This window comes from Stenotrophomonas lactitubi, from assembly GCF_002803515.1.
GTDB lineage: Bacteria > Pseudomonadota > Gammaproteobacteria > Xanthomonadales > Xanthomonadaceae > Stenotrophomonas > Stenotrophomonas lactitubi.
Genome location: NZ_PHQX01000001.1, coordinates 3,292,469 through 3,407,811 on the forward strand (window position 1 = coordinate 3,292,469; position 115,343 = coordinate 3,407,811).

At 66.5% G+C, this 115,343-nt stretch carries 97 protein-coding genes and 1 riboswitch (1 of these 98 cut by a window edge); of the genes, 47 read left to right on the forward strand and 50 right to left on the reverse strand.

Going from position 1 to position 115,343, the window contains the following annotated elements:
* Positions 1 to 153: 153 nt before the first annotated feature.
* The gene (locus CR156_RS15435; protein WP_089236681.1) at positions 154 to 999 is read left to right on the forward strand and encodes a SirB1 family protein; all 846 of its coding nucleotides are present in this window, start codon (positions 154 to 156) and stop codon (positions 997 to 999) included.
* Between the two features lie 71 nt (positions 1,000 to 1,070).
* On the opposite strand, the gene CR156_RS15440 is transcribed toward CR156_RS15435, so the two are convergent.
* On the reverse strand, positions 1,071 to 1,295 hold the full coding sequence (locus tag CR156_RS15440; RefSeq protein ID WP_025874193.1) for a rubredoxin: 225 nt from the start codon (positions 1,293 to 1,295) through the stop codon (positions 1,071 to 1,073).
* 34 nt (positions 1,296 to 1,329) lie between these two features.
* Here CR156_RS15440 and thiE point away from each other — a divergent pair, with 34 nt between their 5' ends.
* Complete coding sequence (gene thiE / locus CR156_RS15445) at positions 1,330 to 1,965, forward strand: thiamine phosphate synthase (protein WP_100553464.1); 636 nt, start codon at positions 1,330 to 1,332, stop codon at positions 1,963 to 1,965.
* 15 nt (positions 1,966 to 1,980) lie between these two features.
* Positions 1,981 to 3,270, forward strand: a complete 1,290-nt coding sequence (hemL, locus tag CR156_RS15450) for a glutamate-1-semialdehyde 2,1-aminomutase (protein ID WP_100553465.1) — start codon at positions 1,981 to 1,983, stop codon at positions 3,268 to 3,270.
* Between the two features lie 134 nt (positions 3,271 to 3,404).
* On the opposite strand, the gene azu is transcribed toward hemL, so the two are convergent.
* Positions 3,405 to 3,854 (reverse strand): azurin, encoded by a 450-nt coding sequence (gene azu / locus CR156_RS15455; RefSeq protein WP_100554198.1) that lies wholly within the window; start codon positions 3,852 to 3,854, stop codon positions 3,405 to 3,407.
* Positions 3,855 to 3,976: 122 nt separating this feature from the next.
* Between azu and CR156_RS15460 the strand changes: the two genes are divergently transcribed.
* Positions 3,977 to 4,579, forward strand: a complete 603-nt coding sequence (locus CR156_RS15460) for an HAD-IA family hydrolase (protein WP_100553466.1) — start codon at positions 3,977 to 3,979, stop codon at positions 4,577 to 4,579.
* 72 nt (positions 4,580 to 4,651) lie between these two features.
* Here CR156_RS15460 and CR156_RS15465 read toward each other — a convergent pair whose 3' ends face one another.
* Complete coding sequence (locus CR156_RS15465) at positions 4,652 to 5,878, reverse strand: acetylornithine transaminase (RefSeq protein WP_100460254.1); 1,227 nt, start codon at positions 5,876 to 5,878, stop codon at positions 4,652 to 4,654.
* Between the two features lie 63 nt (positions 5,879 to 5,941).
* Between CR156_RS15465 and CR156_RS15470 the strand changes: the two genes are divergently transcribed.
* Positions 5,942 to 6,814, forward strand: a complete 873-nt coding sequence (locus CR156_RS15470; RefSeq protein WP_100554199.1) for an ion transporter — start codon at positions 5,942 to 5,944, stop codon at positions 6,812 to 6,814.
* Between the two features lie 159 nt (positions 6,815 to 6,973).
* Here CR156_RS15470 and CR156_RS15475 read toward each other — a convergent pair whose 3' ends face one another.
* Entirely contained in the window at positions 6,974 to 7,792 is an 819-nt protein-coding gene (locus CR156_RS15475) for an SDR family oxidoreductase (protein WP_100553467.1), read from the reverse strand.
* Between the two features lie 107 nt (positions 7,793 to 7,899).
* On the opposite strand from CR156_RS15475, the gene CR156_RS15480 reads away from it, so the two are divergent.
* Positions 7,900 to 8,583 carry a hypothetical protein gene (locus CR156_RS15480; RefSeq protein ID WP_100553468.1) on the forward strand — a complete coding sequence of 228 codons (684 nt, stop codon included), beginning with the start codon at positions 7,900 to 7,902 and terminating at the stop codon, positions 8,581 to 8,583.
* Positions 8,584 to 8,677: 94 nt separating this feature from the next.
* Here CR156_RS15480 and CR156_RS15485 read toward each other — a convergent pair whose 3' ends face one another.
* On the reverse strand, positions 8,678 to 9,340 hold the full coding sequence (locus tag CR156_RS15485; protein WP_100553469.1) for a serine/threonine-protein kinase: 663 nt from the start codon (positions 9,338 to 9,340) through the stop codon (positions 8,678 to 8,680).
* 85 nt (positions 9,341 to 9,425) lie between these two features.
* On the opposite strand from CR156_RS15485, the gene CR156_RS15490 reads away from it, so the two are divergent.
* On the forward strand, positions 9,426 to 11,423 hold the full coding sequence (locus tag CR156_RS15490) for a bifunctional DedA family/phosphatase PAP2 family protein (RefSeq protein WP_100553470.1): 1,998 nt from the start codon (positions 9,426 to 9,428) through the stop codon (positions 11,421 to 11,423).
* 170 nt (positions 11,424 to 11,593) lie between these two features.
* Here CR156_RS15490 and CR156_RS15495 read toward each other — a convergent pair whose 3' ends face one another.
* The 3 genes from CR156_RS15495 to CR156_RS15505 all read right to left on the reverse strand — a co-directional run bounded on the left by CR156_RS15495 (position 11,594) and on the right by CR156_RS15505 (position 14,424).
* On the reverse strand, positions 11,594 to 12,172 hold the full coding sequence (locus CR156_RS15495; RefSeq protein WP_089236694.1) for an LON peptidase substrate-binding domain-containing protein: 579 nt from the start codon (positions 12,170 to 12,172) through the stop codon (positions 11,594 to 11,596).
* Positions 12,169 to 13,533, reverse strand: a complete 1,365-nt coding sequence (gene mpl, locus CR156_RS15500; protein WP_100553471.1) for a UDP-N-acetylmuramate:L-alanyl-gamma-D-glutamyl-meso-diaminopimelate ligase — start codon at positions 13,531 to 13,533, stop codon at positions 12,169 to 12,171. Before mpl ends, CR156_RS15495 begins: the two co-directional genes overlap by 4 nt.
* A 327-nt stretch (positions 13,534 to 13,860) precedes the next feature.
* Entirely contained in the window at positions 13,861 to 14,424 is a 564-nt protein-coding gene (locus CR156_RS15505) for an adenylate kinase (RefSeq protein WP_025874177.1), read from the reverse strand.
* 136 nt (positions 14,425 to 14,560) lie between these two features.
* On the opposite strand from CR156_RS15505, the gene CR156_RS15510 reads away from it, so the two are divergent.
* A complete protein-coding gene (locus tag CR156_RS15510; protein WP_025874176.1) occupies positions 14,561 to 15,817 on the forward strand; it encodes a 6-phosphofructokinase in 1,257 nt (418 codons plus the stop codon).
* A gap of 114 nt (positions 15,818 to 15,931) precedes the next feature.
* Positions 15,932 to 16,321: a DUF488 domain-containing protein gene (locus tag CR156_RS15515; RefSeq protein WP_100553472.1), complete on the forward strand. Its 390-nt coding sequence runs from the start codon at positions 15,932 to 15,934 to the stop codon at positions 16,319 to 16,321.
* A 79-nt stretch (positions 16,322 to 16,400) separates the two neighbouring features.
* Here the strand turns inward: CR156_RS15515 and CR156_RS15520 are convergent, their stop codons facing one another.
* A complete protein-coding gene (locus CR156_RS15520) occupies positions 16,401 to 16,904 on the reverse strand; it encodes a hypothetical protein (RefSeq protein ID WP_100553473.1) in 504 nt (167 codons plus the stop codon).
* Positions 16,905 to 17,188: 284 nt separating this feature from the next.
* Between CR156_RS15520 and CR156_RS15525 the strand changes: the two genes are divergently transcribed.
* Positions 17,189 to 19,216: a sodium-translocating pyrophosphatase gene (locus tag CR156_RS15525; RefSeq protein WP_100460264.1), complete on the forward strand. Its 2,028-nt coding sequence runs from the start codon at positions 17,189 to 17,191 to the stop codon at positions 19,214 to 19,216.
* Between the two features lie 37 nt (positions 19,217 to 19,253).
* On the opposite strand, the gene CR156_RS15530 is transcribed toward CR156_RS15525, so the two are convergent.
* From CR156_RS15530 to CR156_RS15550, 5 genes are read right to left on the reverse strand one after another with little or no spacing between them, the layout of a single operon-like run.
* Positions 19,254 to 19,973: an energy transducer TonB gene (locus tag CR156_RS15530; RefSeq protein ID WP_100553474.1), complete on the reverse strand. Its 720-nt coding sequence runs from the start codon at positions 19,971 to 19,973 to the stop codon at positions 19,254 to 19,256.
* A complete protein-coding gene (gene exbD, locus CR156_RS15535; RefSeq protein WP_100553475.1) occupies positions 19,970 to 20,395 on the reverse strand; it encodes a TonB system transport protein ExbD in 426 nt (141 codons plus the stop codon). The genes CR156_RS15530 and exbD overlap by 4 nt, the downstream gene beginning before the upstream one ends.
* Before the next feature lie 8 nt (positions 20,396 to 20,403).
* Positions 20,404 to 21,132, reverse strand: a complete 729-nt coding sequence (exbB, locus tag CR156_RS15540) for a tonB-system energizer ExbB (RefSeq protein WP_100553476.1) — start codon at positions 21,130 to 21,132, stop codon at positions 20,404 to 20,406.
* Entirely contained in the window at positions 21,119 to 21,586 is a 468-nt protein-coding gene (locus CR156_RS15545; RefSeq protein ID WP_100553477.1) for a YbaN family protein, read from the reverse strand. Before CR156_RS15545 ends, exbB begins: the two co-directional genes overlap by 14 nt.
* Positions 21,587 to 21,617: 31 nt before the next feature.
* On the reverse strand, positions 21,618 to 22,205 hold the full coding sequence (locus CR156_RS15550; RefSeq protein WP_100553478.1) for a biliverdin-producing heme oxygenase: 588 nt from the start codon (positions 22,203 to 22,205) through the stop codon (positions 21,618 to 21,620).
* A gap of 107 nt (positions 22,206 to 22,312) precedes the next feature.
* Here CR156_RS15550 and CR156_RS15555 point away from each other — a divergent pair, with 107 nt between their 5' ends.
* Positions 22,313 to 22,570: a DUF2789 domain-containing protein gene (locus CR156_RS15555; protein WP_032976752.1), complete on the forward strand. Its 258-nt coding sequence runs from the start codon at positions 22,313 to 22,315 to the stop codon at positions 22,568 to 22,570.
* 109 nt (positions 22,571 to 22,679) lie between these two features.
* On the opposite strand, the gene CR156_RS15560 is transcribed toward CR156_RS15555, so the two are convergent.
* From CR156_RS15560 to CR156_RS15580, 5 genes are all read right to left on the reverse strand, one after another.
* Complete coding sequence (locus CR156_RS15560; protein ID WP_100553479.1) at positions 22,680 to 25,595, reverse strand: TonB-dependent receptor; 2,916 nt, start codon at positions 25,593 to 25,595, stop codon at positions 22,680 to 22,682.
* Positions 25,596 to 25,763: 168 nt separating this feature from the next.
* Positions 25,764 to 26,705: a FecR family protein gene (locus CR156_RS15565; RefSeq protein ID WP_100553480.1), complete on the reverse strand. Its 942-nt coding sequence runs from the start codon at positions 26,703 to 26,705 to the stop codon at positions 25,764 to 25,766.
* Between the two features lie 103 nt (positions 26,706 to 26,808).
* On the reverse strand, positions 26,809 to 27,309 hold the full coding sequence (locus CR156_RS15570; RefSeq protein ID WP_100553481.1) for an RNA polymerase sigma factor: 501 nt from the start codon (positions 27,307 to 27,309) through the stop codon (positions 26,809 to 26,811).
* Between the two features lie 90 nt (positions 27,310 to 27,399).
* Positions 27,400 to 27,873, reverse strand: coding sequence for a hypothetical protein (locus tag CR156_RS15575; RefSeq protein WP_100553482.1), 474 nt, complete (start codon positions 27,871 to 27,873; stop codon positions 27,400 to 27,402).
* The gene (locus tag CR156_RS15580) at positions 27,873 to 28,358 is read right to left on the reverse strand and encodes a hypothetical protein (RefSeq protein ID WP_100553483.1); all 486 of its coding nucleotides are present in this window, start codon (positions 28,356 to 28,358) and stop codon (positions 27,873 to 27,875) included. Before CR156_RS15580 ends, CR156_RS15575 begins: the two co-directional genes overlap by 1 nt.
* Before the next feature lie 181 nt (positions 28,359 to 28,539).
* Between CR156_RS15580 and ppa the strand changes: the two genes are divergently transcribed.
* Entirely contained in the window at positions 28,540 to 29,076 is a 537-nt protein-coding gene (ppa, locus tag CR156_RS15585) for an inorganic diphosphatase (RefSeq protein WP_025874161.1), read from the forward strand.
* A 151-nt stretch (positions 29,077 to 29,227) separates the two neighbouring features.
* Positions 29,228 to 30,349 (forward strand): HDOD domain-containing protein, encoded by a 1,122-nt coding sequence (locus CR156_RS15590; protein WP_089236713.1) that lies wholly within the window; start codon positions 29,228 to 29,230, stop codon positions 30,347 to 30,349.
* Positions 30,350 to 30,536: 187 nt separating this feature from the next.
* Here the strand turns inward: CR156_RS15590 and CR156_RS15595 are convergent, their stop codons facing one another.
* From CR156_RS15595 to thiC, 5 genes are all read right to left on the reverse strand, one after another.
* Positions 30,537 to 33,425 (reverse strand): TonB-dependent receptor domain-containing protein, encoded by a 2,889-nt coding sequence (locus CR156_RS15595; RefSeq protein WP_207764203.1) that lies wholly within the window; start codon positions 33,423 to 33,425, stop codon positions 30,537 to 30,539.
* Between the two features lie 49 nt (positions 33,426 to 33,474).
* Entirely contained in the window at positions 33,475 to 34,374 is a 900-nt protein-coding gene (locus CR156_RS15600) for a helix-turn-helix transcriptional regulator (protein ID WP_100553484.1), read from the reverse strand.
* Between the two features lie 115 nt (positions 34,375 to 34,489).
* Positions 34,490 to 36,814: a winged helix-turn-helix domain-containing protein gene (locus tag CR156_RS15605; protein ID WP_100553485.1), complete on the reverse strand. Its 2,325-nt coding sequence runs from the start codon at positions 36,812 to 36,814 to the stop codon at positions 34,490 to 34,492.
* Positions 36,815 to 37,073: 259 nt separating this feature from the next.
* The gene (locus CR156_RS15610; RefSeq protein ID WP_100553486.1) at positions 37,074 to 37,745 is read right to left on the reverse strand and encodes an ion channel; all 672 of its coding nucleotides are present in this window, start codon (positions 37,743 to 37,745) and stop codon (positions 37,074 to 37,076) included.
* 101 nt (positions 37,746 to 37,846) lie between these two features.
* On the reverse strand, positions 37,847 to 39,691 hold the full coding sequence (thiC, locus tag CR156_RS15615) for a phosphomethylpyrimidine synthase ThiC (protein ID WP_100553487.1): 1,845 nt from the start codon (positions 39,689 to 39,691) through the stop codon (positions 37,847 to 37,849).
* A gap of 92 nt (positions 39,692 to 39,783) precedes the next feature.
* Positions 39,784 to 39,885: riboswitch (TPP riboswitch) on the reverse strand.
* A 247-nt stretch (positions 39,886 to 40,132) separates the two neighbouring features.
* Between thiC and CR156_RS15620 the strand changes: the two genes are divergently transcribed.
* The gene (locus CR156_RS15620) at positions 40,133 to 41,710 is read left to right on the forward strand and encodes a BCCT family transporter (RefSeq protein ID WP_089236724.1); all 1,578 of its coding nucleotides are present in this window, start codon (positions 40,133 to 40,135) and stop codon (positions 41,708 to 41,710) included.
* 552 nt (positions 41,711 to 42,262) lie between these two features.
* Here the strand turns inward: CR156_RS15620 and ggt are convergent.
* The gene (gene ggt, locus CR156_RS15625) at positions 42,263 to 43,924 is read right to left on the reverse strand and encodes a gamma-glutamyltransferase (protein WP_100554201.1); all 1,662 of its coding nucleotides are present in this window, start codon (positions 43,922 to 43,924) and stop codon (positions 42,263 to 42,265) included.
* Positions 43,925 to 44,712: 788 nt separating this feature from the next.
* On the opposite strand from ggt, the gene ilvC reads away from it, so the two are divergent.
* The 9 genes from ilvC (at position 44,713) to leuB (ending at position 54,364) form a co-directional block, all read left to right on the forward strand.
* Complete coding sequence (gene ilvC, locus CR156_RS15630) at positions 44,713 to 45,687, forward strand: ketol-acid reductoisomerase (RefSeq protein WP_100553488.1); 975 nt, start codon at positions 44,713 to 44,715, stop codon at positions 45,685 to 45,687.
* 37 nt (positions 45,688 to 45,724) lie between these two features.
* A complete protein-coding gene (gene ilvG, locus CR156_RS15635; protein WP_100553489.1) occupies positions 45,725 to 47,461 on the forward strand; it encodes an acetolactate synthase 2 catalytic subunit in 1,737 nt (578 codons plus the stop codon).
* Positions 47,445 to 47,696 (forward strand): ACT domain-containing protein, encoded by a 252-nt coding sequence (locus tag CR156_RS15640; RefSeq protein WP_089236730.1) that lies wholly within the window; start codon positions 47,445 to 47,447, stop codon positions 47,694 to 47,696. Before ilvG ends, CR156_RS15640 begins: the two co-directional genes overlap by 17 nt.
* 96 nt (positions 47,697 to 47,792) lie before the next feature.
* Positions 47,793 to 48,884: a threonine dehydratase gene (locus CR156_RS15645; protein WP_100553490.1), complete on the forward strand. Its 1,092-nt coding sequence runs from the start codon at positions 47,793 to 47,795 to the stop codon at positions 48,882 to 48,884.
* A complete protein-coding gene (locus tag CR156_RS15650) occupies positions 48,881 to 50,467 on the forward strand; it encodes a 2-isopropylmalate synthase (RefSeq protein ID WP_100553491.1) in 1,587 nt (528 codons plus the stop codon). Before CR156_RS15645 ends, CR156_RS15650 begins: the two co-directional genes overlap by 4 nt.
* 10 nt (positions 50,468 to 50,477) lie before the next feature.
* The gene (locus tag CR156_RS15655) at positions 50,478 to 51,257 is read left to right on the forward strand and encodes a class I SAM-dependent methyltransferase (protein WP_100553492.1); all 780 of its coding nucleotides are present in this window, start codon (positions 50,478 to 50,480) and stop codon (positions 51,255 to 51,257) included.
* Between the two features lie 59 nt (positions 51,258 to 51,316).
* Positions 51,317 to 52,735: a 3-isopropylmalate dehydratase large subunit gene (gene leuC, locus CR156_RS15660; RefSeq protein ID WP_100553493.1), complete on the forward strand. Its 1,419-nt coding sequence runs from the start codon at positions 51,317 to 51,319 to the stop codon at positions 52,733 to 52,735.
* Complete coding sequence (gene leuD / locus CR156_RS15665) at positions 52,735 to 53,313, forward strand: 3-isopropylmalate dehydratase small subunit (RefSeq protein ID WP_100553494.1); 579 nt, start codon at positions 52,735 to 52,737, stop codon at positions 53,311 to 53,313. The genes leuC and leuD overlap by 1 nt, the downstream gene beginning before the upstream one ends.
* Positions 53,303 to 54,364, forward strand: coding sequence for a 3-isopropylmalate dehydrogenase (gene leuB / locus CR156_RS15670; RefSeq protein WP_100553495.1), 1,062 nt, complete (start codon positions 53,303 to 53,305; stop codon positions 54,362 to 54,364). Before leuD ends, leuB begins: the two co-directional genes overlap by 11 nt.
* A 99-nt stretch (positions 54,365 to 54,463) precedes the next feature.
* Here the strand turns inward: leuB and CR156_RS15675 are convergent, their stop codons facing one another.
* Positions 54,464 to 55,477: a hypothetical protein gene (locus CR156_RS15675; protein ID WP_100553496.1), complete on the reverse strand. Its 1,014-nt coding sequence runs from the start codon at positions 55,475 to 55,477 to the stop codon at positions 54,464 to 54,466.
* Positions 55,478 to 55,637: 160 nt separating this feature from the next.
* Complete coding sequence (locus tag CR156_RS15680; protein ID WP_089236746.1) at positions 55,638 to 56,411, reverse strand: SDR family oxidoreductase; 774 nt, start codon at positions 56,409 to 56,411, stop codon at positions 55,638 to 55,640.
* Positions 56,412 to 56,527: 116 nt separating this feature from the next.
* Here CR156_RS15680 and CR156_RS15685 point away from each other — a divergent pair, with 116 nt between their 5' ends.
* The gene (locus tag CR156_RS15685; protein WP_100553497.1) at positions 56,528 to 57,433 is read left to right on the forward strand and encodes a LysR family transcriptional regulator; all 906 of its coding nucleotides are present in this window, start codon (positions 56,528 to 56,530) and stop codon (positions 57,431 to 57,433) included.
* Positions 57,434 to 57,806: 373 nt separating this feature from the next.
* Here CR156_RS15685 and CR156_RS15690 read toward each other — a convergent pair whose 3' ends face one another.
* On the reverse strand, positions 57,807 to 60,968 hold the full coding sequence (locus CR156_RS15690; RefSeq protein ID WP_100553498.1) for an efflux RND transporter permease subunit: 3,162 nt from the start codon (positions 60,966 to 60,968) through the stop codon (positions 57,807 to 57,809).
* Positions 60,969 to 60,971: 3 nt separating this feature from the next.
* The gene (locus CR156_RS15695; RefSeq protein ID WP_100553499.1) at positions 60,972 to 62,108 is read right to left on the reverse strand and encodes an efflux RND transporter periplasmic adaptor subunit; all 1,137 of its coding nucleotides are present in this window, start codon (positions 62,106 to 62,108) and stop codon (positions 60,972 to 60,974) included.
* Between the two features lie 123 nt (positions 62,109 to 62,231).
* Here CR156_RS15695 and CR156_RS15700 point away from each other — a divergent pair, with 123 nt between their 5' ends.
* From CR156_RS15700 to CR156_RS15710, 3 genes are all read left to right on the forward strand, one after another.
* Entirely contained in the window at positions 62,232 to 62,912 is a 681-nt protein-coding gene (locus tag CR156_RS15700; protein ID WP_100553500.1) for a TetR/AcrR family transcriptional regulator, read from the forward strand.
* Positions 62,913 to 63,048: 136 nt separating this feature from the next.
* Positions 63,049 to 63,696, forward strand: coding sequence for a protein-L-isoaspartate O-methyltransferase family protein (locus tag CR156_RS15705; protein ID WP_100553501.1), 648 nt, complete (start codon positions 63,049 to 63,051; stop codon positions 63,694 to 63,696).
* A gap of 16 nt (positions 63,697 to 63,712) precedes the next feature.
* Entirely contained in the window at positions 63,713 to 65,071 is a 1,359-nt protein-coding gene (locus CR156_RS15710) for a TolC family outer membrane protein (RefSeq protein ID WP_100553502.1), read from the forward strand.
* Between the two features lie 84 nt (positions 65,072 to 65,155).
* On the opposite strand, the gene CR156_RS15715 is transcribed toward CR156_RS15710, so the two are convergent.
* Complete coding sequence (locus CR156_RS15715; protein ID WP_243381842.1) at positions 65,156 to 66,478, reverse strand: amino acid transporter; 1,323 nt, start codon at positions 66,476 to 66,478, stop codon at positions 65,156 to 65,158.
* Positions 66,479 to 66,714: 236 nt separating this feature from the next.
* A complete protein-coding gene (waaA, locus tag CR156_RS15720) occupies positions 66,715 to 68,013 on the reverse strand; it encodes a lipid IV(A) 3-deoxy-D-manno-octulosonic acid transferase (RefSeq protein WP_100553503.1) in 1,299 nt (432 codons plus the stop codon).
* A 60-nt stretch (positions 68,014 to 68,073) separates the two neighbouring features.
* On the opposite strand from waaA, the gene CR156_RS15725 reads away from it, so the two are divergent.
* Positions 68,074 to 68,991 (forward strand): LpxL/LpxP family Kdo(2)-lipid IV(A) lauroyl/palmitoleoyl acyltransferase, encoded by a 918-nt coding sequence (locus CR156_RS15725; protein ID WP_089236760.1) that lies wholly within the window; start codon positions 68,074 to 68,076, stop codon positions 68,989 to 68,991.
* Positions 68,992 to 69,095: 104 nt separating this feature from the next.
* On the opposite strand, the gene CR156_RS15730 is transcribed toward CR156_RS15725, so the two are convergent.
* The 4 genes from CR156_RS15730 to CR156_RS15745 all read right to left on the reverse strand — a co-directional run bounded on the left by CR156_RS15730 (position 69,096) and on the right by CR156_RS15745 (position 72,562).
* Complete coding sequence (locus CR156_RS15730) at positions 69,096 to 69,545, reverse strand: REP-associated tyrosine transposase (protein WP_100553504.1); 450 nt, start codon at positions 69,543 to 69,545, stop codon at positions 69,096 to 69,098.
* 376 nt (positions 69,546 to 69,921) lie between these two features.
* Positions 69,922 to 71,253 (reverse strand): O-antigen ligase family protein, encoded by a 1,332-nt coding sequence (locus tag CR156_RS15735; protein ID WP_100553505.1) that lies wholly within the window; start codon positions 71,251 to 71,253, stop codon positions 69,922 to 69,924.
* Positions 71,234 to 72,349, reverse strand: a complete 1,116-nt coding sequence (locus tag CR156_RS15740; RefSeq protein ID WP_100553506.1) for a glycosyltransferase — start codon at positions 72,347 to 72,349, stop codon at positions 71,234 to 71,236. Before CR156_RS15740 ends, CR156_RS15735 begins: the two co-directional genes overlap by 20 nt.
* 15 nt (positions 72,350 to 72,364) lie before the next feature.
* Positions 72,365 to 72,562, reverse strand: a complete 198-nt coding sequence (locus tag CR156_RS15745) for a zinc-finger domain-containing protein (RefSeq protein ID WP_025874129.1) — start codon at positions 72,560 to 72,562, stop codon at positions 72,365 to 72,367.
* 437 nt (positions 72,563 to 72,999) lie between these two features.
* Between CR156_RS15745 and CR156_RS15750 the strand changes: the two genes are divergently transcribed.
* Positions 73,000 to 76,344: a GH92 family glycosyl hydrolase gene (locus tag CR156_RS15750; protein ID WP_100553507.1), complete on the forward strand. Its 3,345-nt coding sequence runs from the start codon at positions 73,000 to 73,002 to the stop codon at positions 76,342 to 76,344.
* Positions 76,341 to 77,096 carry a basic secretory protein-like protein gene (locus tag CR156_RS15755; protein ID WP_100553508.1) on the forward strand — a complete coding sequence of 252 codons (756 nt, stop codon included), beginning with the start codon at positions 76,341 to 76,343 and terminating at the stop codon, positions 77,094 to 77,096. The genes CR156_RS15750 and CR156_RS15755 overlap by 4 nt, the downstream gene beginning before the upstream one ends.
* A gap of 399 nt (positions 77,097 to 77,495) precedes the next feature.
* On the opposite strand, the gene CR156_RS15760 is transcribed toward CR156_RS15755, so the two are convergent.
* Positions 77,496 to 79,787 (reverse strand): NADP-dependent malic enzyme, encoded by a 2,292-nt coding sequence (locus CR156_RS15760; RefSeq protein ID WP_100553509.1) that lies wholly within the window; start codon positions 79,785 to 79,787, stop codon positions 77,496 to 77,498.
* Positions 79,788 to 80,016: 229 nt separating this feature from the next.
* On the reverse strand, positions 80,017 to 81,372 hold the full coding sequence (locus CR156_RS15765; protein ID WP_089236772.1) for a dicarboxylate/amino acid:cation symporter: 1,356 nt from the start codon (positions 81,370 to 81,372) through the stop codon (positions 80,017 to 80,019).
* 329 nt (positions 81,373 to 81,701) lie between these two features.
* Between CR156_RS15765 and CR156_RS15770 the strand changes: the two genes are divergently transcribed.
* The 3 genes from CR156_RS15770 to CR156_RS22760 all read left to right on the forward strand — a co-directional run bounded on the left by CR156_RS15770 (position 81,702) and on the right by CR156_RS22760 (position 86,446).
* Positions 81,702 to 82,871 (forward strand): OprO/OprP family phosphate-selective porin, encoded by a 1,170-nt coding sequence (locus CR156_RS15770; protein WP_100462677.1) that lies wholly within the window; start codon positions 81,702 to 81,704, stop codon positions 82,869 to 82,871.
* Between the two features lie 68 nt (positions 82,872 to 82,939).
* Positions 82,940 to 85,591, forward strand: coding sequence for a hybrid sensor histidine kinase/response regulator (locus CR156_RS15775; protein ID WP_089236776.1), 2,652 nt, complete (start codon positions 82,940 to 82,942; stop codon positions 85,589 to 85,591).
* Positions 85,592 to 85,777: 186 nt separating this feature from the next.
* Positions 85,778 to 86,446: a hypothetical protein gene (locus CR156_RS22760; protein WP_133120096.1), complete on the forward strand. Its 669-nt coding sequence runs from the start codon at positions 85,778 to 85,780 to the stop codon at positions 86,444 to 86,446.
* A gap of 59 nt (positions 86,447 to 86,505) precedes the next feature.
* Here the strand turns inward: CR156_RS22760 and CR156_RS15785 are convergent, their stop codons facing one another.
* The 5 genes from CR156_RS15785 to CR156_RS15800 are packed head-to-tail and all read right to left on the reverse strand — an operon-like array spanning position 86,506 to position 91,021.
* On the reverse strand, positions 86,506 to 87,162 hold the full coding sequence (locus CR156_RS15785) for a response regulator (protein ID WP_100553511.1): 657 nt from the start codon (positions 87,160 to 87,162) through the stop codon (positions 86,506 to 86,508).
* Entirely contained in the window at positions 87,131 to 87,841 is a 711-nt protein-coding gene (locus CR156_RS22765; RefSeq protein WP_133120097.1) for a hypothetical protein, read from the reverse strand. Before CR156_RS22765 ends, CR156_RS15785 begins: the two co-directional genes overlap by 32 nt.
* Positions 87,842 to 87,895: 54 nt before the next feature.
* Positions 87,896 to 88,951, reverse strand: coding sequence for an ABC transporter substrate-binding protein (locus CR156_RS15790; protein ID WP_100553512.1), 1,056 nt, complete (start codon positions 88,949 to 88,951; stop codon positions 87,896 to 87,898).
* A complete protein-coding gene (locus CR156_RS15795) occupies positions 88,948 to 90,339 on the reverse strand; it encodes a sensor histidine kinase (protein WP_100553513.1) in 1,392 nt (463 codons plus the stop codon). The genes CR156_RS15790 and CR156_RS15795 overlap by 4 nt, the downstream gene beginning before the upstream one ends.
* Entirely contained in the window at positions 90,332 to 91,021 is a 690-nt protein-coding gene (locus CR156_RS15800; protein ID WP_100553514.1) for a response regulator transcription factor, read from the reverse strand. The genes CR156_RS15795 and CR156_RS15800 overlap by 8 nt, the downstream gene beginning before the upstream one ends.
* 315 nt (positions 91,022 to 91,336) lie before the next feature.
* Here CR156_RS15800 and CR156_RS15805 point away from each other — a divergent pair, with 315 nt between their 5' ends.
* The 4 genes from CR156_RS15805 (at position 91,337) to CR156_RS15820 (ending at position 97,113) form a co-directional block, all read left to right on the forward strand.
* Positions 91,337 to 92,473: an OprO/OprP family phosphate-selective porin gene (locus CR156_RS15805; RefSeq protein ID WP_100553515.1), complete on the forward strand. Its 1,137-nt coding sequence runs from the start codon at positions 91,337 to 91,339 to the stop codon at positions 92,471 to 92,473.
* Positions 92,474 to 92,551: 78 nt separating this feature from the next.
* The gene (locus CR156_RS15810) at positions 92,552 to 93,880 is read left to right on the forward strand and encodes a CitMHS family transporter (RefSeq protein WP_100554202.1); all 1,329 of its coding nucleotides are present in this window, start codon (positions 92,552 to 92,554) and stop codon (positions 93,878 to 93,880) included.
* A gap of 25 nt (positions 93,881 to 93,905) precedes the next feature.
* Positions 93,906 to 94,646, forward strand: a complete 741-nt coding sequence (gene phbB, locus CR156_RS15815; RefSeq protein ID WP_025874115.1) for an acetoacetyl-CoA reductase — start codon at positions 93,906 to 93,908, stop codon at positions 94,644 to 94,646.
* Between the two features lie 178 nt (positions 94,647 to 94,824).
* A complete protein-coding gene (locus tag CR156_RS15820; protein WP_100554203.1) occupies positions 94,825 to 97,113 on the forward strand; it encodes a TonB-dependent receptor in 2,289 nt (762 codons plus the stop codon).
* A gap of 439 nt (positions 97,114 to 97,552) precedes the next feature.
* Here the strand turns inward: CR156_RS15820 and CR156_RS15825 are convergent, their stop codons facing one another.
* Positions 97,553 to 98,806, reverse strand: coding sequence for a flavohemoglobin expression-modulating QEGLA motif protein (locus CR156_RS15825; RefSeq protein ID WP_100553516.1), 1,254 nt, complete (start codon positions 98,804 to 98,806; stop codon positions 97,553 to 97,555).
* 185 nt (positions 98,807 to 98,991) lie between these two features.
* Positions 98,992 to 100,101: a ribosome small subunit-dependent GTPase A gene (rsgA, locus tag CR156_RS15830; RefSeq protein ID WP_100553517.1), complete on the reverse strand. Its 1,110-nt coding sequence runs from the start codon at positions 100,099 to 100,101 to the stop codon at positions 98,992 to 98,994.
* 112 nt (positions 100,102 to 100,213) lie between these two features.
* Here rsgA and CR156_RS15835 point away from each other — a divergent pair, with 112 nt between their 5' ends.
* The 3 genes from CR156_RS15835 to CR156_RS15845 are packed head-to-tail and all read left to right on the forward strand — an operon-like array spanning position 100,214 to position 102,845.
* Positions 100,214 to 101,488, forward strand: a complete 1,275-nt coding sequence (locus CR156_RS15835) for a pyridoxal phosphate-dependent aminotransferase (RefSeq protein WP_100553518.1) — start codon at positions 100,214 to 100,216, stop codon at positions 101,486 to 101,488.
* Between the two features lie 3 nt (positions 101,489 to 101,491).
* A complete protein-coding gene (locus CR156_RS15840; RefSeq protein WP_100553519.1) occupies positions 101,492 to 102,109 on the forward strand; it encodes an SGNH/GDSL hydrolase family protein in 618 nt (205 codons plus the stop codon).
* Positions 102,110 to 102,113: 4 nt separating this feature from the next.
* Entirely contained in the window at positions 102,114 to 102,845 is a 732-nt protein-coding gene (locus CR156_RS15845; protein WP_100553520.1) for a class I SAM-dependent methyltransferase, read from the forward strand.
* Between the two features lie 265 nt (positions 102,846 to 103,110).
* On the opposite strand, the gene CR156_RS15850 is transcribed toward CR156_RS15845, so the two are convergent.
* Positions 103,111 to 103,890 (reverse strand): polysaccharide deacetylase family protein, encoded by a 780-nt coding sequence (locus tag CR156_RS15850; RefSeq protein WP_100553521.1) that lies wholly within the window; start codon positions 103,888 to 103,890, stop codon positions 103,111 to 103,113.
* Between the two features lie 60 nt (positions 103,891 to 103,950).
* On the opposite strand from CR156_RS15850, the gene grxD reads away from it, so the two are divergent.
* Positions 103,951 to 104,877, forward strand: a complete 927-nt coding sequence (grxD, locus tag CR156_RS15855; RefSeq protein ID WP_100554204.1) for a Grx4 family monothiol glutaredoxin — start codon at positions 103,951 to 103,953, stop codon at positions 104,875 to 104,877.
* 56 nt (positions 104,878 to 104,933) lie between these two features.
* Here grxD and CR156_RS15860 read toward each other — a convergent pair whose 3' ends face one another.
* Positions 104,934 to 105,473 carry a DUF924 family protein gene (locus tag CR156_RS15860; RefSeq protein WP_089236798.1) on the reverse strand — a complete coding sequence of 180 codons (540 nt, stop codon included), beginning with the start codon at positions 105,471 to 105,473 and terminating at the stop codon, positions 104,934 to 104,936.
* A gap of 42 nt (positions 105,474 to 105,515) precedes the next feature.
* Positions 105,516 to 106,292 carry an AMP nucleosidase gene (locus tag CR156_RS15865; protein ID WP_025874105.1) on the reverse strand — a complete coding sequence of 259 codons (777 nt, stop codon included), beginning with the start codon at positions 106,290 to 106,292 and terminating at the stop codon, positions 105,516 to 105,518.
* 153 nt (positions 106,293 to 106,445) lie between these two features.
* On the opposite strand from CR156_RS15865, the gene CR156_RS15870 reads away from it, so the two are divergent.
* The 6 genes from CR156_RS15870 (at position 106,446) to CR156_RS15895 (ending at position 111,882) form a co-directional block, all read left to right on the forward strand.
* On the forward strand, positions 106,446 to 107,855 hold the full coding sequence (locus CR156_RS15870) for an amidohydrolase (protein WP_100553522.1): 1,410 nt from the start codon (positions 106,446 to 106,448) through the stop codon (positions 107,853 to 107,855).
* Between the two features lie 17 nt (positions 107,856 to 107,872).
* Positions 107,873 to 109,123, forward strand: a complete 1,251-nt coding sequence (locus tag CR156_RS15875) for an amidohydrolase family protein (protein ID WP_165781024.1) — start codon at positions 107,873 to 107,875, stop codon at positions 109,121 to 109,123.
* Positions 109,124 to 109,142: 19 nt separating this feature from the next.
* Positions 109,143 to 109,775: a 2-hydroxychromene-2-carboxylate isomerase gene (locus CR156_RS15880; RefSeq protein ID WP_100553524.1), complete on the forward strand. Its 633-nt coding sequence runs from the start codon at positions 109,143 to 109,145 to the stop codon at positions 109,773 to 109,775.
* A gap of 95 nt (positions 109,776 to 109,870) precedes the next feature.
* Positions 109,871 to 110,812, forward strand: coding sequence for a DegV family protein (locus CR156_RS15885; RefSeq protein ID WP_049464775.1), 942 nt, complete (start codon positions 109,871 to 109,873; stop codon positions 110,810 to 110,812).
* A 78-nt stretch (positions 110,813 to 110,890) separates the two neighbouring features.
* Positions 110,891 to 111,229, forward strand: coding sequence for a hypothetical protein (locus tag CR156_RS15890; protein WP_100553525.1), 339 nt, complete (start codon positions 110,891 to 110,893; stop codon positions 111,227 to 111,229).
* Between the two features lie 254 nt (positions 111,230 to 111,483).
* Positions 111,484 to 111,882, forward strand: a complete 399-nt coding sequence (locus CR156_RS15895) for a hypothetical protein (RefSeq protein WP_100553526.1) — start codon at positions 111,484 to 111,486, stop codon at positions 111,880 to 111,882.
* A 94-nt stretch (positions 111,883 to 111,976) separates the two neighbouring features.
* On the opposite strand, the gene CR156_RS15900 is transcribed toward CR156_RS15895, so the two are convergent.
* The 3 genes in view from CR156_RS15900 to CR156_RS15910 are tightly spaced (at most 21 nt apart) and all read right to left on the reverse strand, a layout consistent with a single transcriptional unit that may run on beyond the window.
* Positions 111,977 to 113,386: an efflux transporter outer membrane subunit gene (locus CR156_RS15900; protein ID WP_100553527.1), complete on the reverse strand. Its 1,410-nt coding sequence runs from the start codon at positions 113,384 to 113,386 to the stop codon at positions 111,977 to 111,979.
* Positions 113,383 to 114,465, reverse strand: coding sequence for an HlyD family secretion protein (locus tag CR156_RS15905; RefSeq protein ID WP_100553528.1), 1,083 nt, complete (start codon positions 114,463 to 114,465; stop codon positions 113,383 to 113,385). The genes CR156_RS15900 and CR156_RS15905 overlap by 4 nt, the downstream gene beginning before the upstream one ends.
* A 21-nt stretch (positions 114,466 to 114,486) precedes the next feature.
* Positions 114,487 to 115,343 carry the 3' portion of an MFS transporter gene (locus tag CR156_RS15910; RefSeq protein ID WP_100553529.1) on the reverse strand. It continues 673 nt past the right edge of the window, so the window shows 857 of its 1,530 coding nt (coding positions 674-1,530); the start codon falls outside the window, past its right edge — the gene reads right to left on this strand; the stop codon is at positions 114,487 to 114,489.

Here is a 115,343-nt window from a genome sequence, read left to right on the forward strand (position 1 = left end):
GGGTCCGCCTTCGACAGCTTCCCGCTGCTGTTGGTAGGTGTCGACCTTGGTCGACACGGTAGATCCACGCCATGCGTGGATGGGAAATCGGTGGGATGAGAAATTCACGCCGCACTGCTTGAAACCGCCCACGATTGCCGCCAGTCTGTGGACATGCAGGACCGGATCACACTCCCCGACTGGGATGCACTGGCCGCCTTCGACGACGAGGCGCTGCCACTGCTGCCGACCGCGCTGCTGATCGCGCGCGATGAATATCCCGATCTGCAGCCGTCGACCTACGATGCGCTGGTGCAGAGCCACGTCGAGCACCTGCGCGCCGAGGTGGACAGCATCGAGCACAGCCCGCTGAAGATGGCCGCCATCAACCGGCATCTGTTCGATGAGCTGGGTTACAGCGGCGACCACCAGGAGTACTACGACCCGCGCAACAGCTACCTCAACCAGGTCTTCGAGCGCCGTCTGGGCAATCCGATCTCGCTGGCGCTGGTGCAGATGGAAGTGGCGCGACGGCTGGGCATTCCGCTGGACGGGGTGTCATTTCCCGGTCATTTCCTGGTGCGCCTGCCGGTCGACGATGGCGTGCTGGTGATGGACCCGTTCAATGGTGGCCGCCCGCTGGACGTGGACGAACTGCGCGAACGCGCCAAGTCGCACCTGGGCGGGCAGATGCCTGACGACCAGGTGCTGGCGCAGATCCTCGATCCTGCACCGAGCCGCGCGATCCTGATCCGCATGCTGCGCAACCTGCATGGGGTCTATGCCGAGGCCAGCGAGTGGGATCGTGCCGCGCGCAGTGCCGACCGCCTGCTCAAGCTCGCCCCCGAACAGGACGATGCCCTGCGTGATCGCGGCCTGGCCTATCTGCAGCTGGACTACCTGGCCGGGGCTCGCACCGACCTGGGCCTGTACCTGAAGCGCAACCCCGAGGCCAGCGACGCGCAATGGCTGCGCGAGAAGCTGATTGATCTCGGCGGGCCGGCACCACGGCTGCATTGAGGTTGTGGGGTGTGTGGACCAACGGTCCGCACCCACCGGTAGCGCCGGGCCATGCCCGGCGGCGATTGCGTTCAGTCGATCTCGACCATCTCGAAATCGTCCTTGGTCACGCCGCAATCCGGGCATGTCCAGGTCTCGGGGATGTCTTCCCAGCGCGTTCCCGGAGCGATGCCCTCTTCCGGCAGCCCATCCGCTTCGCGGTACAGGAATCCGCAGACCACGCACATCCAGGTACGCAGGGTGGTGGGGGTGGCTTCGCTCATCGGATAATCAGGGCTGGATTCACGGGCCGCCATTGTCCCATCGCGGTCCACTCACCGGTAGCCATCGATGACCTCTGCTTCCCCGACGCCCCGCGGCGTCTACCTGATCACCCCGGATGAACCCGATACCGCCCGCCTGCTGGCGCGCACCGCGCCGCTGCTGGCTGCCGGCGCCACCTGGCTGCAGTACCGCAACAAGACCGCCAGCGATGCCCTGCGGCGGGAACAGGCCACGGCCCTGCAGGCCTTGTGCGCAGCCCATGGCGTGCCGCTGATCGTCAACGACGACCCGGCGCTTGCCCAGGCCATCGGCGCGGCCGGCGTGCACCTGGGCGGCACCGACGGTGACATCGGCGCCGCGCGCAGCCTGCTCGGCCCCGACGCCATCATCGGCGCGTCCTGCTACGACCAGCTGGCCAATGCCGAGCGTGCCGTGGCCGCCGGCGCCAGCTACGTGGCCTTCGGCGCGTTCTTCCCCACCACCACCAAGGTCACCAGCAGCCGCGCCCATGTTGACCTGCTGCGGCAAAGCGCCGCACTGGGCGTGCCGCGGGTGGCGATTGGCGGCCTGAGCCCGGACAATGTCGGTCCCATCATCGATGCCGGCGCCGATCTGCTGGCCGTGGTCAGCGGCATCTACGCCGCGCAGGACCCGGTCGCGACCCAGCGCGCCTACCTCGCCCGTTTCGATACGCCGCAGTAATCCCCAGGAAACCCCATGAACCACGACCAGTCCCACGCCCTGTTCTCCCGCGCCCAGGAACTGCTGCCCGGCGGCGTCAACTCACCGGTGCGCGCGTTCAAGTCGGTCGGCGGCGAACCCTTCTTCGTCGAGCGCGCCGACGGCGCTTACCTGTACGACGTCGACGGCAACCGCTACATCGACTACGTGGGTTCGTGGGGCCCGATGATCGTCGGCCACAACCACACCGCCGTGCGCCAGGCAGTGAAGAAGGCGATCGACAACGGCCTGTCCTTCGGTGCGCCGTGCGCAGCGGAAGTGACCATGGCCGAGACCATCACCCGTCTGGTGCCGTCGTGCGAGATGGTGCGCATGGTGAACTCCGGTACCGAGGCTACCCTGTCGGCGATCCGCCTGGCGCGCGGGGCCACCGGCCGCAACTGCATCGTCAAGTTCGAAGGCTGCTACCACGGCCACGGCGACTCGTTCCTGGTGAAGGCCGGCAGCGGCATGCTGACCCTGGGCGTGCCGACCTCGCCCGGCGTGCCGGCCGGCCTGAGCGAACTGACCCTGACCCTGCCCTACAACGACTTCGAGGCGGCCACCGCCCTGTTCGAGGCACGCGGCAGCGAGATCGCCGGCCTGATCATCGAACCGGTGGTGGGCAACGCCAACTGCATTCCGCCGCGCGCAGGCTACCTGCAGCACCTGCGTGCGCTGTGCACGCAGTACGGCGCCCTGCTGATCTTCGACGAAGTGATGACCGGTTTCCGCGTTGCCCTTGGCGGTGCGCAGGCGTACTACGGCATCACCCCGGACCTGACCACCTTCGGCAAGATCATCGGCGGCGGCATGCCGGTGGGCGCCTACGGCGGCCGTCGCGAACTGATGCAGCAGATCGCCCCGGCCGGCCCGATCTACCAGGCCGGTACGCTCAGCGGCAATCCGGTGGCGATGGCCGCCGGCCTGGCCATGCTGGAGCTGATCCAGCAGCCGGGTTTCCACGACGATCTGAGCGCGCGCGCCGCACGCCTGTGTGCGGGCCTGGAAGCGGCCGCCGCCGATGCGGGCGTAGCGGTGACCACCACCCAGGTGGGCGCGATGTTCGGGCTGTTCTTCACCAGCGAAAAGGTGGAGACCTATGCCCAGGCCACGGCCTGCGACATCCCGGCATTCAACCGCTTCTTCCACGCGATGCTGGACCAGGGCGTGTTCCTGGCACCGTCGGCGTACGAGGCCGGCTTCCTGTCCAACGCTCATGATGATGCGGTGATCGAGGCCACGCTGGCAGCGGCGCGCGTGGCGTTCAAGGCGGCCAAGGGCTGAGCCCCGCCGTGGTGGGTGCCGACCTTGGTCGGCACTTCCATCCACGCGTGGCGTGGATCTACTGGGCACCGTGCTTCATCCACGCATGGCGTGGATCTACTACCAGAGCCACGCCATGCGTGGCTGCTGCGCACTCAACCGAAGACGAACTTGCCCTTCATCATCGCGAAGTGGCCGGGGAACGAGCAGAAGAAGGTGTAATCACCGCCCTTCTGCAGGCCCTTCGTGGAAAAACGCACGCGGGTGGTCTCGCCACCACCGATCACCTTGGTGTGGGCCAGAACACGCTTGTCGGCCTTCGGCAGGTAGCTGTCGGCCAGGGTCATGCGCATGCCCGCCATCGCCACCGGCTGGTAGTCAGCGGTGCGGGTCAGCACCCAGTTATGGCCCATCGCGGTGGCGGCCAGCTTGCCGGTGTGGCGCAGGGTCAGGTCCACTTCGCTGCAATCGGCGGCCACCTTGATCTCGCGGCTGCTGAAACTCATCTGGTCGGTGCTGTCGATGCTCACCGCACATACGCGCGCCATCGCCGACGGCGCCAGCATCAACGCGCCCAGCCCCACCGCTACCATCCAAGCCTTCATCATCGCGTCTCCTGCAGGTTCGATGGCCATTCTAGGCAGCGGCCTGCGCGCCCGGCTGCGACCGTGTGTCGCAGTCGGGGTCCAGGGTTTGCGTGGGGATACGGCAATGGCATGCTCGACGGATGCGGATCGACCTTCTCCTGCTCGATGTCGATGGTGTGCTGGTGCAGTACCAGCGCGCGCAGCGCGTGCTGCACCTGGCGCAGGCGCTGGACGTGCCGACCGCGCACGTGCAGGCCGCGCTGTACGACAGCGGACTGGAAGCGGCACACGACAGCGGTACGCTGGATGGCGCGCGCTATCTGGCCCGGCTTGGCGAACTGCTCGGCACAACGGTAACGCTGCCAACCTGGATCGCCGCACGCTACGCGGCCAGCCACCCGCAACTGCCGGTACTGCAACGGCTGCAGGCACTGCAGGTGCCTATCGCGGTGCTGACCAACAACGGTGCGTTGATGACGCAGGCGCTGCCGACGCTGCTGCCGCAGCTGTTTCCTGCATTGCAGGATCGCGTGTTCTGCAGCGCGGATTTCGGCCTGCGCAAACCTGCGCCGGAGGTGTTCCTGCGCACGCTCGCAGCCCTCGGCGTGGCACCGGCGCACGCGCTGTTCGTCGATGACCTGTTCGCCAACGTGCGCGGTGCGCGCGCGGCGGGCCTGCACGCGGAAACCGTGCGGGACGGACGCGGACTGGGCAAGGTACTGAAGCGCTACGCGGTGCGGTAGCGCCGGGCCATGCCCGGCGAGCGCAGCGGAAAAGAGACGCCGGGCATGGCCCGGCGCTACCCTGGTGACAGATCAGCGCGCTGCGACGAACGCAGCAATCGCCGCGCGCAGGCGCTTCAGGCCTTCGGCCACTTCTTCGTCGGTGATGTTCAACGACGGCACGAAGCGCAGCACGTCCGGGCCGGCCTGCAGGGTCAACAAGCCCTGTTCGGCAGCGTGGTCGAGGATGGCGCCAGCCTGGCCAGCAAACTCCTTGCTCAGCACCGCACCCAGCATCAGGCCGCGACCGCGCACCTCGCTGAACACCTTGAACTCGTCATTGATGCGGGCGAAGCCATCGCGCAGTGCCTTCGACTGGCGACTGACATTGGCCGCGATCTCGGCCGAAGCCAGCTTGCGCAGCGCCACTCGAGCGACAGCCGCGGCCAGCGGATTGCCGCCGAAGGTGGTGCCGTGGGCACCGAACTGCATGGTCTCGGCCACCTTCGGGCCGGCCAGCATCGCACCAATCGGGAAACCACCACCCAGCGCCTTGGCCAGGGTCACCATGTCCGGCACCACGTCGTCCTGCCAGTGCGCGAACAGCGTGCCGGTGCGGCCCATGCCGGCCTGGATCTCGTCCAGTACCAGCAGTGCGTTGTGCTGGTCGCACAGTTCGCGTACGCGCTTGAGGAAACCGGACTTGGCCGGCATCACCCCGCCCTCGCCCTGGATCGGCTCCAGCATCACCGCCGCCACGTCGCCGGCGGCCATCGCGGTTTCCAGCTGCACCTCATCGTTGAAGTCGATGTAGCGGAAGCCACCCGGCAGCGGCTCGTAGCCTTCCTGGTACTTCGGCTGCGCGGTGGCGGTCACCGCACCCATGGTGCGGCCATGGAAGCTGCCGCGGAAAGTGATGATCACGCGCTTGTCGGCCGGCCGGCCTTGGCTGGAGGCCCACTTGCGGACCATCTTGATCGCCACTTCGTTGGCTTCGGCGCCGGAGTTGCACAGGAACACGCGCTCGGCGAAGCGGCTGGACTTCACCAGTTCCTCGGCCAGGTGCAGCGGCGGCGCGCTGTAGAACACGTTGCTGGTATGCCACAGCTTGCCGGCCTGTTCGACCAGCGCGGCGACCAGGTCCGGGTCGTTGTGGCCCAGGCCGCACACGGCGATGCCTGCGGCCAGGTCGATGAACTCACGCCCCTGGCTGTCCCACACGCGGGCGCCCTGGCCTCGCTCCAGCACCACCTGGCGGGGCTTGTACACCGGCAGGTAGTAGTGCGACAGGGAGATCAGCGGATCGGTAGCGGCGGTCATGGCAGTCGGCAGGGTTCAGGAATGCCCATTCTCGCGCCGGAACCGGTGCGGCACAATGCACGCATGCGACCGTTTTCCGCCCCCCAGCTGAACCCCGCCACCGAGACCGGCTGGCGCCGCCAGTGGTTCGACATCATCTACCGCCACGACAGCCGGCCCTCGCGCAATTTCGACCTGATCCTGGTGGTGGCCATCATCGCCAGCGTCATCGTGGTGATGATCGACAGCGTGCAGCACCTGCATGCGCGCTGGTCCACCGGCCTGTACATCCTGGAATGGACCTTCACCGTCCTTTTCACCGCCGAATACCTGCTGCGGCTGGCGGTGGTGCGTCGGCCGCTGCGCTACGCGCTGAGCATCTGGGGCATCATCGATGTGCTGGCGATCCTGCCCACCTACCTGTCGCTGTTCATTCCCGGCGCGCAGAGTCTGCTGGTGGTGCGTGCGCTGCGCATCCTGCGGGTGTTCCGCATCCTCAAGCTGACCCGCTACGTCGAAGAAAGCGGTGTGCTGATGGAGTCGTTGTGGCGCAGCCGGCGCAAGGTGCTGGTGTTCCTGTTCACGGTCATCACCATCACCATCATCGCCGGCGCGCTGATGTACCTGATCGAAGGCCCCAACCATGGCTTCACCAGCATCCCCAGCAGCATGTACTGGGCGGTGGTGACGATGGCCACGGTCGGCTTCGGCGACATCGTGCCGCAGACCGTGCTCGGCCGCTTCGTCACCTCGGTGCTGATCCTGATCGGTTACAGCATCATCGCCGTGCCGACCGGCATCTACACCGCCGAACTGGCCAGCACCATGCGCGAAGCCGAACTGGCCGCGCGCCGCGATGCACGTGGCTGTCCGCACTGCGGGCTGGAAGGCCACGAGCCCGATGCGCGGCACTGCCGCAAGTGTGGCGGACCGTTGCCGGATACGTTCAGCCACTGACGATGATGCCGGCCAGCGGCCGGCACTACCCATGCCTGCGACAGTAGATCCACGCCATGCGTGGATGAAGCCCTACCGAACGACAGTAGATCCACGCCATGCGTGGATGAAGTCTCGCCGAACGGCAGTAGATCCACGCCATGCGTGGATGCTCCTGGCTCAATCCAGGAACAGATCCGGCAGCAACGGACGCGACGCATCCACCGCATAGCCGGAAAGATCGGTCACGCCGGTTTCGGCCAGCACCTCATCATCGATCAGGAACCGGCCGTGGAAGCCGGCCGCTTCACGCACCAGCACCGCATGCGCGGCATCGGCCATGATCTGCGGTGTGCGGCAGCCGCCGACGTCCACGCCAGGAATCATGTTGATCGCATCGGTAGCAATGACCGTGCGCGGCCACAACGCATTGACGGCCACGCCCTGCGGGCCGAACTCGGCGGCCAGGCCGAGAGTGACGAAGCTCATGCCCATCTTCGCCAGCGTGTAGCCGGTGTGCGCGCCCCACCACTTGGGATCGAGGCTCGGCGGCGGTGCGAGGGTCAGGATGTGCGGGTTCGGCGCCTGCAGCAGGTACGGCAGGCAGGCCTGCGCGCACAGGAAACTGCCGCGCGAATTGACCTGCTGCATCAGGTCGAAGCGCTTCATCGGCGTGTCCAGGGTGCCGCGCAACCAGATGGCGCTGGCGTTGTTGATCAGGATGTCGATGCCACCGAAGGTGTCCACGGCGGCAGCAACGGCTGCCTGCACCTGGTCTTCCTCGCGGATGTCGCACTTCAGCGCCAGGCCCTGGCCACCCGCTGCGGTCACCGCCTCGGCGGCACTGTGGATGGTGCCCGGCAGCTTCGGATTGGGCACCGACGACTTGGCGGCAATGGCGACGTTGGCGCCATCGCGCGCGGCGCGCAATGCGATCGCCAGGCCGATGCCACGCGAGGCACCGGTAATGAAAAGGGTCTTGCCCTGCAGACTGCCCACGTTCCACACTCCAGCGTATGCAATGAGCCGCTAGTATGCCGCGCCGACGCGGAGTTCACCGCACGTTGACGATACTGGCGGCCCGGTCACTGCACGAGGTCCATGCCATGCGCTGTTCCCGCCTGTTGTTGCCTGCCCTGGGCCTGGCCCTGCTCACTGCCTGCCAGGGCCGTTCGCCTGAACCCGGCAGCGCACCGGCCAAGGATGACGCCGCCAGCGTCGACAAGGCGGCCGGTGATGGCAAGCTGCGCTGGAGCGAGGCCGTTGTCTGGGATGGCGACCTCAACGCCTGCCGCCAGGGCGACAGCGCGGCCACCCGCGATTGCCTTCGCGATGCGATGCGCGCCGGCGGGGCCAGTGCCGACGCGGTCACCGCCGCCGAACAGCTTTCCACCGGTGGCGAACTGGCCTACGTGACCGCCTGGCATGAACATGACGGCCTGGGCGTGGCCACCGTCGAATACCCGTTCCGCGCCAACACCAATGAAGGCACGCGCCTGGTCGATGCCGGAGGCAAGCGTATCGACGTGGATGCAGTGCAGCTGGACGACACGCTGCGCGCCGATCCCGGCGTGCAGGAGGTGCTGAAGGCGAACCCGCAGGCCACGCCGTTCGCGCCGGCGCAGGCCGCAGGTACTGCAGCACTGGATGGAGGTGGCATCCGCCTGCTGTACCGCACGCCGCTGCGCGATTGCCATGCGTGCCCGGATGTGGGGCAGCTGCAGATCGGCTATGACTTCGACGGCAAGCGCAACTTCATCGGCCAGCAGGTGGTGCCGGTGACGCCGTAGTGGTTCGCCGCGCCATTCGGTAAAGCGCATCCACGCATGGCGTGGATCTACTGATACCCGCGCACCTGCTTGCTCAGCTGCGAAGGCAGCGCGCTCATGGCTTAGGGCCCTGCCCTTCGTTGTCTTCCCAATGCAGGATGCGGCGGGTGACGAAGCGGTAGACCGGCTTGCCGGTGGCGAACCAGAGGTCGCGCACCCACGAGGTGCGCTTGAGCACGCGCTTCTCCACCGGCGTCAGCGACGCGCGGCAGTACATGCGCTTGTGCTTGAGCAGGTGGCGCAGGTCTTCGCGCGCCAGCAAGCGCATCCAGCGCGAGCGCGGGTCGCCGATCACCGCCAGCTGGAAGTCGATCAGCGCCGGTCGACCGTCCTCGGTCACCAGCCAGTTGGCTTCCTTGGCCAGGTCGTTGTGGGCCACACCACGTCGATGCAGCTGCTGCAGCAGGCGGCGCGCGGCGCGGAACCAGGCCACGTCTCCGCGCGGCGGGCGCTGGTACATCGCATCACCGGCCATGAAGCTGCGGTCCAGGTGGCGGCCATTCCAGTCCAGCAGTTGCGGCACGTCGGCCATGCCGTGGATGTGCTTCAGCGCGCGCGCTTCGCGCCGCGCCAGCCACCACGCAGGCAGCCGCAGCCACAGCGGCGTGGCCCCCAGATCGCGGCGCACGAAGGGGCCTTCCGGGCCCTGCACGAGGAGGATCCGGCCAAAGCTGTCGGCCTTCAGTGCATGCGTTGGCGCGTCGTTGGATACAGGCATGGCGACATTCTAGGCGATGGCGATGGTTGCAAACGGTCACCAAGCGGCTGGGAACCAGTCACCTTCACGCCTCTATAATCGGGAAATGGACTCTTCATGGATCGACGCCACCCTCGCGTGGATTGCCGCTCATCCCGTGTTGGCGGGTGCGGTCATCTTTCTGATCGCCTTCTGCGATGCGGTCATCATTCTTGGCGCCATCGTGCCGGCGCTGCCGTTGCTGTTTGCCGTCGGCGTGTTCATCGGCCTGGGCCAGATCTCCGGGCCGTATGCGGTTGCAGCCGCAGCGCTGGGTGCATTCGCCGGTGATGGCATCAGCTACTGGATAGGCCGGCGCTGGGGCGACCGCCTGCGTGGCGTCTGGCCGTTCAGCCGTTACCCGCAGCTGCTCGACCGGGGCGAGAACCTGTTCCGCCGCAATGCATTCAAGAGCATCCTGATCGCCCGCTATGTCGGCGCGATCCGGCCATTCGTGCCCGCCATTGCCGGCATGATGAAGATGCCTGCCAGCCGTTATGTGCAGGCCAGTGGCATCGCCAGTATTTCCTGGGCTGTGCTGTTCCTGGCCCCGGGCTGGATCCTCGGCGAGGCCTACGACACCGTCGCTGCAGTTGCCGGCCGGCTGGTCGTGGTGGCGGGCCTGCTGGCGGTGATCCTCAGCCTGGTCTGGGCCATCGTGCTGTACGGCTATCGCTGGTCGGCCGCACGCATGGACAACTGGCTGGCCCGCCTGCTCGACTGGTCCAACCGGCACCCGACACTCGGTCGCTACACCGTCGGCGTGCTCGACCCGAAGCGCCGCGAGTCGGTACCGCTGGCGATGCTGGCGCTGATGCTGCTGCTGTTGGGCTGGGGCTGGTTCGCCCTGTTGACCGTGGTGGTCGCCCATGGCGAGCCCCTGGCGGTGGATCTTCTGGTGCACCAGGCAATGCTGGCCCTGCGCAATCCGCTGGCCGATTACCCGATGGCCGCTTTGGCGTCGTTGGGCGCATGGCAGGTGCTGCTGCCGGCAACCGCTGCGGCAATGGGCTACCTGGTCTGGCGCCGGCGCTGGATGGCGGCCGCCCATTGGCTGGCCGCATTGGCCTTCGGCCTGGCCCTGACCAAACTGCTCGGCGCCACCGTTGATGTGGTGCGCCCGATCGATGCCAGCAGCGGCTTCGGCTTCCCGTCGGTGTCAGTGACCATGGCCACCATCACCTTCGGCTTCTTCGCAGTGTTGATCGCCCGAGAAATGCCCGGCCGCACCCGCGTCTGGCCCTACCTGGTGTCAGGCATCGTGGTCAGCTTGATCGGCTTCTCGCGCCTGTACCTGGGCGCGCACTGGCTGAGCGACGTCATCGGCGGCATGTTGTTCGGCACCTTCTGGCTGCTGGTGCTGGGCATCGCCTATCGCCGCCGCTTCAACCGCTCGTTCTGGGTCAAGCCGGTGGCATGGCTGTTCTACGGCGTCTTCGCGGTGGCGGCGATGTGGTACGCACCGCGCAACATCGCCATCAAGCTGGAACGCTTCGAGCCGACCTTGCCGGCACCGCTGGCGATGGACGCGCAGGCCTGGTGGCAGCACGACTGGGCGAAGCTGCCGGCGCGTCGCAACGAGTTCGACGATGACCAGCGCTGGCCGCTGGATGTGCAGGTGGCCGGTCCGTTGGCGCAGCTGCAGGCGCAGCTGGAAGCGCGCGGCTGGCAGGTGCAGGCGCAGGCCGGCTGGCAGGAAGCGCTGCTGATGCTGGACAAGAACACCGGCGCCGATGAACTGCCGGTGCTGCCGGCGACCTTGGATACGCGCGTCGAAGCGCTGCTGATGGTGCGCCAGGGCGCACAGGCTGATGAGCGCTACGTGCTGCGCCTGTGGCAGGCACCGGCACAGCTGCAGCCGGGCGACACCCCGTTGTGGCTGGGCAGCGCACAGACCCTGCGCTACGAGCGTCACTTCCAGTGGATCGGCATGTGGCACCCGGTGCGCGGGATCGATCCGGCGTTGAACGCGGTGAAGGAAGCGGTGCAGGCGCTGCCTCAGCAGGAAGCCGTGCACCCGGAGACCGGGCTGCCGGTGCTGCGGTTGAAGACCACCGCGCCCTGATGGATCCGCCGGGCATGGCCCGGCGCTACCGCCTCCGCTCTGGTAGTCGCCAACCTCGGTTGGCGCTTCGGCAAAGGCTGCCAACCAAGGTTGGCATCTACCGGTTCTGGGTTGGTTGGCATCTACCGGTTCCGCTTTGGTTGGCGGCTGCCGGTCTCGGCGTTCCGTCGTTACGGCATCCAGCCCAGCAGCTGCTGCAGGCGCTGATGCGGGTCGTCCAGCTGCAGCAGCTGCAGGCGCTGCTGTTCGCTCAGCGGCAGCAGTTCGCCCAGCCGCCAGCTGACCCAGCTGGCCTGATCCATCAAGGCCGGCGTGGCCGGTGCGAATGCCGTGCCCGCCTGCTCGATGATGTGGTCCAGTACCGTCGCCAGCAGCGCATGCTGCGGACGCAGTTCGTCATCGGGATCCTCATCGCACCAGCGCACATCGGCCACCACCAACCCGTTGTCGCGCACGCGCGTGCGCTCGACATGGAAACGGCGGGTGCCGCGCAATCGCAGCTGCAGCACGCCATCGGCGCCGACGTCGAAATCCTCGATCTTCACCTGCACGCCGAAGGCGGCCGGCGTTGCCGGCGCTCCCACTTCGTGCCCTTCCAGGATCAGGCAGACACCGAAACCTTCGCCGCTGCGCCCAGTTTCGCGGACCAGATCCAGGTAGCGTGGCTCGAACACGCGCAGCCCGATGGCCGCTCCCGGAAGCAGCGTCGTATGCAGCGGGAACAGCGGCAGCGAACCCTCACCGCTCATCGTGCCTGCAGTCCTGCCAGGAAGCGGCGCGGTGCGCCGTCGAAGCCGCCGTTGGACATGAACACCACATGGTCGCCGCTGCGCACATCGGTCTGCAGCTGCGCCAACAGCGCGTCGGTATCGGCCACCGCGTGCGCCTCACCGCGCACCGCGGCGATCACTGCGGCCGCATCCCAGGCCAGCTCCGGGCGGTGCAGGAACACCACCTCATCGGCGAGTGCCAACGACGGTGCCAGCGCTTGTGCGTGGGCCCCGAGCCGCATCGAATTGCTGCGCGGCTCCATCGCCACCACGATGCGCGCATCACCGACCCTGGCACGCAGGCCTTCGAGGGTGGTCGCAATCGCGGTCGGGTGATGGGCGAAGTCGTCGTAGACGGTGATGCCATCGTGGTTGCCGATCACTTCCATGCGCCGCTTGACGCTGCGGAAGCGCGCCAGCGCCGGGATCACCTCGGCCGGCGCGACACCCACTGCATGTGCAGCGGCCAGTGCGGCCAGGCCATTGAGCACGTTGTGCCGGCCCAGCAGCGACCAGTGCACATCGCCCAGTGCCTGCCCGCGATGATGGACGCGGAACGCGCTGCCATCGGCGGCCAGCAGCTCGGCGTGCCATTCCAGCGACGGATCGAAGCCGAAGCGTTCGACCGGGGTCCAGCAGCCCATCGCCAGCACTTCAGCCAGGTGCGTGTCTTCGCCGTTGACGATCAGGCGGCCGCGCGCCGGCACGGTACGCACCAGGTGGTGGAACTGGCGCTGGATCGCCGCCACGTCGGGGAAGATGTCGGCGTGGTCGTATTCGAGGTTGTTGAGGATCGCCACCAGCGGCCGGTAGTGCACGAACTTGCTGCGCTTGTCGAAGAACGCGGTGTCGTACTCGTCGGCTTCGACGACGAACTCGCGGCCCTGGCCCAACCGGGCAGACACGCCGAAGTCCTCGGCCACGCCGCCGATCAGGAAGCCGGGGGAGCGACCGGCATTCTCCAGCAGCCAGGTCAGGATGGTGGTGGTGGTGGTCTTGCCATGGGTGCCGGCCACGGCCAGGGTGTCGCGTCCCGGCAGGACCTGCTCGGACAGCCACTGGGCGCCGGAAATGTAGCGCTGGCCGGCATCCAGCACGGCTTCCACGGCCGGATTGCCGCGCGACAGCGCGTTGCCGATCACCACCTGCCCGGTGCCCTGCGGCACGCTGTCGGCGCGGTAGCCCTGATCCAGGGTGATGCCCAGCTGCTCGAGCTGGGTCGACATCGGCGGATAGATGGCCTGGTCGCTGCCACTGACCGTATGGCCCAGTTCCCGCGCCAGGGCGGCCACGCCACCCATGAAGGTGCCGGCGATTGCAAGGATATGTACGCTGCTCATGACCGGGGATTGTGACCGATCACGGCTGTATAGGGCCATTGTCGGCAACAGGGTAAGAGAACCCCTACAGTCACTGTGAGAAAACTCCAATCGCATGTCAGGGAATTCCCGATAGCGATGTTCTGTGAACCCGGACACAATTCAGGATGCCAGCCGCAGTACCCGAACCGGTCCTACTCCCCAAGAGGCCATCCCCAAGGGAGCTCATGCTGTGGGGGCCCTGAGCAAGCCCTTTGCTGGCACCTATGAAACGAAACAGGCCTGATCCTCGCGGATCAGGCCTGTTTTTTTGCGCCTGCGGCGGCCGGCATCGACCGGCCAGCCGGGTCAGCGCTTGATCGCCGCCAGGATGCGGGCTTCGATCTCGTCGAGCTCGCCGACGCCATCGACGCGGGCCAGGGTGCCACGGCCAGCGTAGAAGTCGACCACCGGAGCGGTCTGCTCGGTGTAGACCTGCAGGCGCTTGCGCACCGATTCCGGATTGTCGTCGGCGCGACCCTGTTCCTGCGCACGGCCGGCGATACGCTCGACCAGCAGCTCGGTGGCCACGTCCAGCTGCACCACGGCATCCAACGGCTGGCCGATCTCGGCCAGCATGCCGTCCAGCGCGTTGGCCTGGGCCACATTGCGCGGATAGCCGTCAAGGATGAAGCCCTTGGCGACATCGGCCTGGGCCAGGCGCGACTTCAGCATGCCCAGCAGGATCTCATCGGACACCAGGTTGCCGGCATCCATCACCGACTTGGCCTGCTTGCCCAGCTCGGAGCCGGCGGCGATTTCCGCGCGCAGCATGTCGCCGGTGGAAATGTGGGCGATCTCGAGCTTTTCCTTCAGGCGCGTCGCCTGTGTCCCCTTGCCCGAACCGGGCGGTCCCAACAGAACCAATCGCATTGACCTGACTCCAACGTGTTGAAAATAAAGAAGGTTCGCGTCCCGGACGGTCCGGTATCGCTGCACCGCAATAGCGCCACTTTAGCGCATCCGGGTAATGTCCCTGCAATGTCCCCTCCCCCGAGCAGGTAGAAGCATGCGCAATGGCACCCTCCTTTACGCCCAGTCAGGCGGCGTCACCGCCGTCATCAACGCCACGGCCGCAGCGGTGATCGAACAGGCCCGCGCCAAGGGAATCAAGGTCCTGGCCGCGCGCAACGGCATCCTTGGCGCCCTGCGCGAGGAGCTGATCGACACCAGCAAGGAGAGTGCTGCGGCCATCCGCGCCCTTGCCCACACCCCCGGCGGTGCGTTCGGCTCGTGCCGGGTCAAGCTGAAATCGCTGGAGGCCGACCGTGCCCGTTACGACCGCCTGCTGGAGGTCCTGCGCGCCCACGACGTGCGCTGGTTCCTCTACAACGGCGGCAACGACTCGGCAGACACCGCCCTGAAGGTATCGCAGCTGGCAAAAAGCTCCGGCTACGACCTGACCTGCATCGGCGTGCCCAAGACCATCGACAACGACCTGGCGGTGACCGACACCTGCCCCGGCTTCGGTTCGGCGGCCAAATACACGGCCGTGTCCGTGCGCGAAGCGGCGTTGGACGTGGCGGCCATGGCCGAGACCTCCACCCGCGTCTTCATCTACGAGGCGATGGGCCGCCACGCCGGCTGGCTGGCTGCAGCCGCCGGCCTGGCCGGTACCGGCGAGGACGACGCCCCGCACATCATCCTGCTGCCCGAGCGCGCCTATGACGAGGCCGCGTTCCTGGCCAAGGTCAAGGCCGTGGTGGCACGCGTGGGCTACTGCGTGGTGGTGGCGTCGGAAGGCATCGCCACCGCCGATGGCCGCTTCGTCGCCGACGCCGGCGGCGGCAAGGACTCCTTCGGCCATTCGCAGCTGGGCGGCGTGGCCGCGCATCTGGCCGGGCGGGTCAAGGACCAGCTGGGGCTGAAGGTGCACTGGGCCCTGCCCGACTATCTGCAGCGATCGGCCCGCCACCTGGCCAGCAAAACCGACTGGGAACAGGCCCAGGCGGTGGGCAAGGCGGCAGTGCAGCTGGCGCTGAAGGGACAGAACGGGGTGATGCCGGTGATCGTGCGCAGCAGCGATGCGCCCTATCGTTGGAAGATCGAGGCAGCGCCGCTGTCGAAGATCGCCAACCATGAAAAGAAGATGCCGGCCAGCTTCATCCGCCGCGATGGCTTCGGCATCACTGCCAAGGCGCGGGCCTACCTGCAGCCGTTGATCAAGGGTGAAGCACCGTTGCCCTACGGTAGTGATGGCCTGCCGAAGTACGTGACGCTGAAGAACGTCGCGGTGAAGCAGAAACTGCCAGCGTTCGAAGGCTGACCCCCAAGGGGACGGAGGGGATTAAGTCGTATACGCCCCTCCGTCACTTCCACCAGCGTCAGCGTGGGTCGGATACGACTTAATCCCCTCCGTCCCCTTTTCAGGAGGAATGCCATGGCGTTGCGTGTTGTTCGACTTGGCTCACCGCGTGCGCCCGGTGAAGGCCTGCGCATCGGCACGGTGCGGCGCCCACCGCGCGGTGTGCCGCGCAGCGAGTTCGCGAAGCAGGACTGGTACGACGTCTGGTTTCCTACGCTGTCTCCCAGCGCGGAGCTGGTGAAACAGGCGCACGAGGCGAAGACCGCCGTCGACTGGACGGCGTTCTTCCGTCACTACAAAGTCGAAATGAAGGCACCCGATGCGGCGCACGCGCTGGACCTTCTGGCGGCGCTGTCGCAGCACAGCGATATCGCGGTGGGCTGCTATTGCGAGGATGCAGCGCACTGCCACCGATCGGCACTGCGCGAACTGCTGGTGGCGCGTGGAGCGAGGCTTGCGGATTGATCAATGGGTTGCCGGCCAGCGGCCGGCACTACCTAGGTCTCCCTTGCAGTAGATCCACGCCATGCGTGGATGCTTGGCCTCAATTGCAGGCCTTGCCTTCCATCTGCAGCTGCGCGGCGAACATCGTCACCTGCGGGATCTTGCCGGCGGCGGCCTGCTTCTTGGCTTCTTCCAGGTAGATGCGCGACTGGCCCTGCCCATCCAGCGCCTGCGCGTTGTTCACCGGCAGACGCCACACGCGCACCACCGCCTGCTGCGCCGGGCAGGCCGCATTGGGCACACGGATCACGTCATTGAGCTTCCAGCCCTTGTCGGCGCTCGGTTGTGCCTTGGCGTAGTCGACAAAGCGGGCGCGCGGCTGGCACTGCTCGCTGGTGCGCACCGCCGAGAAACGATAGGGCTCCGCGGCCTGGCCGGTGAACGCGCCTTCCAGGCGGGCACAGGCCTCGGGAATCTGCCGCAGCGTATGCACCGCGCCGACCGCCTGCGGTGCACCGATCGCGCGCTGCAGTTCGGGTGCTTCCGCCGCGAAGGCAGGCAGGGCCGGGGCCAGAACGGCAAGCATCAACAGGGACAGGCGCATGGGGATTCTCCGACAGGACTGCGCGCAGGCTTGCAGAGGTTGGCTTAACGGGGTGCAAAGGCGCATCCATCGAGCAGCCGCTGCGCTCGCCGGGCGCGGCCCGGCGCTACCATCCGGGCGCGGGTGCACGCATACTGCGGACACCAGGGAATGCTGAACACCGCCATACGTCGGACGACCACCAAGGTCGGTACGGGTTGGTTCCAGGCTGCAGCCCGTCGTCCCCCTCGTGGTGCAGTTCATCGCCACTGGATGCTTGTCCATCCATTTTGCGGAGGGGTCTAATGCTGGAACGTCACGGGCTGTCATTGGCGCTGGGCTGCGCCATTCTCGCGATCCTGTACGGAATCGTCTCGGCGCGCTGGATCCTGCGCCAACCCACCGGCAATGAACGCATGGTCGCCATCGCCACGGCCATCCAGGAAGGCGCGCGCGCCTACCTCAACCGCCAGTACCTGACCATCGGCATCGCCGGCGTGGTGCTGTTCGTGCTGGTCGGCATCTTCCTGAGCTGGTACACCGCGATCGGCTTCGCGGTCGGTGCGGTGCTGTCCGGCGCAGCGGGCTACATCGGCATGAACGTGTCGGTGCGCGCCAACGTACGCACCGCCGAGGCAGCGCGCCATGGCATCAGTGCGGCGATGGATGTTGCGTTCCGCGGCGGTGCGATCACCGGCATGCTGGTGGTCGGCCTGGGCCTGCTCGGCGTGGCCGGCTACTACGCACTGCTGCTGCGGCTGGGCCTGCCGATGGAACAGGCACTGCATGCACTGGTCGGCCTGGCCTTCGGCTCATCGCTGATCTCGATCTTCGCGCGCCTGGGCGGCGGCATCTTCACCAAGGGGGCCGATGTCGGCGCCGATCTGGTCGGCAAGGTCGAAGCGGGCATTCCCGAGGACGACCCGCGCAACCCGGCGGTGATCGCCGACAACGTCGGCGACAACGTCGGCGACTGCGCCGGCATGGCCGCCGACCTGTTTGAAACCTATGCGGTCACCGTGATCGCCACCATGCTGCTGGGCAGCCTGATGCTGGCCGAGGCCGGTGCCAATGCGGTGCTGTATCCGCTGGTGCTGGGCGGTGTTTCGATCATCGCTTCGATCATCGGCGCGCTGTTTGTGAAGGTGAAGCCCGGTGGCTCGATCATGGGCGCGCTGTACAAGGGCGTGATCGTCTCCGGTGTGCTGGCAGCGATCGCGTTCTATCCGATCACCACAGGACTCATGGCAGACAACGTGCATGGCCCTGTCGCACTCTACGGCTGTGCGTTGATCGGCCTGGTGTTGACCGGCCTGATCGTATGGATCACCGAGTACTACACCGGCACCCAGTACAAGCCGGTGCAGCACGTGGCGCAGGCCTCGACCACCGGCCACGGCACCAACATCATCGCCGGCCTCGGCATCTCGATGAAGTCCACGGCGCTGCCGGTTATCGCCGTCTGTGTGGCGATCTGGGGCGCGCACGCGCTGGCCGGGTTGTACGGCATCGCCATCGCCGCCACCGCGATGCTGTCGATGGCGGGCATGATCGTCGCACTCGATGCCTACGGGCCGATCACCGACAACGCCGGTGGCATCGCCGAGATGGCCGAACTGCCCTCGGAGATCCGCGACATCACCGATCCGCTCGATGCGGTGGGCAACACCACCAAGGCAGTCACCAAGGGCTATGCCATCGGTTCGGCAGCACTGGCCGCGCTGGTGTTGTTCGCCGACTACACGCACAACCTGCAGGCGGCCAATCCCGGCCAGGAGTTCCGCTTCGACCTCAGCGACCACACGGTGATCATCGGCCTGCTGATCGGCGGCCTGATTCCCTACCTGTTCGGCGCGATGGCGATGGAAGCGGTCGGTCGCGCGGCCGGCGCGGTGGTGGAGGAAGTGCGGCGGCAGTTCCGCGAGATCCCCGGCATCATGCAGGGCACCGCCAAGCCGCAGTACGACAAGGCGGTGGACATGCTGACCCGCTCGGCGATCCGCGAAATGATCGTGCCGTCGCTGCTGCCGGTCGCCGTGCCGGTGGTGGTCGGCCTGCTGCTGGGGCCACGCGCGCTGGGCGGCCTGCTGATCGGCACGATCGTCACCGGGCTCTTCGTGGCCATATCGATGACCACCGGCGGCGGTGCCTGGGACAACGCCAAGAAGTACATCGAGGATGGCCACTTCGGCGGCAAGGGCAGCGAGGCGCACAAGGCGGCAGTGACCGGCGACACCGTGGGTGATCCGTACAAGGATACTGCCGGCCCGGCGATCAACCCGCTGATCAAGATCATCAACATCGTGGCGCTGTTGCTGGTGCCATTGCTGTAGATCCACGTCATGCGTGGATGGCGGCCCCCGCCGCCGATCACCGTCCGCGCAGATAGAACGCCACTGGCACCATCACTTCTACCGGGTCGCCGGCCACATCGGCCGGCGGCACCGGCACCGGGCTGGCGCGCTGCACGGTGTCCAGTGTCTCCTGATCGAGCAGGGCGAAGCCGCTGCTGCGCTCGATGCGCGGCGCCGACACGCGGCCGTCGCGGGCAACCGCAAAGCGCACATAGGCCACGCCCTGCTGGCGCAACCGTTCGGACTGGCGTGGATAGCGCCGATGCTGTTGCAGGTGTCCCAGCAGCAACCCCTGCCAGGTGGCGTTGGCACTGCTGCGTTCGCCAGCGGTGGTGCGCGGTGCAGCGTAACGTGCTGCTGTCTGTGCAGGAACGTCCGGCGGCGCCAGCGTGCGATCGACATTGGCGTCCGCAGCGTCCTCTGTCGGCTTCGCAGCTGGCTCGAGCGGGGCCGCAAATTCCCCTTGTGGCAGCGCCGGCGCTTTGATCTGTTCGTGTTGCTTCGGCACGGTCACGCGCCGCTGCTGCTCCTGCTGCAACGGTCCGGCGGGCAGCGCGCGCGGCGGTACCGGCGGCGCCTGGGCGGCGGGAGCCAATTCCAGCATCAAGGCGGCAGGAGGTGCCACTGCTACGACCGGCGGCGTGCGCGACGCCCACCACCACAGCGTAACGATCAGCACCGCATGTGCCATCAGCACGATCGCCAGGCTGGCTGCCCAGCGCTGCAGCCCGCTCATCGAGCGCCCTGCTCCAACCCGACCAGGGCGACCTTCAGGTAACCGGCACTGCGCAGCGCATCCAGCGTCGCCATCAGGTCTCCATAGGAGACGCGCTGATCGGCACGCAGATAGAGACGCTGCGACGTATCGCCATGCGTTGCCGAGCGCAGCGCAGTGGCGAGGCCATCGCGCACCACCGGCGCCTCGCCCACCCGCAGCGACAGGTCGGCCTGCACGGTCACATACACCGGCGCATTTTCTGTCGGCGTCGCCTGTGCGCTGCTGGCGGGGAGCTGCACGGGCACCGACACCGTAGCCAACGGCGCGGCCACCATGAAGATGATCAACAGCACCAGCATCACGTCGATGAAGGGCGTGACATTGATCTCATGGGCTTCTTCCGGGGTGTCATCGCGTCCGGATGCGGTCCTGATCGCCATGGCGTGCCTCAGTTCACTGCACGCAGCGTGCCTGCCGGTGCACGGCGTGCAGCCCGATCCAGATCACGCGACACCAGCTGCTGCACAGCTGCGGACAGATCGCCCAGCAGGCCACGCAGGCCCGCCAGCACCCGGGTGAAGTGGTTGTAGACCAGTACCGCCGGGATCGCTGCGACCAGACCGAGCGCGGTAGCCAGCAGCGCCTCGGCAATGCCTGGCGCAACCACGGCCAGATTGGTGGTGTTGCTGTGGGCGATGCCGATGAAGCTGTTCATGATGCCCCACACGGTGCCGAACAGGCCCACGAAGGGCGCCACTGCGCCAATGCTGGCAAGCACGCCGATGCCACGACGCTGGTTGCGTGCGGACTCCAGTTCCAGACGCTCCAGTCGTGACGCCACCCGCTCCTTGATCCCCTCACGATGATCAAGTTCCTGCGACAGATGCAGCTCGGTGCGCGCAGCATCCAGCATGGCGACGGCGATGCTCTGTTGCAGTGCGGGCTCGCCGCCTGCGACCGGCAGGCTGGGTGCCGACAGCAGCAGGCTTCGCGCGAGGCGCAAGGCGCGCGCCTGCCGGGCCAGTTCCCAGCCCTTGGCCAGCAGCACGGTCCAGGTGGCCAGCGAGGCTACAGCCAGGGCAATCATCACGCCCTTCACCACCACATCGGCAGCCAGGTACATGCCCCAGGGGGTCAGTGCGGGGGCGGCCATGGGCGCCAGATCAGCAGGCAGCATCGTCAGAGGTTCCATTGGAATCGGAAGAGGAGGCGCGACGGCGGGCAGCGCGCGGATCGGCGGCATCGTCCACGCCCACCAGCGGCGAAAGATCGAAACGTGGCGCCGGTCGACTCAGGACATAGCCGGCACTGACCGCAAAGAACAGGCCAACGCCCAGCAGCAGGCGCCAGGACGGGTGTGCGCCCCAGCAGAACATCGCAAATCCCACCGCCATGCCCGCGCTGGCAAACGCCTTGCCCTTGCGCGATACCGCGCCCTGCTCACGCCACAGGCGCAGCGACGGGCCGTAGCGCGGATGGGAAAGCAGCCGCTGCTCGAACCTGGGTGAACTGCGCGCGAAGCAGCCCACCGCCAGGATCAGGAAGATGGTGGTCGGCATGACTGGCAGCAGCGCGCCGATCACCCCCAGCGCGACCATCAGCCAGCCGAGCGCGAACCAGAGCCAGCGCATCAATCGCGCGCCAGCGCGCAGTGCAGGGACATCAGGAAAACTCCACTTCGACATGGCCGTGTACGCTGCGGAACGCGGCATCGGCGGCATCGATCACTTCCTGCTCCTGCGCCGGCGACAGCACCACTGCATCCAGTGCAGCAGTGAACTCGCGCCAGTGCCGCGCGGCCCCATCAGGATGTGCCGCCAGGTGGCGCGCACCGAAATCACGATCCAGGCCAAGCGCAGCCGCCATCTTGTAGAGCACGGTGCCACCCAGGTTGGAGCCTTCAGCAACATACAACCAGCCCAACGCAGTCGGCAGCGGCAGGTCATTCCCGAGCGCGATGATGTCCTCGCCCGGCAGCGCCTGCTCCAGGTCCTGCAGGTCGCTGCGTACCTGCTGCAGGCGGCGACGTTCAGCCAGGTCCGGCAGCAACGCGTCCAGCGCAGGGCTGGCGTACAACGCATCGATGCTGCGGTGGAAGCGGTACTGCACGCGCAGGAAGCGAGCGAAATTGCTGCGGTCGGCAAAGATGTCGCCGGCCATGATGCGCTTGTCGAGAGCGCCATGGCTGTCGCGGGTGGCGGCCTTCAGCCGCACGCTGCGGCTGTCTTCGAGGGATGTCTGAACGGTCATCGGGAGTGCCAGGGAAAGCGTCCCCCTGTAGACGATCCCGGCGAGGGTTCCCCCAACCCTGCTTGCGTCGATAATGCAGGTTCCTTTCCATTGCCAGGACCCCACCGATGATCACCACCGAACCGCGCATGACCAACCTGTTCCTGCAGCTGGGTCTGGATGCCAGTGCCGAGGGCATTGCCCGGTTCATCGCCGACCACCAGCTGGCCGCCGGTGTGGAAGTGGCCGATGCCCCGTACTGGAACGAAGCCCAGCGCCAGTTCCTGGCCGAATCGCTGCAGGCTGATGCAGCCTGGACCACCGTGGTCGACGAACTGAACGAAGCACTGCACGAAGCGGCGGTGAAGGCGGCGACCGGGCTGTAATCGCCGGGTGGTAGCGCCGGCATGAACCGGCGCTACCGTTGTGTTGCGGGTGATCCGCCGGGCATGGCCCGGCGCTACCAGTAGATCCACGCCATGCGTGGATGGTTGATCAATACCGCCAGGTAAAGGCCAATCGCGCGGTCCGGCCCGGAGCCGGCATCACGCCCAGGGCCAGCGGGTCCAGGTAGTAGCGGTCGGTCACGTTGTCCACGTTCGCTTCCACCGACAGCTGGTCGTTGAAACTCCAGCTCGCGAACAGATCCACCAGCGTGGTCGGCCGGTACAGCTGCTGGATCGCCGACAACCCGACGTTCCATTCCTTGTCCAGCTTGCTGATCGGGCCAGCGTTGTGGACCACGCGGGTGCCGAAGGTCAGGCGCTCGTCGAACAGTCGCGAACCCAGGGTCAGGTTGACCATGTAGCGCGGCGGGTTCTGGGTGTTGCTGTAGGAACCTTCGAAGCCACCATCCACGCAGTCCGGCGTGCCGATCAGTTCCTCGATCCTGCGCTGGACGCCGTACGCGCGGCGTTCGGCAGCGATGTCCGGCGCGCAGGTCTTGGCCTTGAAGTAGTAGTGCGCCGACAGATCGGCAAACACCTTGCCGCTGTCATAGCTGGACTGGAACTCCATGCCCGACACCTTGAAGCGGTCGACGTTGCGGATCAGGCCGGCCGACAACGTGCGGTAGTCGCGGGTGATCAGGTCATCGATGCGGGTATCGAAGTACGCCAGCTTCAGCGCCAGGCGGTCACCGGCAGTGAACAGGTCGTGCTGGATCGTACTGGCGCCCAGTTCCCAGCTGTGCGCGCGCTCGGGCTTGAGTTCGTCCACCGGCTTGGCCGCAGTGAACAGGCCGAGCGTGGTCTCGAACAGGCTCGGCAGCTTGGTGCCTTCGGCGTACTTCAGGTAGACCATGCTGTCTTCGCTGAAACGGAAGGCCACGCTGGCGGTCGGCGAGAATGCGCTGTCACGGCGGCGGATCGGCTGCGACCAGGTCCAGCTCACCGGCACTTTCAGATCCTCTGCAGCATCGGCGTCATAGAAGTTCCAGCCACCGATGTCGCCGACGGTGCCCTTCTTGTACGGCGAGGCCAGCAGCGACGCCTGGGTGAAGTTGCCGTTCGCGTCGGGATACCAGTTCAGCAGCGCGATGCGCTTGGCCCGCCACGACGGCAGCTTGGGATTGCCGTTGAGCAGCTCGGTGTAGCGGTACTGGCCCTGGACTTCGTATCCGTCCGGCGTGGCCAGGCGATTGCGGTCATGCACGTCCACGCGGTTCCAGCGCCCGCCCAGCAGCATCTCCCAGTGTTCGTCCGGCGCCCACTTCAGCGACGCCACCGCGCTGTATTCCTTGCGCTCGGCATTGCGCAGGAAGCGGTTGTTGACCAGGTCGTCGTGCATGATCGGGCCGGAGCTGCCCGGGGCGATGTCTTCATCGCTGTAGGACAGGCCGTAGTCGAGGGTGAAGCGGCCGGCACTGCTGTCGAACACCGACGTATTGCTGGCGTCCAGACCGAAGCGTTTCTGCCGCAACGGGTTGCGGTAGGCATCCTTGTAGCCGGGATTGCCGCTGAAGCTGGGCGCGTCGTACCACTCGGTACGGCGGTCGAAGTACCACGGGGTAATGCCGGTCAGGCTGTTGTACATCACGCTGTCGGCGTCGGTGTACCACGCGTTGACGCGCAGGTCGATCAGCTCGCTGTCCGGGTTGAACCGGTAGCGCAGGCTGTAGCTGTCCATGTCGACATGGCCCGGGTCCCACTGCGGCACGCGGTCGCGGTCGACGCGGATGATCTGCGAGGCCATGATCTCGCCAGCGGTGCCTTCATAGCGCCGATAGCCCGCTTCCAGTGTCTGCGCGTCGTCGATGCGCCAGGTGCCCTTGAGCAGGGTCGATTTCGAACGCGAGGACGTGTTGAACACTTCGGTGCGCGGCGGATTCAGCGGGGCCAGGGTGCGACGGGTCTGCGGGAAATCGTCGTAGCCCTTGCTGCCGGAGAAGTAATTGCCGTTGTCTCGGTACGCATAGGCGGCCACCAGGTCGAAGCGATCCCAGTGCCCGGCGGCGGCCACGTTGAAGAACTGGCTGCCGGTGGCGCTGCGATCGCTGCGCGGCACGGCCTCGTAGCCGGGCAGGTTGTTGGCGCTGCCGTTGGCCAGTCCCCCGCGCAAGCGTACGCCGACATCGCGCCCCTCGCGCAGCACGTCATCGACATTCAGGGTTTCCATTTCGACCACGCCACCGATACCGCCGGAGGCATTGGCCTGCAGGCTCGGGCCCTTGGTGATGGTCAGCCGCGAGATCAGGTCGGGGTCGAGGTAGGTGCGCTGCGACTGGCCGGCATAGCCACGGTAGGTGTCCATGCTGGACTGGCCACCGTCGATGATGACCGGCACCCGGCTCTGGCCCTGGATCCCGCGGATGTTCACGTCGAAGCCGTTGCCCACACGGGGATCGCCCGCAGTAACACCGGCCACGCCCTTGACGATGTCGCCGTTGGAGGTGCCGCGGAACCGCTCCAGTGCGACGCGGCCGATGCTGGTGGTCGAACCCACGCTGCGGTAGCTGTCGAGCAGGCGTGCTTCATCGCTGGCCGCGCCGCCCTGCACGCGGTCTCCGGCCACGCTGAGGGTATCGGTGACGATCACACCGCCAATCTGGCCCGCCGCAGCGACCTCCAGCGTCACCGCATCGGCGCTTACCCGGCGCACGCTCAGGCCACTGCCGCGCAGCAGACGTGCTAGGGCCTCGTCGGCTGACAGCGTGCCGCTGACCGGTTGCGAGATCACGCCCTTGGCCAGCGTGCTCGGATAGACCACCTGCACACCGGACTGGCGCATGTAGGCGCGCAGTGCATCGTCCAGCGGTTGGTCGGGAATATCGAAGTGCTGTACCGCAGCCGGGCCAGCGGTGCTGGACTGCGCCATCACGGTGGGGGTGGCGGTTGCCAGGCCGGCGGCCAGCAGCGCGATGCACAGACGGGACGGGCGCGGTGAGCGGCCCGGGCGGCGGAATTCGTACATGGGGGAACCTGTCAGAGGAGCGTGGCCGCGGGCGCGGCATCATCCGCGCATGCGCGGACCCAACGACGTACGTGGCGGCGGCGGGTACGTTCGTGGATGAGACGCGTGGCGGCGTGCGATCCCCAAGACGGATGCGATGCAGCCGCTGCATCCGCGGATGGCGTGGCGTTACCGGTGGACGATTGCCACACCCAGTGGCAGGCGGGTGACCTGCAGGCCGGCGGTGGCCGCCAGCGCGTCCAGTGCCTGCTCCGGATGATCGACGCGCAGCGCCGCGCTGACGGCTGGAAGCGCCTGGAGATTGCCGCGCACGAACGTAGGCCCTGCGCGATAGCGACCGACCTCGTGCACGGCATCGGTCACGCTGGCCTGCTCCAGCAGCAGCTCGCCCTGTCGCCAGGCACCGACGCTGTCTGCGGCAACGTCGGTCAGGCGCTGCACGCTTCGATGCTCGCCATAGCCCGCACGTTGCCCCACCTGCAGATAGGTCCAGCCGCCATCGACCGGACTGGCCACGCGTACGCGGCCCTGTCCGACTTCGGTCTCCACCCCGGCGGCAACGTGGGCGACCGTGAATGCGGTGGAGATGTCTTCCACCACACCGTTGCCAGCCGCGACGCTGAAGCGCCTCTGCGCATCAGGCGCCACATAGAACCAGGCACGGCCACGCAGCAGTTCAATGCGACGACGCTGGTCATCGAAGTGCACGGCGATCGCACTGTCGGCATCGAGCACGGCACGGCTGCCATCGGGCAGATGCACATCCTGCACGCGGTGGTCGCTGCGATGATCCGCCTGCAGGCGCAGCCAGGTATCGGGCCAGACCACCAGCATTGCCAGCGCAGCGGCGGTGGCCATGGCCCAACGCAGCCGCCGCGGGCGACGCGCAGCCTGCCTGCGTTCGATGGCGACCGGACGCGGACCCACACTGCGCCACAGCATGCGCTCATGCTCGAATGAACGCCGATTCGCAGGCTCGGCCAACCAGCGCTCGAACGCATCCATGCGCGCGTCGCTGATATCGCCGGACGCCAGGCACACGATCCAGTCCCTGGCCTGTTCGGCCACGGCCTCATCGGCGGTGCTGCGGGGTGTCGGGGGCGGGCTCATCGGCTGGCGGGGGACACGATCAGAGGTGGGCGGAAGGACTAGACCGCATGGGCGGCCTGCGAATCAAGACGCACGGCGGGTGTGCGCCCCCAAGCCGGATCGTTCATCGACCGCTGCGTGCCCAGGCAAGCCGCTGCAGCGCAGTGCGTACGTGGTTCTCCACCGTGGTCACCGACACCCCGAGGCGTCGGGCGATGTCGGCCTGGGTCAGGCCCTGCAGGCGATTGAGATGGAAGATGGTACGCGTCGGCTCGGGCAGGTGGCCGGCGGCATCGAGCACGCGCTGCAACTCATCCTGCACCATCACCTGCTCCTCCGTGGAGATCTGCTCGTCCTCCTGCCACAGGTAGTGCTCGGCCAGCAGGCGGTTGCGCCGCGTCGATTCGCGGCCATGGTCGGTGGCGAGGTTGATGGCCAGTCGATAGAGATAGGCGCGCGGATTGTCGATGCTCTGGCTGCTGTCGACCCCGCGCGCCTTGAACCAGACCGCCTGGATCACGTCTTCCGCCCCGCTGTCGCCACCGAGAATGCGCTGCACGCGCCGCAGCAGTGCCGATCGTTCGCGGATCAGCAGTTCGGTCAGGGTGACGGCGTTGGAGGACATGCGCGGCGACGGGACAGACGGGGGCGGCGCGCATGCTACTCCGTTAATGCGAATAAATCACGTTTGCATTACGCCCCCCCCCCCCCTGCGTCAGAGACAGTCTGTCAGGCCGTCATAGACGCTCGTGGTCGTGCCGGGCAACGGGGCATCAATCGCCTCATGCCCGGAAACCTGCCAGACCTGCAGCAGCTCCTCCAGCCGGGTTGCAGGCGCCAGCGGCAGCGTGCAGGCGTAGGTGCCATGGTCGACATCGATCCGGCCGTCCTTCTGCACCCAGGTTTCGCTGCCAGCGAAGGTCCAGACGCAGCTGGCGACCACGCCTGTCGCGCGCTCCACCGAGCAGCGCAGGCGCATGGCCCACAGGTTGTAGTACTGCCCCTCGCAGAACGTGTCGCCACAGATATCATCGAACCCGCGCACCAGCATCCGCTCGGCAGCGAGGAAGCGCTCCCGGCCGGTCGCGGGATCGGGATAGTCACGGGCGTCCACGAACGCCGGCGCCGCCTGCGCGGTTCCGGCCAGCAGCAGACCACAGAGCAGCCATCGTCCCGGGAAAGCACGCATCAGGCGCCCCTCCTCTGCAGGCAATCAGGCAGCACCTCGAACAGACCATGGTCGAGCCCGGGCAGTGGCGCCATCAGGCCGTCCGGCGCCTCCAGCGAGGCAAAGAAGGCTTCAACCGGCACCCCGGGCTGCATTTCCACCGGGCAGGTCCAGTGGCCGTTGTCGACTTGTACCTGCCCTGTGTCGGGTTGCACCGCCAGTTCGCTGGCCGCCAGCACCCAGACGCAGCGCTGCACCGTTCCCCGGTGGGCCAGCACCGCGCAGCGGAACTCCAGCACCCGGTAGTTGCTGTAATCGCCTTCGCAGAAGGTATCGGCGCACAGGCGGTCGAATGCCTGGGCAAGCGCGCCCTCCAGCGCGTAGGCCCTGTCCCAGGAAGCTTGCTCGGTTGGGGAGTCGATCAGGTCGACATGCGTCCCGCGCGCCAGCGCGGTCAGCGGGACAAGCAGCAGCAGAACGCCGCAGCGCCAACGGTTCCAGTTCATTGCAGGTCTCCTCGGTTCGGGATTCCAGCCTGCTCCGGTCGCCGGCCCGTCCCCATCGGGATACCCCGTCCTGACCGGTCATCGGCCACCGCGACGGCCCGTCAGCGCCCTACCCTGCACAGCGACCGGCAAAGGCATAAAATGGAGAGCTATCCGTCTACACCCCCACCTGGAGCACACCATGGGTCTGGAACTCGTCTCGCCCGGCAAGAACCCGCCGGAAGAAATCAACGTCATCATCGAGATCCCGAAGGATTCCGAGCCGGTGAAGTACGAAGTGGACAAGGAAACCGGCGCGATCTTCGTCGACCGCATCCTGTCGACCCCGATGCGCTACCCCTGCAACTACGGCTACGTGCCGAGCACCCTGTGCGGCGACGGCGATCCGGCCGACGTGCTGGTGGTGCTGCCGCTGCCGCTGGTCCCGGGTTCGGTGGTGCGTTGCCGTCCGGTCGGTGTGCTGAAGATGAGCGATGAGGCCGGCAGCGACGAGAAGATCCTGGCCGTGCCGGTCACCAAGGTGTTCGGCGGCTACGCGCACGTGGAAGACATCGAGCAGGTGTCCAGCCACTGGCTGGAGCGCATCGGCCACTTCTTCGAGCACTACAAGGACCTGGAGAAGGGCAAGTGGGTCAAGCTGGACGGTTGGGGCGGCGCGGCTGAGGCCAAGCAGATCCTGATCGAGGCGCACCAGCGCCACCTCGACAGCAAGGCCTGAGACTGAACAGCATTGCTCCGGCGCACGGCGTCGGAGCGATGCGGGTCACGTTTCATGACGGCGGCACATCACCTTTGCCGCCGTATTAGGTAAATTGCGTCACTTCACACGTCTTCGACATCGACCGTCGAGACAGCCAGGGGAATGTGTCGTGCGTATTCTGCTTGTTGGGGATACAGCCAGCCTGCCGGCTGAGCTGACCGAATTCATTGCCGATCTTGGGGAAGACTGGCAGCCGTTGACCGCCACCGATGGCCATACCGCGATGACCGCGGTCGCCACCCAGGGCGTGGACGCGGTGATCGTCTGCCCGCAGTTGCCCGATCTCAACGCGACCACGCTGCTGGGACAGATCCGCACCTTGCGCCCGGAGACCATCCGCATCGCACTTGTCGATGCACAGCATGGCAACCGGCCGCCGCCGGCGCGCCTGATCGGTGTCGCCCATCGCTTCCTGCCCTTGCCGTTGGCACCGGAAGTGCTGCTGGAAGCACTGACCAGCCTGGAAGAGCTGCGCGAAGTGCTGGACAGCCCGCGCCTGCGCGATGCCATCGGCCGCATCGAGAAGCTGCCCTCGCCACCGCATCTGTACCTGAGCCTGACCCAGGCACTGGAACATGACGACGACGCCGACAGCGCCGATGTCGCCAAGCTGGTCGCCGCCGACCCGGCGATCGCAGCAAAGGTGCTGCAGCTTTCCAATTCGGCGTTCTTCAGCCAGGGCCGCACCATCGCCGACCTGCGCACGGCCGTGACCCGGCTGGGCCTGGCCACGCTGCGTGACCTGGTGCTGGCCAGTGAAGTGTTCTCCGCGCCGACCTTGTCCGGCGCCGAGCGCAACTCGCTGCAGCAGCGTGCCTTGATGGCCTCGCGATTGGCCGCACGCCTGCTGCCCGACTCCAGTGCCGAACTCGGTGCCACCGCCGCACTGCTGGCCGACATCGGCCTGCTGCTGCCGGGCGTACGCAACGAACGCAGCGAACCCGAGCTGGCGGGCGACGACCGCCCCGGCCATGCCGAAGCCGGCGCCTATCTGCTGGGCCTGTGGGGCCTGCCGATGCCGATCATCGAGGCGGTGGCGTTCCATCTGCAGCCGCAGCGCGCCAACACCCGCAGCTTCTGGGTGACCGGTGCGGTGCACGTGGCACTGGCACTGGTCAACGGCGATCCGGTGGATGAAGAGTATCTGCAGCGCGCCGGTGTGCTGAACAAGCTGCCGCAGTGGCGCGAGCACGCCAACAGCCTGATGGGGCTGGTGCCAAGCGACGCCTGAGGCGTAGCGGCAGGCGGGTGCGCAGGGGATGAAAGGCAGGCCGGGTGGCCTGCCTTTTTTCGTGGTGCCGTTGTGCCGGAACGTACATCCACGCATGGCGTGGATCTACCCAGTCGGTGCAGCGCGCAAACAAGAAGGGCGGACCTTGCGGCCCGCCCTCCTCTTTCTGCTGTCACGCTTCGATGGATCAGAAGCGCTGGGTGTACTTCATGTAGTAGTAACGACCGATGTCGAAGCCACCGTAGTACGAGAAGCTCGAGTTCGGCTGGCTGTACATGACCGGGCCTTCGTGGTTGAACACGTTGTTGGCACCGACCGAGACCGTAGCCTGCCACGGCAGGGTGTAACGCACCTGCACATCGTGGAAGGTGTTCGAACCAACCTTGCGGGTCGGCTGGCCCAGGGTGTAGGACGAGCTGAAGTCAGGCAGGTTGCACTCGGTGTCGTAGGAGCACGGCTCCTTCATGCTCGAGTAGTAACGCACCGCCCAGTTCACGCCCAGGTTGCCCAGGCTCCAATCGACATTCAGGTTCGAACGGACGCGGAAGTTCGCACCCCAGTCGCCGGTTGCCCAGCTGGTGTGCTGCTCGACCGGGGTCTCGGCTTCGTTGTCGCGCTTGTACTCGAGGTAATCGACGTAGGTGGTCTTCCAGTCAACCACGATCTTGCCGAAGGAGAACTCCGGCAGGCGGTACTTGATGCCCAGGTCGTAACCTGCGGTTTCCTGGTAACCACCGTTGATCAGGGTGCGGGTAACGTCGACCACCTGGTTGACGGTGCGGCCTTCGGTACCGCGGCTGAAGCGGTCACACGCCGACGCCACGCCCAGCACGTAGCACTGGTTGAGGATCGAGGTCACCGACTCGGCGGCGATCACGTTGTCGATGCGGATCTTCCACCAGTCCAGGCTGACGTCCAGGCCCTGCACGAAGTTCGGGCTGTAGACCAGGCCAGCAGTCCAGGTCTTGGAGGTTTCCGGCTGCAGTTCCGGGTTGGAACCCGACTCGAAGGCGCTGTAGGACTGGGTGCCCGGGCCGGTCGACTGTGCGCCGCCCGAGGTGATCTGGCGGAAGTTCGCCGGAACGCCACGTGCACCGCAGGCCGCGGCAACCGACGGGTTGCGCGAGGCCGAACCGAAGCTGCTGTCGCACGGATCGGTGTAGGCGTCGAAGGTCTGCGAGGTGCCGCCGTACATGTTGGCGATGTTCGGCGCGCGGAAGCCCGTCGAATAGGTCGCACGCACCAGCAGGTCGTCGATCGGCTTCCACTTCAGGCCGAACTTGCTGTTGATGGTATCGCCGAAGGTGTTGTAGTCCGAATAGCGACCGGCCATGTCGAGCGACAGTTCCTTGGCGAACGGCATGTCAGCCAGCACCGGCACGTTCAGTTCGACGTAGAACTCGTCGAGCTTGTAGCTGCCCTTGGTCGGCGCGCCGGCCAGGTCGGTGCTCAGGCCCGACTGCAGCAGTGCATCCGGGTTGTACTCACCGCTTTCCTGACGGTGCTCGTAACCGGCAGCGATGGCCAGGTCACCGGCCGGCAGCGTGAACAGCGAACCGGAGATGTTGGCGCTGTAAGCCTTGGTGGTGTTGGTGTAGGTGTCGTGGCTCGGCAGGAACAGATAGGCCTGCAGTGCCGGATCAGCCAGCGAACCATTGCCGGTGGAGCCGTACGGTGCGAGCGGGTTCCACGGGGTGCAACCCGCGATCACCTTGCCCGGGGTACCGCAACGGGCAACGTCGCCGTCCATGAAGGACGGGCCGACGGCGTTCTGCACGTTCGGGATGAACAGGTTGCCGGTGCCGGTCTTGACGCCCTTGTTCTGGTTGTAGACGTAACCCACGTCCCAATCCCAGAACTTGTCAGCGAACTCGAACGAACCTTCCAGGCCGGCCGAGAAGCGGAAGGTTTCCTGCTCGGATTCGGTCTGGCGCGGGAACTCGGAGGTGCGACGGATGAAGTTCGCGTCCTTGCCCAGCGGGTTGTAGATGCTGTCGCCCGACAGCGGGGTGCCGTAGACCTCGGACTGGTACGGGTAGCCGGCAATCTGCGAAGTCGCGGTGCGCTTGGTGTACAGCACGTTCGCGGTAGCGCGGATGTTGTCGGTCAGATCGTAGTTGCCGTTGGCGAACACCGAGCGACGGGTCAACTTGTTCTGCAGCCACATTTCCTGGCTGGCATTGGTGTAGTCGGCGGTGCCGAACTCACGGAAGTCGCCCATGCCGTTGCCGGCACCGGTATTGCCACGGGTGTACCAGATATCGTCGTTGGCGTTCTTCGGGGTGCCCATGTCGTCGATCAGCACGCCATGGTTGGACGCCGGCGACCAGCCATTGGCATCGTCGTCGGTGGGGAACGGATGGAAGCGACCGTTCGGGTAGCGGCTGAAGGAGCGATCCTTGGCCTTGACCTCGTCTTCCTTGCTGTACTCGGCGCCGAAGGTGATCGAACCACGCTCACCGGTCTGGCCGTAAACGAAGTTGTAGACCTGCTTCTGGCCGTCGCCCTGGCCGTACTGGCCACCGTAGACGCTGGCTTCCAGGCCGTCGAAGTTCTTGCGGGTGATGATGTTGACCACGCCGGCGATGGCGTCGGAACCATAGATGGCCGAGGCGCCATCGGTCAGCACTTCGATGCGCTCCACGACCGAGGTCGGGATCGAGGCCAGATCGGTGTAACCACCGGTGCTGGTGCCCATGCGCTTGCCGTCCAGCAGCACCAGGGTGCGCTCCGGGCCGAGGTTGCGCAGGTCGACGTACTGGCCGCCGACTTCTTCGCCCGAGGTCAGGGCGTCGGCGCGGCTGATCGCCGGCGAACCGGTTGCCGACAGGTTCTGCACGATGTCGGCAACGCTGGTGAAGCCCTGCTTTTCAATGTCGGCGCGCTGCAGCGCGATCACCGGCTGTGCGGTTTCCATGCTCGCCTGGCGGATGCGCGAACCGGTGACCGAAATGCGGTCCAGGTCGGTCGTGCCGCCGGCAGCTGCGTCCTGCGCCGAAGCGAAGGACGGTGCCAAGGCAAGCGCAATGCCGGCCGGCAACAAGCCGAGCCGCACTGCAGGAATACGAACGTTCATCAATCTCTCCAAGGTACGTGTTAGTAGCGTGTTAAAACGCCGTAGCACGTTACGATTGCGTTGCAGCGCTGTATTTGCGCGACACAACCGGAGACTTTGCGGAGTGTGGCGGAAGCTGTCCGTCGTTCTCGCGGAAGCGCGAAGCGGACTGCCCATAGCGGGCGCGGAAGGCGCGCGCGAAGCTGCAGCAGTTGTCGAAACCGCTGGCAGCAGCGACTTCGCCGACCATCATGTCGGTGTCGCGCAGCAGATCGGCCGCGCGCTCAAGGCGCAACCGTGCCGAAAGCGACTGCGGGCTTTCCTCGTACAGGCTCTGGAACGTCTTGGAGAGATACCAGCTGGAGAAGTTGGTCAGCTCGGCCAGTTCGCCGATGCGCACCACACGGTGGCTGTTGCCTTCCAGATACAGGCGCGCGCGCTGCATGCGACCGAACACCTGGCGCTTGCGACTGCGCGAGCGGCCGGGGCAACGCTGCACGTTGTCTGCCAGGCTGCGCTGCAGACCGGCCAGATGCAGCAACAGCGGACGCAGCGCCTGCGCCGGCTGACCGCTGGCGAGGGCGTCACGCCACAGGCGCAGTGCCACGCGTGCATCGGCCCGGTTCATCAGGCCGCGGCCGGCGTACAGGCCGCAGTCGGCCATTTCGGTCAGCACGCGCAGCGCTTCGACGTTCAGGTTCATGCCCACGCACAGGCCGTTGCGTCCGGCCTGGACCAGCGGCCTGGACTCCTTCTCGAACGCGATCCACTCGCCCTGGCGAAGGCGGAACCGCCCTTCCTTGGCTTCCACCCACGAGGTACCGCGCACCTGCATCCAGACACTGAAGCTGATGCCGGCGGTCTGCAGGCTGCCGAGGCGGGCAACGCCCATGCAGGTCGGCGCGACATCGTCGATCGACTTGTCCAGGGAGAGGGTTTGGCCACGATCGGCCAGCGAGAGTTGACGCATAGGGGCACCACGGATTTGCCAAGTACAGGCCTCCGTTTTGCCAAATCAGGCGGCAGCGCGTCAGGAAAGACTGCCGAGATCGCCACGAATTCGCGGCGAGATCGTCACGAAGAAGTTACGAAGGCCCTTTCTCGTTCAAGATCAACAATTTGGAGAATGCAGGGAACAGCGCGGGCGGTTGTTCGGGCAGTCGCATCACGCCGATGTCGGCACCATCGCTGATGGCCAGGGCCAGGTACAGGCTGTTTCCGTCGGCACTGGCGCTGAGTCCATTGCCCGCGCTCAGGCGCTGCGCGTCCAGGCAGCGCTCCGCCTCTTCGCGTCCGGACTGGATACGGACCAGGGTCGTGCCGCAGCTGGCACTGCTGCCGAGGTAGTCGATGCTGCCGTTGCCGGCCACGGTCCAGGTCCGGTAGCGCCAACGGCTGGGCCGGTCCTCGCTGATCTGCTGCACGCTGGCCGGCGTCAATGCCGCGTCCACCGACCACAACCCACCGGCTGCCAGCCGGGTGAACAGCACCCGCCCGGTACTGCGGTCGAAACGCGCCTGTGATACGCCCTCCAGGCTGGCCAGCCGCCGCCAAGGCTGCGCGCTGCGGTCGAACAGGCTCAACCGGGTGTGCTGGTCGGCATCACGTTCAACCACCAGCAGCTGATCCGCGTCGGCGCCGTACAACGCCTGCAACGGTTGCTCGGCGGGAACCGGAAGGCGATGCAGCTGTTCGTCGCGCGGGGCGATCTCGTAGACAACGGCTTCGCCGTGCTCATCGCGGCCCACCACCAGCAGATGCCGGCTGTCGGCCGACCAGTCGGGCGCCTGCCGTGCTTCCGGTTTCAACCCTTCAATCGGCCGCAGCGACTCCGGCCGCTGCATGTCGGCCCACCACAGCGCGAAGCTGCCGGAACGATCGGAACTGAACACCAGTTGCCGTCCATCCGGCGCCACCATCGGTTGCCCATCGCGGCCACTGGAGGCAAACAGACGCTCGCCTGCACCACCCTGCGCGGGCATCCTGAACACGCCGAACTGCGCGCGCCGATGCACGAACGCCAGCATGTCGCCGCGGCGGGAGACCGCCGGCCACTGCGCATCGTCGAGCCCGGCGTCACGCAGCGTACGGCGCTCGACGTCGAGGTAGTACAAGCGAGCCTCGCTGTCCACGCGGCGACCGAACACGATATGTCGACCGTCGCCCAGCCATGCCCAACCGCGCAGTTCGGCCGATTCGGTCGTCAACTGCTCGGGCGTGCCGCCGCTGGCAGGCATCCGCCACAGGTCGCCCAGCTGAGGGTTGCGGACAAACACCAGCCATTTGCCATCCGGGGAATAGCGCGGGGCGTAATCGAAATCATCTTCGTCGACAGCGTAATCCAGCGCACGCCATTGGCCGGTGGCCAGATCGAGCACGCGGATGCCGCGATGGGCATAACGACCCACCATGCTGCCGAAGACCAGGCCGCGGCCATCGGGTGTCCAGTCGAAACTGAGCAGCTCGGTGCCGTCGCAGCGCGTGGCCTGGCGCACGGCGCCGCCAGTGGCGCTGGCGATCAATACCTGGCAGCTGTCATCGGCACCAAAGCGGGCGAAGGCGATTTCGCGGCCATCCGGCGACCAGTTCGGGAAACGGTCGCTGGCACCTGCCGGCGGCGAAAGCAGCTGGCGTGCGGGCGCGTTGCCGGAGGTCTGCACCTTGATGGCGTTGCCGCCCTTGCCATCGTCGTTGGCGCCTTCGTAGGCGACCTGCGATCCGTCAGGCGAAAGTGTGGGATAGGTCTCAAAACCGGCTGTGGCGGTAATCAATCGATACGGCCGCTCAGGGCTTCCAATCACCCGCGTGCCGTTCTCCACTGCCGCGTCCACCGGAGAGTTCACCGGCGCCGGGCGGCGCAGCAGCAGTACGCTCAACACCACCAGTGCCAGCAGCATCACCACGCCCAACGCCAGCAGCAGGCGACGGCGGAGGCGCCGCCAGCGACGGCTGCCGAGTTCAACCACGGGCGCGCCGACGGGGGCGACGGCATTCGGCGCAGGTGGCGGCGCTACAGACGATTCCTCGGCAGCAGCGATCGCATCGGTCTCGTGGTCCGCCAGCGGCTGCACCGGCACCAGCAAGCGGTAGCCGGTCTTGGCGATGGTCTCGATGTACGCCTGGCCGTTGTCGTCGTCGACGCTGAACGCCTTGCGCAGCTGGGTAACCGCCTGGGTCAGCACATCGTTGGTCGGCAGCGTGTCCGGCCACACTTCGGCGAACAGCTCGTCACGGGTCACCACTCGTCCCGGCTGCCGCATCAACATGCGCAGCACGCCCAGCGACTTGGGCGTCAAACGTCGCGTACGGCGCGCACCCGCAACTTCAACCTCACGCGAGGACAAAGTAACGATGCATTCGCCGACGCGGACGCGGTCGGATTCAGGCGACTGGATTTCGCTGTTGATCATTCGTTGCTATGGGGTTGAAACAGGCCGCGAACACTGTTCACCATCGATCCCTTCCCATCCTTGGCACAGCAAGAAGCCAGATTCCGCACAAAGCATCGGCGCATACCGCAAAAAAAACGAAGCCTCCGGATATTAGCCTATGCGGGTTACCTCGCCTATCGCGTGGTCGACATCAGGCTCTCTCTCGCCGACGCATTCACATAATAAGCATCATCATTCGCGCCCTTTCGGGCGCGATATTTTTATCTGGCGTTCATTTTCAGAAGCGTTTCAGCATGGTCAGGCCGACCAGCCGCGAAACCACCAGCGCGACATACATGACGCCGGAAAACTGCTCCAGCATGACCAGCGCGCGGGCCTGCGGATGCAGTGGTACGACATCACTCAGCCCGACTCCGGACAATAAGCTGAAGCTCAGATAAAGCAGTTCCATCCACGTGCGCTGCGCTCCACCCGTGGCGCCCTGGAAACTGCCTGGATACCACTGCTGACATACGGCAAAGCTAAAAGCGAATGCCCATGCCAACAACGTGAACGTGGCGCCGGCGGCAAACAGCTCGTCGCGGGTCACCTTATGGTCCTGCAGCATGTAAGCGATCAGCGCTCCAGCGGTATAGAAATACAGCAGGCTTTCCAGCAGTTGTGCAGTGATGCCCAGTGCCGGCCGGTCGAGCAGCGCCGCGGATAGTGAAAACACCACCGCAGGAATGGCCAGCACCAGCGCCAGCCAGGTTCCCAGCGGGCTGCGCTGCACCACCCACAGGGCCAGGCCGAGCACGGCCATGCCGAACACGCCTACGGCCGCGCGCCCGGCAGCGGTTTCGTCCAGCGCCGGGTACAGCAGTACCGACAGCAACTGCGCCCCGAGCAGCCAGGCAGAGGGATGACGGCGGGCGATGGCCAGCCAGCGGGTGGTCACGGCAATGGGCATGGTTCCTTGTCCCCGGGGAACGATGGGCCGAGGATAGCGGCATGCCCGTGAGATGGGTGATGGGATGACGCCGGGCATGACCCGGCGCTGCCCATCTGCGATCAGCCCTGCTGGTACACCTCGGCGCCGGCTGCGCGGAACTGCTCGGACTTCTCCTGCATGCCCTTCTCGGCGTACTCGCGCACGTCCTGGGTGATCTTCATCGAGCAGAAATGCGGGCCGCACATCGAACAGAAATGCGCCAGCTTGTGCGCGTCCTTGGGCAGCGTCTCGTCGTGGAATTCCTTGGCCTTCTCCGGGTCCAGGCCGAGGTGGAACTGGTCGTCCCAGCGGAACTCGAAGCGTGCCTTGCTCAGCGCGTTGTCACGCACCTGCGCACCCGGATGCCCCTTGGCCAGATCCGCGGCATGGGCGGCAATGCGATACGCCATGATGCCGTCGCGCACGTCCTGCCGGTTGGGCAGGCCCAGGTGCTCCTTCGGCGTGACATAGCAGAGCATGGCAGTACCGAACCAGCCGATCATCGCCGCGCCGATCGCACTGGTGATGTGGTCATAGCCCGGCGCGATGTCGGTGGTCAGCGGGCCGAGCGTGTAGAACGGTGCCTCGCCGCACTCGCGCAGCTGCTTGTCCATGTTCTCCTTGATCAGCTGCATCGGCACGTGGCCGGGGCCTTCGATCATGGTCTGCACGTCGTGCTTCCAGGCGATCTTCGTCAACTCGCCCAGCGTTTCCAGCTCGCCGAACTGCGCGGCATCGTTGGCATCGGCGATGCAACCCGGACGCAGGCCATCACCGAGCGAGAAGGTCACGTCGTACGCCTTCATGATTTCGCAGATGTCTTCGAAATGCGTGTAGAGGAAGTTTTCCTTGTGGTGGGCCAGGCACCACTTGGCCATGATCGACCCGCCGCGGCTGACGATACCGGTGACCCGCTTGGCGGTGAGTGGCACGTAGCGCAGCAGCACACCGGCATGGATGGTGAAGTAGTCCACGCCCTGCTCGGCCTGCTCGATCAGGGTGTCGCGGAAGATCTCCCAGGTCAGCGCTTCGGCGCGGCCGTCGACCTTCTCCAGCGCCTGGTAGATCGGCACCGTACCGATCGCCACCGGCGAATTGCGGATGATCCACTCGCGCGTTTCGTGGATGTGCTTGCCGGTGGACAGGTCCATCACCGTGTCACCGCCCCAGCGGATCGCCCACACCAGCTTTTCCACTTCCTCGGCAATACCCGAGGACACCGCGCTGTTGCCGATGTTGGCATTGATCTTGGTGAGGAAGTTGCGGCCGATGATCATCGGCTCGCTTTCCGGGTGATTGATGTTGTTGGGCAGCACCGCGCGGCCGCGGGCGATTTCCTCGCGCACGAATTCCGGGGTGATGATGTGCTGGATCGATGCGCCGAAGGATTCACCGGGATGCTGCTGCAGCAGTGCGGCATCACGGATCGCCTCCAGCCGCTGGTTCTCGCGGATGGCGACGAATTCCATTTCCGGGGTGATGATGCCGCGCCGCGCATAGTGCATCTGGGTGACGTTGGCACCGGCCTGCGCGCGACGCGGCAGGCTGCGCGCGGGGAAACGCACCGGGTCCAGCTTGGGATCGTGCTCACGCGCGCGGCCGAACGAAGAGCTGAGGCCATCAAGCTGTTCGGTGTCGTTGCGCTCCTCCACCCAGCCGCGACGCAGTGCCGGCAGACCGGCAGACAAATCGATGCGCACGTCCGGATCGGTGTACGGGCCGGAGGTGTCGTAGACGGTGACCGGTGCGTTCTCTTCGCCACCGAACACGGTGGGCGTGCGGGTCAGCGCGATCTCGCGCATCGGCACCTGCAGGTCCGGCCGCGAGCCGGGCACGTGGATCTTGCGCGAGCCGGGTATGGGCCGGGTCACGGACTCGGAGAGTTGCTGGGCCTGTTGCTGCAGGGCAGAGAGCTGTGCGTTCATCGGGCATCGTCCAGGAAGGTCAGGGACGAAGCGGCGGCGCACTGCCCCCGCGCCCGGACAGCACCAAGGCAGTCCTTGGGCGGGGTCGGGGCACGGCGCATTGCAAAGCTTCCCTACGCCGGTATGAGCCGGATCAGGTTCCAAGGGACTATCTCAACCGTGGCCACAAGGCCGCGGTACCCCCGCTTCTTGGTGCGCATTAGAACATAGAAACCCCTCGGCCTCCTGGCCGTACACCCACGCCTGGCGTGGATCTACTGCACCCGCGTTAACAGAACCGTGACGTCGCATTCAGTAACGTGCACGCGCACCGCACCGTTGCAAGCGGTGCTTTCCCTGCCGCCATCGCGGCTCCTGTCCGGTGTGCGCACGCTGTCGCCGGCCCACTCCCCGCAAGCTTTTGCTCGCTCCCCTCAATCCCTTGATCGGAGAAGCTCCTTCATGGTGTTTCGCATTTCCATCGCACTGGTGCTTGCCCTGGTGCTGCTGGCCGGCCTCGCGCCCGGCCCCTTCAATACCGTCGTGCAGGCGGCACTGGGCGATGTCATCCGCAGCGTCGGCTGGCTGTACCTGCTGGTCGTATTCCTGGCACTGGTATTCCTGATGTACCTGGCGTTCGGCCGCTTCGGCAACCTGCGCATCGGCGGCGAAGACGCCGAGCCAGAGTTCTCGCGCGCCAGCTGGATGTCGATGCTGTTCGCTGCCGGCATGGGCATCGGTCTGGTGTTCTGGGGAGCTGCCGAGCCGATCTCGCACTTCACCAAGCCACCGGAAGGCATTGAACCGCAGAGCATGGACGCCGCGCGTGCATCGATGCGCTATGCGTTCTTCCACTGGGGACTGCATCCGTGGGCGATCTACGCGCTGATCGGTCTGGCAATGGCCTGGTTCCAGTTCAACCGCAATGGACGCGGACTGGTCAGCGATATGCTGCAGCCGATCATCGGCCGCCACCACCGCGGTTGGATCGGCCGCGTCGTCAACATCGCGGCGGTGGTTGCCACGGCGATCGGCGTGGCGACGACGCTCGGCTTCGGCACCATCCAGATCGCTGCGGGTGTGGAGCGCGTGTTCGGCCTGGAGGCTACGGTGCCGGTGCAGATGACCATCATCGCCATTGCGTTCGTGCTGTACATGGCCTCCACCGCCAGCGGCGTGGAGCGCGGCGTAAAGTGGCTGTCCAACTTCAACCTGGCGTTGGCCGCACTGTTGGCCGCGACCGTGCTGGTGCTGGGGCCGACCGGATTCATCTTCGATACCTTCACCACCACGCTGGGCTCCTACCTCAACCAGTTGGTGACCATGAGCCTGCGCATGTCGCCGTTCTCCGGCAGCACATGGGTGGCCGACTGGACGATTTTCTATTGGGCCTGGTGGATTTCCTGGGCACCGTTCGTGGGCTCATTCATCGCGCGCATCTCGCGGGGCCGCAGCGTGCGCGAGTTCGTGATCGGTGTGGTGCTGGCGCCGACGCTGCTGGGCTTCTTCTGGTTCGCCGTGTTCGGCGGAACGGCCTTGTGGGCGCAGATCTTCGGCCATGCCGATCTGGTGCAGGCACTGGGCAATGGCTATGAGACGGTGCTGTTCACCCTGTTCGACAGCCTGCCGGCGTCGCTGATGCTGTCGGCGGTGGCGTTGGTGCTGCTGATGATCTTCTTCGTGACCTCGGCCGATTCGGCGGTGCTGGTGCTGGCCAGCATGTCCACCGACGAAGCCGGCGATCCGCCGCTGAAGCGCAAGCTGGCGTGGGGCATCGCGGTAGCGTTGATTGCGGCGGCATTGCTGCTGGCCGGTGGGCTGGACGCGCTGCAGGGAATGATCACGATCGCGGCGTTGCCTTTCGCTCTGCTGATGGTGCTGGTGATGGTGTCGCTGTACCGGGTGCTGGACCAGGAGTACACGCGGGAGCGCCGGCAAACGCAGCGCCAGCGACGCATGATCGACGCGTGGATCGCACGCGAGATGGCGGCGCAGGAAGAGACCCAGGCGGAGGCGGCGCGGGCGCAGGATTCGGATTGAGGGTGTTTTGCAGCCTGCGGCTGCACTGCTTTTTTCAAGCAAGAGCAAGTTCAGAAGCCAGAGCGGCTCTGGGTTTCTGCTGGTTGGGCGAGGCGGTGTGGGTGGGCAGAACACGCCGTAAACCCATCCCTGGGGGCTCGATGGCGCCATCCATGGCGCCAACGGTCCTGTCCACCCACACCGCCCCACCCCCGACAGATTTCCGGTGACGGTTGGTTCTCCACGCCATGCGTGGATGAGGTGTATCGGAAAACAAGAAGGGGTCGGATCCGTTTTCCTGCGGAAAACGGATCCGACCCCAACCATCAGCACGCGGCTGTTGCTGTTGCTGTTGCTTTTGATCTTCTTTTTTCTTCCTGCGGTGGCGGCCGCAGAAAACTGTCAGAGGCCGGGTGGGTGGGCTGGGCGGGGGTGTCAGCCGCATGGATGCGGCTGCCAAGCCTACAAGGACGTACTTGCGGCGTCCCCCGAACAGCCTACCCACCCGGCCCAACAAGCTATTCCGCTTCTGAACCCACCGCAGAGGGGGCTGAGCCCGGTTGCCGGAAAACCTCAATACCCCGCCGCCTGCCCATCCTTGCGACTCTCCGACGCGCCGTAATACACGCCCGTGTCCGGATCACGCAGGATCGCCTGGTAGCCGCCGTACGGACCATCGGCAAACACCACGCGGTGCCCCTTGCGCATCAGCGCACGCACTGTCTCGTACGGGAACCCGGTTTCCAGATTCACCTCACCGCCATCGGTCATCGCCGTCGCCTGCCCGGTCGGTTCGGTCGAGCCCTCGTGCTGGATACGCGGCGCATCGCCGGCTTCCTGCAGGTTCATGCCGAAGTCCACCAGGTTCATCACGATCTGCGCGTGCCCCTGTGGCTGCATCGCGCCGCCCATCACGCCGAAGCTTGCATACGGCTTACCGCCCTTGGTGATGAAGGCCGGAATGATGGTCTGGAAGGGGCGCTTGCCCGGTGCGTAGCCATTGGGATGGTTCTTCTGCAGCACGAACATCTCGCCGCGATCCTGCAGGATGAAGCCAAGCCCCGGCGGCGCCATGCCGCTGCCCATGCCGCGGTAGTTGGACTGGATCAGCGACACCATCATGCCCTCGGCGTCGGCCACGGTCATGTAGATCGTGTCGCCCTCTTCCAGCTGCTTCGGTGTACCCGGCTGCACTTCCTTCAGCGCCTTGTCCATCGAGATCAGCGCGCGGCGCTGCGCGGCGTAGTCCTTGGAAATCAGCTTCTGTACCGGTGCCGCCTGGAACGCCATGTCGGCGTAGAAGCGCGCGCGGTCGGCGAACGCCAGCTTCTTTGCCTCCACGAACAGGTGCACGTGTTCGGGCGAGCCGAACGGAATCTTCGAGAAGTCGTAGCCTTCCAGCACGTTGAGGATCTGCAGAGCGGCGATGCCCTGGCTGTTCGGCGGCAGCTCCCACACGTCATAGCCGCGGTAGTTGCTGCTGACCGGCTCAACCCACTCGCCATGATGGTCGGCCATGTCCTGGTAGCTCAGGTAGCCGCCATTCTTCTTGAAGTAATCGCCGATGGTGTGGGCGATGTCGCCCTTGTAGAAGGCATCACGCCCCCCGTCGGCAATCTTCTGCAGGGTGTCCGCCAGATTCGGGTTCTTCCACATCTCGCCCTTGCGCGGGGCGTGGCCGTCGATGGTGAACTGCTCCTTGAAACCCGGATACTGCGACAGCTTCGGTACCGAGCGATCCCAGTAATAGGCGATCACTTCGGCCACCGGATGCCCTTCGCGCGCATAGCGGATGGCGGGGGCCAGGTTGTCAGCCATCGGCTTGCGGCCGAACCGCTCGTGCAACGCGAACCAGCCATCTACCGCGCCCGGAACGGATACCGGCAGCGGGCCGGTGGCCGGGATCTCCTTCAGGCCACGACGCTGGAACTCGGCCAGGGTGAGCGACTTCGGCGAGCGGCCGGAGCCGTTGTAGCCGTAAAGCTTCTGCGTCTTCGGGTCCCACACGATGGCGAACAGGTCGCCGCCGACGCCGTTGCCGGTGGGTTCCATCAGGCCCAGCGCTGCGTTGGCAGCAATGGCGGCATCGACGGCCGAGCCACCCGCCTTCATCACGTCCAGCGCGATCTGGGTGGCCAGCGGCTGCGAGGTGGCGGCCATCGCATGCGGGGCGATCACCTCCGAACGGGTGGCGAAGGTGTGGCCGGTAATGCGGTCGGCGGCCTGGGACAGCATGGGCACGGCAGCCAGCACGGCAGCCGCCAGCAGGGAACGGGCAAGACGTCGGGACACGGTCGAGTTCCGATGGAAGGGTGGTGACCCGATCTTCGCTGCTGCGGCGGCCAGGGGCCATCGGGCATAGGTCATGGACGACAGTCCTTCGGTGGGTGCGGACCTTGGTCCGCACTGCTTTCGGCTTCGATGACTCCGGCGCGGACCAAGGTCGGCACCTACCAAGGCGAAATCACCCCGAATCCGCGCAAAAAACCCGTTGAAAAGAGTGAATTCCGGTTCACCGAAACACTTTCAGCGGCAACCATCCTTGTGCCACAAGCGATTGCACTGCATGCAGCGGAAACTGACAGGAATATCGCTGCGAGGGTTGACAGCGCCGAAACGGCTGTGGTTTTCTCGATCACATGTTGCATCACAACACGCCACCCCGAACCCACATTGAAGCCGCCGACACCGGCGCCGCCTCGCTGCGTTCGATTCTTGTGCTCGTACTTATTACCCAACCAACAGGTGCGGGACGAGCCAGCGTGTAAGCAACAAACACACCGGAACTCTTCAAAACCCGCACCCGCCAAGGTGCGGGTTTTTTCATTTCAGGACCTGGTTTCAGACGCAACCACCATGACCAACGCCCATCGCACAACCCGGACCCGCTGCACCACGAACCCTCGTGGTGGCAGTACCTGTGCGACGCGCGGCGCTGCCCTCCCCGCTTTTCCCTGACCGGCCGGTACGTCGATTCGACTGCCGGCCGTCTTTTTTCTTCCCACCCGCAAGGAACCTCCCCCATGAGCACCAACGAACTGCCCCAGACCAAGATCGCCGTCATCGGCTACGGCAGCCAGGGTCGCGCGCACGCGCTGAACCTGCGTGAATCCGGCTTCGATGTGGTGGTAGGCCTGCGCCCGGGCGGCCCCACCGAGGTCAAGGCGCAGGCCGATGGCTTCACCGTGAAGGCACCGGCCGAGGCGGTGAAGGATGCCGATCTGGTCGCGGTGCTGACCCCGGACATGGTGCAGAAGAAGCTGTACGAGGACGTGCTGGCACCGAACATGAAGCAGGGCGCGGTGCTGCTGTTCGCGCATGGCTTGAACGTGCACTTCGACATGATCAAGCCGCGCGACGACCTGGACGTTGTGCTGGTCGCACCGAAGGGCCCGGGTGCGCTGGTCCGTCGCGAATATGAAATCGGCCGCGGTGTGCCGTGCATCTGGGCGGTCTACCAGGACAAGAGCGGCAAGGCCGCCGAGTACGCACTTGCCTATGCCGGCGGCCTGGGTGGCGCACGTGCCAACCTGATCCAGACCACCTTCAAGGAAGAAACCGAAACCGATCTGTTCGGTGAGCAGGCGGTGCTGTGCGGCGGCGCTTCGGCGCTGGTGCAGGCGGGCTTCGAGACGCTGGTGGAAGCCGGTTACCAGCCGGAAATCGCCTACTACGAAGTGCTGCACGAACTGAAGCTGATCGTCGACCTGTTCTACGAAGGCGGCATCTCGCGCATGTTGGAGTTCATCTCCGAGACCGCGCAGTACGGCGACTACGTCAGCGGCCCGCGGGTGATCGACGCCGGTACCAAGGAGCGCATGAAGGAAGTGCTGAAGGACATCCAGGACGGCACCTTCACCAAGAACTGGGTGGCCGAGTACGAAGCGGGCCTGCCGAACTACAACAGGTTCAAGCAGGCCGACCTGGAGCATCCGATCGAGAAGGTAGGCAAGGAACTGCGCGCCAAGATGGTCTGGTTGCAAGGTCAAGCCGCGTAACAACGCGGCACCCCCACCCGCTCTGCAAGGTTCCCCCATGAACTCTCCCACACACCGCAGCGCGCCGCCCAACGGCGCGCGCTGGCTGACCCAGGCGCTGGAGGCCGAGGGTGTCCGTACGCTGTTCGGGTACCCGGGCGGCACCATCATGCCGTTCTACGACGCGCTGGTGGATTCGTCGCTGAAGCACATCCTGGTGCGCCATGAGCAGGGCGCAGCACTGGCCGCCAACGGCTTTGCGCGTGCCAGTGGCCAGGTCGGCGTCTGCGTGGCGACCTCCGGGCCGGGCGCGTCGAACCTGGTCACCGGCATCGCCGATGCGATGCTCGATTCGGTGCCGATGGTCTGCATCACCGGCCAGGTCGCCACGCCACTGCTGGGCACCGATGCGTTCCAGGAACTGGATGTGTTCGGTTTGACGATGCCGATCGTCAAGCACAGCTGGCTGGTGCGCAGCGTCGATGATCTGCCGCGCGTGGTGGCCGATGCCTTCCGCATCGCCCGCGAGGGCCGTCCCGGCCCGGCGCTGATCGACCTGCCCAAGGATGTGCAGCTGGCCGATGCCAGCCACCTGCCGGCGCATGTGCCGGCCAGCGTGGAACCGCCGCCGGCCGCCGCCGACGCCGCCATCGCCGAAGCCATCGCCGCACTGGCCGCGGCCGAAAAGCCGGTGGTCTACGCCGGTGGTGGCATCGCCCTGGGCGATGCCGTGCAGGACCTGCGCGCGTTCGTCGAAGCCAGCGCCATTCCCACGGTGATGACCCTGCGTGGGCTGGGCGCGCTGCCTCCCCAGCATCCGCAGTCGCTGGGCATGCTGGGCATGCATGGCACCCGCGCCGCGAACATGGCCGTGCAGGAAAGCGATCTGCTGCTGGTGCTGGGTGCGCGGTTCGATGATCGGGCAACCGGCAAGCTGGCCGAGTTCGCGCCGTTCGCCCGCGTGGTGCACATCGATGCCGATGCGTACGAAATCTCCAAGCTGCGCAGCGCCGATGTCGCCGTGCCCGGCAACGTCGGCCACGCCATCCGCGCCCTGCGTGCGGCCTTCCCCTCCCCCAAGGCCCACCAGGACGCATGGCGCAAGCGCTGCGCACAGCATCGCGATCGCTTCGCCGCACGCTACGACGCACCGGGCCAGCACATCTACGCCCCGGCGCTGCTGAAGCGCCTGAGCGAGCTGGCACCAGCCGATACGGTGATCGCCTGCGACGTCGGCCAGCACCAGATGTGGGTGGCGCAGCACTGCCGCTTCAATCATCCGCGCAACCACCTGACCAGCGGCGCGCTGGGCACGATGGGCTTTGGCCTGCCGGCGGCGATGGGCGCGCAGTTCGCCTGCCCTGAGCGCACCGTGGTGCTGGTGTCCGGCGATGGCAGCTTCATGATGAACGTGCAGGAGCTGGCGACCATCGCCCGCTGCCGCCTGCCGGTGAAGATCATCCTGCTGGACAACAGTTCGCTGGGCATGGTGCGGCAGTGGCAGGAACTGTTCTTCGCCGAGCGTTACAGCGAGATCGACCTGTCCGACAACCCGGACTTCGTGGCCCTGGCCAAGGTGTTCGGCATCGCGGCCACGCGTATCGATGCGCGCGATGACGTCGAAGGTGGCCTGGCCGCATTGCTGGCCGAACCCGGCCCGGCCCTGCTGCACGTGGCCATCGATGCCCGCGCGAACGTGTGGCCGCTGGTGCCGCCCAATACCGCAAACAGCACCATGCTGGAAAGCAACCCTGCACATGCACGCCAGGAGATCCCCAATGCAATACCGGCTTGACCTGGTGCTGCAACCGGCCGAGGGCGCGCTGCTGCGCGTGATCGGCATGGCCGAACGCCGCGGTTTCGCACCGCGCGCGATCACCGGTGCGCCGGTGGCCGCCGATGATGGTCGTTGGCACCTGCAACTGGTGGTGGACAGCCAGCGCCCGCCGGAAACGCTGTGCCGGCAGATGGAAAAGATCTACGACTGCGTTTCGGTGCAGATGACCGCACTGGAAGGAGTATCCGCATGAACGCCCGTACCGTATTCACCACGGTGCCGGTACGGAGGCGTCTTCTTCGCCGCCCGTGCCCGCACGCGGTGGTCGGCAACACCCTGCTGGTGGCCCATGCCGGCCGCTGATGCCAGCAAGGAAAGCGATGTCGGCGACGTAACCGTTGCCGACGTACTGGCCGCGCAGGCCCGCCTGCGCCGCTTCCTGCCGCCCACGCCGCTGCATCATGCCGAGCGCTTCGGCACATGGCTGAAGCTGGAGAACCTGCAGCGCACCGGCTCGTACAAGGTGCGCGGCGCGCTGAATGCCCTACTGGCCGCCCGCGAACGTGGCGATACCCGGCCGGTGATCTGCGCCTCGGCCGGCAATCACGCGCAGGGCGTGGCCTGGGCCGCCTATCGCCTGGATGTGCCGGCCATTGCCGTGATGCCGCATGGCGCACCGGCCACCAAGATCGCTGGCGTCGCCCATTGGGGCGCGACGGTACGCCAGCATGGCAACAGCTATGACGAGGCCTACGCGTTCGCTGTCGAGCTGGCGCAGCGCCACGGCTATCGCTTCCTGTCCGCGTTCGATGATGCCGATGTCATCGCCGGCCAGGGCACCGTCGGCATCGAGCTGGCCGCGCATGCGCCGGACGTGGTGATCGTACCGATCGGCGGTGGCGGCCTGGCCTCCGGCGTCGCCCTGGCGCTGAAGTCGCAGGGCGTGCGCATCGTCGGTGCGCAGGTCGAGGGGGTCGATTCGATGGCCCGCGCGATTCGTGGTGACGTGCGCGAGATCAATCCTGTGCCGTCGCTGGCCGATGGCGTGCGGGTGAAGATCCCCGGGTTCCTGACCCGCCGCCTGTGCACCTCGCTGCTGGACGATGTGGTGATCGTGCGCGAAGCCGAACTGCGCGAGACCCTGGTGCGGTTGGCACTGGAAGAACACATCATCGCCGAGGGCGCCGGCGCGCTGGCACTGGCCGCCGGGCGTCGCGTTGCCGGCCGCCGCAAGTGCGCGGTCGTCTCCGGCGGCAACATCGATGCCGGCGTGCTCGCCGGCCTGCTCACCGATATCCGTCCGCGTCCGCCACGCAAACCGCGCCGACGCCGGACAGAAACTCCGCGTTCGCCCGGCAAGGCGACCGCCACCGCTTTCCCAACGCCTTCCCCTTCCCCCCTGCAAGCCGTCGCACCCGCTGTCGAGGAGATTTCCCTGTGACCACCATCGAACGAATTACCACCCCGCGCATCCGCATCTTCGACACCACCCTGCGTGACGGCGAGCAGTCCCCCGGCTGCAGCATGAGCCCGCCGCAGAAGCTGGTGATGGCGCGTGCGCTGGACGAACTGGGCGTGGACATCATCGAGACCGGCTTCCCGGCCAGCTCGCAGTCCGACCGCGAAGCGATGGCCCTGATCGGCCGCGAACTGCGCCGCCCGAGCCTGAGCCTGGCGGTGCTGTCGCGCTGCCTGCAGGCGGACATCGAGACCTCGGCGCGTGCACTGGAAGCGGCGGTCAACCCGCGCCTGCATGTGTTCCTGTCGACCAGCCCGCTGCACCGTGAGCACAAGCTGCGGATGACGCGTGAGCAGGTACTGGAATCGGTACGCAGGCACGTAGCGCTGGCCCGCTCCTACATCGATGACGTGGAGTTCTCCGCCGAGGACGCCACCCGTACCGAGCTGGATTACCTGATTGAAGTCTCGCGCGTAGCGATCGCTGCCGGTGCCACCACCATCAATCTGCCCGACACCGTCGGCTTCACCACGCCGGAAGAGATCCGCACGATGTTCCAGCAGGTCATCGCCGGCGTCGCCGACGTGCCGAACGCAGCCAACGTGATCTTCAGCGCGCACTGCCACAACGACCTGGGCCTGGCCGTGGCCAACTCACTGGCCGCCATCGAAGGTGGCGCGCGCCAGGTCGAATGCACCGTCAACGGCATCGGTGAACGCGCCGGCAACTGCTCGCTGGAAGAAATCGCGATGGTGCTGAAGGTGCGCCAGGCGTTCTACGAGCAGGACACCGCCATCGACACCCCGCGCATCGTCGGCACCTCGCAGCTGCTGCAGCGCCTGGTCGGCATGCCGGTACAGCGCAACAAGGCCATCGTGGGTGCCAATGCCTTCGCCCATGAATCGGGCATCCACCAGCACGGCATGCTGCGCCATCGCGGCACCTACGAAATCATGCGTCCGGAAGACGTGGGCTGGGAGGACTCGCAGATGGTGCTGGGCCGCCACAGTGGCCGCGCCGCCGTCGAAGCGCGCCTGCGCGCACTGGGCTTCTGGCTGGAAGAAGACGAGCTGAAGCTGGTGTTCGAGCAGTTCAAGGGCCTGTGCGAGCAGCAGCGTGTGGTCACCGACGCCGACCTGCAGACACTGATGCAGGGCGGCTCCAACGCACAGGGCTACCGCCTGGCCTCGATGACCATCAGCGATGTCGGCAGCCGCGCCAATGCGCTGGTCGAACTGTCCGACCCGGACGGCAACCGCGTGGCCGAGACCGCGCAGGGTGATGGCCCGGTCGATGCCCTGTTCGGCGCTTTGTCGGCCGCCACCGGCGTGCAGCTGATGCTGGACAGCTATCACGTGCACAGCGTCGGCATCGGTGCCGATGCGCGTGGCGAAGCCAACCTAAGCGTGCGCCACGAAGGCGTCGAGTACGACGGCACCGGCACCAGCAAGGACATCATCGAAGCCTCCGCGCTGGCCTGGCTGGACGTCGCCAACCGCCTGCTGCGCCAGCGCCAGGCCAACGCCGGCGTCAGCACTGAAGCACCTGCCACCGCCACCGCCTGAGGAATCCAAGATGAGCGCCTTCGACACCGCAACCGCCACCAGCAGCGCTGGCCAGCAGTGGAATGCCCAGGACTATGCGATCGATGCCGGCTTCGTACCGACCCTCGGTGGCGCCGTAGCGCGTCTGCTCGACGCGCGGGCCGGCGAGCGCATCCTCGACCTGGGCTGTGGCGATGGCGTGCTCACCACCGAACTGGCCCTCAGCGGCGCACACCTGCAGGGCGTCGATGCTTCGCCGGAAATGGTGATCGCCGCACGTGCACGGGGTGTCGATGCGCAGGTGATGGACGGCCACGCCCTGACTTTCGACGGCGCGTTCGATGCGGTGTTCAGCAACGCAGCGCTGCATTGGATGCCCAACCCGGACCGCGTGCTGGAAGGCGTGCGCCGCGCCCTGCGCCCCGGCGGCCGCTTCGTCGCCGAGTTCGGTGGTCATGGCAACGTGGCCACGATCGTTGCCGCCGTGCAGGCCGCGCGCGTGGCCCATGGCCACGGTGCCAGCACATTCCAGTGGTACTTCCCCACCGCCGATGGCTACGCCGAACGCCTGCGCCAGCATGGCTTCCAGGTGCAGCTGACCGAATGCCTGCCGCGCCCAACCGCGCTGCCGACCGGCGTTGCCGGCTGGCTGCGGGTATTCGCCGCACCGCTGCTGGACGACCTGCCGGCCGAGGCGCGCGCCACCGTGCGCGATGCCGCCACCGCCCTGCTGGCCGATCTGCCGCGCAACGCCACCGGACAGCCGCTGGCTGACTACGTGCGCCTGCGCGTGCTCGCACGTCGGCGCTGACCTGACCCTGCTACTTTCTCTTAGATGTCCGCTACTTCGTACTCCTGCCAGGCAAACGCATGACTTCCGCACCCCGCACCCTGTACGACAAACTGTGGGACGCCCACGTGGTGGTTCCCGAAACCGACAGCGCGCCCGCCGTGCTGTATATCGACCTGCACCTGATCCATGAAGTGACCTCGCCGCAGGCCTTCACCGAGCTGCGCGAACGCGGCCTGAAGCCGCGCCGTCCGGACCGGACCAAGGCGACGATGGACCATTCCACGCCGACCCTGCCAGCCGCCGCCGACGGTACGCTGCCCTACGCCAGCGCTGCCTCCGAAGCGCAGGTCGCCATGCTGGCGCGCAACTGCGCCCAGCACGACATCGAGCTGTTCGACATGGCCTCGGACAATCGCGGCATCGTTCACGTGATCGCACCGGAACAGGGCTTCACCCAGCCCGGCATGACCATCGTCTGCGGCGACAGCCACACCTCCACCCACGGCGCGTTCGGGTCGCTGGCCTTCGGCATCGGCACCAGCGAAGTCGGCCATGTGCTGGCCACGCAGTGCCTGCTGCAGCGCAAGGCCAAAACACTGGCGATCACCGTCGATGGCGAGGTCGCACCGGGTATCGGCGCCAAGGACGTGGTGCTGCACATCATCGGCGTGATCGGCGTCAACGGCGGCACCGGGCACGTGATCGAGTTCCGCGGCAGCACCATCGAAGCGATGGACATGGAGCAGCGCATGACCCTGTGCAACATGTCGATCGAAGCCGGTGCGCGTGCCGGCATGGTTGCGCCGGATCAAGTGACGTTCGACTTCGTTGCCAATACACCACGTGGCCCGAAGGGCGCCGACTTCGACGCCGCCGTGGCCCGCTGGACGCAGCTGCGCAGCGATGAAGGCGCGCACTTCGACAGCGAGGTGCACATCGATGCTGCCGACATCCGCCCGACCCTGACCTGGGGCACCCACCCCGGCACCGCCATCGCGGTGGACGCGCCGATCCCGGCGGCCAACGATGCCGCCGCGCAGAAGGGCCTGGATTACATGCACTTCCAGGCGGGGCAGACGTTGGCCGGCACGCCGGTGGACGTGGTTTTCGTTGGCTCCTGCACCAACGGTCGCCTGAGCGACATGCGTGAGGTGGCGCAGGTGCTGCGCGGTCGTCGCGTCGCCGAGCGCGTGCGCATGCTGGTGGTCCCCGGCTCTGAAATCGTCAAGCGCCAGGCCGAGGCCGAGGGCATCCATGAGATCGTGCGCGCGGCCGGTGCCGAGTGGCGCGAGCCGGGCTGTTCGATGTGCATCGCCATGAATGGCGATCTGGTCGCCCCCGGCCAACTGGCGGTCAGCACCAGCAACCGCAATTTCGAAGGCCGCCAGGGCCCGGGCTCGCGCACCCTGCTGGCCTCGCCGATGAGTGCTGCCTGGGCCGCCGTGCAGGGCCACGTCGCCGATGCCCGTGAACTGTTCGCACAGGAGGTGGCCTGATGAGCGGCTTCCGCACCCTGCGTTCGGCCAGCGTGGTGCTGCGCCAGACCAATATCGATACCGACCAGATCATTCCGGCGCGGTTCCTGTCCACCACCGAGCGCGCCGGCCTGGGTCGCAATGCGTTCAACGACTGGCGCTGGCAGGCCGATGGCTCCCCCGTGGCCGACTTCGCCTTCAACCAGCCGCACAACGCCGGCCGCAGCATCCTGCTGGCCGGGCGCAACTTCGGCTGCGGCTCATCGCGCGAGCATGCGCCCTGGGCGCTGACCGACCTCGGCCTGCGCGCCATCGTCAGCAGCGAGATCGCCGACATCTTCCGCGGCAATTCGCTGAAGAACGGTCTGCTGCCGATCGTGCTGGACGAGGCCGACGTGCAGGTGCTGATGCGGCGCCCGGACGACGAGCTGACCATCGACGTGGCCGCGCGCGAACTGCGCACACCCGATGGCCGCGTCTACTCCTTCCCATTGGACGGCTTCTCGCAGACCTGTCTGCTGGAAGGTGTCGATCAGCTGGGTTATCTGTTGGGCCGTGTCCCTGAAATCGAACGTTACGAGAGTGAGCATGCACGCTGAGATTGTTGTCCTGCCCGGTGATGGCATCGGCCCGGAAGTGGCCGCCGCTGCGGTCGCCGTCCTGAACGCCGTGGCCGAACGCTTCAACCACACCTTCACCTTCAGCGAGCACGACATCGGTGGCATCGCCATCGACCGCCATGGCGAGCCGCTGCCGGCCTCGACCCTGGCCGCCTGCCAGGCCGCCAACGCGGTGCTGCTCGGCGCAGTGGGCGGCCCGAAGTGGTCCGACCCGAATGCCAAGGTGCGTCCGGAACAGGGCCTGCTGGCGATCCGCAAGGCGCTGGGCCTGTATGCCAACCTGCGTCCAGTGCGCACCCACGAAGCCGCACTGCACGCCTCGCCGATCAAGGCCGAGCTGCTGCAGGGCGTGGACTTCGTGGTGGTGCGCGAACTGACCGGTGGCATCTACTTCGGCGACAAGACCCGCGATGCCGACAGCGCCAGCGATCTGTGCCGCTACACCGTGGCCGAGATCGAGCGCGTGCTGCGCAGTGCCTTCCGGCTGGCGCAGCAGCGGCGCGGCAAGGTCACCTCGGTGGACAAGGCCAACGTGCTGGAAACCTCACGCCTGTGGCGTGACGTTGCCGCGCGCATCGGCCGCGAGGAATTCCCGGACGTCGCGCTGGAACACCAGCTGGTCGATTCGATGGCGATGCACCTGCTGGCCAAGCCGCGCGAGTACGACGTGATCGTGACCGAGAACATGTTCGGCGACATCCTCACCGATGAAGCCTCGATGCTGGCCGGTTCGCTGGGCCTGCTGCCGTCGGCCTCGCTGGGCGAGCCGGGAGCGGTCGGCATCTACGAACCGATCCACGGTTCGGCACCGGACATCGCCGGCAAGGGCATCGCCAATCCGTACGCGACGATCTTCAGTGCAGCGATGCTGCTGCGCCATTCGCTGGGGCTGGAAGCCGAAGCCGCAGCGGTGGAAGCGGCGGTGCATGCAGTGCTTGACGATGGCGTGTTCACTGCGGATCTGGCCGCCAAGGGGCACGCAGTGAGCACGGCGACGGCCACCGACGCGGTGCTGGCCAAGCTGGGATGAAGCACGCGGGTGCCGGGACATGCCCGGCACCCTTTGCATGTCCATCGGTAGCGGCGAGGCCTACCCCGCCTGCTGTTGTTTGCCCGGCATGAGATCCGCTCAGCGCGACGTGCTGCGCGCGTAGTCGCTGGCGCAACCGGCAACAACGCGACCCTCGTCGGTGCGCATCACGATGTGCTGCGGGATCCAATTGCCACCACTGAAAGCAACCGGCGGCAACGGGCGCTGCCACGCATCCTTGCCGACCGTATGCGAGGTTTCCATGCCCGCCTGGGCAAGCACTGGTGCCACCGGAACGGCACCCAGATCCGCGCCGAAGAATCCACCGAACGCCAGCGCAATCGTATGCGTGGAAACGCCGTACGCCTGGATAGGCACCTGCAACCCGATCAGCAGCAGGTGCAGATCATCATCACCAACGGTGTAGTTCACCTCGTTGACCGAACGGACATCCTGCGGCCATTCGAACTGCGGCTGTTCGGAAAGCCGCTGCCAGAACGCCTGCAGCCGGCGCATGCCGCCTTCATCGGCGCGGCAGTGAATGGCATCCTGCAGGTCCTGGACTTCAACAGCCGGCAGCTGACGCACCGCTGCCCTGTTACCGTTCGTGGAGGGAGCACAGCCCAGTCGATAGCCGTCGCCCGCACTGCGTACGATGATCGGTGTGGTGGGCGTCGACCATAGCTCGAACGGCTCCTGCAGCGTGCTCGACTGCAGCCGCAAGCCGTGCGCAGCGACGATACGATCGCGCTGTGCGGGGTCCAGCGCAATCGAGAACCCGAACGCATCAGCGAACAGCCGTGGCACTTCGACACCGTGGACGGTCATCGACTGTGGGGGAGTGATGACGGTCACCCGGTGATCGTCATCCTCACCTTCCTGCTCGAATCGCCAGTCGCGCAGGTACGGTAGTCGTTCGGCAGCGTCGGCGTAGCGTGCCGCGCGCAGGCGGCTGACGACGGCCTGCTGGACGTCCGCGCTCGCGCCGCACTCAAGTACGTCCCGCAGGTCATGCTGGAACCGCAGAGCATCGGCATCTGTCGGTTGCGCATCGGCAGCGCCGCTGCAGGCGACCAGCAGCAGCGCCGAAGCGCAGGTCGTACGGAAGAACATGGCAGGCGCTCCGGCCCTGGAACTGGCCGCTATTGTGCCCGTGAACGCTCTGAAGCTGTCCACTTGGGGACCAACAGTAGATCCACGCCATGCGTGGATGAAGCCAAGAGCATCCACGCATGGCGTGGAACTACGGCATGAACTCAAGCCTCGCGTGCCTCTACTTTGTGGTGTAACCACCATTGACCAGGATGGTCTGCCCGGTCATCCACCAGCCGTCGGTCACCAGGAAGCGGATCCACGGCACGATGTCGGCGATGTCGGTCAGGCCGGTGCGGGTGAACGCCGACAGCGCCGCGGCGGTCTTGTGATACGCCTGCGCATCGGCACTCTCGGCCGGATAGAAGAACGGCGTATCCATCGGCCCGGGGCCGATCGCGGTCACCGAAATCCCACGCTCGCCAAATTCCTTCGATGCTGCGCGGGTGAAGTGTTCCACCGGCGCCTTGGTGCCGGCATAGCTGGAGTAGAACGGAGTGAACGCGCCGAGCAGTGAAGTGACCAGCGTGCAGATGCGGCCACCGTCGTTGACATGGCGTCCGGCCTCCTTGAGAAAGAAGAACGCCGTCTTCGCGTTGACCGCGCTCATCTGGTCGTACTCCGCTTCGCTGATCTCCAGCATCGGCTTCTTCAGCACTTTGCCGACGGTGTTGATGGCGATGTCAGGGCGACCGACGGCGGCAACCGCGTCGGCGAACAGCCGCTCCATTGCCGCGGCCGAGGTCAGATCGGCCTGCAACGCCACGGCCTTTGCACCGGCGGCCTGCACGGCTGCAACGGTCGCTTCGGCATCGGCCTGAGTGGCGGCGCTGTTGTAGTGGATGACGATGGCCTTGGCGCCCTGCTCGGCGAAGTCGCGGGCGATCAGCCCGCCGAGGTTCTTGGCACCGCCGGCGATCAGCACGGTCTTGCCTTGGATACGGTGGTCGGTCATGGCATCGGTCCCGGTAAGGGGCTGCCGGACTGGCAACCCTGTGCTGACGACGATATCGTGCAGAAATCGCGGATAAAGCCCGCAACATTGACTTAACTTTCCAGAGTGGGCGAACAATGGACCGGATCGAGCGTTTCCGCATCTTTGCCCGGGTGGTGGAGTGCACCAGCTTCACCCGCGCCGCCGACCAGCTCGGCCTGCCCCGCTCCACCGTCTCGGCGGCCGTGGCGGAACTGGAGCAGCGTCTGGGCACACGCCTGCTGCAGCGCTCCACCCGCAGGGTTTCCACCACCCACGATGGCGACACCTTCTACGTGCGCTGCCTGCGCCTGATCGCCGAAATGGAAGATGCCGAGTCGCTGTTCCGCCAGGACGACGCACAGCCGAAGGGCCTGTTGAAGATCGATGTGCCCAGCCGGATCGGTCGCCGCATCATCGCCCCGGCCCTGCCCGATTTCTTCGCACGGCATCCGCAGGTCGAGCTGGACCTGGGCATGACCGATCGCGCGGTGAATCTGATCGAGGACGGCTGCGATGCGGTGCTGAGGGTGGGCCAGCTGGGTGACTCCAGCCTGGTGGCCCGCACGCTGGGCCAGCTGGACTTCGTCAACGTTGCCGCGCCTGCGTACCTGCACGAGCACGGCGTACCGCAGCATCCTGCCGACCTGCAGCAGCACCGCGCGGTGAACTACGCGTCGCCGACCACAGCGCGGGTGGAGCCGTGGGAATGGCAGGACGGCGCGCAGCTGCGCACGCTGCCGATGACGGGCTGGGTGCGGGTGAACAACGCCGAGGCATCGATTGCCTGCTGCGTCGCAGGGCTGGGACTGCTGCAGATTCCACGCTACGACGTGCAGGCCGAACTGCACTCCGGTGTACTGGTGGAAGTGTTGCCGCAGCACGTCGCGCAGCCGCTGCCGGTGACCCTGTTGCTGCCGCATCGGCAGCATCGTGCGCAACGTGTGCAGGTGTTCCTGGATTGGCTGGAGCCCTTGTTGCGGGGCGGTTTGCACCTGCAGTAGATCCACGCCATGCGTGGATGGGCGGGCCAGGACATCCGCAGCCACCCATGGGGTGGCTCTACTGGTAGATCCACGCCATGCGTGGATGCATGCATCCGTGCCAACCAAGGTTGGCACCTACCAGGGCAGCGGCCAGTTGCAGTAGATCCACGCCATGGGTGGATGCATGCATCCGCGCCAACCAAGGTTGGCACCTACCAGGGCAATGGCCAGCTGCAGTAGATCCACGCCATGCGTGGATGACGGAGCCCGGAAGCCCGCAGCCACCCATGGGGTGGCTCTACTGGTAGATCCACGCCATGCGTGGATGCACGCATCCATGCCAACCAAGGTTGGCACCTACCAGGGGCGGCGGCCCGGGAAACCCGGGGCATTACGCCCCGGATTCGTCCGGTTTGACCCGGAACCACGCCGCATACAACGCCGGCAGGAACACCAGCGTCAGCACCGTGCCCACGATCAACCCACCCATGATCGAAATCGCCATCGAACCGTAGAACGCACTGCGCGACAGCGGGATCATCGCCAGCACCGCCGCCAGCGCGGTCAGCACGATCGGGCGGAAACGCCGCACCGTCGCATCGATGATCGAATGCCAGCGGTCATGCCCGGCATCGATGTCCTGCTGGATCTGGTCGATCAGGATCACCGAGTTGCGCATGATCATGCCCGCCAGCGCGATGGTGCCCAGCAGTGCCACGAAGCCGAACGGCGCGCGGAACAGCAGCAGGAACAGCGTCGCACCGATGATGCCCAGCGGCGCGGTCACCAGCACCATCGCCGCACGCGAGAAGCTGCGCAGCTGCAGCATCAGCAACGTGGCCACCACGATCAGGAACAGCGGCATGCCGGCCTTGATCGAGTTCTGGCCGCGAGCCGAATCCTCCACCGAGCCGCCGGTTTCCAGCAGGTAGCCGCTGGGCAACTCGGCACGGATGCCATCCAGCGTCGGCACGATCTGCTGCACCACGTCCAGCGGCTGCATGCCATCGCTGATGTCGGCACGCACGGTCACCGTCGGCAGGCGGTTGCGGTGCCAGATGATGCCGTCCTCGAACGCGTATTCCAGCCGCGCGACCTGCGACAGCGTCACCGCAGTGCCACTGCTGGTCGGAATCGCCAGGCTGCCAAGCAGATCCAGCTGCGCGCGCTCGTTGTCCGGGCCACGCAGCAGCATCTCGATCTGGCGGTTGCCTTCGCGATAGGTGCTCACGCTCATGCCCGACAACGAACTGCTGAGGAACTGGCTGACCTGGGCACTGCTGACACCCAGCGCGCGTGCGCGGTCCTGGTCGATCACCAGCCGCACCACCTTGCTCGGCTCGCTCCAGTCCAGGTTCACGTTCATCACGTGCGGGTTCTCGCGCACCTTGGCCTCGACCTTGCGCGCAATCGCCTGTACCTGTGCGATGTGCTCGCCGGACACGCGCATCTGCACCGGATAGCCGACCGGCGGCCCATTCTCCAGGCGCGTCACGCGCATCTGCACATCCGGGAACTGCTTTATCACTTCCTTCAGCATCCAGTCGCGGGTCGATTCGCGGGCCTTCGCGTCTTCGGTAAGCACCACGAACTGGGCGAAGTTGGTGGCCGGCAGCTGCTGGTCCAGCGGCAGGTAGAAGCGCGGCGAACCGGTACCGACGTAGGCCACGTAGTTGCTGATGCCTTCGCGGCCCTTCAACAGCTTCTCCAGCTTGTCTGCCTGTGCCTGGGTCGCGGCCAGCGACGCACCTTCGGCCAGCTCGATGTCCACCATCAGTTCCGGGCGAGTCGAATCGGGGAAGAACTGCTGCGGCACGAAACGGAACAGCATCAGCGAGCCGATGAACAGTGCGATGGTCGCACCGATCACCCACCAGCGATGGCGCAGGCAGGTATCCAGGAACGACCGGAAGCGGGTGTAGAACGGGCGCTGGTACGGATCATGATCGTGCGCATGCTCCTTCGGCGCGATCCAGCGCGCGAGCGACGGATGCCGGTCGGCCCACTGCAGGCGCTTGGCACGCCAGCGACCGGCCAGGCTGTCTGGCTTGGGCAGCTGCGGATTGAACAGGTCCGGCAGCATCTTGTCGCCCAGGTACGGAATGAACAGCACAGCGGCAATCCATGACACCACCAACGCGATGGTCACCACCTGGAACAGTGAGCGGGTGTATTCGCCGGTGCTCGATGCGGCAGTGGCGATGGGCAGGAAGCCGGCAGCAGTGATCAGGGTGCCGGTCAACATCGGGAAGGCGGTGGATTCCCAGGCGAAACTGGCCGCGCGCAGGCGGTCGTAGCCCTGCTCCATCTTGGTGGCCATCATCTCCACCGCGATGATCGCATCGTCCACCAGCAGGCCCAGTGCCAGCACCAGCGCACCCAGCGAAATCTTGTGCAGGCCGATGTCGAAGTAGTGCATGACGAAGAAGGTCATCGCCAGCACCAGCGGAATGGTCACGCCCACCACCAGGCCGGTACGCAGGCCCAGCGAGAAGAAGCTGACCAGCAGCACGATCACCACCGCTTCGGTGAGCACCTGCACGAACTCGCCCACCGACTCTTCCACCGCATGTGGCTGGTCGGACACCTTGCGCAGCTGCATGCCGGCCGGCAGGGTCTTCTGCAGGCGTTCGAACTCGGCATCCAGGGTGGCGCCGAGCTTGAGGATGTCACCGCCGTCCTTCATCGCCACCGCCAGGCCGATTGCATCCTGGCCCATGAAGCGCATCTTCGGCGAAGAAGGGTCGGCAAAGCCGCGCTTGACCTCGGCGATGTCGCCCAGGTGCAGCGTGCGTTCGCCCGCCTGGATCGGGAATCTGCGGATGTCCTCGATCGAATCGAACTGACCGGTCACGCGCAGCTGCACGCGGTCGGTCGGGGTTTCAAAGAAGCTGGTGGCGCTGACCGCATTCTGGTCGGCCAACGCCTGCTGCACCTGCTGCAGCGATACGCCCAGCGTGGCCAGCTTGGTGTTGGACAGCTCGATCCACACCTTCTCGTCCTGCAGGCCGACCAGGTCGATCTTGCCGACGTCGGGCACGCGCTGCAGCTCCAGCTGGATGCGGTCGGCATAGTCGCGCATCACGGCGTAGTCGAAGCCTTCGCCGGTCAGCGCATAGATGTTGCCGAACGTGTCGCCGAACTCATCGTTGTAGAAGGGCCCGACGATTTCCCTCGGCAGCGTCGCGCGGATATCGCCCACGCGCTTGCGCACCTGGTACCACAGGTCCGGGATCTGCTTGGAGCGCAGGCTGTCGCGCGCCATGAAGATCACCTGCGATTCGCCCGGCCGCGAGTACGAGCGGATGAACTCGTACTCGCCGGTGTTCATCAGTGCTTTTTCGATCGGCTCGGTCACCTGCCGCGAGACCTGCTCGGCGGTGGCGCCCGGCCACATCGTGCGTACCACCATCGCCTTGAAGGTGAACGGCGGATCTTCGGACTGGCCCAGGTGCTTGTACGACCAGGCACCGATGACGGCGAACGCCAGCATCGCGAACAACACCAGCGCACGGTTGCCCAGCGCCCATTCGGAGAGATTGAAGCGGCGCACGGGTCAGTGCCCCTTGCCTGCGGCCGGCGCCGGCGTGGCGGCCGACGGTGCCAGCACCGGGCGGTTCTGGCGATCGACCGGCGTCACCACCTGGCCTTCGCGCAGCAGATGGCCGCCGGCAGCGACCACCCAGTCCGCCGCGCCCACACCGGACACGACCGGCACGGCCTGCGCGCCATAGGCACCGACCTGCACGGGAGTTGCCTTCAGCGCACCATTGGACGGATTGACCACCCACACGCTGGCCTTGCCATCACTGCCGCGCAGTACGGCCGCCAGCGGCAGCTGCAACGCACCGCTGCGCCCGGCGGTGGCGAACACCCGCGCACTCTGGCCCAGTTCCACTTCGCTCAGCGCTTCCGGCGCCAGGCTGACCCGGGTGGCATAGGTGCGGGCCTGTGCATCGGCGGCCGGTGCGATCTCGCGCAGGGTGCCCGGCAGCAGCTGGCCCGGGCGGTTCCACAGTTCCACCTGTACCGACTGGCCGACCTTGTAGTCGCGGATGTTGCTTTCCGGCAGCGCGATCAGCACCTCGCGGCCACCGTCGGCGGCCAGGGTGAACACCGTCTGCCCAGCGCTCACGACCTGCCCGGCTTCGGCCTGGCGGCTGGCGATCACGCCATCGGCGGGCGCGCGCAGCTGCGCGTACTCGGCCTGGTTGCGGGCCACGGCAAGATTGGCCCGGGCGGCATTGGCCTGGCCTTGTGCGGCCTTGAACGCCGCCGTCTGCTGGTCCAGTGCCGAGCGGCTCACCAGCTGGTCTTCGGCCAGCTTGGCGTAGCGCTTCTGGTCATCACGGGCGCGTACCAGGTCTGCTTCCGCCGCCGCCAGCTGCGCCTGCGATGCCGCCGCCTGCGAGGCGTAGTCGGCCGCATCCAGTTCCGCCAGCAGCTGGCCCTTCTTCACCCGCTCGCCTGCGTCGACGTGACGCTTGACCAGATTGCCGCCAACCCGGAACGACAGTGGACTTTCCTGGCGGGCACGCACCTCGCCGGGGTAGGCGGCCGCGGCTTGCCCATCCTGCGTGGTGGGATGCACCACCAGCACCGGGATGGCCGCCACCGGCTCGGCAGCCTGCTTGCCGCACGCTGCCAACACCACGACCAGTACGCCTACGCCCAACCAACGCATGTTTTTCATGAGGTACAGGACCTGAAAAGAAATCCGGGGGGAACGCGCCGGCAACATACTGTTGCAACGCGGACATTAGTGAACCAGCCGGTATAGTATAAATATCGAACCGCTTGGTCTAGTATTAGCGGGATGAGTTCTCCCACTTCCCGAAAGCCGTCGGCCAAGCCCGCTGCCAAGGCTGCCGGTCCCGGGCGCCCCAAGGACCTGGGTAAGCGCGCGGCGATACTCGAGGCAGCCAAGACACTGTTCATCGAACAGGGCTACAGCGGCGTGAGCATGGACAGCATCGCGGCCCAGGCCGGCGTCTCGAAGCTGACCGTATACAGCCATTTCGGCGACAAAGAGACCCTGTTCTCCGAAGCTGTGCAGTCCAAGTGCATCGAGATGCTGCCCGACGCGCTGTTCGTGGCCGACGTCGAAGGCCCCCTGCGCGACCAGTTGCTGGGCATCGGCATGGCGTTCTTCGAGATGATCACCTCCGACGCGGCCCTGTCGATCCAGCGGGTGATGATGGCCCCGGAGACCGACGAGCGCCTGCGCGAACTGTTCTGGCAGGCCGGCCCGCAACGCACCTGCGAGGCGCTGGCCGACTTCATGCGCTTGCGTGCCGAGCGCGGTGAACTGGACATCCCCGACTGCTACATCGCCGGCCAGCAGTTCCTGACCCTGGTGAAGGGCGAAGTGCACATGCATATGATGTGCGGCATGCCACTGTCACCCGTCGAGACCGATGCTGCGCTCCACGTGGCCGCCAGCGTGGATTTCTTCCTGCGCGCCTACGCCCCGCGAGAGGCCGGAACCGCTGGATAACCAAAACTGAACGAACCGGAGGTCGCGATGACTTCCGGCACTGCGACCCCGGCCACCCCGCAGCTGATGCTCTGGGCGCGCCGCCGGCCTCCGGCACCGGTAAAATGGCCGGCCCACTGCGCTGGATTTGAACCTCATGACGATTGATTACGCCCACGCCCGCGAACTGATGGTGGAACAGCAGATCCGTCCCTGGGACGTGCTGGACATCAAGGTGCTCGACGTCCTGGCCCGCCTGCCGCGCGAGGCCTTCGTCGCCGACGCGCACCGGGCGCTGGCCTATGCCGATGTCGAACTGCCGATCGGCAACGGCCAGAAGATGATGAAGCCGGTCATCGAGGGCCGTACCCTGCAGGCACTGGATCTGCAGCCGGGTGACGAAGTGCTGGAAATCGGCACCGGCAGCGGTTTCCTGTCGGCCTGCATCGGCGCGCTGGCGCGCGACGTGCTGAGCCTGGAAATCGATCCGGAGCTGGCCGCGGCTGCGCGCGCCCGCCTGGATGCCACCGGCCTGGGCACCAACGTGCGCGTGGAAGTGGCCGATGGCCTGGTCTGGCAGACCGAACGCCGCTTCGACGTGATCTGTGTCACTGGCGCCGTTGACGTGGTGCCGTCACAGTTCGCTTCGTGGTTGCGTCCGGGTGGTCGTCTGTATGTCATCCAGGGCCGTTCGCCGGCCATGGAAGCGCTGTTGGTGAAGGCCGATGGCAGCACCGAGTCGCTGTTCGAGACCGATATCGATTACCTGCGTGGTGCCGCCCCGGCCCCCCAGTTCCACCTCTGAGTCCAAGGAAGCCGCAATGATCCGCCGATCCCTCGCTGTTGCGCTGGCCACTGCCCTGCTGCCGTTGTCCGCCCATGCCGCCGACCTGCTGCAGGTCTATGAAATGGCGCGCAATGGCGACCCGCAGCTGTCCGCCGCCGAATCCACCCGGCTGTACGACAAGGAAGGCGCCGTGCAGGCGCGCGCTGCCCTGCTGCCGCAGATCAATGGCCAGGCCACGCTGAACCGCACGCGTAGCGAGGCCAATGCCGATGCCAACTCCGGTTCGGTCACCAGCAAGCGCCGCAACTACACGGTCGATGGCACCCAGACGCTGTTCAACTGGACGCAGATCAACAACCTGCGTTCGCAGCGCGAGCTGAGCAAGGCGGCTGATTTCACCCTCGACTCGGCCAACGACAACCTGATCGTGCGCACCTCGGCGGCCTACTTCAACGTGCTGGTGGCGATCGAATCGCTGAACGCCGCACAGACCAACGAAGCGGCCGCGAAGAAGCAGTTCGACTTCGCCGACAAGCGCCTGGAAGTGGGCCTGGCGCCGATCACCGACGTGCACGAAGCACGCGCCCAGTACGACCAGGCGCGCGCCAACGCGATCGTTGCGCAGAACACCCTGGCCGACAACTACCAGGCCCTGACCGAACTGACCGGCCAGCCGGTGATGAACCTGAAGGGCCTGCCGGCCGATTTCCGTCCGGAAGTGCCGGCCAACCGCGGCAACCTGGACCAGCTGGTGCAGCAGGCGACCACGCAGAACCCGGCGCTGAAGGCGCAGGAACTGAAGGTCGGTGCCGCCGAAGCCGGCGTGCAGGCGGCCCGTGGCGGCCACTACCCGACCCTGTCGCTGGGCGGCAGCTGGGGCAAGAGCGCGACCTGGGGCGACAGCGTCGGCGCCGGTTCGCTCTCACCCGATGCACGCACCAACAGCATCGGCCTGACCCTGAGCGTGCCGATCTTCTCTGGCGGCGCCACCCAGTCCGGCGTGCGCCAGGCCCTGGCCCAGCGTGATATCGCCCAGGATGGTTTCGAGCAGCAGAAGCGCGCGCTGGACCGCAACACGCGCAATGCCTACCAGACCCTGGTACAGGGCATCAGCGAAGTGGAAGCCCGCCGCCTGGCCGTGGTTTCCGCACAGAGCGCCTACGACGCTTCGCAGGTCGGCCTGGAAGTGGGTACCCGCACGGTGCTGGACGTGATCCAGAACCAGCGCATCCTGTTCTCCGCCCAGCTGGATTACGCGCAGGCCCGCTACAACTTCCTGCAGAACCGCCTGCTGCTGAGCCAGGCCGTGGGTGGCCTGGATGTCGCCGAACTGCAGGACCTCAACCGCCTGCTGACCCAGGACGCGGGCAACCCGTCCACGACCACGAACTGAGTCGGCGCCACCGGTCTGATCAGAAAGCCACCCGCGAGGGTGGCTTTTTTTATTGATTGCAGATGGCCGGCGCCGCGCATGGTGCTAGCGCGAACGCGCCGGATGTCGACGTATCAGGGCGCCTGCCAGCACGACCGCCAGTACCACCAGCACCGGTACGAACAAGCGGGACGTGACTGCCGGCAACAGGCATAGTGCGGTCGCTACAGGTGCGAGCAGCATCGGGATGAGCCGCCGTTCGCCAGCCGCCGCCCGCGCCTGCCATTGGCTGCGGGCAACGCCGAGGCATACGGCGGCCAGTACCAGCAGGCCCGCAGGCCCCGGCAGCTGTGGAAGCCAGCCCTCCGGCATCGACAGCGTCAACGTCGCCGCCAGCATGGTCAGCGCAATCGTCACCCGCAGATGCGCATCGGTGCCCGCATCGCCCGGCTCCGGCGGCCAGACCTCCACCCCCAAGCGCGCGGCCAACAGCAGCGATACCAACTGCAGGGCCGCCAGCCCCGCGCCGCCCGCCAACGGCAACAGTGGCAGCAACCATTGCAGCTGCGGCACACCCTGCAATGCCACCGACAGCGGGCGCGTGCTGGCCAGCGCAGAAAATTCGACCAGGCCGGACTGCAGCGCCGCCAATACCATCAGCCACAGCATCGCCATCAGCACCGCTGCGCCGGCGGCTCTGGAAACCTGCGAACGAGGCTGCGGCACCCCGCCGGCAAACCCTGCCAGCAAGCCTGCACCGAGCAGCACACCGAGCAATGCCACGCCAGCTGCAAGCACGCCGCCCAGCCCGAAGCGATAGGGCGCGGTAGCCGATGGCAGCCATGGAATCCAATTCGCATAGTGCACATGACGTGCTGCCAGCAACAACAGCAGCAGGCCAACGCCCAGCTTCACTGTCAGCAGTGCACTGGCCAACAGCAGCACGCGCGGCGTCCGCAGCACTGCAGTGGCGGCCCCCAGCAGCAACACCATGATCGAAGCCGCCAGCGGCAATGTCACCCATTGCGCGGGAGCCGCATCGATGACCTCAGCGGCTGCATACAGATGGCGCGCCATCGATTGCGCCAGGCCTGCGGTGGTCGCCGTCAGCTCCAGCAGCAGGGCAATCACCAGTACATCCGCGAACAGCTTGCCCCAGGCGGCACGCAGCAGAGCATGCAGACCTGAAGGATTCGGTAGACGCCGCATCGCCATACGAAGGCAATACAGCATCGGCACCGCACCCAGCGCCGCCAGCAACAGACTGAGAACAATGGCGGGCCCCGCCTGCGCCGCCGTGTGCTGGCCGACCAGGGCGACAACGCTGCCCCCCAACAGCAGGGTCAGCGCCACCACCAGCAGATGGTCGGTGCCCAGCCCCCCGGTCTTCTCGCTGGGCTGCTGCGCGCTTCCGTTGTCGCCAATCATTCAAAGCTCCCTTGATGTCGCCCAAGCGTGGTCGACAACAGGCTGGCAGCCTGACGCGGTAGGCGGAATCGGAATCGGCGCCGTAGCCACGATGATGTGACAGCCTGCACGCCGCGAGCGGTGGGAGCGGTCCGGCTACGACACTTTCAACGCCATCAAGCAGGCTTGATGCAGGCGATCACGACAGGGCCAAGGCCGGGTTGGCCTTGAGACCCCTGATGGCAACTGGCAGGGTCTCAGGCCAGCGGTGGCGGCAGGTGCGGAGCCACCAGCTGCAGGGTCCGCTGCAGCGCGCCGCGCCCATTGCTGACCAGTGTGCAACCGGCGCGGGCCATGTCCTCGCGCGCCTGCGCGTCGTCGAGCAGGTGCAGCAGCAGATCGCCCACCGCCTGCGCGTCCTCGCCGATCAGCAGTGCGCCGGCTTCACGCATGCGCCGCGAGATCTCGGCGAAGTTGTGCAGGTGCGGGCCGGTCACCGCTGCGGTGCCCATTGCCGCAGGCTCCAGCAGGTTGTGCCCACCGATGGCCTGCAGGCTGCCACCGACGAAGGCAACCTGGGCGCAGCCGTAGAACGGCATCAGTTCACCCAGCGTGTCGATGACGAAGACATCGCTGCCGGCCCCTGGCCACTGCTGCGCGCGCCGCGTCGCCACGCTCCAGCCCTGCTCGCGGGCCAGCGCTTCCACCTTTGGGAAGCGCTCGGGATGCCGCGGCGCCCACAGCAGCAGCAGGTCCGGATGCTGCTGGCGCAGACGGCGGTGCAGGTCGATCACCGCCTGCTCTTCGCCATCATGCGTGCTGGCCGCGATCCATACCGGGCGCGTGGCCGGTACATGGGCATGGAACTGTTCGATGAAGGGCTGCACGTCCGGTGTGGCGATGTCGAACTTCAGGTTGCCCAGCGCCTGCACCTGTTCCGGCGCCGCGCCCAGCTGCACGAAGCGTGCGGCGTCATCCTGCGATTGTGCGGCCACGCAGGTGACCGTGCGCAGCGCACGCCGGATCAGTGCTGCCAGCACCCGGTAGCCACGCAGCGATCGGGCCGACAGGCGTGCATTGAGGATGTAGACCGGAATGCGACGGTCGCGGCAGCCGAACAGCATGTTCGGCCACAGCTCGGTTTCCAGGATCAGCGCCAGGCTGGGCTGGAAGTGGCCGAGGAAGCGGTTGACGCTGCCCGGCACGTCGTACGGCAGGTACACATGGTCGAGCGCGTCGCCCCACAGCGCGCGCACCCGTTCCGAGCCGGTCGGGGTGATGGTGGTGATGACCCAGCGGATGTCCGGCCGCTGCTCGCGCAGTGCATTGACCAGCGGCGCAGCGGCGTTGACCTCGCCCACCGAGACCGCATGCAGCCAGACCCGTGGCTGGCCGCTCGGCTGCGGATAGGACGCATAGCGTTCATCCCAGCGCCGGAAGTATTCACGGACCCGGAAGCCGCGCCAGACCAGGTGGTACACGGTGATCGGCAGCAGGAGGTACAGCACGGCCGAGTACAGGCCACGCAGGATCCATTCGACAGGGTCTTTACGCATGCGGCAAGGATACGGGAGCCCCCCGGGAAAGACACGCGGCCGGGTTGGTAGAATGGCGGCATGTCCGATGCCACCACCGCCGTCCGTCCGTCGCTGCGTGATCCACGCAACTGGCCGATGTTTGCCGTCATGTTCACTGCCTTCGGGATCGCCCGGCTGCCGTGGATGCTGCAGCGCGCGCTCGGCCGCGGGGTCGGCTCGATCGCCTGGCGTCTGGCCGGCAGCCGCCGCCATGCCGCCGAGGTCAACCTCAAGCTGTGCTTCCCCGAGAAGGACGAGGCCTGGCGCAAGCGCCTGGTGCGCGACAGCTTCGATGCACTGGGCGTGGGCATCTTCGAATGCGCGCGCTCCTGGTGGGGCAGCATCGACAGCATCCGCCCGCAGGTGCACATCGAAGGGCTGGAACACCTCAAGCAGATGCAGGCCGAAGGTCGCGGCGTGCTGCTGGTCTCGGGCCACTTCATGACCCTGGAGATGTGCGGCCGCCTGCTGTGCGACCACGTCGACCTGTCCGGCATGTACCGCAAGCACAAGAACCCGGTGTACGAGTGGGCGGTGAAGTTCGGCCGCCTGCGCTATGCCAAGGCGATGTACGCCAACGAGGATATCCGCGCGACGGTGCGCCACCTGAAGAAGGGCGGCTTCCTCTGGTACGCGCCCGACCAGGACATGCGCGGCAAGGACACCGTGTTCGTGCCGTTCTTCGGCCACACCGCATCCACCATCACCGCGACCCACCAGCTGGCGCGGATGACCGGTTGCGCGGTCATCCCCTACTTCCATCGCCGCGAAGGCGGGAAGTACTTCCTGAAGATTGGTGCGCCGCTGGAGAATTTCCCCAGCGAAGATGTAGAAGCCGATACCGCGCGGGTGAACCAGGCCATCGAACAGATGGTGCGCGAGGCACCGGACCAGTACCTGTGGATCCACCGCCGCTTCAAGCGCCAGCCCGGTGGGCGGAGCGATTTCTACAAGTGATATGACGGGCGGTCGGAAACGCCCCATCCATGCATGACGTGGATCTACTGCTTCCCAGGTAGATCCACGCCATGCGTGGATGCTCTCCGTTCCGATGCCGGAATCTACAACGGCCAACGACACCAGGCGTGGGGGTATTCCCCCAACTCGCCGGCCAGTCCGGCCCGCACCGGATTGGCCAGGATGTACATCGCCTTTTCATGAAGGGATTCATCGGTGCGTACCGCATGGTCGTGGTAGCCGTGCTGCCACAGCGGCCCTTTCTGTCCCAGTTGCCGGTTCAGCAGCCGACTGCTGCGTGATTTGAGCACGGCCATACACTGGGCCAGCGTTCCCTTCTGCAGTTCCATCAACCAATGCAGGTGGTCGGGCATCACCACCCAGGCGAGGCTGTGGCTGAAGGCATTGCGTTCGATGAAGCGCAGGGTATCGACCAGGACCGCCACGTTGGCGGCATCGGCGAACAAGGGGGCACGGCCGTGGGTCGCCGTGGTCAGGGAATAGATGTTGCCTGTGCGGGAGTAGCGACCGTAACGGAGTCTGGGGCTGGCCATGGGCACAGACTGCGGGTTGCGCGACCCTGCGTGCATTGGCGGACCACCTCGCGGCAGGTCGGGAAAAGCCGCGACGACGGCCAATGTTCATGGGAAAGCCCATCCACGCATGGCGTGGATCTACTGATCAGACACGACCAATGTCCCCGCGTAATCCGGTAGATCCACGCCATGCGTGGATACGACCACCCACCCCGAGTAATCCGGTAAATCCACGCCATGCGTGGATACGCCCCCCTCCCCGCGCACTCCGGTAGATCCACGCCATGCGTGGATACGCCCCCCGTCCCGCGCACCCCGGTAGATCCACGCCATGCGTGGATACGCCCCCGCCCCGCGCACTCCGGTAGATCCACGCCATGCGTGGATGCGGAGATTACGCGGCGCGCGGCAGATCGTCCGGTTCGCGCGCCAGCAACGTGCCGACGAACAGCGCGGCCAGCAGCACGGTCAGGCCGCCCCAGAACGCGGAATAGAACGCCAGGTGGGTATTGAGCGGGAACACGGTAACCGCCAATGCCAGCATCGCCGGCCGTGCACGCTCGCGCGCCGCTGCCGGGGCGAAGCGCCATGCCCGCCATGCCTGCGCCACCGCTGCCAGCCACAGCAACAGACCCAGCACACCGGTTTCGGCAAGGATTTCCAGCACGATCTGGTGGGCGTGCAGCGCCGGCATCGTGCCCCACACCGCCGGCCCTTCATCGGCAACGCAATGGGGATAGGCATCGCGGAAGCCACGTGCACCGACACCATTGATCGGATGCGCTTCGATCATGCAGGCCGCCGCGCTCCAGATGCGGGTACGACCGGACAGTGCCTGTTCGACCCCGTCCTCGCCACCGCCCCAGGCCATTGCCGTGCGCGCCACACGCTCCCGCAGCTGCGGCACGCTGGCAGTCAGTGCGCCCGCCGAGAGAACACCCACCAGCGCCAGCAGGCCCAACCGCTTCCACCCCAGTTGGCGCACGCCGCTGTAGACAACCACCAGGCCGAAGGTGATCCATGAGGCACGGGAGCCGGCCAGCAACAGCACCACGCCCACCGCAGCAGCAGCCAGCAACCAGCCCGCATTGCCGAAACGGCGCGCCACCGGCAACAACAGGAACGGCGAAAGGCTGGCCAGCACCTGGCCGAATTTCAGGTTGCACGGCCCAAGCGCCCCGCTGAGACGATCAGCCAGCGCGGCTTCATCGGCCGGGCACAACGCGTGGCCGCTGATGGCCAGCTTGAGCTGCTGCAGCGACCAGAACCAGGGGCTGGTGCCTGCCAGTGCCTGCACCAGCGCATCGAGCGTCCACAGCCCGGTGATCACCGCCAGTCCGCCCAGGGTCAAGCGCCGCCGCTGCGGGGTGGCCACGGCGATCGCCACCAGCCACATGAAAGGCAGATAGCGCAGCCCGGCCGCCGCCTTGGTCCACGACGCCGACGGGTCCACGGCATCGAACGCAGAGAACGCCTGTGGCAACCAGTAGCCAAGGAAAAGAATCGATGTCAGCGCCCACGCTGCCGGGCTCAGCAGATGCGGTCGATGCTGCACCCGGCGGATGACCATGCGTGCCGCGGCGTACAACGCTCCCAGGCCCAGCACCGTTTCGGCAATGCCTGGCAGCGGCCACAACGCGACGTAGGCCAGCACCCACCAGGGTGCCCAGCGGCCAGCGCGCTCGTCGCGCAGGGGCGGCGCGGCGTCAGCCAGCGAGGTCGGCATAAAGGCGGAGGGTATCGCGCTGCATGGCCTGCAGGGTAAACGGGATACGGCCCGGCAGCGATGGCGGCTGTGCCAGCAGGGCCAGCGCACGTTCACCCAGCAGCTGCGCATTGCCCAGCGGCACGGCACCACTGGGCTGCAGCTGCTGCAGCAGTTCGCCGACGCCGCCGTGGTTCCAGCCCAGCACCGGCCTGCCGACCGACAACGCTTCGACCACAGTGCGACCGAAGGCCTCCGGCTTGTCCGACAGCTGCAGTACCAGATCGCTGGCCGCGTACGCCTGGGCGATGCGCGCAGTCGGCGTGCTGATGTGCACGGCCCCGGTCACGCCAAGCATATCTGCCTGCCTGCGCAGCTCTGCCACATAGGCTTCGCGGCCAGGCTCGTCGGTGCCCAGCATCCACAGCTGCGCCGGCACGCCCGCTGCACGGACATCGGCCAGCAACTGCAGCGCGTGGGCGTGGCCTTTCAGCCGGGTGCCGCGACCGGGCAGCAGCAACAGCGGTCCATCGACCTGGGCCAGCCAGGGATAGTCCGCCGCCAGCGCCAGCCGAGGCCGTCGATCGGCGCGGGCCACACGCGGGAACTGGCTGACATCCACCCCACGCGGGATCACCTGCAGCCTGTCGCGGGCCACCGTGGGGTAATGCGTGTGCACGTAGTCGCGCACGCTGTTGGATACACAGATCACGCGTTCGCCGCTGGTCATCACCGCGCTGTAGCGGCCGGGCGAATTCAGCCCATGCACGGTAGTGACCCAATGCGGGCGCTGCGCCGGCTGCATCGCACGGATCGCATACAGCCCCAGCCACGCCGGCAGGCGCGAACGGGCGTGGACAATGTCGGCGCCCACTTCGGTGAACAGGCGGCGCAGGGTCGGCAGATGGCGCAGCGTCAGCAGCGACTTGCGGCCGATATCCAGGGTCAGGTGCTCGGCACCGCTGTCGAGCAGCGGCTGCACCAGGCGACCACCAGCCGACACCACCAGCGCGCGATGGCCGGCAGCGACCAGGGCCGCGGCGATTTCAAGGGTCGAGCGCTCGACGCCGCCGGAGTGCAGCGCCGGCAGCAACTGCACCACGGTCAATCGGCGCATCGAGGGGGCGGCCGCTTAGTCGGCCAGCACGAACACGGCACCGCAGTAAGCACACTGCGCTTGCCCGTTGGGTTCGTCTTCGATCGGCAGGTACACCCGCGGATGCGAGTTCCACAGCGCCATTTCCGGAGTCGGGCAGCTCAGCGGCAGATCGCTGCGGTGCACGGTGTAGCGCTTTTCGGCGTTGGCGGGCGCGGTGGCGGTATGGCTCATGGCGGATGTCGATGAACGGATTGCGAGGCCTGCGATTCTAGCATCTGGGCCCGACAAACACCGTGCGCTGCGTGGCCGCTGCGCGCGTTGGCCTGCTTCAGGTCAACGCCCTGGCCCCGCCATGCAACCGCCCTGCCCGCTCCCCGGCGGCGGCGCCGAGCCACGGCGACAGAAAATCCCCATGCGCACCAGGCAGTTCCGTGCAGAACCAGTCTTCGTTCGAATTTCCCGCATTTGGATCGAACTAAATGGCACTTGTCAGGGCGCCGCCGGCTGTTGCAGCATCGGGTCCGATCCATTCCTGACCCGATCGCATGGCCCGCCCCCCACCGGACCTGCATCGCCTCCCGACTGCCCAGTGGCGGGCGGGGCGATGCTGTCCGTGGTGTTCGCCGATGCGGGTTCTGCCTGCCGCCTGCCTTACCGGGAGACCCTGCATGACCCTGTCCGATCCACGCCGCGCCCTGCTTCCGCTCGCCCTGGCCCTAGCCTGTGCGACCACTGCGACACCGGTGCTGGCGCAAGGGCTGCAGACCTCCTTCGAGCCGGGCGAGCCGGCACCGGCCAGATCCGCTGGCGCGCTGTCCGTTGAAGTCGGCAGCGGCCCCGGCGCGCCGTACGCGGCCAAGCGCAACGTCGGCTACAGCGGCCTGCATGCGTTGCACTACAGCGCCAATGGCGGCCAGGCGCGCCGCGAACTGTTCAAGACCGATCTGCCCATCGACACCGACACCACGCTGTCCTGGCTGGTACTGCCGGAGATCGTCGGCAAGGACACCGTGGCCTCCACCTATGTCTCGCTGGACCTGCTGCTGGACGATGGCAGCCGCGTATCCGCCAGCGGCGCGCGCGACCAGCACGGCGTGGCGCTGGGCGCACAGGCGCAGGGCGACTCGAAGACGCTGTATCCGCAGCAGTGGGCGCGCAAGGCGGTACGCCTGGGCGATGTGCCCGCGTTGAAGGGCCGCCGCGTGATCGGCATCGAGCTCGAGGTGGCCAGCGCCGATGGCGCCCCCGTGTCGGGCTGGATCGACGACGTGCGCCTGGACGTGCAGACACGGCAGGCACCGCAGCGTGTTTCCGACTGGGTACTGACCACGCGCGGCACCCAGGCCAACGGCACCTTCTCGCGCGGCAACAACTTCCCGGCCACCGCTGTACCGCACGGCTTCAACTTCTGGACGCCGGTGACCGATGCCGGCGCACTGAACTGGCTGTACCGCTGGAACGAGCAGAACGATGCGAAGAACCGGCCGCAGCTGCAGGCGCTCGCCCTGAGCCACCAGCCCAGCCCGTGGATGGGCGACCGCCAGACCTTCCAGGTGATGCCCTCCGCCACGCGCGGTGTGCCTGAAGCTGATCGCAGCAAGCGTGCACTGCCCTTCGACCGCGCACAGGAAAGCGCGCGCCCGTATCGCTACGACGTGCGCTTCGACAACGGCATCGCCGCATCCATCGCCCCCACCGACCATGCCGCGCTGTTCCGCTTCGATTTCCCCGCAGGCGGCGACGCCAACCTGCTGTTCGACAACGTCGATGCACGCGGTGGGCTGACCCTTGATGCCGCTACGCAGACGTTGTCCGGCTACACCGATACCCGCAGCGGCTTGTCCAACGGCGCCACCCGCATGTATGTGGTGGCCAGCTTCGACAAACCGTGGCGCAGCAGCGGCCAGATCGACACCGGCCGCCCGACCGGCTACATCAAGTTCGACGCAGGCAGCGAGCGCCGGGTGACGATGCGCATCGCCACCTCGTTGATCTCCGTCGAGCAGGCGCGCCACAACCTGGCGCTGGAAATCGCCGCAGCCGATACGCTGGAAAGTGTGGCCGGGCGTGCACAGGATGCGTGGGATGCGCGCTTGGCCCGCTTCGATATCGGCAACGCCAGCGACGACCAGAAGACCACGCTGTACTCCAGCCTGTACCGGCTGTACCTGTATCCCAATTCCGGCCACGAGAATGCGGGCACCGCCGCCGCTCCCGAATGGCGCTATGCCAGCCAAGCCAGCGCCGCCGATGACAACACCGATGGCAGCGCAACGCGCAGCTTCGCACCGGTGCGCGACGGCAAGGTCTTCGTCAACAACGGCTTCTGGGACACATTCCGCACCACCTGGCCGGCGTATGCGCTGTTCACCCCGGAAGATGCCGGGCAGCTGGTACAGGGTTTCATCGAGCAGTACCGCGCCGGTGGCTGGATCGCGCGCTGGTCCTCGCCCGGCTACGCGGACCTGATGGTCGGCACCAGCTCGGATGTGGCCTTCGCCGATGCGTGGCTGAAGGGCATCGGTGGCTTCGATCCCGAAGAGGCCTACGCCGCAGCACTGAAGAACGCCACCGTGGTGCCGCCGGACCGCCATGTCGGCCGCAAGGGCATGGAGCGCTCAACGTTCCGCGGCTACGCCAGCGCCGACGTGCACGAGGGCATGTCGTGGACGATGGAAGGGGCGCTCAATGATTTCGGCATCGCCAACATGGCCGAGGCGCTGGCCACGCGCGCGACGACATCGTCCGCGCGCGAACGCTACGCCACCGAAGCCGACTACTTCCGCTACCGCGCCGCCAGCTACGCGACGATGTTCGATCCGGCCGCCGGCTTCTTCCAGGGCCGCAAGCCCGATGGCAGCTGGCGCCTGCAGGCCAAGGATTACGACCCGCGCGTGTGGGGCCACGACTACACCGAATCCAATGGCTGGACGTTCGCCTTCACCGCCGCGCACGATGGCGAAGGCCTGGCCGCGCTGTACGGTGGCCGCGACAAGCTGGCCGCCAAGCTCGACACCTTCTTCGCCACGCCGGAAACCGCCGACGCCGCGTTCGCCGGCTCCTACGGCGGCACCATCCACGAGATGACCGAAGCGCGCGATGTGCGCATGGGCATGTACGCGCACAGCAACCAGCCGGCACACCACATCCCGTGGATGTACCTGTATGCCGGACAGCCGTGGAAGACCCAGCAGCATGTGCGCGAGATCCTGTCGCGGCTGTACGTCGGCAGCGAGATCGGCCAGGGCTATCCGGGCGACGAGGACAACGGCGAGACCTCAGCGTGGTACGTGCTGGCCTCGCTGGGCCTGTATCCGCTGCGCATGGGTGCGCCGGAGTACGCGATTGGTTCGCCGGCGTTCCAGCATGCGCGCGTCGAGCTGCAGGGCGGCGCGGTATTGACCGTCAATGCAGCGCAGAATTCGCGTGAGAACGTGTACGTGCAGTCGCTGAAGATCAACGGCAAGCCGTGGACGAAGACCTGGGTGCCGCACGAGGTGATCGCCAAGGGCGCGACCCTGGACTTCGTGATGGGCCCGCAGCCGTCGCGCTGGGGCAGCGGCGTGGATGATGTGCCGCGCTCGCTGACCGCGCGTGGCCAGCGACCGCAGCTGCTGCACGACCTTCTGGGCAGCGGCGCGCAGGCAACGCTGGCCGACGGCCGTGCTCTGCCCGCGCTGGTGGACGACGATGCCACGACGGCAGTGCCGCTGGGTGGTGGCGCGACCATCGCGCTGAGCCACGTGGGCGATGGCGTACCGACGATGTACACGCTGACCAGCGGTGATGGCGCTATCCGCGGCGGCGAGTGGACGCTGGAAGCACGTGCCGGCAACGGGCGCTGGGTAACGCTGGACCAGCGCCGCGGAGAAGAGTTCACCTCGGCCCGGCAGACCCGCCCGTTCCGTATCGCTTCGCCCTCACACTACGCCGAGTACCGTCTGCGCCTGGCTGCGCCGGGGCGCCTGCAGCTGGCCGAGATCGAACTGTTGGCGCCCTCCCCCCTACAATGACGTCCATGCGCCTACGTTTCCTCCCCCTCGCTCTTGCCGCCCTTGTATTTCCAAGTCTCAGCCAAGCACAGCCGCAGACCCAGGCCTTCGATGGCCAGGTCAGCCGTGACGGGGTAACGCTGTACTACCAGGACGCCACCGGTGCGCTGGCCGCGCCGGTGCGCAAGCGCATCATCGATACGTTCTACTTCGCCTACCTGCGCGAGCGTGCGGACTTCCGCCCGGCCGCGCCGAACGAAGTGCGCATCGTGATCGATCCGGCGTACAACGGCGTCGCCTTCGTCGGCGACAAGGACAAGGCCAGCACCATCACCATCAATCCGGGCTGGCTGGCCCAGCACCCGGATGACATCGATCTGGTGACCCACGAAGCAATGCACATCGTGCAGGGCTACCCCAGCTACGGCGACAAGCGCGTGCCGGGCTGGCTGGTGGAGGGCATCGCCGACTACGCACGCGATCGCTACGGCATGAACAACGCCGCTGCGGGCTGGGCGTTGCCGGACAAGCTGAGCCAGGGCCAGACGGTGGAAAGTGGCTATCGGGTGACCGGTGCTTTCCTGAAGTGGGCCGAAGCGGCGCACCCGGGACTGGTGCTGGCACTGGACAAGGATCTGCGCGACGGGCGCTATGCACCCGCGCTGTGGCAGAAGCACACCGGCAAGACCCTGCCGGCGCTGTGGACGGAGTACGCCAAGCCGCGCTCCCCGGCCCCTGCGCCGCCGCCCGCACGACGCGCGAAGCGGCGGTAAGTTCAACGTTGCCGGGGCGATGCCCCGGCAGCCTTCAACGCGATTGCACGAAACCGGCGTACAGCGCGAACAACTGCTGGAAATACCGCTTGCTCACTCGACTGCGCATGACACTGCTCCGCCCATGGAAAGTTGGTCGGGCCCAGGGTGGGAAGGCCGGTCCGGTCCCTTCCCACGGCCAGGCCGCGTGGGCGTATTGGGCCGCAGCGAGGTTGCAGGGCGATTACCGGGCGGCTGCAGTTCTCCGGTAGCGCCGGGCCACGCCCGGCGGAATGCGAGAAGCGCCGCGCTGCGCGCTCGCCGGGCATGGCCCGGCGCTACCCGATCCGGTTTCCGCGTTGCGGAAACAGAAACGCGCCCCGAAGGGCGCGTTTCTGCAGATCGCAGCGGAACGAAGGCTTACGCCTTCTTTTCCGCTTCGATCTGCTTGCGGATCTGCGCATCGACGGCGGCAATCGCGGTCATGTTCAGGATCCGGCGCGAGGTAGCACTGGTGGTCAGGATGTGCACCGGCTTGTTGACGCCCATCAGGATCGGGCCGATCGCCACGCCATCGGTGAACACGCGCACCAGGTTGTAGGCGATGTTGGCTGCTTCCAGGTTCGGCAGCACGAACAGGTTGGCACGGCCCTGCAGGGTCGAGCCCGGCAGCAGCTTCTGGCGCAGGGCTTCATCCCATGCGGTGTCGCCCTGCATTTCGCCGTCCACGTTCAGACGCGGGTTGCGCTTGAGCAGCAGCTCGCGCACCTGGCGCATCTTCAGCGCATCCTTCGAATCGTGGCTGCCGAAGTTGGAGTGCGACAGCAGTGCCACCTTCGGCTCGACGCCGAACAGCTTCATGCGGTACGCCGCCTGCAGGGTCGCTTCGCACAGCTGCTCTGCGGTCGGGTCTTCCTGCACGTGGGTGTCGACGAAGAAGAACACACCCTGCTGGTTGATCACGCCGGTCATCGCCGAGGTCGAGGTGACCTTCGATTCCAGCGGCAGCACGCTGCGCACGTAACCCAGCTTCTTGTGGAAGCGGCCGACAATGCCGGTCAGCATCGCATCGGCTTCGCCACGGGCCACCATCACGGCGGCGATCAGGGTCGGGCGCGAACGCATCAGGTTCTTGGCGGCGGCCACGGTGACGCCACGACGGCCGGTCAGGCCGTGGTAGTACTGCCAGTATTCGTTGAAGCGCGGGTCGTCATTGATGTTGGTGACTTCAATGTTCTCGCCGATCTTCAGGCGCAGGCCGAGGCGTTCGATGCGTGATTCGATCACTTCCGGGCGGCCGATCAGGATCGGATGTGCCAGGCCGTCGTCGACCACGTTCTGCACCGCCTGCAGCACCACTTCCTCTTCGCCTTCGGCATACACCACGCGCTGCTTGTCGCTGCGCGCGCGGTCGTAGACCGGCTTCATCATCAGGCTGGTGCGGTAGACGAACTGCGACAGCTTCTGCCGGTAGGCTTCCATGTCGGCGATCGGACGTGCCGCCACGCCCGAATCCATCGCGGCCTGGGCCACGGCAGCCGACAGCTCCACCAGCAGGCGACGGTCGAACGGACGCGGAATCAGGTACTCACGACCGAAGCTCGGGGTTTCACCGCCATAGGCCGAGCCCATGTCGGTGGCGGCACGGCGGGCCAGCGCGGCGATCGCGCGCACGCAGGCGATCTTCATTTCCTCGTTGATCGCGGTCGCGCCGACGTCCAGCGCACCGCGGAACAGGTACGGGAAGCACAGCACGTTGTTGACCTGGTTCGGGTAGTCCGAACGGCCGGTGCCGATGATCGCGTCCGGACGCGCAGCGCGCACCAGTTCCGGCATGATTTCCGGGGTCGGGTTGGCCAGGGCGAAGATCACCGGATCCGGCGCCATCGTCTTGACCATCTCGGCGGTCAGGATGCCCGGTGCCGACAGGCCCAGGAAAATGTCCGCGCCGTCGACGATCTCGGCCAGGGTGCGCTTGTCGGTATCGCGCGCATAGCGCTGCTTTTCCGGGTCGAGGTCGGTACGGCCGGTGTGGATCACACCCTCGCGGTCGAAGGCCAGGATGTTCTCCGGCTTCAGGCCCAGCTGCACCAGCATGTTCACGCAGGAAATGCCGGCCGCGCCCATGCCCGTGGTCGCCAGCTTCACTTCTTCGATCTTCTTGCCGGTGATCGCCATGGCGTTCAGCACCGCGGCACCGACGATGATCGCCGTGCCGTGCTGGTCGTCATGGAACACCGGGATCTTCATGCGCTCGCGCAGCTTGCGCTCGACGATGAAGCACTCCGGTGCCTTGATGTCTTCCAGGTTGATGCCGCCGAAGGTCGGCTCCAGCGAGGCGATGATGTCGACCAGCTTGTCCGGGTCGTTCTCGTCCACTTCGATGTCGAACACATCGATGCCGGCGAACTTCTGGAACAGCACGCCCTTGCCTTCCATCACCGGCTTGCCAGCCAGCGCGCCGATGTTGCCCAGGCCCAGCACCGCGGTGCCGTTGGAGATCACCGCCACCAGGTTGCCGCGGGCAGTCAGCTCGCTGGCCTGCTGCGGATCGGCCTTGATCGCTTCACAGGCGTACGCCACGCCCGGCGAATACGCCAGCGACAGGTCGCGCTGGGTCAGCATGGGCTTGGTAGCGGAAACCTTGATCTTGCCGGGCGGAGACATCCGGTGGTAATCGAGGGCGGCCTGTTTGAAATCTTCGTTGGACATCGATGTGGGTTACATGAATGGGCAGAAGGGACAGGGGATCATACCCCCGTTGGAGCGGTCGGACCTGTCGCTATGCTGTCGCAGTGATGCTGCGACCGCACAATTCCATGGCGTATGCGACGTTATCAGAGCACAGCTTCGGCGCTGGCGATGACAGCCGTGGGACGCCTTGAAACGCTGCGGGGCCGTGCCACTGTCGTGACCGGCCCCGCAGTACCACACACCCGGATCAGCCCTTGGCGGGCAGCGCCTCGGCCATCGCCAGCGGCACGGCATCGACCGGCGGCGGCAGTTCGCTTTCGCGACCATCCAGCGCCAGCTTCAGGCGGTCGCGGTCCAGCGCACCTTCCCAGCGCGAGACCACCACCGTGGCCACCGCGTTGCCGATGAAATTGGTCAGCGAACGGCATTCGCTCATGAAGCGATCCACGCCCAGGATCAGCGCCATGCCGGCCACCGGCACTTCCGGCACCACCGCCAGGGTGGCGGCCAGGGTGATGAAGCCGGCACCGGTGACGCCGGCCGCGCCCTTGGAGCTGAGCATCGCCACCAGCAGCAGCGCGATCTGGTGGCCCAGGGTCAGTTCGGTGTTGGTGGCCTGGGCGATGAACAGCGCGGCCAGGGTCATGTAGATGTTGGTGCCGTCCAGGTTGAACGAGTAGCCGGTGGGAACCACCAGGCCGACCACCGACTTGCTGCAGCCGGCACGTTCCATCTTCTCCATCAGCGACGGCAGCGCCGACTCCGACGACGAGGTGCCCAGCACCAGCAGCAGCTCGGCCTTCAGGTATCGGGCCAGCTTGAACACCGAGAAGCCGCACAGGCGGCAGACCACGCCCAGGATCACCGCCACGAACAGGAAGGCGGTGAGGTAGAACGAGCCGACCAGCCAGGCCAGGTTGACCAGCGAGCCGACGCCGTACTTGCCGATGGTGAAGGCGATGGCACCGAATGCACCGATCGGCGCGGCCTTCATCAGGATGTGCACCAGCTTGAACACCGGGGCGACCAGCGCTTCCAGGAAGTTCTGGATCGGCTTGCCCTTCTCGCCCACCGAGGCCAGCGCGATGCCGAACAGCACCGCCACGAACAGCACCTGCAGGATGTTGCCGTCAACGAAGGCACTGAGCAGCGTCTTCGGAATGATGTCCATCAGGAAGCCGACCAGGGTCAGGTCGTGCGACTTCTCGACGTAGCTGTGTACCGCAGTCTGGTCCAGCTCGGCCGGGTTGATGTTCATGCCGGCGCCGGGCTGCACCACGTGCGCCACGATCATGCCGACGATCAGCGCCAGCGTGGAGAAGAACAGGAAGTACGCCATCGCCTTGGCGAACACCCGGCCCACCGTGCGCAGATGGGTCATGCCGGCAATGCCGGTGACGATGGTCAGGAAGATCACCGGCGCGATGATCATCTTCACCAGGTTGATGAAGGCATCGCCGAGCGGCTTCATCTTCTCGCCGATCAGCGGCTCGTAGTGGCCGAGGACAGCGCCCAGGACGATCGCCACGATCACCTGGAAGTACAGCTGGCGGTAGAGCGGCAACGGCTTGCTGGGCACCGGCGCAGCGGTCGGGATGTGCATGGCGGACTCCGGAAGGGGCGTTTTCAGGCACGTACGGCCCCGGAAATGCACGGGAACCGTTACCGTGGAAACTGATCGCATGCCCCTCGATTGCAGGCACAGGGGTGCGACCAATGGACGCCTTTGTACGCGCCACGCACCGCCACGCAGATAACCTATTGGTACTAGCCCCCCGGTTCAGGTGGCTGCGCTGCCTACACTGGCGCCGCACCGCTGATCGCGGGGATGCCGGTGGCCCGACCTGAACGGCCGGGCGCGTCATTGCGAAAGTTCCGGCCATTGCGGCCGTTGTTGTCCTGTCCACACGCATCTGAGAGAGCCGCACCATCATGCGCCCGATTCCCACCTTGCTCGCCCTTTCCCTGGCGGCGCTTCCCGCCTTCGCTTCGGCTGCCGATTTCGACAACTGGCCGACCAAGTACACCTTCGGCGACGGCACCGAACTGGCCGCCACCGCCAACATCGCCTACGACTACAACGACTTCTCGTCCGCCAGCGGCATCGAGGATGACGACGCGGTGCGCCGCAAGGAATTCGGCGCGACCCTGAAAAAGAAGGGCGTGTACGACGCGATGGTCTACTACGACTTCCAGGCCGACACCTGGCTGGACGTGTTCGTGCGCTTCGAGAGCAAGGCGTTCTTCGGCCGCGATGTCGGCCGCTTCCGCTTCGGCTACATGAAGACCCCGGTCGGCCTGGATGCGAACACCTCCTCGCGCGCCGGCAGCTTCCTGGAAACCGCGCTGCCCGTGCAGGCGTTCTACGCAGGCCGTCGCACCGGCGTGGAATGGGTGCTGGAGCGTCCGCAGTACCTGCTGCAGGCCGGCGCCTATGGCGGCAAGGACCTGCAGGGCGACAACCCCGGCACCACCCAGGCGGTGCGTGCGGTGTGGACGCCGGTAAAGGCACCGGGCGATGTGATCCACCTGGGCCTGGCCTATTCGCAGGAAAACCCGCGCGGTTACCACGATGGCCGCGACGTGCATCATGAAGCCAGCGCGCGCCTGCGCGCCCGCCCGGAAGCCGGGCTGACCGACATCCGCCTCGTCGATTCGGGCGCGCTGGTCACCGCCGACCAGATCCGCCGCACCGGCCTGGAAGGTATCTGGATCCGCGGTCCGTTCTCGCTGCAGGCCGAAGCGCTGCAGGCGACGGTCACCCGCAATGATGGCAAGCCCGACTACACCGGCCACGGCCAGTACGCGATGGCCAGCTGGGTGCTGACCGGCGAATCGCGCCCGTACAACGCCGGCGCCGTTGCCAACATCAAGCCGGCGCACGACTACGGCGCGGTGGAACTGGTGGCCCGCTACAGCCGCCTGGACCTGGACGACGGCAGCATCCTCGGCGGCCGCCAGCACGACCTGACCCTGGGCGCGAACTGGTACCTGACCAGCCACTTCAAGTTCCAGGCCAACTACGTGAAGGTCGATGCCAGCCGTCGCGGTGTGCACAGCACCCCGGAGATCTTCGAACTTCGCGCGCAGATGCACTTCTGATCCCTTCCACGTGTCAGATCCCGGCGGGCGTGTACACCCCGCCCGCCGGCCCTGCGTAGACTGCCGCCATGTATTGGCTCAGCCGCCACCGCCTGCAGTTGCTGACCGTTCTGGTGATGGTGGCCGGCACCGTGCTGTGCGCGGTCGCCGCCGGCCACTACGCCTGGCGTCGCGCCCTGGGCACGGAAAGCGCACAGGTGCAGCGCCAGCTGCAGCTGTATGGCCAGGGGCTGCAACAGCGCATCGACCGGTTCGGCACCCTGCCGCAGGTGATGGCGCTGGATCCGGACCTGCAGCACGCACTGCGGGTACCGCCCTCGCCCGCCGAGCGGCAACGCCTGAACCTGAAACTGCAGCGCGCCAACCAGGTTACCCGCACCTCGACGCTGACCCTGGTCGGCCGCGATGGCGTGGCCGTGGCTGCCAGCAACTGGGACCAGCCGACCAGCAACGTCGGCGAGGATTACAGCTACCGCCCCTACTACCAGCAAGCACTGGCTCATGGCCGTGGTCGTTTCTACGGCATCGGCATGACCACCGGCGTGCCCGGCTATTTCATGTCCGAAGCCATCCTGGATGCCGACAGCCAGCGCATCGGCGTGATCGTGATCAAGATCGAGCTGTCCGCGCTGGAACAGGAATGGTTGAACAGCCCGGACGTGGTGCTGACCAGCGACAACCACGACGTGGTGTTCCTGGCCAACCGCGATGCCTGGCGCTACCGCCTGCTGCGCCCGCTCGGCGCGGAGGAACGCAACGAGATGCGTGCGGCGCGGCAGTATGCCGATCGCTCGCTGCAACCGCTGCGCGTACGCACCGAAGATGTGCTGGCCGATGGCGGCCGCATGGTCCGCCTGCTCGACCCACCACTACCGCAGGCAATGCTGTGGCAGACCCTGGCGCTGCCCGACGAGGACTGGAGCCTGCATCTGCTGCATGACGCGGGCGCGGCCACCAGCGCTGGCCGCGGCGCGGCCGTGGCCGGCGCCGCCGCATGGCTGGCGCTGGGATTCCTGGTGTTGTTCGTGCAGCAACGGCGTCGCCTGTCCAAGCATCGCCAGCGCAGCCGGCGCGAACTGGAAACTCTGCTCAAGCAGCACGCGCAGGAGCTGCGCACCGCCCAGGACGGCCTGCTGGAAGCCGCCACCGACGCCGACGTCGGCTTGAGCCGCAGCCTCGAACATCTGCCACAGGGCGTGGTGGTGATCGACAAGGAGCAGCGTCTGGTGGCGTGGAATTCTCGCTATCTGGAGCTGTTCCGTTTCCCGGCGGGGCTGGTGCGGGTGGGCCGCCCGATCGAAGAACTGTTCCGTTTCAATGCACGTCGTGGCCTGTTGGGCCCCGGTCCGATCGACGAGGCCATCGAACGGCGCCTGACCCACCTGCGCAGCGGTCGCCCGCATATGCGCGAGAGCGAGAAGGACGACGGCACGGTGCTGGAGATCCGCGGCAACCCGCTGCCCGATGGTGGGTTCGTCACCAGCTATGCCGACATCACCAGCTACAAGAACGCCGCACGCGAACTGCGCTCGCTGGCCGATGCGCTGGAACACCGCGTGGCCGAACGCACCCAGGATCTGGACGAAGCACGCCGCGAAGCCGAACAGGCCAACCGCTACAAGACCCGCTTCGTGGCCTCGGCGGTGCACGACCTGCTGCAGCCGCTGAATGCCGCGCGCATGTTCGTGTCGGTGCTGCGCGGAAAGCTGAGTGACCCCGCGCAGCAGCAGACCAGTGACCATATCGACGCCGCACTGGCAGCGCAGGATGCGATCCTCAACAGTCTGCTGGATATCTCGCGGCTGGAATCGGGATCGTTGCAGGTCCGCGTGCGCGCTTTTGCGCTTTCGCCTTTACTGGAAACCCTGGCGCGCGAGTTTGGCATCGCCGCACAGAGCCGTGGCCTGCAGCTTGACTGGGTTGACACTCACGCGGTTGTGGTCAGCGACGAAGCGCTGCTGCGGCGCATCCTGCAGAACTTCCTGTCCAATGCGCTGCGCTACACGCCACGTGGACGCGTGCTGATCGGCTGCCGACGCGCAGGTGACCAGTTGCGCATCGAGGTGCATGACCAGGGCCCGGGCATTCCGGAAAGCCTGCAGGGCGAGATCTTCGAGGAATTCCGCCGCTTGAATGATGGCGTGGAGCAGGAACGTGGCGCCGGCCTGGGCCTGGCCATCGTCGAGCGTATCGGCCGCCTGCTCGGCCACCGCATCAGCCTGCGTTCCACGCTGGGCAAGGGCAGCGTATTCGCCGTCAGCGTGGCACTCGGACGCGCCGACGAGGTGATTGCACCGCCGGCGGCGCCGGTCATCGCGACCGAGCCGTCTGATGACAGCCCACTGCGCCAATGTCGGGTATGGAGCATCGATGATGACCCGCATGTCTGTGCGGCGACCCGTGCCCTGCTGGAACGCTGGGGCTGCAATGTGGAACTTGCCGACGGCCCGCAGGGCGCGGTGGAAATCGCCAGCGCGTTGAACGTGCCGCAGCTGTTGCTGCTGGACGTGCGCATGGGGCAGTGGCACGGACCAGACCTGTATGAAGCGCTGTGCACGCTGTGGCAGGCGCGGCCGCCAGTGATCCTGGTGACTGCCGAGCGCGATGATGCGCTGAAGGCGCATGCTGCCGAGAACGGTTGGGGCTTCCTGCTCAAGCCGGTGCGGCCACCGGCGCTGCGTGCATTGATGACGCAGTTGCTGTTGCGGCATCGCGGGTAAAGCTGTCGCACAACGCGCGGACCATCGGCCGCTCTTTGAGAGAAGGCTGAAAAGCGACCCACCCATGGATAGAGGATGGGCATAGTCTGAACAGCAGACGAGCAATTGCCCTACTTACCACCGTTGCTGAAGATCAGAAAATTGCATGACCGGGCCAATCGGCCAGCCAGACCAGAGGCATTGATCGTGCCCGTTTCTCCCGTACCTCCTGCATTTACAAGATATTTCAGCCCGATCGTGGCGACGCTCCTCGGCCTTTGCTGCAGCGGATGCATCGATGGCAAATCACCGAAAGCAGACGGGAATCAACAGGGAACTACAGAAGAAGGCAGCATCGGCCAGCGTCATCCAGACACGCCCGACTCAGCCAACCCGCGTGGCCGCACATTGTCGAATCAGGGCATTTCGGCGTCGAGCGGGAATCGTACGGAACGCACATCCGAGTACCTTCAGGTCGAGTCTGGATTCATGGCAAACAGGGGCATCTCAAGCCAGACGGCTGAAGACCTTCTGCGGTCGAGTCGTAGTACCCATGATGCAATCGACCGCATGACCATCGACGCAGCATCCAGCCCTGATGCGCAGGACCTGGCCAGGCACTATCGATCGTCTCTCATCCGCGCAATGGATCAGAACACCGTTCTTGAGCGCCTTGCGTGCGGCCTGAGCATATGCATTGGCATCGCTCGAGCCCGAAGCAACGCCGATCACGAGGCATGGGTCCAGAGGCTGGCGTCAGACCAATCGTCTCCCACATACAGCTACGCGGAAGTAGCTGAGAGTATCGGTGCGGGATACGAAAACAGATTCATTTTCTCTATCGATCCGGAACTGAACTCGATCAGCGGACACTGATCGAGGAAGCGGAACAGAATCAACACCGACTCAGTACTTGATTCGATGTCCTGCCGCGATCAGCCATCCAACCCGGCGCGCGCGTCGCCTTCCGGCTCCAATGCCTTTACCAGCACCGCCGCCTGGGTGCGGCTGTGGCATTCGAGCTTCTTCAGGATCGCGGTCACGTGCACCTTCACCGTGTTCTCGGCCAACCCCAGCTCATAGGCAATCTGCTTGTTGAGCAGCCCGTCGGCCAGGCACAGCAGCACCCGGAACTGCTGCGGCGTGAGCTGCGCCAAACGGCTGGCCAGCAGCGCGTCGGCCTCGGAACGCTCGGCGGCCATCGCCGGGAACCACAGGCCACCATCGAGTACCGCCTGCACCGCCTCGCCGATGGTTTCGGCCGGGGCCGACTTCGGGATGAATCCGGCGGCGCCGAACTGCTGGGCGCGACGGATCACCCGCGGATGATCGTTGGAGGACAGGATCACCACCGGAATGTCCGGGTGCGAACCGCGCACGTGCAGCAGCGCGGAGAACCCATGCGCGCCCGGCATGGTCAGGTCCAGCAGTACCAGATCCACATCGGGCTGTGCATCCAGCGCCGCAGCCAATGCTTCGGCGCTGGCGACCTCGCGCACCTGCGCCAGCGGCAGGCTCTGCCGCAATGACTGCACCACCGCCGAACGCAGCAGCGGATGGTCATCGGCGATCAGGATGGTGTATTCGCTCATGGGGCAAGTTTGGCACGTCACCAAAGGGAATACCTTCTTCAGTTGCATCGCCGGCCAGTCGATGGCCCGGGGAGGGCTGCCGCGACCGCAGTGCAGACTCTCTGTAATTCAGAAAATGCGGCGCCAACCAGATCGTCAGATACACGACACCAAAGAGCAGGATTGTTCCAACCTTGCCATACGTACTGCGCATCACTTCGTACAGATCCTCACGCAGGGTTGAAGGAACGCTGCCAATGCGCTGAAGATCCAACAATCGCTGCGCCGACCGTACGTCAATCCGCATCCGAGGGTAGTCACCTCTCTCCAGAACGTCTTTTCGATGTACCACAGCCGATCCTCGCTGGACCTCGGAGTACTTCAGGTCCGCAGCCCTGCACGCAAATTCCACGAGCGCGGCATTTCGTGGAGCCAGGCATTCATCGATCAGGTCCAGCAACTCCGCATATTGAATCGCGTCATAGTCTTGGCCAGCCGCTTTGGCTCGATAGTCACTTCGCTCCAATTGATACGAACTCAGATGATTGATCAGCAGAACGTACAAGCCGACCAGAATCACAGAGGAACCAATAATCAGGAGTACTCGCCTCACCGCTGTTGTACGGGCCCAGTGCATGCTGCGCATGACACCTGAGCCAATCATTTCAACGTCTTCGAAGTTGTCCTTCAGCCTTCCCAATGGTCATTCCTCGCACGACAGGAAACATGATATCGGCGGGAATGGCACCTGGGTTTAGCGCCCCGCCGGCTCCACGCTGCTGCGCCAGGCATCCAGGAACTGGCGGCGCTTGAGCACATCCAGGTAGACCAGCAGGCCGGGGCCGAGCTGGATCGGGCGGCGGCTGCGCCCGGGCGCATCGTCGCCGCGCGCATCGCCGCGCACGATCGGCATCAGCCGGGCCTGGCGCGCGAGCACCTGCTGGCCGCGTGGCGACAGCAGGTAGTCGAGAAAGCGTCGCGCTTCCTGCGGGTGCGCTCCAGTGCGCGGAATCACCGCGGTGCGCAGTACCACCAGCGTGTAGTCCTCCGGCTCGACGATGGCCAGCGGTGCGCCCGCGTCGATACGCGCCTGCGCATACGAGCCCAGCACGTTGTAGACCAGCGACAACTGACCGCTGGCCACCTGGTCCAGCAGCACGCCGGTGCGCTCCTCGCGTACCACCGCGTTGTCCCCCAGCGCACCGAGCAGGGCGCCGGCGATGCTGCCGCGCTGGGCATCCTGGGTCGCCAGCAGGTAACCCACGCTGCTGCGTTCGATATCGTAGGTACCGACCTTGCCGCGCAACGGCGCCCCTTCCGCACGCAGCAGGTCCAGCAGTTGTCGACGCGTGTGCGGCACTTTCGCGGCCGGCAGCCTGCGCGTGTTGTAGACCATCACCACCGGCTCGTAACTGATGCCGAACGCCTCGCCACGCCACTGCGCCCACGCAGGCAGCGCCTGGGTCTGCACCGAGCGGTGCGGCAACGCATGACCGTCGTTGACCAGCTTGGTCTGCAGGTCCATGCCGCTGGAGATCAGCAGATCCGGCGACGCAGGTCCGGTGCGGTCATGCAGGTAACGCGCGTACAGATCCTGGGTGATGATGTCTTCGTACACCACCTCGCTGCCCGGATGCAGCCGCTGGTAGTCGGCAATGACCTCGGCGAAAACCTCGATATCGGTGGTGCCGTGGATGCGCAGCTGTGCAGTCGCGGTGCCCTGTGCGGGAAAGCGGCGTACATCGCCGGGCGCAGCGAGGGCCGGCACGGCCAGCAGCAGGGCAACAGTGGCGGCAAACAGGCGGATCATGTGCTGCTCCGGGGCAGGCGGATGGTGGCGACCAGGCCGCCCTGCGGTCGATTGCTGAGATCGATCTGGCCACCGTGGCTGTCGACCACCCGCTTGACGATGGCCAGGCCGAGGCCGGCACCGCCGGAGGGCGCGCCCTCGCCCCGTGCGAAACGCTCGAACACGCGTTCGGCATCCGCAGCGGCGATGCCCGTACCGTGGTCGGCGATGGTCAGCACGGCCTGCGCGCCCTCAGCGGTCAGCGCGATCTGCAACGGACCATCGCCGCCGTACTTCAGCGCGTTGTCGACCAGATTCTTGATGGCCTCGCGCAGCAGCAACGCGTCACCGTGCACCTGCACCGGCTCGGCCGTCATCGCCAGCTGCACGCGCGGGGCGGGCCCGGCCTGCGGCAGTGCTTCGTGCAGCGCCTGGTGCACGGTCTCGGCCAGGTCCACGGTGGCGAAGCGCTGCAGATGTGATCGATGGATCACGCTGGCATCGCTGAGCAGCTGGTTGAGCAGGCGGCTCATGTGGGTGGCGTTGCGCTCGATCGCCAGCAGGCTGCGCCGCATGTCCTGCGGGTCGTCGTCATCCAGCGCCAGCTGCGCCTGCGCGCGCAGCGCTGCCAACGGCGTGCGCATCTGGTGCGCGGCCTCGGCCATGAACGCACGCAGGGTTTCATTGCTGCTGGACAGGCGCTCCATGAAGCGGTTCAGCGCTGCCACCATCTGGTCCATCTCGCGTGGCACGCGCGCGTCCAGCGGTTTCAGGTCGGACGGCTCGCGGCGTGACAGTTCGCGCTCGACCCGGACCAGTGGCCGGAACGCGCGGTGCACGCCGAAGGCCACCAGTGCCAGCAACAACCCCGACAACACGCCGATCGCCAGCAGCGCACGGTTGACCAGTTCCTGCGCCACCGCTTCGCGCGCACGCCGGGTCTGCCCCACCTGCACCTGCACCTCGCCCTGCGCGGAGGCAGCGGCAAAGCTGCGCCCGACCACGACGAAACGCACGGTCTCGCCGCTGTAGGGCGCATCGAACAACTGCGGTTGCGTGCCCGGCCGACGCGGCGACGCGGGAAGATCGCCGTAACCGGTGATCAGGTTGCCACGGCTGTCGGTGACCCGGTAGAACACGCGGTCTTCCGGCGCCATCGCCAGCAGGTCCAGCGCCGCATACGGAAGGTCCACCTGCCACTGGCCGTCCACCAATGCCACCGAATCGGCGATCGACAGGGCCGAGGACACCAGCAGATGGTCGTAGGAGCGGTTGGCCGCGCGTTGGCCGTAGTCGCGCGCAGCGAACAGCAGCGCTACCGCGAACACCGCCAGCAATGCGCCCAGGTACAGCAGCAGGGTGCGCCGCAGCGACCCAGGGGCGGCGCTTGCGCTGCGCGCGTCAGCCATCGGTGTCGGTGCTGTCATCGCTGGCTTCCAGCAGGTAGCCGACACCGCGCACCGTGGTGATCCGCAGCGGCGCGCTTGCCAGCTTCCTGCGCAGGCGACCGATATACAGCTCGATGGCGTTCGGCCCCGCTTCGTCATCGAAGCCGAACAGGCCATTGCCGATCTCATCCTTGCCCACGACCTGGCCCATGCGCCCGACCAGGATCTCCAAGAGGCGATATTCGCGGTTGGGCAGCTCGATCGGCTCGCCATCCAGGGTCACCCGGTGCGCAGCGTTGTCGAACTGGAAGCCGCCAATCTGCACCACTTCGCTGGCCTGTCCGCGCGCACGTCGCAGCAGCACACGGCAGCGCGCTTCGAATTCACGGAAGTCGAAAGGTTTGCCCAGGTAGTCGTCAGCGCCGACATCGAGTGCCTGCACGCGATCTTCGATGCCATCGCGTGCGGTCAGCATCAGCACCGGCGTGCTGTCGCCGCGCTCACGCATGCCGGCCAGCACCCGCAGCCCATCCAGCTTGGGCAGGCCGATGTCCAGCACCACCAGATCGAAACTCTGGTAACGCAGCACGCTGGCGGCGGCCAGGCCGTCGGCCTGCCAGTCCACCGCGTGACCACTGCGGCGCATGCGACGGATGATCGCATCGGCCAGGTCCGGGTTGTCTTCGACCAGCAGCAGGCGCATGGGCGGGGGCGTGAGGGGGGAAACGAATGCTACCGCATGGCGCCGCTGCGCTCGCCGGGCATGGCCCGGCGCTACCTATGCTGACAGGTTCCGCCGGGCGTGGCTCGGCGCCACCGGGTGCATCGTCGCGGGGTAGCGCCGGGCCATGCCCGACGGTCTTTTACGCTGCACCGCACAAACCGCTGACAGGACGATGACAGCTTGCGCGACACAGACTGCGGCCGCGCACCGTCCGGTGCCCACGATTGCCGCGCGCCTGGCGTGCACCTGGGAGGGTTTGTGGAATTGAGTATTGCCTGGCGGCGTCCTGCCGCCATGATGGCCCTGGCTGCGCTGGCCGCGCCGGCCTTCGCAGAGGGCGAGCGTCCGGTGACCGCCACGGTCGGCGGCCGCCTGCACCTGGACTTCGCCACCTTCGACAACGACAACCGGGGTACGCCGAACAAGGACGACACCGAGATCCGCCGTGCCTGGGTTGACGTTTCCGGCAAGTTCTTCGTGGTCGACTACAAGCTGGAAGCCGATTTCTCCGGCGACCGCGTCGAGGCCAAAGACGTCTACCTGAGCCGCAGCTTCGGCGATGCCGGCCGGCTCACCGTGGGCCAGTTCAAGCAGTATTTCTCGCTGGATGACCGCACCGGTTCCAACTACGGCAGCTTCCTGGAGCGCGGCAACGCCGGCACCACGCTGGCGCCGCTGTACCGGCTGGGCGCGTCCTGGCAGGCCAATCCGGGCGATTTCACCTGGGCAGCCAGCGTGTACAGCCTGGAAAGCATCGATGCCTGGCAGGTCAAGGGCCGCGCCGCCGGCGGCCGCGTCACCTGGGCACCGGCCCCCAGCGACGGCAACGTGCTGCACCTGGGCCTGTCGCTGGCCCGCGAGGCCTACGACAACCCGGGTGGCAACGGCACGCCGGGCCTGAAGATCCGCCCGCGTCCGGCCGGCCATCTGTCCGACGAGAGCCGCCTGACCCTGGTGGACTTCTCCGCCGGCCGCGATACCGACGTCAACAAGTGGTCGCTGGAATACGCGCAGGTGCGCGGCCCGCTGTCATGGCAGGGCGAGTTCAGCGGCGCCACCTTCGATGATGGTGCCCAGCGCGCTGATGTGATGGCCGCCTACGGCATGCTCAGCTGGTTCGTCACCGGTGAGAGCCGCGCCTACGACCGCAAGACCGGCCGCTTCGCCCGGGTCAAGAACATCCGTCACAAGGCCGGTGCCTTCGAAGTGGCCCTGCGCTACGACCAGATGTGGGGCGCACAGCACCTCGATGGCCAACCCGACCTGCGCCGTGGCAGCACCGAAGGCTGGACGCTGGGCGGCAACTGGTACCTGCGCGACAACCTGCGCTTCATGCTCAACGTGATCGAAAGCCGCAACCGTGATCGCCTGGCCGGCACCACGGTGGACCGCACGCGCGCGGTCACCGGGCGCCTGCAGTTCGACTTCTAAACGCGTTTTCCCCGGGCGCGCACGCTCCCGGGCCCCTTCCACGTCCCACGTCCTGTTTCCTCTAGGAGTCCGCAGATGATGCTGAGCATCCTCGGCTTTGGCATGGTCATTACGTTCATGTACTTGATCATGAGCAAACGACTGTCGCCACTCGTTGCCCTGATCACCATTCCCATCGTCTTCGCCCTGATCGGTGGCTTCGCTGCCGGCATCGACGAAATGATGCTGGAAGGCATCAAGAAGATCGCGCCGACCGGCGTGATGCTGATGTTCGCCATCCTCTACTTTGGCGTGATGATCGATGCGGGCCTGTTCGATCCGCTGGTGCGGATCATCCTGCGTTTCGTCAAGGGCGACCCGATGAAGATCGTGCTTGGCACCGCCGTGCTGGCGATGCTGATCTCGCTCGACGGCGATGGTTCGACCACCTACATGATCACCGTCTCGGCGATGCTGCCGCTGTACCAGCGGTTGGGCATGAACGCGCTGAACATGACCTGCGTGACCATCCTCGCCGGTGGTGTGATGAACCTGACGCCGTGGGGCGGCCCGACCGCGCGTGCGGCCACCGCACTGCACGTGGACCCGGCCGATGTGTTCGTGCCGCTGATTCCGTCGATGGTGATCGCCTGCGCCGGCGTGCTGCTGCTGGCCTGGTACCTGGGCCTGAAGGAGCGCCGTCGCCTTGGCGTGGTGACCCTGCCCAAGGGTGGCAGCTGGATGGACAACAGCGTGTCCGACGACGGCAATACGCTGCCGACCGTGGAAGATGCCGAAGACACCAAGCGCCCCAGGCTGCTGTGGGTGAACCTGGCGCTGACCGTGGCCCTGATGAGCGCACTCATCATCGGTGTGCTGCCGATGCCGGTGCTGTTCATGATCGGCTTCGCCATCGCGCTGGTGATCAACTACCCGAACCTGGCCGAGCAGCGCCGCCGCGTGGTCAGCCATGCCGGCAGCGTGCTGTCGGTGGTGGCGCTGATCTTCGCCGCGGGCATCTTCACCGGCATCCTCAACAACACCGGCATGGTCGAGGCGATGTCGCACAGCTTCCTGGCGATCATCCCCGACAGCTGGGGTCCGTACCTGGCGGTGATCACCGCTGTAGCGTCGATGCCGTTCACCTTCTTCATGTCCAACGACGCGTTCTACTTCGGCGTGCTGCCGATCCTGTCCGAAGCGGCCGGCAACTACGGCATCACGCCGGTGGAAATGGCCCGCGCCTCGCTGGCCGGGCAGCCGGTGCACCTGCTCAGCCCGCTGGTGCCCTCCACCTACCTGCTGGTGGGACTGGCCAAGGTCGAATTCGCCGACCACCAGAAGTTCACCCTGAAGTGGGCGATCGCCATTTCGTTGTTGCTGATGGTCGGCGGCCTGTTGTTCGGTCTCTATCCCTTCACGGCCTGATTCCCTTACCAAGGAGCGTTCTGCAATGACTCTTCGCATCGCCTACGTCACCAGCGGGATGGGCAGTGTCGGCACTGCCATCTGCCAGAGCCTGGCCCGTTCCGGCCATACCGTGGTCGCCGGCTGCGCACCCAACTCGCCGCGCAAGGCCAACTGGCTGCGCGAGCAGCGCGAACAGGGCTTTGATTTCATCGCCTCCGAAGGCAACGCGACCGATTGGGCGTCGACCACGGCGGCCTTCGCCAAGGTGCGTGCCGAAGTCGGCGAGGTGGACGTGCTGGTCAACAACTCCGGCGGCAGCCGCGACCTGCTGTTCCGGCAGATGACGGTGGAGGACTGGAATGCGGTGATCGCCTCCAACCTCAACTCGCTGTTCAACCTGACCAAGCAGGTGGTCGATGGCATGGCCACGCGTGGCTGGGGCCGCATCATCAACATCGGTTCGGTCAGCGCCCACAAGGGCCAGATCGGCCAGGTGAACTACGCCACGGCAAAAGCCGCGATGCACGGTTTCAGCCGTGCGCTGGCCGCTGAAGTCGCCTCGCGCGGGGTCACCGTCAACACACTGTCGCCGGGCTACATCGCCAGCCAGGCGATCAGCAGCTTCCCGCCGGACGTGCTGGATCGACTGGCCGCGTCGGTGCCGGTACGACGCCTGGGTCGCCCGGAAGAAGTGGCCGGCCTGTGTGCCTGGCTGGCCTCGGATGAGGCCTCCTACGTGACGGGTGCGGACTATCCGGTCAACGGTGGCCTGTACATGGGCTAGCGCTTTCCCACGCAGGGCGTGGGTCTACTCCCCTCCCCCGGTAGGTTCACGCCCTGCGCGGCTTCCCCCACGGCGCCATTCGTTGGTTTTTCGTAAACAAGGTTTCATGTTCCGTTCGCATAGTGGCCATGCACCGCGCCCCCCGGGCCGGTGACCACCCCCCATGCAATGGACCATCATGCAGACCCGATACCTGACGATCGCTGTGGCGATCGCGCTTTCCGCAGCCAGCGCCCACGCCGCTGAAGCCACCGACGCCACCGCCGATACCGCGCTGAGCGCGCAGACGCTGGATACCGTCTCGGTCATCGGCCAGGGCGAGACCCGCCAGGTGCAGCGCATCACCACCGTCGACAAGCAGGTGTTGCCGCCGGGTACCAGCGGCCAGAAGATCCTCGACCGCCTGCCCGGCGTGTCGGTGCAGTCCAACGATGCATTCGGTGCGAATGAAGAATCGCAGACCATCAGCCTGCGCGGCTTCGACAAGAGCCGCCTGGGCTACACGCTGGACGGCATTCCGCTGGGTGACAACAGCTACGGCAACTACAACGGCCTGAGCATCGCCCGTGCACTGATCGCCGAAAACCTGGCCGGCGCCGAGCTGTCGCAGGGCATCGGTTCGCTGGGCGTGGCCTCGACCAGCAACCTGGGCGGCACCATCCAGTACTTCTCGATGGATCCGTCCACCGAGTTCGGCGGCCGCGCCAGCATCACCGCGGGTGATGACAACCAGCGCCGCGGCTACCTGCGCGTGGACACCGGCGACATCAACGGTTTCTCGGCCTATGTCTCCGGCGTGCACCAGGACCAGGACATGTGGGCCGCGCCGTACCAGAACCAGACCACCCGCCAGTTCAACGCCAAGGCGGTGTGGAACGTGGGCGACAACCGCTTCGGTGCCTTCGTGGCCACCTCGCGCGCCAGCCAGGCCAACTATGCCTATCTGTCCAAGGACATGCTGGCGCGCGGCCTGGGTTATGACTGGAACATCTATGCACCGGACTGGGATCGCGCCGTCGCGGCTGCGTACTGCGCACCGGGCACCTACAACAAGTCGCGCTGCGCGTTCAGCGGCGGCGTCAACAGCATCGACGATGCGTACTACCAGAGCCGTGCGCTGCGCGACGACAACCTGTACTCGATCGACGCCGACATCCGCCTGGGTGAGCAGGGCCGCCTGAAGCTGCTGGGCTACCACCATGAGAACCGTGGCCAGGGCCACTGGTGGGCACCGGGCCAGCCGTCCTACCCGGGCACCGACAAGATGCTGCCGATCTCGATCCGCAGCACCAACTACACCATCAACCGCGACGGCGTGACCGCCGCGCTGTCGTGGGCGGTGGGCATCCATGAGCTGGAAGCCGGTGTGTGGTACGAACAGAACGACCATAACGTCTCGCGCAATTTCTACTACATCAGCGGCCCGTTCCTGGACGACCTGTACCTGCAGAACCCGGACCGCCGCCTGTTCAACCAGGACTTCGACATCCGCACCCGCCAGTTCTACGTGCAGGACCGGATGCGCTTCCTCGACCAGCGCCTGACCGTGGACGTGGGCATCAAGAGCCCCAACACGCGCATGACCGCCAAGGCCCAGCCGGGCGTGGAAACCAGCATCGCCTCGGGCACGCTGACCGCGAAGGAATCGGTGCTGCCGCAGCTGGGCGTGGGCTTCAAGCTCAACGCCAACAATGAAGTGTTCGCCTCGTATGCGGAGAACATCGCTGCCTTCGTCGGCGGTGGCAGCGGTGGCCCGCTGCAGGTGTCGCCGGAATCGTTCGCGGCCAGCGCTGGCCTGGAGCCGGAGAAGTCCAAGAGCCTGGAGGCGGGCTTCCGTACCTTCGGCGAGAAATACCAGGCCTCGATCGCGGCCTACAACGTGAAGTTCGACAACCGCCTGCTGTCGCTGAACCCGTGCTCGAGCATCGAAGTCGGCACACGTCCGGAGTGCGTGACGCGCTTCATCAACGTCGGTTCGGTGAAGAGCCACGGTGCCGAGCTGACCTTCATCCTCAAGCCGGTCGATGGCCTGCAGTGGTACAACGCGCTGTCCTGGAACAAGACCACCTACGAGGATGACTACACCTCGGGCGGTGCGATCGTACCGGTGGCCGGCAAGATCACCGTGGATACGCCGCAGCGCATGGCCTCCAGTGAGATCAGCTGGAACCGCGATGGCTTCTTCGCCAGCCTGCGTGCCAAGTACACCGGCAAGCGCTACTACACCTACACCAACGACCAGTCGGTGCCGGGCGTGACCACCTTCGATGCGGGTGCCGGTTACGACTTCGGCCCGGGCATGGGCCTGCGCAACGTGCGGGTGTCGTTGAACGCGACCAACCTGACCAACAAGCGCTATGCGGGCCAGCTGAGTTCGTTCGCACCGACCGATCCGAAGGGCACGCGGTATGCGATCCATGCGAGTGCACCGCGGCAGGTGTTCATGACGGTGGCGGCGGAGTTCTAAGTCAAAAGCGGGCGCTGCGGCGCGTTGATTGTTCCTGCATGGCACGGGTAGGCAGGCCCATGCAGGACACGCCGTAAACCCATCCATGGGGGCTCGATGGCGCCATCCATGGCGCCAACGGTCCTGCATGGGCCTGCCTACCCGCGCTGGACAGTTCCCCGCGCCGGCGCGGAGGCAATGGAAAGCAAGAGCAAAAGCAAAGAGCCGGGCAGTGCCCGGCTCTTTGCTTTTCAAGCTTTTCTAACGCAATCCCTCTGGTGGACCTGCTACCGCGCCCGCAGGAACCTGTCTGGAGGAGGCGGGGCACCCTGGTCAGGACCGTTGGCGCCATGGATGGCGCCATCGAGCACCATGGAGGGGCTTTTGCGTGTCCTGACCAGGGTGCCCCGCCTCCTCCCAGCCGATAGCAGACAGGCGCAGGAGGATCCGCCAACGCATTTCATTCCGGCGCCAGCTGGTCCATCCGGATGCGGTTGGCGAACAGCGAGAACGCCAGCATGCCGGCCAGGCCATTCGCCCGGCTCATCCAATGCGGCAGCCAACGCGGTGGCTTCAGCACGCCCGATTCGAACAGCGGCGCGAACGCGATCGCATCGGTCAGGCTCATCTTGCCGGCAAACAACCAACGGCAGACCTGCAGGCGATCCTCGGCCAGCATGTGGCGGAAGAAGGTATGCACCGACACCAGCCCGCGCAGGTACACCGTGTCCTTGGTGAAGGCCAGGCCACCACTCGGCGGCACACCGCGGAATACCCGCTGCGCCGAGGCGAAGCTCTCTTCCGGGTTCTGTCCGGCATCGCAGAAGTAGCGGAATACCTCGATGAAGTCCGCACCCTCGCGCGCCATCGCAATCGCCTCGGTACGCAAGCTGATGCGCTTCAGTCGCTCGATGTCGATGCTGCCGGTGATCTGTTCGGCGAATGTCGCCAATCCTTCCTGGGTAGCCGTCACCCGTGGCGAGGACAGCGCCAAGCTTGGCAGCACCGGCTGCGCGCGACCGTTCAACGCTGTCAGCGAATGTACCAGCGCTTCATGGTGGAACAACTGCGCGCGGTCGTAGGCGCTGAAACGCGCGCTGGTGCGCAGACGGATGCGGGTCGGTCCGGCCGCCGCCTTGGAGACCAGATCCGGATCCAGCTGCACCTGGATGATGCGTGATTCAAAGAACGCATCGAGGTCATTCTGCAGCTGCAGCTGCAACGCGATCGCCGAAACCGGCACCTGCTCTTCCGGCGCCAGCAGTTCGTGATCCAGTTCGGCAGCAATCTGGATGAAGTGGCGCGCTGCATCGCGCGTGCTCGGTCCGTTGCCGGGCAACGGTTGCTCGGGTGACCCGAACAACTGCACCGAACAGGCATCCACGGCCGCGGTACCGAGGCCTTCCAGCAGCTGTGCAGCCAGATCCCAGCTCTGCGCGGACTGCCGCACGTAATGGCCCAGCGGATGGCTTTCATCACACTCGGCAGCAAGCGCCGCCAGCGCGCGACGCTCGTCGCTGAAATCGAGCTTCGGGTAGTCGACCACCGGCAGCGTCGGCTGGCCGCGGGCCACGCTGTCCAGGAAGGGTGCCTGCAGGGTTGCCGGCCAGCTGGTCAGGCCCAGCAGGCGGATGCCTCCTACGGCCTCGACCAGGCGCGCATCGAGCGCTGCATGGTGGGCCACGTCACGGTCAAGCGTCGCGGTCGGTTCCATGGGCGGACTATAACGCCCTGCCCTTGCTTTGGTAGGTGCCAACCTTGGTTGGCAGCCGCCGACGGCGGGCTTCGGACGCGTTCGTGCCAACCGAGGTTGGCACCTACCAGAAGCAGGCAGCAGCGGGATCATTGCCGGGGGCAGAGCCCATTGCGGCGCAATGGGATCCGATCCCGCGATCCGGGTCAGCGCCTGCGCGGCTTGCCCGCGGGGCGGAACTGCTGGCCCTTGCCCTTCCTGCCGCCACGCTCCTGCGCGGTCTCAGCCTGGCGCACGGCCAGCTTTGCTGCAGCCGCTGCCACTTCTTCCTTCAACTTGAAGTAGTTCTGCAGCCGGCTCTCTTCAATCTCGCCAGCATCGATCGCCGCACGCACAGCACAGCCGGGTTCCTGCTGATGCATGCAGTCGTTGAAGCGGCACTGCGCGGCCAGCGCTTCGATATCGGCGAAACCACCTTCGGCCAGCGTTTCTTCGCCGGTCGGCTTCAGTTCGCGCATGCCGGGAGTGTCGATGAGGCACGCGCCCATTGGCAGCGGCATCAGGGCGCGGTGGGTGGTGGTATGGCGGCCGCGCGAATCGTTGGCGCGCACCGTGTTGGTCTTCATCCGCTGCTCGCCCAGCAGCGTGTTGGTCAGCGTCGACTTGCCCGCACCGGAAGACCCCACCAGCACCACCGTGTGGCCGGGGCCCAGCCACGGCTCCAGCACTGCAACACTGTCCGCATCCAGGCCGTTGATCGCGTGCAGCGCAATGCCCTGCAGCTCCAGTTCTTCCAGCACCGCCAGCGCGTCATCGCTGTACTCGGTCTGGTCGGCCTTGGTCAGCACCACCACCGGTTCGGCACCGCCACCGCCCACCAGCAGCAGGTAGCGTTCAATACGGCGCGGATTGAAGTCCGCATCCAGCCCACAGACGATGAAGACGGTATCGATGTTGGCCGCGATCACCTGCTGGTGGTAATGCTCACCGGCGGCGCCTCGCTTGATCGCGGTACGTCGCGGCAACAGGGCGACGATGCGGATGCCGTCCAGCAGCACCCAGTCGCCAACCGCCGGCCGTTCGTGGCTGGGGAAGCGTGGGCGCTGCCACTCCGGCAAGGATTCGGCCTTGATCGACGCGTCCGGGCCATCGGCCACCACATAGTGGGTGCGGTGCTGTTCGATCACCCGCGCCGGTCGGGCCTGCGGGTGTGCGGCCATCGCGGCCTGCCAGTCGGCATGCTCCGGCGGGCCCGGCCAGGGCCAGCCAATGGTCTGCAGGGCGGTGAAATCGGGGGTCTGGGTCATCGCCGCCATTCTACCTGTGCGATGCCGCCCAGCCCAATGTTGGCGGGCCCTGCAGCCCTTGCCATGCGCTGCAGCAATTCCGCTACCATGGAACCCCCATGCCTTCTGCGGCCCACCGCCCATGTCCACTCCCTCGCCCAAACCCCTGGTCATCCGCGAGCGCCTTTCCGAAGTGCGCTACGAAATCCGCGGAGAACTGGCGCGGCGAGCCCGGGAGCTGGAGGCGCAGGGCCACAAGCTGATCAAGCTCAACATCGGCAATCCCGGCGCTTTCGGCTTCCGTGCACCGGAACACCTGCAGCGCGCGATCGCCGATGACATGGGCCGCACCGATCCCTACACCCATCAGCAGGGCCTGCCGGTCGCCCGCGAAGCCATCGCCGCCGCCTACGCCCGCCGTGGCGCACCGGATGCCCACCCGGACCGCGTGTTCGTCGGCAACGGCGTCAGCGAGCTGATCGACCTGTCGCTGCGTGCGCTGCTCAACCCGGGCGACGAAGTGCTGGTGCCCTCGCCGGACTACCCGCTGTGGTCGGCCTCGACCATCCTCAATGATGGCCGCCCGGTGTACTACCGCTGCGCCGCCGAGAATGGCTTCCAGCCGGACCCGAGCGAGATCGAGACGCTGGTGTCCTCGCGCACCCGCGCCATCGTGCTGATCAATCCGAACAACCCCAGCGGCGCCAGCTACCCGCGCGAGCTGCTGGAGCGCGTGGTCGAGATCGCGCGCCGGCACAACCTGCTGCTGCTGGTGGATGAGATCTACGACCAGATCCTGTACGACGACGCGGTGTTCCAGCCGGTCGCACCGCTGGCCGGTGACCATCCCTGCCTGACCTTCAGCGGCCTGAGCAAGGTGCACCGTGCCTGCGGCTGGCGCGTGGGCTGGGCCCACCTCAGCGGCGACGACGCGCGCCTGGGCGACTTCCGCGCCGCGCTGGACCTGCTGGGCGCACTGCGCCTGTGCGCCAACGTGCCGGGCCAGTACGCCATCGACGCGGCAGTGAATGGGCCGGACACCATTTCCGAGCTGTGCGCACCGGGCGGCCGTCTGTATGAAACCCGGCGTGCAGTGATCGAAGCCTGCGAGGCCAGCGAGCATCTGTCGCTGGTCGCGCCCGCCGGAGCGCTGTACGCGTTCCCGGCCGTGGTCGGTGCCGCCGCCAAGGGCTTCGACGACCACAATTTCGCGCTGGACCTGATGAACAACGATGGCGTGCTGGTGGTGCCGGGCTCGAGCTTCAACGTGCCTTACCGCCACCACTTCCGCGTGACCCTGCTGCCGGAGGCGTCGGTGATGCGCGACGTGTTCGCCCGTATCGACCGCGCCCTCGCCCGCCGTGCCGAAGACGCCACCAAGGTGGTGCCGCTGAAGCCCCGCCGGTCGGTGGCTTGAGCGATGGGCTTGTCGTATCTGGCCCTGGGCGATTCCTACACCATCGGTGAAGCGGTCGCGGTCGAAGGCCGCTGGCCGCATCAGCTCGCCGCCGCCCTGCGTGCGCAGGGCATTGATCTGACCGACCCGCAGACGATCGCCACCACGGGTTGGACTACCGACGAGCTCGACGCCGGCATCGACGAAGTGGCGCCGCAAGGCCCGTTCGACTTCGTCAGCCTGTTGATCGGCGTCAACAACCAGTACCGCGGGCGCCCGCTGGGCGAGTACCAGGTGCAGTTCCAAGCCCTGCTGCAACGCGCGATCGGCTTTGCCGGTGGCCGCGCGGACCACGTGCTGGTGCTGTCCTTCCCGGACTGGGGCACCACGCCGTACGGTGCAGGCAGCGGTCGCGACCTGGCCCGCGTCGAACTGGAGACCGACGAGTTCAATGCTGCCGCCGAGGTGATCAGCACCCAGCAGGGCGTTGCCTTCGTCGACATCACCGATATCAGCCGCGACAACGGCGCTGACCCGGCGATGATCGCCGAGGATGGCCTGCACCCGTCCGCACGGATGTATGCGCTGTGGAGCGCGCGTGCGCTGCCGGTGGCCACGCACCTGCTGGGCAGAACGGACTGACACGATGGACGGCACGCCACGGAACGGCACGCCCCTGCCCTGTTCGCCGCTTGATGCCGGGCAGGCGCGGCTGATCGCCGAGTCCTTCAGGCCGATGCAGGCCTGGGGCAGCCGCCGCGATTACTACTACACCCGCGGCAAGCTGGGCAGCGACCCGCTGTATGACGGCGTACTGCAGCACCTGCCGGACGACGGCCAGCCGGTGCTCGACCTGGGCTGTGGGCTGGGCCTGTTCGCGCACGTACTGCGCCAGCGTGGCCGCCAGCAGGTCTACCTCGGGATTGACGTGGACAGCGACAAGATCGCGCGTGCGCAGCGCGCCGGCACCGGCCTGGCCGATGCACGTTTCGACTGCCTGGATGTGCAGGCACCCTTGCCGGCGCATGCAGGGCATGTGTTGCTGCTGGATGTGCTGCAGTACCTGGACGAAATGCCGCAACTGGAACTGCTGCGCGCGGTGAGCGCGCGGGTCGCGCCCGGTGGCCGCCTGCTGCTGCGTACGCCGCTGGCGACCGGCGACCGCCGCGACCGCACCACGCGGGTGGCTGATCGGCTGGCGTGGCTGGTCGGCTGGATGGGCACGCGACCGCGTCACTACCCGGATCCGCAGCGGCTGCAGGCCACGCTGGCCGAGGCGGGGCTGCAGGTGGGCGAACTGCGGCCGTTGCACGGGCGAACGCCGTTCAACAGCTGGCTGTTGGTGGCTGAGCGCGCGGGAGCTGCGGCCAACGGCTGAGCCCCTCGTGGTGGGCGGCCAGAGTGATCGTGAGATGGCCGGGTGGGTGGACTGCACAGGGGGCGCTGCAAGTACGTCCATGTAAGCTCGGTCGCCGCATCCATGCGGCTCACGCCCCTGTGCAGCCCACCCACCCGGCCACGGACGGTTTACGGGTGCGTCCACCACGGAAGACAAGGGAGAAAAGCGAAGAGCAAACGCGGGTCGCTTCGCTCTTGCCGCGCTGCGCGCTCGCCGGGCGTGGCCCGGCGCTACCGCAAACGTGTCAGCCGGCCGGCAGTTCGGCCTTCAGGCCGCGCTCGTCCAGCGCCTGCAGCACGCGTTCGATGATGGCCAGGTTGTGGCCGTGGGCGGCACCTTCATGCAACAGCACGATCGCGCCCGGGCGCAGGTCGGGCAGCAGACGCGCCAGCACGCCGTCCGGTGTGCAGCCGACGCCGTCGTAGCCGCGGGCGCTCCAGCCCACGCGCACCAGGCCCAGCTTGCGCAGTACCGGTGCCACGAACGGGTTGGTCATGCCCACCACCGAGCGGTACCAGCGTACCGGTCGCCCGCTGACCGCCTGCAGCGCCTGCTGGCAACCCTCGATCTCCGCCGCCATCGTGCCCGGACCCAGCCGCCAGAAGCGCGCCTGCGGGTGGCTGTGGCTGTGGTTGCCGAGGTCGTGTCCGCGACGCAGGATCTCCTCCACCAGGGCCGGATGCGCCAATGCGCGCTCGCCGACCAGGAAGAAGGTCGCACGTGCCTGGTGCCGGTCCAGCAGATCCAGCACCGCTGGGGTCTGCTCACTGGGGCCGTCGTCGATGGTCAGCCACACGCAGTTGCCGGCATCGGGCAACCGGCTCAGCACCGGCGCGTAGAAGCGGCTGTTGGGCAGGAACACCGGCACCATGAACAACGCGTGGCTTGCCACCATCAGCGCAAGGCCCCAGTGCCAGCCGGCCAACACCCAGGTCAGGATCACAGCCAGCTGCGACAGCACCAGCCAGGGTACCCAGCGCCATGGCCGGGTCGGGATGCGATGCAATGTTCCTGCGCTGGTCATTCCCCATGATGCCATGGGGGGTAGAATTGATGATTCGAATTTTTCGGACCCATGACTGCCATGTCCCTCGATCCCGCCCTGCGTTCGCGCATCGAAACCATCCTCAACGACGACCGCGTCGTGCTGTTCATGAAGGGCCAGCCTTCGATGCCGCAGTGCGGTTTCTCGGCCAAGGCCGTGGGTGCCCTGCAGGACCTGGGCGTGGAGTTCGCCCACGTCAACGTGCTGGCCGACGCGGAGATCCGCGAAGGCATCAAGGCCTATGGCGACTGGCCGACCATCCCGCAGCTGTACATCGACGGCGAACTGGTCGGCGGCAGCGACATCGTGCTGCAGATGGCCGCCAGCGGTGAGCTGAGCAGCGTGCTGGGCCTGGCCGCACCGGACCGCACCCCGCCGCGCATCACCGTCACCCCGGCCGCAGTGGAAATGCTGAAGGGCGCGCTGGCCGATTCGCCGGGTGCGTCGCTGCAGCTGGGCATCGATGCCCGCTTCCAGCCGAATTTCCAGCTGGCTCCGTACGACGAAGGCGCGATCGCCGCCGAGTCCAACGGCCTGCGCGTGCAGTTCGACCTGGCCAGCGCCCGTCGCGCCGACGGCATCACCATCGACTGGGTCGACGACATCCGTGGCAAGGGCCTGGCGATCGACAACCCGAACGCGCCCAAGCCGGTGCAGGAAATCAGCGTGCGCGATGCCGACGACCTGGTGCGTGCCGGCAACGTGATGCTGGTGGACGTGCGCCCGGCCGAAGAACGTGCCATCGCCGCAGTCGGCGTGCCGTTCAAGAGCTTCGATGGCAACGGCCGCGCCGAGCTGGAAGCCCTGCCGAAGGACACCGCCCTGGCCTTCCTGTGCCACCACGGTGGCCGCAGCGCACAGGCAGCGGAGCAGTTCCGTACGCTGGGCTTCAGCAAGGTGTTCAACGTCACCGGCGGCATCGATGCCTGGTCGGACGAAGTGGACAACGGCGTGCCGAAGTACTGATCGGCTGCAGTTGATACACAGGAAAAACGCCGGCGAAAGCCGGCGTTTTTTGTTTCCTACCCGGCAAACCCGCCTTCGGCCAGGTAGTCCAGTTCTTCCGGCGACGGCATGCGGCCGAGCACCGCATTGCGATGCGGGAACCGGCCGAAGCGGCGGATGATGTCGCGGTGCAGTTCGGCGTATTGCAGGTATTCCTTGTCGCCCAGCACGTCGAACATCGCCACCGAGCGGTCCTGATCCAGCGGATCTTCGGAGTGCTCGAACGGCAGATAGATGAAGGCGCGCAGCTTGGGAACCAGCTGCAGGTCCAGCCCCTCTTCGATCGCGCGCATGGCGTAGTGCCGTGCCAGGCCATCGGTCGCATAGGAATGGGCCGTGCCGCGGAAGCAGTTGCGCGGGAACTGGTCCAGCAGCAGCATCAGCGCCAGCGCACCCTCGGCGCTGCCCAGCCAGTGCTCGCGCGCGCGCGATGCGGCGGCATGGTGTTCGTCCGCGAACAGCGTACGGAACCGTGCGTCGAACGCATCATCGCGGGCGAACCACTTTTCAGGGCCCGCGTCTTTCCAGAATTCCACCACTTGCGCGGCAACGTCCATCACCTACTCCCAGGGCCGGCGCACCGCGCCAGGCCATCATCATCATTCGTCGAAGCGCAGATGGCGGACCGACTTGCCGTTGCGCCGGATAAGCTTAAGCGCCTCGATGCCGATCTGGATATGGTTTTCCACGAACTGCGAGCTGACCTTGGCGTCGGAAGCCTCGGTTTTCACCCCGTCCGGGATCATCGGCTGGTCTGAAACCAGCAGCAGGGCGCCACTGGGAATGTGGTTGGCGAAGCCGGCGGCGAAGATCGTCGCGGTTTCCATGTCGATGGCCATGCAGCGCATCGCCCGCAACCGCTCCTTGAAGGCCTCGTCGTGCTCCCAGACCCGGCGGTTGGTGGTGTAGACGGTGCCGGTCCAGTAATCGTGGCCAAGGTCGCGGATCATGGTGGAGACCGCACGCTGCAGGGCAAAGGCGGGCAAGGCCGGCACTTCCGGCGGCAAGTAATCGCCCGAGGTGCCTTCGCCGCGGATGGCCGCGATCGGCAGCACCAGGTCGCCCAACTCGTTCTTGCGCTTCAGCCCCCCGCACTTGCCCAGGAACAGCACGGCCTTGGGCATCACCGCCGACAGCAGATCCATGATGATCGCGGCATTGGGGCTGCCCATGCCGAAGTTGATCATGGTGATGCCGTCGATGGTGGCACTGGCCATGGGCCGGTCCAGGCCGATCACCGGCGCACCGGTCAGCGCGGAGAACGTATGCAGGTAGCCCCCGAAGTTGGTCAGCAGGATGTGCTGGCCGAACTGGTCCAGGGGCACGCCGGTATAGCGCGGCAGCCAGTTGTCGACGATGTCCTGCTTGCTCTTCATGGGCGGTCCGGTGCGGCGTGGGGAGCACCATTTTCCGGGAGGCGGACGTTGCCGTCGAGATGGCAGATGACGCCCCGTGAAAAAGGACACTTGGCAAGCAGGCCGGTCCCCGGCTAGCGTCGGTGGGTTGAACACGCTGCCAAGGGGATCTGCATGACATCGACGTTGTTGCGCGCCGGGTTGGGTCTGGCGCTGGTATCGCTGAGCACGGCGCCGGCCGTGGGCGCTTCGCGCTTCGTAGCCGATCCCTACCCGAGCACCTACCAGGCGCATCCCGATGGGCCGTTGCTGATCCAGAACGCCACCGTGCTGACCGGCACCGGCCAGCGCCTGGACAACGCCGATGTGTTGCTGCGCGATGGTCGCATCGTCGCCGTCGGCGATGCGCTGCAGGTCGACGCCAGCGTCACCCGCATCAACGCCGACGGCAAATGGGTGACCCCGGGCCTGATCGACGTGCATTCGCACCTGGGCGTCTATCCCAGCCCCGGCGTAAGCGCGCACAGCGACGGCAACGAGATGACCGCGCCGGTCACCGCCAATGTCTGGGCCGAGCATTCGGTATGGCCGCAGGACCCCGGTTTCCAGGCCGCACTGGCCGGCGGGGTGACCAGCATGCAGGTGCTGCCCGGCTCGGCCAACCTCGTTGGTGGCCGCGGCGTGACGTTGAAGAACGTGCCTGCCACCACCTACCAGGCGATGAAGTTCCCCGGTGCGCCGTGGGGCCTGAAAATGGCCTGCGGCGAGAACCCCAAGCGCGTCTACGGTGGCGGCAAGGGCGTGGCGCCTGCCACCCGGATGGGCAACGTGGCCGGTTACCGCGCAGCCTTCATCGACGCGGCCGACTACATCGCCAAGAGCACGCCGAAGCCGGCCAAGCGAAAGGGCTGGTTCGGCAGCGACAAGGGCGACAGCGCCGGTGACGCCGGCGGCAAGCGCGACCTCAAGCTGGACACCCTTGCAGGCGCGATCCAGGGCGATATCCGCGTGCACATCCACTGCTACCGCGCCGATGAAATGGCCACCATGCTCGACCTGTCCAAGGAATTCGGCTTCAAGGTGGCCGCCTTCCACCACGGCGTGGAGGCCTACAAACTGGCCGACCGGTTGGCTGCCGAAGGCGTGTGCGGCGCACTGTGGGCCGACTGGTGGGGCTTCAAGATGGAAGCCTTCGATGGCATCGCCGAGAACATCGCGCTGGTCGACCGGCCGAAGAACAGCTGCGCCATCGTCCACTCCGACTCGCCCGAAGGCATCCAGCGCCTGAACCAGGAAGCGGCCAAGGTGATGGCCGCCGCGCGCCGCGCGCACATGCCGGAGATCGCGCCGGAACGGGCCATCACCTGGATGACCGCCAACGCCGCCAAGGCGCTGGGCATCGAAGCGCAGACCGGCACACTGGAGGCCGGAAAGATGGCCGACGTGGTGATCTGGAACGGCAACCCCTTCAGTTCGTATGCACTGGCCGAACAGGTGTTCGTCGATGGCCGCCGTGTTTACGACCGCAGCACGCCACCGGCGACGCCGCGGTCGGATTTCCAACTTGGGCAGGAGCTGCGCTGATGGGCATGTTCAAGACAATGGCGAAGTCTGCCGCAACGCTCGGCGCTGCCGTAATGGCGCTGGCCTGCATCGCGCCGCCTGCACAGGCGCAGGATCTGCTGGTGCGCGGTGCAACGGTCGCTACCGCCAGCGCACGCGGCAACGTGGAAGACGCCGACGTGCTGGTGCAGGGCGGCATCATCCGCGCGGTGGGTCGCGGCCTGTCCGCACCGGCCGGCGTGCCGGTGGTCGAGGCCAAGGGCCGCACGCTGACCCCTGCCCTGTTCGGTGGCATCACCGAGATCGGCATCGAGGAAGTGTCCGGCGAATCGAGCACGGTCGACAGCGCGCTGAAGATCGGTGAGCAGCCGCTGCGTCCGGAATTCGACGTGACCCTGGCCTACAACCCTGCGTCGGTGCTGATTCCGGTAGCACGCCTGGATGGCATCGGCTTCACGGCGCTGGGCGCGGCCACCGGCGGTGGCTTCGTTGCAGGCCAGGGTGGCGTGGTGCGCTTCGATGGCAGTGCCGACCCGATCGGCCCGCGCGCCCTGTTCCTGCGCCTGGGTGCTGCGGCGTCTGAACTGACCGGGCAATCGCGCGCGGCGCAGTGGATGCTGCTACAGCAGATGGTCGATGAAGCACGTGGCCAGGTCGCCGCCGACTCGCCGCATGCGCTGCTGACGCCAGCCGGTCGCCGCACGCTGGCCCGCTACCTGTCCGGCCAGGGCCGCATCGTGGTGGAGGTGGACCGCGCGGCCGACATCCGCCAGCTGCTGCGCTGGGCAGCCCGCGAAAAAGTGAAGATCGCCATCGCCGGCGGTGCCGAGGCCTGGCAGCTGGCACCGGAACTGGCAGCGGCCAAGGTGCCGGTGTTCGTCGACGCGCTGGGCAACCTGCCGGCCACCTTCGACCAGATCGGCGCCACCCTGGAAAACGCCGCGCGGTTGCAGCGCGCCGGCGTGCCGGTTGCCTTTGCCCAGCGCGACGATGCCTCGCACAATGCGCGAAAGATGCGCCAGCTTGCGGGCAACGCGGTGGCCAATGGCCTGCCTTGGGCCGACGGCCTGGCCGGGCTGACCCGGGTACCGGCCGAGGTGCTGGGCGTGGCCGACCAGATCGGCAGCATCGAGCCGGGCAAGCGTGCCGACCTGGTGCTGTGGGAGGGTGATCCGCTGGATGTGGCGCACTATGCCGAACAGGTCTGGCTGGGCGGCCGTGCGATGCCGATGCGCTCGCGCCAGACCGAACTGCGCGACCGCTACCTGCAGCGCAACGCGCAGCCCTGATCGTTACAAGGAGCCACCGATGCCCACCCTGCGCTGGTATTTCGACTTCGTCTCGCCCTATTCCTACCTGCACTGGCAGAAGGTGAAGCGGCTGCCGCAGTTCGAGCACATCCAACCGGTACCGATCGCCTTCGGTGCGGTCCTGCACCATCTGGGCAACCTCGGCCCGGCGGAGATCCCGGCCAAGCGCCGTTTCATGTACCGCCAGCTGCTGTGGACCGCGCAGGCAGAGGGCACCCCTCTGCGCTTCCCGCCCGGGCATCCGTTCAACCCGCTGGCGGCCCTGCGCCTGTGCCTGGCCGCGGGCGCCAGCACCGAGGCGGTGGATGTGCTGTTCGACTGGATCTGGCGCGACGGCCACGCGGCCGACAGCGCCCCGGCCCTGCGCGAACCCGCCACCCGGCTGGGTATCAGCGATGTGGAGGCGGCCATTGGCGAGCCGGCAATCAAGGAACAGCTGCGACGCAACACCGACGCGGCAATCGAGGCCGGCGTATTCGGCGTGCCGACCCTGGCCATCGGCGGCGAACTGTTCTGGGGCAACGATAGCCACCCGCTGATGGCGGCGGTGCTGGACGACCCGGGCCTGCTGGATCGGCCGGACTGGCAGCAGGCGGTGGCCCTGCCGATGGCAGTGCAGCGCAGTCGCTGAACAGGCAGTGGCGCATTTCCCTCGCGCGCCCGATCCGGTTTTGAGATAGTTTTCACATTTCCGAACCTACAACCGCCCTGGAGGGGGAGCCGCGGATGCGCATCGGAATCGTCGTCGACTCGGCCTGCGACCTGCCGCAGGACTTCATTGCCGAGCACAACATCGTGCTGTTGCCGATCACCGTGCGGATCGGCGAAGCCGTGCTCGCCGACCACCGCGACGAGCAGGCAACGCTGAGCTTCCTGCACGCGCACGTAGCCGAACACGGCGCCGAAGCGGAGACCATCCCCTTCAGCGTCAACCAGATCCGCGACCTGTTCCTGCAGCGGCTGGTGATCGACTACGACCACGTGTTCTGCATGACCATCACCAAGACCCGCAGCCCGATCCACGACAACGCGCTGCAGGCCAGCTTCGCCATCCTCAACGACTACAAGCCGGTGCGGCAGGCGGCAGGCTACAACTCGCCGTTCGCGCTGCGCGTGCTGGACACCCAGAACCTGTTCGCGGCACAGGCAGTGACGGCGGTGGAAGCGGTGCGCCTGCGTGCCAGCGACGCCAGCGTTCAGCAGATCCGCGAGCGCCTGGAAGAACTGGCCGGCAACGTGCACGGCTACATGGTCACCCGCGACCTGTACTACATGCGTGCCCGCGCCCGGCACAAGGGCGACCGCAGCGTCGGCCTGCTCAGCGCGGCGCTGGGCAGTGCGCTGGACATCAAGCCGGTGCTGCATGGCTATCGCGGCGAGACCGGGCCGGTGGCGAAGATCAAGGGTTTCGACAATGCCGTGCTGAAGCTGTTCGGCGTGGTCGGCCAGCGCGTACGCGCCGGACTGATGACGCCCACCGTGTGCGTCAGCTACGGCGGCGAACTGGACGAACTGCGCGCCCTGCCCGGCTACGCGCAGATGAAGGAGGTCTGCGCCGGCCATGGCGTGACCGTGTACGAATCGGTGATGAGCCTGACCGGCATGGTCAACGTCGGCAAGGGCGCGGTCACCGTGGGCTTCGCCGATGGGCCGCATCGGTTTGAATGAAGGCCAACCACGCATTGGAATCTGCACATCGATTCCACCGCGCTTATGCCAGCCTAGCTGCACCTCAAGGAGATCAACATGCCTGCGCAGTACCACATCAGCCTGCCCGAACCGTCCAAGGCCCGCGGCAACGACCCGGACCTGTCTTTCCATTCGCAGGGCGCGGCCGGCTTCGCCGAAGAACTGCAGAACGCGCTGCGCAATGGCAGCCTGTTCGAGCGCTGGCGCGACAAGCAGCCGGACCCGGATGCGGTGGAACCGCAGTGGGGCGTGACCGATCCGGAGGCCACCGTGACCGGTGAGCAGAAGGATCTGCGCATCAACCTGGTGGCCACCACCCGCATCGACAGTGACGTGTTCAAGCAGCGCCTGCGCCTGCTGGCCGGGCACCACTGGGAACTGCGCGACGTGCGTTGAGGTGCCCGGCTTTGGTAGGTGCCAACCTTGGTTGGCGCTTTCCAAAAGGCTGCCAACCAAGGTTGGCAACTACCGGCTCACCGGGCATGGCCCGGCGCTACCTGCCCGGCTTTGGTAGGTGCCAACCTTGGTTGGCGCTTTCCAAAAAGATGCCAACCAAGGTTGGCATCTACCGACTCCTCGTTGCCGGCACTACCGAGCACCAGGATCTGCTGCTATCGTGCCGCCGCCAACGGTGACTGCAGGGATTGCACATGGACCCCAAGCTCAAAGCCCTCATCGAGCAGACCAACCTGTCGGACCTGCTGCCGTCGGCGCCCAAGGAAATGGACCTGCAGCAACCGGTGGCGCCGCCGGAACCCGCAAAGCCGCAGCCCGCCCGTTCCACCAACGATGCACTGCAGGTGCATTTCGGTGGTACCGACATGGTCGGCAAGCTCGCCAACGCGCCCACCAGTGGACGGATAAAGACCTTCGCAATGATCCTGCTGGGCGGACCGACCATCGTGCTCGGCCTGCTTCTGCTGGGCATGGTCTGGACCGAGCCTGGCAAGTCGGTGTTCGCACTGGTCTACGGCACGGTCATCGCAGCGGTGTTGATCGGCATCTGGCCTTATCTGCTGTTCCGCAAGCGCGAGAAACCGTCGGACTGACGCGGACTGACGAACAGAGTAGTGCCGGCCGCTGGCCGGCAATCCATGCATCCTGCAGCTGCCGGCCAGCGGCCGGCACTCCCCGTCCTGCGCCCTACCAACCGCCGCCCAGCGCGCGATACAGCTCCACGCGCGCAATCGCGGCTGTGGCCTGGCTGTTGGCCAGCGCGGCCTGGTTGTCCAGCGCGATGCGTTGCGTGTTCAATACATCCAGCATGTCGACCACGCCGGCCTGGTACTGCCGACGCGCAGCGCCCAGCGCCGTCTCGCTCTCATCCACCGCCACATGCAGCTGCGCGGTGCGTTGCTGTTCGGTGGCATAGCCGTCGATGGCGTCGTCCACTTCATGCCAGGCCTGCAGCACGGTACGGCGGAACTGCAGCGCCGACTGTTGCTGCTGCAGCCTGCTCAGCGCCAGGTTGGCCTTCAGGCGTCCGCCCTGGAAGATCGGCAGGCTGATCGACGGCCCGACGCTGAAGCGATGCGCGTTCCAACCATCCAGGTCATCCAGCTGCCTGGCCTGGAAGCCGGCATCGCCATTCAAGGTGATGCGCGGCAGGAAGCTGGCCTTGGCCACGCCGATACCCGCCGTGGCTGCATGCAGTGCGGCCTCGGCACGGCGGACATCGGGGCGACGCTCGGCCAGCTCACTGGGCATGCCCACGGACACGGTCGGCAGCGCTGGCCAGTCGCGGCGCGCGTTCTGCAACTGCGCGTCCAACGTCTGCGGTGGCTGCGCCAGCAGGAACGCCAGCGCATTGCGCAGTTGTGATTCTCGATGCCGCAACGGCGCGATGCGCGCCTGCAACGATGCCACCTGCGCCGCCGCACTGGAGACCTGCAACGTGCTGGCCACGCCCTGGCGTTGGCGCGCTTCGGTCAACCGCTTGATGTCGTGGGCGATGCTGAGATTGTCCTCGGTGATGGCCAGCAGCTGGCGTGTTGCGCGCAACTGCAGGTAATCGCGCGCGGTTTCCGCCAGCAGCGCGATACGCACCGCGTGCGCATCTTCCTCGGCCATCTGCACGCGTGCGTCGGCCGCTTCCACCTGACGGCGTACGCGGCCCCACAGATCCAGTTCCCAGCTCATGCCGATGCCGGCCTGGAACAACCCATAGTCATCACGACCACCATTGCCGGACGGATCGTTCAGGCCTACCTCGCTGTTGCGCGCACGCACGCCGCTGGCGGTGGCGCTGGCGCTGGGCAGGCGGTCGGCAGCGGTGACGCCACGCGCGGCGCGGCTCTGCTGCACGCGGTTGGCGGCCAGCTGCAGGTCGAGATTGGCCTGCAACACCCGCGTCGCCAACTGGCCCAGCAGCGGGTCGTCGAAACCGGACCACCAGCGGGCGTCGTCATCCAGCGCAGCTGACGCCACTGCTTCGCCCTGCCACCGCGTGGGCAGTTCGGCCTGCGGGCGCACGAAGTCCGGGCCCAGCGTGCAGGCGGTCAGCGCCGTGCACACCGCCGCTGCAGCCAGTACGCGTGGAAATACGCGGTTCATGCGCCCTCCCCGCCCTTGCGGCGCTGCTCGCGCTGCGCGCTCTGTACCCGCTGCGAACTCTGCAGATCCACGCTGGCTTCCACCGACATGCCGGCACGCAGTTGGCCCAGCAATGCCTGCTCCGGCTCCAGCACGATCTTCACCGGAATGCGCTGCACTACCTTGGTGAAGTTGCCGGTGGCGTTCTCCGGTGCAATCGCGGCGAACGTCACGCCGGTGGCTGGTGCGATGCTGTCGATATGGCCACGCAGCGGCGTGCCGGGGAACACGTCCACCGTCAGCTCAACCTGCTGCCCCGGCTGCATGCGGGTCATCTGCGTTTCCTGGAAGTTGGCGACCACGAAGGCGCGCTGCAGCGGCACCACTGCGGCCACCGGCGTGCCCGGGGTCAGGTAGGCACCGACGCGCACTGCGCGGCGCCCGACCATGCCGTCGATCGGTGCGCGCAGCTCGGTGTGCGACAGATCCAGTTCGGCGCGTGCCTGTGCGGCTTCGGCACGCTGCACCGCTGCCTGCGCGGCCTGCACACCGGCAGTGAGGATGTCGGTGCGCTGGCGTGCGGTCGACAATGCGGCCTGCCCCTGTTGCAGATGCGCACTGGCCACAGCCTGCTTCGACTGCGCCTGCTGTGCGTTCTGCACGGTACCGGCGCCGTCGCGCGCCAGCTCGCGGTAACGCTGCTGGTCGGCGCTGGCCAGGGTCAGCTCGGAGCGGCTGACATCCACACTCGCCCTGGCCTGTTCGATCAGCGAGCCCTGCTGTGCCAGCGCCGCCTGTGCGTTGGCCAGCTGCGCACGCGCATTGGCCAGGTCGGCGCGGGCGGCCAGCAACGCGACCTGGTAGTCACGGTCATCGATGCGGGCCAGCACGTCACCGGCTTTCACCGCTTGGTTGTCCTGCACGTCCACCGCGCTGACGAAGCCGGCGATCTTCGGTGCGACCACTGTGTAATCGGCGACCACATAGGCGTTGTTGGTGGTCTGGTGGCGGCCATCGCGCAGCAGCAGCCATGCGGCGCCGGCCAGCACCAGCACGCCCAAGCCAAGGCCGGCGTTGAGATACGTTCGATTGATTGTCATGAGGGGTTCCTGCGAAGGGAATCAGGCCACGGCACGTGGCGGATGGATGCGGGTGGGCATCCAGGCAATGAGGGGAATGAAGGCCAGCGCGACCAACGCGACCAGCAGGTACAGATCGGCCGAGGTCAATGCCTGCACCTGTGCATGCAGGCGTGCGCCCAGTTGCGGCCCCTCGGCCAGCAACGGCTGTTCGCCAAGGCGGTCGACCAGCACGGTGGAATGGAAATGTCGGCGTCCCTGCGCGACCGCTTCAAGCACGCCGCTGGCCAGTACTGCGGCAAAACCCTTCACCGTGTTGAACCACGCCGAGGCGAAGGGGCCGTCCTGTGGCGCAAGGCCACCGGTGGCCAGCATCAGCAGCGGCAGTACCGCCATCGGCTGGGCAAACACCTGCAGCAACTGCACCCACAGGAAGTTGTCGCGGATCCAGCTCACGTCCAGATGTGCGCCCAACCAGCAGGCCAGTGCCAGCAGCGCCAGGCCGGTGGCCTGCACCCAACGGCAATCGACCGCGCGGATATTCAGCAATGCGGCTACCAACGGCAGCGCGATTGCCTGCGGAACCGCCACCCACAGCAGCATCGGCGCGGTCTGTTGCGGCCGATAGCCCTGCACGCTGGCGAGGAAGCCGGAGGGAATGGAGATCACCGCCAGCAGCACGAACAGCACGCCACCGAGAGTGATCAGCGAATAGCTGAGGTTGCGGTTGGCCAGCAGCTGCAGCTTGAAGAACGGCAACGGATGGAACCACTCGTTGACCATGAAAAGCACCAGCAGACCCGCACCGCCACCCAGCATCAGGGTAATCAACGACGAGTCGAACCAGTTCAAGCGCGGGCCCTGCACCAGGCCCAGTACCAGCAGCACCAGCGCCGGCA

Bases quoted from the DNA above. Each gene is read 5' to 3' on its own strand.
- hemL (WP_100553465.1), top strand. From the start codon at position 1,981: ATGAACCACGACCAGTCCCACGCCCTGTTCTCCCGCGCCCAGGAACTG.
- ggt (WP_100554201.1), bottom strand. From the start codon at position 43,924: ATGCTGTCCCAGGCCGCCGACCGCATTACCGGCCACACCTTCGCCACC.
- CR156_RS15605 (WP_100553485.1), bottom strand. From the start codon at position 36,814: ATGATCAACAGCGAAATCCAGTCGCCTGAATCCGACCGCGTCCGCGTC.
- CR156_RS15835 (WP_100553518.1), top strand. From the start codon at position 100,214: ATGTCCACTCCCTCGCCCAAACCCCTGGTCATCCGCGAGCGCCTTTCC.
- CR156_RS15895 (WP_100553526.1), top strand. From the start codon at position 111,484: ATGGACCCCAAGCTCAAAGCCCTCATCGAGCAGACCAACCTGTCGGAC.
- CR156_RS15840 (WP_100553519.1), top strand. From the start codon at position 101,492: ATGGGCTTGTCGTATCTGGCCCTGGGCGATTCCTACACCATCGGTGAA.
- CR156_RS15695 (WP_100553499.1), bottom strand. From the start codon at position 62,108: ATGAAAAACATGCGTTGGTTGGGCGTAGGCGTACTGGTCGTGGTGTTG.
- CR156_RS15800 (WP_100553514.1), bottom strand. From the start codon at position 91,021: ATGCGCCTGCTGCTGGTCGAAGACAACCCGGACCTGGCCGATGCGATC.
- CR156_RS15790 (WP_100553512.1), bottom strand. From the start codon at position 88,951: ATGATCCGCCTGTTTGCCGCCACTGTTGCCCTGCTGCTGGCCGTGCCG.
- leuD (WP_100553494.1), top strand. From the start codon at position 52,735: ATGAGCGGCTTCCGCACCCTGCGTTCGGCCAGCGTGGTGCTGCGCCAG.
- exbD (WP_100553475.1), bottom strand. From the start codon at position 20,395: ATGGCGATCAGGACCGCATCCGGACGCGATGACACCCCGGAAGAAGCC.
- CR156_RS15845 (WP_100553520.1), top strand. From the start codon at position 102,114: ATGGACGGCACGCCACGGAACGGCACGCCCCTGCCCTGTTCGCCGCTT.
- mpl (WP_100553471.1), bottom strand. From the start codon at position 13,533: ATGAGCAGCGTACATATCCTTGCAATCGCCGGCACCTTCATGGGTGGC.
- CR156_RS15700 (WP_100553500.1), top strand. From the start codon at position 62,232: ATGAGTTCTCCCACTTCCCGAAAGCCGTCGGCCAAGCCCGCTGCCAAG.
- CR156_RS15825 (WP_100553516.1), bottom strand. From the start codon at position 98,806: ATGGAACCGACCGCGACGCTTGACCGTGACGTGGCCCACCATGCAGCG.
- CR156_RS15885 (WP_049464775.1), top strand. From the start codon at position 109,871: ATGCGCATCGGAATCGTCGTCGACTCGGCCTGCGACCTGCCGCAGGAC.
- thiE (WP_100553464.1), top strand. From the start codon at position 1,330: ATGACCTCTGCTTCCCCGACGCCCCGCGGCGTCTACCTGATCACCCCG.
- CR156_RS15545 (WP_100553477.1), bottom strand. From the start codon at position 21,586: ATGCGCTGGCTCTGGTTCGCGCTCGGCTGGCTGATGGTCGCGCTGGGG.
- CR156_RS15435 (WP_089236681.1), top strand. From the start codon at position 154: ATGCAGGACCGGATCACACTCCCCGACTGGGATGCACTGGCCGCCTTC.
- exbB (WP_100553476.1), bottom strand. From the start codon at position 21,132: ATGCTGCCTGCTGATCTGGCGCCCATGGCCGCCCCCGCACTGACCCCC.
- CR156_RS15770 (WP_100462677.1), top strand. From the start codon at position 81,702: ATGCGCCCGATTCCCACCTTGCTCGCCCTTTCCCTGGCGGCGCTTCCC.
- ilvC (WP_100553488.1), top strand. From the start codon at position 44,713: ATGAGCACCAACGAACTGCCCCAGACCAAGATCGCCGTCATCGGCTAC.
- CR156_RS15905 (WP_100553528.1), bottom strand. From the start codon at position 114,465: ATGACAATCAATCGAACGTATCTCAACGCCGGCCTTGGCTTGGGCGTG.
- CR156_RS15685 (WP_100553497.1), top strand. From the start codon at position 56,528: ATGGACCGGATCGAGCGTTTCCGCATCTTTGCCCGGGTGGTGGAGTGC.
- grxD (WP_100554204.1), top strand. From the start codon at position 103,951: ATGTCCCTCGATCCCGCCCTGCGTTCGCGCATCGAAACCATCCTCAAC.
- CR156_RS15520 (WP_100553473.1), bottom strand. From the start codon at position 16,904: ATGCGCCTGTCCCTGTTGATGCTTGCCGTTCTGGCCCCGGCCCTGCCT.
- ppa (WP_025874161.1), top strand. From the start codon at position 28,540: ATGGGTCTGGAACTCGTCTCGCCCGGCAAGAACCCGCCGGAAGAAATC.
- leuB (WP_100553495.1), top strand. From the start codon at position 53,303: ATGCACGCTGAGATTGTTGTCCTGCCCGGTGATGGCATCGGCCCGGAA.
- thiC (WP_100553487.1), bottom strand. From the start codon at position 39,691: ATGAACGCACAGCTCTCTGCCCTGCAGCAACAGGCCCAGCAACTCTCC.
- CR156_RS15470 (WP_100554199.1), top strand. From the start codon at position 5,942: ATGCGACCGTTTTCCGCCCCCCAGCTGAACCCCGCCACCGAGACCGGC.
- phbB (WP_025874115.1), top strand. From the start codon at position 93,906: ATGACTCTTCGCATCGCCTACGTCACCAGCGGGATGGGCAGTGTCGGC.
- CR156_RS15480 (WP_100553468.1), top strand. From the start codon at position 7,900: ATGCGCTGTTCCCGCCTGTTGTTGCCTGCCCTGGGCCTGGCCCTGCTC.
- CR156_RS15730 (WP_100553504.1), bottom strand. From the start codon at position 69,545: ATGGCCAGCCCCAGACTCCGTTACGGTCGCTACTCCCGCACAGGCAAC.
- CR156_RS15715 (WP_243381842.1), bottom strand. From the start codon at position 66,478: ATGATTGGCGACAACGGAAGCGCGCAGCAGCCCAGCGAGAAGACCGGG.
- CR156_RS15600 (WP_100553484.1), bottom strand. From the start codon at position 34,374: ATGCGTCAACTCTCGCTGGCCGATCGTGGCCAAACCCTCTCCCTGGAC.
- CR156_RS15495 (WP_089236694.1), bottom strand. From the start codon at position 12,172: ATGAGCGGTGAGGGTTCGCTGCCGCTGTTCCCGCTGCATACGACGCTG.
- CR156_RS15745 (WP_025874129.1), bottom strand. From the start codon at position 72,562: ATGAGCCATACCGCCACCGCGCCCGCCAACGCCGAAAAGCGCTACACC.
- CR156_RS15860 (WP_089236798.1), bottom strand. From the start codon at position 105,473: ATGGACGTTGCCGCGCAAGTGGTGGAATTCTGGAAAGACGCGGGCCCT.
- CR156_RS15740 (WP_100553506.1), bottom strand. From the start codon at position 72,349: ATGCGCCGATTGACCGTGGTGCAGTTGCTGCCGGCGCTGCACTCCGGC.
- azu (WP_100554198.1), bottom strand. From the start codon at position 3,854: ATGAAGGCTTGGATGGTAGCGGTGGGGCTGGGCGCGTTGATGCTGGCG.
- CR156_RS15880 (WP_100553524.1), top strand. From the start codon at position 109,143: ATGCCCACCCTGCGCTGGTATTTCGACTTCGTCTCGCCCTATTCCTAC.
- CR156_RS15550 (WP_100553478.1), bottom strand. From the start codon at position 22,205: ATGACCGTTCAGACATCCCTCGAAGACAGCCGCAGCGTGCGGCTGAAG.
- CR156_RS15775 (WP_089236776.1), top strand. From the start codon at position 82,940: ATGTATTGGCTCAGCCGCCACCGCCTGCAGTTGCTGACCGTTCTGGTG.
- CR156_RS15655 (WP_100553492.1), top strand. From the start codon at position 50,478: ATGAGCGCCTTCGACACCGCAACCGCCACCAGCAGCGCTGGCCAGCAG.
- CR156_RS15595 (WP_207764203.1), bottom strand. From the start codon at position 33,425: ATGAACGTTCGTATTCCTGCAGTGCGGCTCGGCTTGTTGCCGGCCGGC.
- CR156_RS15890 (WP_100553525.1), top strand. From the start codon at position 110,891: ATGCCTGCGCAGTACCACATCAGCCTGCCCGAACCGTCCAAGGCCCGC.
- CR156_RS15440 (WP_025874193.1), bottom strand. From the start codon at position 1,295: ATGGCGGCCCGTGAATCCAGCCCTGATTATCCGATGAGCGAAGCCACC.
- CR156_RS15810 (WP_100554202.1), top strand. From the start codon at position 92,552: ATGCTGAGCATCCTCGGCTTTGGCATGGTCATTACGTTCATGTACTTG.
- CR156_RS15820 (WP_100554203.1), top strand. From the start codon at position 94,825: ATGCAGACCCGATACCTGACGATCGCTGTGGCGATCGCGCTTTCCGCA.
- CR156_RS15580 (WP_100553483.1), bottom strand. From the start codon at position 28,358: ATGAACTGGAACCGTTGGCGCTGCGGCGTTCTGCTGCTGCTTGTCCCG.
- CR156_RS15525 (WP_100460264.1), top strand. From the start codon at position 17,189: ATGCTGGAACGTCACGGGCTGTCATTGGCGCTGGGCTGCGCCATTCTC.
- CR156_RS15760 (WP_100553509.1), bottom strand. From the start codon at position 79,787: ATGTCCAACGAAGATTTCAAACAGGCCGCCCTCGATTACCACCGGATG.
- rsgA (WP_100553517.1), bottom strand. From the start codon at position 100,101: ATGGCGGCGATGACCCAGACCCCCGATTTCACCGCCCTGCAGACCATT.
- CR156_RS15565 (WP_100553480.1), bottom strand. From the start codon at position 26,705: ATGAGCCCGCCCCCGACACCCCGCAGCACCGCCGATGAGGCCGTGGCC.
- CR156_RS15725 (WP_089236760.1), top strand. From the start codon at position 68,074: ATGTCCGATGCCACCACCGCCGTCCGTCCGTCGCTGCGTGATCCACGC.
- CR156_RS15710 (WP_100553502.1), top strand. From the start codon at position 63,713: ATGATCCGCCGATCCCTCGCTGTTGCGCTGGCCACTGCCCTGCTGCCG.
- CR156_RS15680 (WP_089236746.1), bottom strand. From the start codon at position 56,411: ATGACCGACCACCGTATCCAAGGCAAGACCGTGCTGATCGCCGGCGGT.
- waaA (WP_100553503.1), bottom strand. From the start codon at position 68,013: ATGCGTAAAGACCCTGTCGAATGGATCCTGCGTGGCCTGTACTCGGCC.
- CR156_RS15485 (WP_100553469.1), bottom strand. From the start codon at position 9,340: ATGCCTGTATCCAACGACGCGCCAACGCATGCACTGAAGGCCGACAGC.
- CR156_RS15515 (WP_100553472.1), top strand. From the start codon at position 15,932: ATGGCGTTGCGTGTTGTTCGACTTGGCTCACCGCGTGCGCCCGGTGAA.
- CR156_RS15560 (WP_100553479.1), bottom strand. From the start codon at position 25,595: ATGTACGAATTCCGCCGCCCGGGCCGCTCACCGCGCCCGTCCCGTCTG.
- CR156_RS15755 (WP_100553508.1), top strand. From the start codon at position 76,341: ATGACGTCCATGCGCCTACGTTTCCTCCCCCTCGCTCTTGCCGCCCTT.
- leuC (WP_100553493.1), top strand. From the start codon at position 51,317: ATGACTTCCGCACCCCGCACCCTGTACGACAAACTGTGGGACGCCCAC.
- CR156_RS15805 (WP_100553515.1), top strand. From the start codon at position 91,337: ATGATGGCCCTGGCTGCGCTGGCCGCGCCGGCCTTCGCAGAGGGCGAG.
- CR156_RS15870 (WP_100553522.1), top strand. From the start codon at position 106,446: ATGACATCGACGTTGTTGCGCGCCGGGTTGGGTCTGGCGCTGGTATCG.
- CR156_RS15795 (WP_100553513.1), bottom strand. From the start codon at position 90,339: ATGGCTGACGCGCGCAGCGCAAGCGCCGCCCCTGGGTCGCTGCGGCGC.
- CR156_RS15765 (WP_089236772.1), bottom strand. From the start codon at position 81,372: ATGCACATCCCGACCGCTGCGCCGGTGCCCAGCAAGCCGTTGCCGCTC.
- CR156_RS15640 (WP_089236730.1), top strand. From the start codon at position 47,445: ATGCAATACCGGCTTGACCTGGTGCTGCAACCGGCCGAGGGCGCGCTG.
- CR156_RS15570 (WP_100553481.1), bottom strand. From the start codon at position 27,309: ATGTCCTCCAACGCCGTCACCCTGACCGAACTGCTGATCCGCGAACGA.
- CR156_RS15620 (WP_089236724.1), top strand. From the start codon at position 40,133: ATGGTGTTTCGCATTTCCATCGCACTGGTGCTTGCCCTGGTGCTGCTG.
- CR156_RS15735 (WP_100553505.1), bottom strand. From the start codon at position 71,253: ATGCCGACCTCGCTGGCTGACGCCGCGCCGCCCCTGCGCGACGAGCGC.
- CR156_RS15575 (WP_100553482.1), bottom strand. From the start codon at position 27,873: ATGCGTGCTTTCCCGGGACGATGGCTGCTCTGTGGTCTGCTGCTGGCC.
- CR156_RS15850 (WP_100553521.1), bottom strand. From the start codon at position 103,890: ATGACCAGCGCAGGAACATTGCATCGCATCCCGACCCGGCCATGGCGC.
- CR156_RS15750 (WP_100553507.1), top strand. From the start codon at position 73,000: ATGACCCTGTCCGATCCACGCCGCGCCCTGCTTCCGCTCGCCCTGGCC.
- ilvG (WP_100553489.1), top strand. From the start codon at position 45,725: ATGAACTCTCCCACACACCGCAGCGCGCCGCCCAACGGCGCGCGCTGG.
- CR156_RS15875 (WP_165781024.1), top strand. From the start codon at position 107,873: ATGGCGAAGTCTGCCGCAACGCTCGGCGCTGCCGTAATGGCGCTGGCC.
- CR156_RS15530 (WP_100553474.1), bottom strand. From the start codon at position 19,973: ATGAGCGGGCTGCAGCGCTGGGCAGCCAGCCTGGCGATCGTGCTGATG.
- CR156_RS15610 (WP_100553486.1), bottom strand. From the start codon at position 37,745: ATGCCCATTGCCGTGACCACCCGCTGGCTGGCCATCGCCCGCCGTCAT.
- CR156_RS15675 (WP_100553496.1), bottom strand. From the start codon at position 55,477: ATGTTCTTCCGTACGACCTGCGCTTCGGCGCTGCTGCTGGTCGCCTGC.
- CR156_RS15490 (WP_100553470.1), top strand. From the start codon at position 9,426: ATGGACTCTTCATGGATCGACGCCACCCTCGCGTGGATTGCCGCTCAT.
- CR156_RS15465 (WP_100460254.1), bottom strand. From the start codon at position 5,878: ATGACCGCCGCTACCGATCCGCTGATCTCCCTGTCGCACTACTACCTG.
- CR156_RS15785 (WP_100553511.1), bottom strand. From the start codon at position 87,162: ATGAGCGAATACACCATCCTGATCGCCGATGACCATCCGCTGCTGCGT.
- CR156_RS15865 (WP_025874105.1), bottom strand. From the start codon at position 106,292: ATGAAGAGCAAGCAGGACATCGTCGACAACTGGCTGCCGCGCTATACC.
- CR156_RS15460 (WP_100553466.1), top strand. From the start codon at position 3,977: ATGCGGATCGACCTTCTCCTGCTCGATGTCGATGGTGTGCTGGTGCAG.
- CR156_RS15645 (WP_100553490.1), top strand. From the start codon at position 47,793: ATGCCGGCCGCTGATGCCAGCAAGGAAAGCGATGTCGGCGACGTAACC.
- CR156_RS15900 (WP_100553527.1), bottom strand. From the start codon at position 113,386: ATGAACCGCGTATTTCCACGCGTACTGGCTGCAGCGGCGGTGTGCACG.
- CR156_RS15510 (WP_025874176.1), top strand. From the start codon at position 14,561: ATGCGCAATGGCACCCTCCTTTACGCCCAGTCAGGCGGCGTCACCGCC.
- CR156_RS15555 (WP_032976752.1), top strand. From the start codon at position 22,313: ATGATCACCACCGAACCGCGCATGACCAACCTGTTCCTGCAGCTGGGT.
- CR156_RS15705 (WP_100553501.1), top strand. From the start codon at position 63,049: ATGACGATTGATTACGCCCACGCCCGCGAACTGATGGTGGAACAGCAG.
- CR156_RS15505 (WP_025874177.1), bottom strand. From the start codon at position 14,424: ATGCGATTGGTTCTGTTGGGACCGCCCGGTTCGGGCAAGGGGACACAG.